99 protein-coding genes and 3 riboswitches (2 of these 102 running past the window's edge) are annotated in these 115,343 nt (G+C 48.9%); of the genes, 27 read left to right on the forward strand and 72 right to left on the reverse strand.

Features of this window, described 5'->3' with window-relative positions; translation table 11 throughout:
• The 17 genes from icmF to speE form a co-directional block, all read right to left on the reverse strand.
• Window positions 1-45: the start of a fused isobutyryl-CoA mutase/GTPase IcmF gene (gene icmF / locus HP568_RS00490; protein ID WP_048035118.1), read on the reverse strand. It extends 3,207 nt beyond the left edge of the window; only the first 45 of its 3,252 coding nucleotides appear in the window; its start codon is at window positions 43-45; its stop codon lies off the left edge, out of view.
• Window positions 46-166: 121 nt separating this feature from the next.
• Window positions 167-799, reverse strand: a complete 633-nt coding sequence (locus HP568_RS00495; RefSeq protein ID WP_007725542.1) for a TetR/AcrR family transcriptional regulator — start codon at window positions 797-799, stop codon at window positions 167-169.
• A 171-nt stretch (window positions 800-970) separates the two neighbouring features.
• A complete protein-coding gene (locus HP568_RS00500; RefSeq protein ID WP_048035119.1) occupies window positions 971-2,113 on the reverse strand; it encodes an acyl-CoA dehydrogenase in 1,143 nt (380 codons plus the stop codon).
• A 32-nt stretch (window positions 2,114-2,145) separates the two neighbouring features.
• Window positions 2,146-3,291, reverse strand: a complete 1,146-nt coding sequence (locus tag HP568_RS00505; protein WP_173628022.1) for an acyl-CoA dehydrogenase — start codon at window positions 3,289-3,291, stop codon at window positions 2,146-2,148.
• Window positions 3,292-3,504: 213 nt separating this feature from the next.
• Window positions 3,505-4,356 carry a 3-hydroxybutyryl-CoA dehydrogenase gene (locus tag HP568_RS00510; RefSeq protein WP_048035121.1) on the reverse strand — a complete coding sequence of 284 codons (852 nt, stop codon included), beginning with the start codon at window positions 4,354-4,356 and terminating at the stop codon, window positions 3,505-3,507.
• Between the two features lie 15 nt (window positions 4,357-4,371).
• Window positions 4,372-5,550 carry an acetyl-CoA C-acetyltransferase gene (locus HP568_RS00515; RefSeq protein WP_048035122.1) on the reverse strand — a complete coding sequence of 393 codons (1,179 nt, stop codon included), beginning with the start codon at window positions 5,548-5,550 and terminating at the stop codon, window positions 4,372-4,374.
• A gap of 215 nt (window positions 5,551-5,765) precedes the next feature.
• A complete protein-coding gene (locus HP568_RS00520) occupies window positions 5,766-6,359 on the reverse strand; it encodes a hypothetical protein (RefSeq protein ID WP_053079645.1) in 594 nt (197 codons plus the stop codon).
• Window positions 6,360-6,413: 54 nt separating this feature from the next.
• Window positions 6,414-7,565, reverse strand: coding sequence for a hypothetical protein (locus tag HP568_RS00525; protein WP_173628024.1), 1,152 nt, complete (start codon window positions 7,563-7,565; stop codon window positions 6,414-6,416).
• A complete protein-coding gene (locus HP568_RS00530; protein ID WP_048035124.1) occupies window positions 7,562-8,101 on the reverse strand; it encodes a sigma-70 family RNA polymerase sigma factor in 540 nt (179 codons plus the stop codon). Before HP568_RS00530 ends, HP568_RS00525 begins: the two co-directional genes overlap by 4 nt.
• A gap of 115 nt (window positions 8,102-8,216) precedes the next feature.
• On the reverse strand, window positions 8,217-10,292 hold the full coding sequence (locus HP568_RS00535; protein WP_048035125.1) for a heterodisulfide reductase-related iron-sulfur binding cluster: 2,076 nt from the start codon (window positions 10,290-10,292) through the stop codon (window positions 8,217-8,219).
• Window positions 10,293-10,561: 269 nt separating this feature from the next.
• Window positions 10,562-11,926 (reverse strand): lysine 2,3-aminomutase, encoded by a 1,365-nt coding sequence (gene kamA / locus HP568_RS00540; RefSeq protein WP_048035126.1) that lies wholly within the window; start codon window positions 11,924-11,926, stop codon window positions 10,562-10,564.
• 164 nt (window positions 11,927-12,090) lie between these two features.
• Window positions 12,091-13,509 carry a sigma-54 interaction domain-containing protein gene (locus HP568_RS00545; RefSeq protein WP_173628128.1) on the reverse strand — a complete coding sequence of 473 codons (1,419 nt, stop codon included), beginning with the start codon at window positions 13,507-13,509 and terminating at the stop codon, window positions 12,091-12,093.
• A gap of 77 nt (window positions 13,510-13,586) precedes the next feature.
• Window positions 13,587-13,979 carry a membrane protein gene (locus HP568_RS00550; RefSeq protein WP_048035128.1) on the reverse strand — a complete coding sequence of 131 codons (393 nt, stop codon included), beginning with the start codon at window positions 13,977-13,979 and terminating at the stop codon, window positions 13,587-13,589.
• A gap of 74 nt (window positions 13,980-14,053) precedes the next feature.
• Entirely contained in the window at window positions 14,054-14,467 is a 414-nt protein-coding gene (locus HP568_RS00555; protein WP_173628026.1) for a YwiB family protein, read from the reverse strand.
• A gap of 58 nt (window positions 14,468-14,525) precedes the next feature.
• Window positions 14,526-15,767, reverse strand: coding sequence for an MFS transporter (locus HP568_RS00560; protein ID WP_173628027.1), 1,242 nt, complete (start codon window positions 15,765-15,767; stop codon window positions 14,526-14,528).
• Between the two features lie 180 nt (window positions 15,768-15,947).
• On the reverse strand, window positions 15,948-16,817 hold the full coding sequence (gene speB / locus HP568_RS00565; RefSeq protein ID WP_048035131.1) for an agmatinase: 870 nt from the start codon (window positions 16,815-16,817) through the stop codon (window positions 15,948-15,950).
• 19 nt (window positions 16,818-16,836) lie between these two features.
• On the reverse strand, window positions 16,837-17,670 hold the full coding sequence (speE, locus tag HP568_RS00570; RefSeq protein WP_026043396.1) for a polyamine aminopropyltransferase: 834 nt from the start codon (window positions 17,668-17,670) through the stop codon (window positions 16,837-16,839).
• A 196-nt stretch (window positions 17,671-17,866) separates the two neighbouring features.
• On the opposite strand from speE, the gene HP568_RS00575 reads away from it, so the two are divergent.
• On the forward strand, window positions 17,867-19,918 hold the full coding sequence (locus HP568_RS00575; protein ID WP_173628029.1) for a transglycosylase domain-containing protein: 2,052 nt from the start codon (window positions 17,867-17,869) through the stop codon (window positions 19,916-19,918).
• 51 nt (window positions 19,919-19,969) lie between these two features.
• Here HP568_RS00575 and HP568_RS00580 read toward each other — a convergent pair whose 3' ends face one another.
• From HP568_RS00580 to HP568_RS00620, 9 genes are all read right to left on the reverse strand, one after another.
• Entirely contained in the window at window positions 19,970-20,227 is a 258-nt protein-coding gene (locus tag HP568_RS00580; RefSeq protein WP_048035133.1) for a hypothetical protein, read from the reverse strand.
• A 238-nt stretch (window positions 20,228-20,465) separates the two neighbouring features.
• Window positions 20,466-20,963, reverse strand: coding sequence for a YwhD family protein (locus HP568_RS00585; protein ID WP_173628030.1), 498 nt, complete (start codon window positions 20,961-20,963; stop codon window positions 20,466-20,468).
• An 83-nt stretch (window positions 20,964-21,046) separates the two neighbouring features.
• Window positions 21,047-21,379, reverse strand: a complete 333-nt coding sequence (locus HP568_RS00590) for a hypothetical protein (RefSeq protein WP_173628031.1) — start codon at window positions 21,377-21,379, stop codon at window positions 21,047-21,049.
• 26 nt (window positions 21,380-21,405) lie between these two features.
• Window positions 21,406-24,132 carry a lipase/acyltransferase domain-containing protein gene (locus HP568_RS00595; protein ID WP_254550986.1) on the reverse strand — a complete coding sequence of 909 codons (2,727 nt, stop codon included), beginning with the start codon at window positions 24,130-24,132 and terminating at the stop codon, window positions 21,406-21,408.
• A gap of 120 nt (window positions 24,133-24,252) precedes the next feature.
• Window positions 24,253-28,242 carry an ABC transporter permease gene (locus HP568_RS00600; RefSeq protein WP_173628033.1) on the reverse strand — a complete coding sequence of 1,330 codons (3,990 nt, stop codon included), beginning with the start codon at window positions 28,240-28,242 and terminating at the stop codon, window positions 24,253-24,255.
• Between the two features lie 14 nt (window positions 28,243-28,256).
• The gene (locus HP568_RS00605) at window positions 28,257-29,141 is read right to left on the reverse strand and encodes an S-layer homology domain-containing protein (RefSeq protein WP_173628034.1); all 885 of its coding nucleotides are present in this window, start codon (window positions 29,139-29,141) and stop codon (window positions 28,257-28,259) included.
• A 36-nt stretch (window positions 29,142-29,177) separates the two neighbouring features.
• Window positions 29,178-29,567: a thioredoxin family protein gene (locus tag HP568_RS00610; RefSeq protein ID WP_173628035.1), complete on the reverse strand. Its 390-nt coding sequence runs from the start codon at window positions 29,565-29,567 to the stop codon at window positions 29,178-29,180.
• A gap of 187 nt (window positions 29,568-29,754) precedes the next feature.
• On the reverse strand, window positions 29,755-30,282 hold the full coding sequence (locus HP568_RS00615) for a YwgA family protein (RefSeq protein ID WP_048035140.1): 528 nt from the start codon (window positions 30,280-30,282) through the stop codon (window positions 29,755-29,757).
• A complete protein-coding gene (locus HP568_RS00620) occupies window positions 30,275-31,570 on the reverse strand; it encodes an HD domain-containing protein (RefSeq protein WP_007724798.1) in 1,296 nt (431 codons plus the stop codon). The genes HP568_RS00615 and HP568_RS00620 overlap by 8 nt, the downstream gene beginning before the upstream one ends.
• A 198-nt stretch (window positions 31,571-31,768) precedes the next feature.
• On the opposite strand from HP568_RS00620, the gene HP568_RS00625 reads away from it, so the two are divergent.
• The gene (locus tag HP568_RS00625) at window positions 31,769-32,653 is read left to right on the forward strand and encodes a CPBP family intramembrane glutamic endopeptidase (protein WP_173628036.1); all 885 of its coding nucleotides are present in this window, start codon (window positions 31,769-31,771) and stop codon (window positions 32,651-32,653) included.
• Window positions 32,654-32,681: 28 nt separating this feature from the next.
• Here the strand turns inward: HP568_RS00625 and HP568_RS00630 are convergent, their stop codons facing one another.
• From HP568_RS00630 to HP568_RS00650, 5 genes are all read right to left on the reverse strand, one after another.
• Window positions 32,682-35,792 (reverse strand): efflux RND transporter permease subunit, encoded by a 3,111-nt coding sequence (locus HP568_RS00630; protein ID WP_173628037.1) that lies wholly within the window; start codon window positions 35,790-35,792, stop codon window positions 32,682-32,684.
• Window positions 35,789-37,021, reverse strand: a complete 1,233-nt coding sequence (locus HP568_RS00635) for an efflux RND transporter periplasmic adaptor subunit (protein ID WP_048035142.1) — start codon at window positions 37,019-37,021, stop codon at window positions 35,789-35,791. Before HP568_RS00635 ends, HP568_RS00630 begins: the two co-directional genes overlap by 4 nt.
• Window positions 37,022-37,053: 32 nt before the next feature.
• Window positions 37,054-37,680, reverse strand: a complete 627-nt coding sequence (locus HP568_RS00640; protein ID WP_048035143.1) for a TetR/AcrR family transcriptional regulator — start codon at window positions 37,678-37,680, stop codon at window positions 37,054-37,056.
• A 130-nt stretch (window positions 37,681-37,810) separates the two neighbouring features.
• Window positions 37,811-38,539, reverse strand: coding sequence for a polymer-forming cytoskeletal protein (locus tag HP568_RS00645; protein WP_048035144.1), 729 nt, complete (start codon window positions 38,537-38,539; stop codon window positions 37,811-37,813).
• A 14-nt stretch (window positions 38,540-38,553) separates the two neighbouring features.
• On the reverse strand, window positions 38,554-39,177 hold the full coding sequence (locus tag HP568_RS00650) for a YhbD family protein (RefSeq protein WP_173628038.1): 624 nt from the start codon (window positions 39,175-39,177) through the stop codon (window positions 38,554-38,556).
• 139 nt (window positions 39,178-39,316) lie between these two features.
• Between HP568_RS00650 and HP568_RS00655 the strand changes: the two genes are divergently transcribed.
• Window positions 39,317-40,330 carry a hypothetical protein gene (locus HP568_RS00655; RefSeq protein WP_173628039.1) on the forward strand — a complete coding sequence of 338 codons (1,014 nt, stop codon included), beginning with the start codon at window positions 39,317-39,319 and terminating at the stop codon, window positions 40,328-40,330.
• A gap of 90 nt (window positions 40,331-40,420) precedes the next feature.
• Here HP568_RS00655 and HP568_RS00660 read toward each other — a convergent pair whose 3' ends face one another.
• Both HP568_RS00660 and HP568_RS00665 read right to left on the reverse strand, forming a co-directional pair.
• Window positions 40,421-41,353 carry an RluA family pseudouridine synthase gene (locus HP568_RS00660; RefSeq protein WP_173628040.1) on the reverse strand — a complete coding sequence of 311 codons (933 nt, stop codon included), beginning with the start codon at window positions 41,351-41,353 and terminating at the stop codon, window positions 40,421-40,423.
• A gap of 374 nt (window positions 41,354-41,727) precedes the next feature.
• Window positions 41,728-42,840, reverse strand: coding sequence for an aminopeptidase (locus HP568_RS00665; RefSeq protein ID WP_048035148.1), 1,113 nt, complete (start codon window positions 42,838-42,840; stop codon window positions 41,728-41,730).
• Window positions 42,841-43,409: 569 nt separating this feature from the next.
• Between HP568_RS00665 and HP568_RS00670 the strand changes: the two genes are divergently transcribed.
• Together HP568_RS00670 and HP568_RS00675 are read left to right on the forward strand one after the other, a co-directional pair.
• On the forward strand, window positions 43,410-44,657 hold the full coding sequence (locus tag HP568_RS00670) for an MDR family MFS transporter (protein ID WP_048035149.1): 1,248 nt from the start codon (window positions 43,410-43,412) through the stop codon (window positions 44,655-44,657).
• Window positions 44,658-44,740: 83 nt separating this feature from the next.
• A complete protein-coding gene (locus HP568_RS00675; RefSeq protein ID WP_173628041.1) occupies window positions 44,741-45,388 on the forward strand; it encodes a hypothetical protein in 648 nt (215 codons plus the stop codon).
• Between the two features lie 53 nt (window positions 45,389-45,441).
• On the opposite strand, the gene HP568_RS00680 is transcribed toward HP568_RS00675, so the two are convergent.
• Both HP568_RS00680 and HP568_RS00685 read right to left on the reverse strand, forming a co-directional pair.
• Window positions 45,442-48,177 (reverse strand): DUF4855 domain-containing protein, encoded by a 2,736-nt coding sequence (locus HP568_RS00680; protein WP_173628042.1) that lies wholly within the window; start codon window positions 48,175-48,177, stop codon window positions 45,442-45,444.
• Window positions 48,178-48,251: 74 nt separating this feature from the next.
• Window positions 48,252-49,409, reverse strand: coding sequence for a THUMP domain-containing class I SAM-dependent RNA methyltransferase (locus tag HP568_RS00685; RefSeq protein WP_048035152.1), 1,158 nt, complete (start codon window positions 49,407-49,409; stop codon window positions 48,252-48,254).
• 205 nt (window positions 49,410-49,614) lie between these two features.
• Here HP568_RS00685 and HP568_RS00690 point away from each other — a divergent pair, with 205 nt between their 5' ends.
• Window positions 49,615-50,421: an Fpg/Nei family DNA glycosylase gene (locus tag HP568_RS00690; RefSeq protein ID WP_173628043.1), complete on the forward strand. Its 807-nt coding sequence runs from the start codon at window positions 49,615-49,617 to the stop codon at window positions 50,419-50,421.
• A gap of 15 nt (window positions 50,422-50,436) precedes the next feature.
• On the opposite strand, the gene HP568_RS00695 is transcribed toward HP568_RS00690, so the two are convergent.
• Window positions 50,437-51,345, reverse strand: a complete 909-nt coding sequence (locus HP568_RS00695) for a GNAT family N-acetyltransferase (protein WP_048035154.1) — start codon at window positions 51,343-51,345, stop codon at window positions 50,437-50,439.
• Window positions 51,346-51,488: 143 nt separating this feature from the next.
• On the opposite strand from HP568_RS00695, the gene HP568_RS00700 reads away from it, so the two are divergent.
• On the forward strand, window positions 51,489-51,902 hold the full coding sequence (locus HP568_RS00700; RefSeq protein ID WP_048035155.1) for a 2Fe-2S iron-sulfur cluster-binding protein: 414 nt from the start codon (window positions 51,489-51,491) through the stop codon (window positions 51,900-51,902).
• Between the two features lie 33 nt (window positions 51,903-51,935).
• Entirely contained in the window at window positions 51,936-52,577 is a 642-nt protein-coding gene (locus tag HP568_RS00705; protein ID WP_048035156.1) for a thiamine diphosphokinase, read from the forward strand.
• Between the two features lie 78 nt (window positions 52,578-52,655).
• Here HP568_RS00705 and HP568_RS00710 read toward each other — a convergent pair whose 3' ends face one another.
• A complete protein-coding gene (locus tag HP568_RS00710; protein WP_048035157.1) occupies window positions 52,656-53,345 on the reverse strand; it encodes a uracil-DNA glycosylase in 690 nt (229 codons plus the stop codon).
• A gap of 223 nt (window positions 53,346-53,568) precedes the next feature.
• Here HP568_RS00710 and HP568_RS00715 point away from each other — a divergent pair, with 223 nt between their 5' ends.
• The 3 genes from HP568_RS00715 (at window position 53,569) to HP568_RS00725 (ending at window position 55,581) form a co-directional block, all read left to right on the forward strand.
• Window positions 53,569-54,084, forward strand: a complete 516-nt coding sequence (locus HP568_RS00715) for a stalk domain-containing protein (protein ID WP_015893706.1) — start codon at window positions 53,569-53,571, stop codon at window positions 54,082-54,084.
• Window positions 54,085-54,287: 203 nt separating this feature from the next.
• Complete coding sequence (locus HP568_RS00720) at window positions 54,288-55,181, forward strand: arylamine N-acetyltransferase (protein WP_048035158.1); 894 nt, start codon at window positions 54,288-54,290, stop codon at window positions 55,179-55,181.
• Window positions 55,182-55,257: 76 nt separating this feature from the next.
• Window positions 55,258-55,581, forward strand: coding sequence for an antibiotic biosynthesis monooxygenase family protein (locus HP568_RS00725; protein WP_048035159.1), 324 nt, complete (start codon window positions 55,258-55,260; stop codon window positions 55,579-55,581).
• A 57-nt stretch (window positions 55,582-55,638) separates the two neighbouring features.
• On the opposite strand, the gene HP568_RS00730 is transcribed toward HP568_RS00725, so the two are convergent.
• The 4 genes from HP568_RS00730 to HP568_RS00745 form a co-directional block, all read right to left on the reverse strand.
• Window positions 55,639-57,102: a sigma-54 interaction domain-containing protein gene (locus HP568_RS00730; protein WP_173628044.1), complete on the reverse strand. Its 1,464-nt coding sequence runs from the start codon at window positions 57,100-57,102 to the stop codon at window positions 55,639-55,641.
• Between the two features lie 26 nt (window positions 57,103-57,128).
• Window positions 57,129-58,337: a trans-sulfuration enzyme family protein gene (locus HP568_RS00735; protein WP_048035161.1), complete on the reverse strand. Its 1,209-nt coding sequence runs from the start codon at window positions 58,335-58,337 to the stop codon at window positions 57,129-57,131.
• Between the two features lie 220 nt (window positions 58,338-58,557).
• Window positions 58,558-60,279, reverse strand: coding sequence for a GMC family oxidoreductase (locus HP568_RS00740; RefSeq protein ID WP_048035162.1), 1,722 nt, complete (start codon window positions 60,277-60,279; stop codon window positions 58,558-58,560).
• Window positions 60,280-60,293: 14 nt separating this feature from the next.
• Window positions 60,294-61,034, reverse strand: a complete 741-nt coding sequence (locus HP568_RS00745; RefSeq protein ID WP_217366315.1) for a gluconate 2-dehydrogenase subunit 3 family protein — start codon at window positions 61,032-61,034, stop codon at window positions 60,294-60,296.
• Between the two features lie 156 nt (window positions 61,035-61,190).
• On the opposite strand from HP568_RS00745, the gene HP568_RS00750 reads away from it, so the two are divergent.
• Window positions 61,191-61,886: a hypothetical protein gene (locus HP568_RS00750; RefSeq protein WP_173628046.1), complete on the forward strand. Its 696-nt coding sequence runs from the start codon at window positions 61,191-61,193 to the stop codon at window positions 61,884-61,886.
• Between the two features lie 40 nt (window positions 61,887-61,926).
• Here the strand turns inward: HP568_RS00750 and HP568_RS00755 are convergent, their stop codons facing one another.
• The 8 genes from HP568_RS00755 to HP568_RS00790 all read right to left on the reverse strand — a co-directional run bounded on the left by HP568_RS00755 (window position 61,927) and on the right by HP568_RS00790 (window position 70,284).
• Window positions 61,927-62,775, reverse strand: coding sequence for an alpha/beta fold hydrolase (locus HP568_RS00755; protein ID WP_173628047.1), 849 nt, complete (start codon window positions 62,773-62,775; stop codon window positions 61,927-61,929).
• A gap of 16 nt (window positions 62,776-62,791) precedes the next feature.
• A complete protein-coding gene (locus tag HP568_RS00760) occupies window positions 62,792-63,580 on the reverse strand; it encodes an energy-coupling factor transporter transmembrane component T (RefSeq protein ID WP_173628048.1) in 789 nt (262 codons plus the stop codon).
• A gap of 1 nt (window position 63,581) precedes the next feature.
• On the reverse strand, window positions 63,582-64,397 hold the full coding sequence (locus HP568_RS00765) for an energy-coupling factor ABC transporter ATP-binding protein (protein ID WP_173628049.1): 816 nt from the start codon (window positions 64,395-64,397) through the stop codon (window positions 63,582-63,584).
• Window positions 64,394-65,236, reverse strand: coding sequence for an energy-coupling factor ABC transporter ATP-binding protein (locus HP568_RS00770; RefSeq protein WP_173628050.1), 843 nt, complete (start codon window positions 65,234-65,236; stop codon window positions 64,394-64,396). Before HP568_RS00770 ends, HP568_RS00765 begins: the two co-directional genes overlap by 4 nt.
• A complete protein-coding gene (locus tag HP568_RS00775; protein WP_048035169.1) occupies window positions 65,233-65,838 on the reverse strand; it encodes a QueT transporter family protein in 606 nt (201 codons plus the stop codon). The genes HP568_RS00770 and HP568_RS00775 overlap by 4 nt, the downstream gene beginning before the upstream one ends.
• Before the next feature lie 625 nt (window positions 65,839-66,463).
• On the reverse strand, window positions 66,464-67,798 hold the full coding sequence (locus HP568_RS00780; RefSeq protein WP_048035170.1) for an APC family permease: 1,335 nt from the start codon (window positions 67,796-67,798) through the stop codon (window positions 66,464-66,466).
• A 121-nt stretch (window positions 67,799-67,919) separates the two neighbouring features.
• The gene (locus HP568_RS00785; RefSeq protein WP_048035171.1) at window positions 67,920-69,587 is read right to left on the reverse strand and encodes a glutamine--tRNA ligase/YqeY domain fusion protein; all 1,668 of its coding nucleotides are present in this window, start codon (window positions 69,585-69,587) and stop codon (window positions 67,920-67,922) included.
• Window positions 69,588-69,666: 79 nt separating this feature from the next.
• Window positions 69,667-70,284: an SET domain-containing protein gene (locus HP568_RS00790; RefSeq protein ID WP_048035172.1), complete on the reverse strand. Its 618-nt coding sequence runs from the start codon at window positions 70,282-70,284 to the stop codon at window positions 69,667-69,669.
• A 249-nt stretch (window positions 70,285-70,533) separates the two neighbouring features.
• Window positions 70,534-70,622: riboswitch (cyclic di-GMP riboswitch) on the forward strand.
• Between the two features lie 182 nt (window positions 70,623-70,804).
• Here HP568_RS00790 and ggt point away from each other — a divergent pair.
• A complete protein-coding gene (ggt, locus tag HP568_RS00795) occupies window positions 70,805-72,523 on the forward strand; it encodes a gamma-glutamyltransferase (RefSeq protein WP_048035173.1) in 1,719 nt (572 codons plus the stop codon).
• An 81-nt stretch (window positions 72,524-72,604) separates the two neighbouring features.
• Entirely contained in the window at window positions 72,605-74,593 is a 1,989-nt protein-coding gene (locus HP568_RS00800) for a methyl-accepting chemotaxis protein (protein WP_048035174.1), read from the forward strand.
• A 54-nt stretch (window positions 74,594-74,647) separates the two neighbouring features.
• Here HP568_RS00800 and HP568_RS00805 read toward each other — a convergent pair whose 3' ends face one another.
• From HP568_RS00805 to HP568_RS00835, 7 genes are read right to left on the reverse strand one after another with little or no spacing between them, the layout of a single operon-like run.
• Window positions 74,648-75,373: a glycerophosphodiester phosphodiesterase gene (locus HP568_RS00805; RefSeq protein WP_173628051.1), complete on the reverse strand. Its 726-nt coding sequence runs from the start codon at window positions 75,371-75,373 to the stop codon at window positions 74,648-74,650.
• A 30-nt stretch (window positions 75,374-75,403) separates the two neighbouring features.
• The gene (locus HP568_RS00810; protein ID WP_173628052.1) at window positions 75,404-76,732 is read right to left on the reverse strand and encodes an ABC transporter substrate-binding protein; all 1,329 of its coding nucleotides are present in this window, start codon (window positions 76,730-76,732) and stop codon (window positions 75,404-75,406) included.
• A gap of 47 nt (window positions 76,733-76,779) precedes the next feature.
• A complete protein-coding gene (locus tag HP568_RS00815; RefSeq protein ID WP_048035177.1) occupies window positions 76,780-77,607 on the reverse strand; it encodes a carbohydrate ABC transporter permease in 828 nt (275 codons plus the stop codon).
• Window positions 77,608-77,633: 26 nt separating this feature from the next.
• Window positions 77,634-78,590, reverse strand: a complete 957-nt coding sequence (locus tag HP568_RS00820) for a carbohydrate ABC transporter permease (RefSeq protein WP_048035178.1) — start codon at window positions 78,588-78,590, stop codon at window positions 77,634-77,636.
• Window positions 78,590-79,657, reverse strand: a complete 1,068-nt coding sequence (locus tag HP568_RS00825) for an ABC transporter ATP-binding protein (RefSeq protein WP_048035179.1) — start codon at window positions 79,655-79,657, stop codon at window positions 78,590-78,592. Before HP568_RS00825 ends, HP568_RS00820 begins: the two co-directional genes overlap by 1 nt.
• A gap of 6 nt (window positions 79,658-79,663) precedes the next feature.
• Window positions 79,664-80,326 carry an HAD family hydrolase gene (locus HP568_RS00830; RefSeq protein ID WP_048035180.1) on the reverse strand — a complete coding sequence of 221 codons (663 nt, stop codon included), beginning with the start codon at window positions 80,324-80,326 and terminating at the stop codon, window positions 79,664-79,666.
• The gene (locus HP568_RS00835; RefSeq protein WP_048035181.1) at window positions 80,304-80,903 is read right to left on the reverse strand and encodes a glycerol-3-phosphate responsive antiterminator; all 600 of its coding nucleotides are present in this window, start codon (window positions 80,901-80,903) and stop codon (window positions 80,304-80,306) included. Before HP568_RS00835 ends, HP568_RS00830 begins: the two co-directional genes overlap by 23 nt.
• Before the next feature lie 299 nt (window positions 80,904-81,202).
• Here HP568_RS00835 and HP568_RS00840 point away from each other — a divergent pair, with 299 nt between their 5' ends.
• A complete protein-coding gene (locus HP568_RS00840; RefSeq protein ID WP_173628053.1) occupies window positions 81,203-82,927 on the forward strand; it encodes a SulP family inorganic anion transporter in 1,725 nt (574 codons plus the stop codon).
• 24 nt (window positions 82,928-82,951) lie between these two features.
• The gene (locus HP568_RS00845; RefSeq protein WP_048035183.1) at window positions 82,952-83,278 is read left to right on the forward strand and encodes an ArsR/SmtB family transcription factor; all 327 of its coding nucleotides are present in this window, start codon (window positions 82,952-82,954) and stop codon (window positions 83,276-83,278) included.
• A 329-nt stretch (window positions 83,279-83,607) separates the two neighbouring features.
• Here HP568_RS00845 and HP568_RS00850 read toward each other — a convergent pair whose 3' ends face one another.
• The 7 genes from HP568_RS00850 to HP568_RS00880 all read right to left on the reverse strand — a co-directional run bounded on the left by HP568_RS00850 (window position 83,608) and on the right by HP568_RS00880 (window position 91,640).
• Window positions 83,608-84,333, reverse strand: a complete 726-nt coding sequence (locus HP568_RS00850) for a nucleoside phosphorylase (protein WP_173628054.1) — start codon at window positions 84,331-84,333, stop codon at window positions 83,608-83,610.
• Between the two features lies 1 nt (window position 84,334).
• Window positions 84,335-85,003, reverse strand: coding sequence for a sulfite oxidase-like oxidoreductase (locus HP568_RS00855; protein WP_048035185.1), 669 nt, complete (start codon window positions 85,001-85,003; stop codon window positions 84,335-84,337).
• Window positions 85,004-85,043: 40 nt separating this feature from the next.
• A complete protein-coding gene (locus HP568_RS00860) occupies window positions 85,044-85,958 on the reverse strand; it encodes an ABC transporter permease (RefSeq protein WP_048035186.1) in 915 nt (304 codons plus the stop codon).
• Window positions 85,945-87,015 (reverse strand): ABC transporter permease, encoded by a 1,071-nt coding sequence (locus HP568_RS00865; protein WP_048035187.1) that lies wholly within the window; start codon window positions 87,013-87,015, stop codon window positions 85,945-85,947. Before HP568_RS00865 ends, HP568_RS00860 begins: the two co-directional genes overlap by 14 nt.
• A complete protein-coding gene (locus HP568_RS00870; RefSeq protein ID WP_048035188.1) occupies window positions 86,990-88,519 on the reverse strand; it encodes an ABC transporter ATP-binding protein in 1,530 nt (509 codons plus the stop codon). Before HP568_RS00870 ends, HP568_RS00865 begins: the two co-directional genes overlap by 26 nt.
• 138 nt (window positions 88,520-88,657) lie before the next feature.
• A complete protein-coding gene (locus HP568_RS00875; RefSeq protein ID WP_173628055.1) occupies window positions 88,658-89,686 on the reverse strand; it encodes a BMP family lipoprotein in 1,029 nt (342 codons plus the stop codon).
• Between the two features lie 200 nt (window positions 89,687-89,886).
• Window positions 89,887-90,009, reverse strand: a riboswitch (SAM riboswitch).
• Between the two features lie 155 nt (window positions 90,010-90,164).
• Window positions 90,165-91,640 carry a methyl-accepting chemotaxis protein gene (locus HP568_RS00880; RefSeq protein WP_048035190.1) on the reverse strand — a complete coding sequence of 492 codons (1,476 nt, stop codon included), beginning with the start codon at window positions 91,638-91,640 and terminating at the stop codon, window positions 90,165-90,167.
• Between the two features lie 155 nt (window positions 91,641-91,795).
• Here HP568_RS00880 and HP568_RS00885 point away from each other — a divergent pair, with 155 nt between their 5' ends.
• Window positions 91,796-92,413 (forward strand): DUF3298 and DUF4163 domain-containing protein, encoded by a 618-nt coding sequence (locus tag HP568_RS00885; protein ID WP_173628056.1) that lies wholly within the window; start codon window positions 91,796-91,798, stop codon window positions 92,411-92,413.
• A 206-nt stretch (window positions 92,414-92,619) separates the two neighbouring features.
• Complete coding sequence (locus HP568_RS00890; RefSeq protein ID WP_048035192.1) at window positions 92,620-93,033, forward strand: MarR family winged helix-turn-helix transcriptional regulator; 414 nt, start codon at window positions 92,620-92,622, stop codon at window positions 93,031-93,033.
• A 218-nt stretch (window positions 93,034-93,251) separates the two neighbouring features.
• Here HP568_RS00890 and HP568_RS00895 read toward each other — a convergent pair whose 3' ends face one another.
• Complete coding sequence (locus HP568_RS00895; RefSeq protein WP_048035193.1) at window positions 93,252-94,685, reverse strand: NAD(P)/FAD-dependent oxidoreductase; 1,434 nt, start codon at window positions 94,683-94,685, stop codon at window positions 93,252-93,254.
• 52 nt (window positions 94,686-94,737) lie between these two features.
• Window positions 94,738-94,837: riboswitch (purine riboswitch) on the reverse strand.
• A gap of 301 nt (window positions 94,838-95,138) precedes the next feature.
• On the opposite strand from HP568_RS00895, the gene HP568_RS00900 reads away from it, so the two are divergent.
• Together HP568_RS00900 and HP568_RS00905 are read left to right on the forward strand one after the other, a co-directional pair.
• Window positions 95,139-96,326: an amino acid deaminase/aldolase gene (locus HP568_RS00900; protein ID WP_048035194.1), complete on the forward strand. Its 1,188-nt coding sequence runs from the start codon at window positions 95,139-95,141 to the stop codon at window positions 96,324-96,326.
• Window positions 96,314-97,630, forward strand: a complete 1,317-nt coding sequence (locus tag HP568_RS00905) for a D-arabinono-1,4-lactone oxidase (RefSeq protein ID WP_173628057.1) — start codon at window positions 96,314-96,316, stop codon at window positions 97,628-97,630. The genes HP568_RS00900 and HP568_RS00905 overlap by 13 nt, the downstream gene beginning before the upstream one ends.
• Before the next feature lie 78 nt (window positions 97,631-97,708).
• Here HP568_RS00905 and HP568_RS00910 read toward each other — a convergent pair whose 3' ends face one another.
• Window positions 97,709-99,118: an amino acid permease gene (locus HP568_RS00910; RefSeq protein ID WP_173628058.1), complete on the reverse strand. Its 1,410-nt coding sequence runs from the start codon at window positions 99,116-99,118 to the stop codon at window positions 97,709-97,711.
• A gap of 72 nt (window positions 99,119-99,190) precedes the next feature.
• Entirely contained in the window at window positions 99,191-99,955 is a 765-nt protein-coding gene (locus tag HP568_RS00915) for a dimethylarginine dimethylaminohydrolase family protein (RefSeq protein ID WP_173628059.1), read from the reverse strand.
• Between the two features lie 352 nt (window positions 99,956-100,307).
• Between HP568_RS00915 and HP568_RS00920 the strand changes: the two genes are divergently transcribed.
• The 5 genes from HP568_RS00920 to HP568_RS00940 all read left to right on the forward strand — a co-directional run bounded on the left by HP568_RS00920 (window position 100,308) and on the right by HP568_RS00940 (window position 105,907).
• The gene (locus HP568_RS00920) at window positions 100,308-101,048 is read left to right on the forward strand and encodes an IclR family transcriptional regulator (RefSeq protein ID WP_173628060.1); all 741 of its coding nucleotides are present in this window, start codon (window positions 100,308-100,310) and stop codon (window positions 101,046-101,048) included.
• A 58-nt stretch (window positions 101,049-101,106) separates the two neighbouring features.
• Window positions 101,107-102,744, forward strand: a complete 1,638-nt coding sequence (locus tag HP568_RS00925; RefSeq protein WP_173628061.1) for a M20/M25/M40 family metallo-hydrolase — start codon at window positions 101,107-101,109, stop codon at window positions 102,742-102,744.
• Between the two features lie 94 nt (window positions 102,745-102,838).
• Complete coding sequence (locus HP568_RS00930; RefSeq protein WP_007720051.1) at window positions 102,839-103,222, forward strand: OsmC family protein; 384 nt, start codon at window positions 102,839-102,841, stop codon at window positions 103,220-103,222.
• Window positions 103,219-104,865: a helix-turn-helix domain-containing protein gene (locus tag HP568_RS00935; RefSeq protein ID WP_173628062.1), complete on the forward strand. Its 1,647-nt coding sequence runs from the start codon at window positions 103,219-103,221 to the stop codon at window positions 104,863-104,865. The genes HP568_RS00930 and HP568_RS00935 overlap by 4 nt, the downstream gene beginning before the upstream one ends.
• A 67-nt stretch (window positions 104,866-104,932) precedes the next feature.
• A complete protein-coding gene (locus HP568_RS00940) occupies window positions 104,933-105,907 on the forward strand; it encodes an ABC transporter substrate-binding protein (protein ID WP_173628063.1) in 975 nt (324 codons plus the stop codon).
• Window positions 105,908-106,276: 369 nt separating this feature from the next.
• Here the strand turns inward: HP568_RS00940 and HP568_RS00945 are convergent, their stop codons facing one another.
• Window positions 106,277-107,626 (reverse strand): uracil-xanthine permease family protein, encoded by a 1,350-nt coding sequence (locus HP568_RS00945; protein WP_173628064.1) that lies wholly within the window; start codon window positions 107,624-107,626, stop codon window positions 106,277-106,279.
• A gap of 205 nt (window positions 107,627-107,831) precedes the next feature.
• Between HP568_RS00945 and HP568_RS00950 the strand changes: the two genes are divergently transcribed.
• Window positions 107,832-108,812 (forward strand): aromatic ring-hydroxylating oxygenase subunit alpha, encoded by a 981-nt coding sequence (locus HP568_RS00950; protein WP_173628065.1) that lies wholly within the window; start codon window positions 107,832-107,834, stop codon window positions 108,810-108,812.
• 79 nt (window positions 108,813-108,891) lie between these two features.
• Here HP568_RS00950 and cls read toward each other — a convergent pair whose 3' ends face one another.
• On the reverse strand, window positions 108,892-110,340 hold the full coding sequence (cls, locus tag HP568_RS00955) for a cardiolipin synthase (RefSeq protein ID WP_048035205.1): 1,449 nt from the start codon (window positions 110,338-110,340) through the stop codon (window positions 108,892-108,894).
• 82 nt (window positions 110,341-110,422) lie between these two features.
• Window positions 110,423-111,367, reverse strand: a complete 945-nt coding sequence (locus HP568_RS00960; RefSeq protein ID WP_048035206.1) for an aminopeptidase — start codon at window positions 111,365-111,367, stop codon at window positions 110,423-110,425.
• 294 nt (window positions 111,368-111,661) lie between these two features.
• Here HP568_RS00960 and HP568_RS00965 point away from each other — a divergent pair, with 294 nt between their 5' ends.
• Complete coding sequence (locus HP568_RS00965; RefSeq protein ID WP_173628066.1) at window positions 111,662-112,945, forward strand: haloacid dehalogenase-like hydrolase; 1,284 nt, start codon at window positions 111,662-111,664, stop codon at window positions 112,943-112,945.
• A 39-nt stretch (window positions 112,946-112,984) separates the two neighbouring features.
• Here HP568_RS00965 and HP568_RS00970 read toward each other — a convergent pair whose 3' ends face one another.
• From HP568_RS00970 to HP568_RS00980, 3 genes are all read right to left on the reverse strand, one after another.
• On the reverse strand, window positions 112,985-114,448 hold the full coding sequence (locus HP568_RS00970; RefSeq protein WP_173628067.1) for a DUF4179 domain-containing protein: 1,464 nt from the start codon (window positions 114,446-114,448) through the stop codon (window positions 112,985-112,987).
• Entirely contained in the window at window positions 114,441-115,013 is a 573-nt protein-coding gene (locus HP568_RS00975) for an RNA polymerase sigma factor (RefSeq protein WP_173628068.1), read from the reverse strand. The genes HP568_RS00970 and HP568_RS00975 overlap by 8 nt, the downstream gene beginning before the upstream one ends.
• Before the next feature lie 246 nt (window positions 115,014-115,259).
• A protein-coding gene (locus tag HP568_RS00980; RefSeq protein WP_048035210.1) for a hypothetical protein crosses the window boundary here: on the reverse strand, window positions 115,260-115,343 show its 3' end. 735 nt of this gene lie beyond the right edge of the window; only the last 84 of its 819 coding nucleotides appear in the window; its start codon lies beyond the right edge, outside the window — the gene reads right to left on this strand; its stop codon occupies window positions 115,260-115,262.

A 115,343-nucleotide genomic window follows, 5' to 3' on the forward strand; every position in this document is an offset into this window, starting at 1 on the left:
CACAAAGCGAACCTTGTTTTGCGGACGATACACTTCCGTTTCCATCGTTCCACTCTCCTTTTCATAAGTTTAAAAAGGCGGAAAAACAGAGCCAAGCAGATCAAGGCGCGGTAGACGCGAGGTATGCTTGGCACTCTTTGTTTCCCAGACTTTTCAAACTTTCTTCTTAATCGGAGACACTGATTTCGCGAAGCAACAGGGCAATTTGCTTCTCTGTGTACTCCTCAATGGTATAGTGCTTTTTCAATGCCCAGCGGCGGAAGACCCACATTTCGCCCAGCACCATGATATTGTCGGCCATCAGCTTGACGTTCTTTTCGTCAATGCGCAGCGAACCATCGGCAATCCCTTTTTCCAGAATTTCGACGAAAATGTGCGAAATCGCTTCTTCACGCCCCAACACGTAGCGGAGTGTTTCTTTTGGCAATGATTTGGCTTCCTGATAAATAAGCAAAACGCGGTCACTCATCTGATCCATTACGCGGATCAGGCTCTTTAGTGCGACCTTTAATGTTTTCAAGCCAGTTCCGTTGAAATTGATCGCCTCACGCAAGCGCGTCTCCATCTCCGCATGAATGGCATCGCAAACAAGATAAAGCACGTCTTCTTTTGACTCGATATACTCGTACAACGTACCAATACTAAATCCAGACGCCCGGGCAATCTCCCTTGTCGTCGTTTTATGAAAACCTTTATTAATGAAGAGATGAACGGCAGCCTCAATAATCTGCTCTCGTCTTCTCTCGATCAGTTTTGGGTCCTTTACCAGGGACGGTATTGTTTTTCTCTTGTCAGACACTCCAAAATCCACCTTTCCAACCGACTGAGCGTTTGGTCAGACACCTCATAGAAAAGAAGGCGCAAACACTCTACTTTTGTATCATTCGCAGATCATTATACGCGAGTAAGAGCACAAAGCCAAACTTTTCTTTTCTATGTGTGTAATCGTGTTGGAAGACGGGACAGCTTCCTACTCTTTTAGCAGGAAATTGCTGATCACGACACGTTGGATTTCATTTGTTCCTTCATAGATTTGTGTAATTTTGGCATCACGCATGAAGCGCTCCACAGGATACTCCCGCGTGTAGCCGTAACCACCGAAAACCTGAACAGCCTCAGTTGTTACTTCCATTGCTGTATCCCCTGCAAATACTTTGGACATCGCAGATGCTTTGCCATATGGTAGACCTTGGTCCTCCAGCCACGCTGCTTGGTAAGTAAGCAAACGGGATGCCTCGATCTTGGTAGCCATGTCTGCCAATTTGAACTGGATTGCCTGCAAGGAAGCGATTGGTTTGCCAAACTGACTGCGTTCTTTGGCATAGTTCCGCGCATGCTCGTACGCACCTTGTGCAATTCCCAATGCTTGAGCGGCGATACCGTTTCTTCCTCCGTCCAATGTCATCATCGCGATCTTGAACCCTTGTCCTTCTTCGCCCAGCCTATTTTCTACCGGCACGCGCACATCTTCAAAATTGACCGCAAGTGTTGGCGAGGAACGGATACCCAGCTTTTTCTCCTTTTTCCCCATCGTGAAGCCGTCCGTGCCTTTTTCAACGATGAAAGCCGTAATGCCTTTGTGCTTCAGCTCTGGTTGGGTGACCGCGAATACGATGTAGATTTCTGCTTCGCCTGCATTGGTAATGAAAATTTTGGTGCCATTTAAAATGTAGTGATCGCCATCGCGTACGGCTGTCGTGCGCATTCCTGCAGAATCAGAGCCAGATCCCGCCTCGGTCAAACAGTACGCCCCCATCTTCTTGCCCTCTGCCAATGGACGCAAAAACTTTTGCTTTTGCTCCTCTGTCCCGAATTTGTAAATCGGCCAGCTCGCCAAGGAAACATGTGCGGACAGTGTCACACCGATGGAGGCATCCACACGGGAGAGTTCTTCCACTGCAATGACGTAGCTCAGGTAATCTGCACCTGCTCCGCCGTATTGTTCCGGCCAAGGAATGCCTGTCAGTCCAAGCTCAGCCATTTGCTCAAAAATAGAACGATCAAAGCACTCTTCTTCATCGCGCTCGGCTGCTGTCGGAGCTACTTGATTCTCTGCAAAGTCGCGAATCATTTTGCGCATCATGTCATGTTCTTCGGTCAGTTGGAAATTCATATGAATCACTCCCCCATGTGTTTTTCATCTTTCTATGAATCAGCAAGCAAATGCTTAGCGATAACGATTCGCTGAATTTCGTTGGTGCCCTCATAGATTTGCGTTACTTTCGCATCCCGGAATAGACGCTCAACCGGATATTCTCTGGTGTAGCCATAGCCGCCAAAGATTTGCACGGCTTCTGTGGCGAGCTCCATCGCTGAGTCTGTGGCAACGCGTTTTGCCATCGAGGCTTCCATTCCACAAGCGATTCCTTGACTGCGCAGCCACGCCGCTCGGTATACCAGCAACCGGGCTACTTCTGCTTTCGTCGCCATATCAGCCAGCTTGAAGGCGATGGCTTGCTGCTTGCCAATCGATTGTCCGAACTGCTTGCGTTCCCGCGCATACTCTGTCGCGTACTGGACTGCGGCTTCGGCAATGCCAAGGGCTTGTGCAGCAATCCCGATTCGTCCGGAATCCAGATTCGCCATCGCGATACAGAAGCCTTCCCCTTCCTGCCCCAGCAGGTTGGCAACCGGCACACGCGCATTGTCGAATACGAGCTCTGTCGTGTAGGAACCGTGCAGTCCCATCTTTTTTTCCTTTTTCCCAACCGAGAAGCCCGGTGTATCCTTGTCTACGATAAAGGCCGATATTCCCTTGGTTCCCTTTGTAGAGTCAGTTACGGCAAACGCGATATACGTATCTGCTTCTCCGCCGTTCGTGATGAACACTTTGTTTCCGTTCAGGATGTACTCGTCGCCTTTTTTCACGGCTGTGGTTCGTATACTGCTCGCATCAGAACCTGCATGCGGCTCGGTCAAGGCAAAAGCCCCGAGGTATTCACCACTTGCAAGCTTCGTCACGTATTTGCGTTTTTGCTCCTCGGTACCGAAGTAGAGAATCGGGTTCGTCCCGACGGAGGTATGCACGGACAAAATGACGCCTACTGTCGCACTCACCTTGGAAATCTCGTGAATGGCCAAAATGTAGGAAATAAAGTCCGCTCCTGCTCCTCCCCACTCTTCGGCGATCGGAATGCCCATGAGCCCCATCTCGCCCATCTTTTTCAGGATCTGACGCGGGAACTGGTCCGTCTCTTCCATCACCGGGACGAAAGGGGCGATCTCTTTCTGGGCAAAGTCTCGCACCATGCGGCGCATCATCTCTTGCTCTTCGTTCAATCGGAAATCCATGTCCGTCCTACCTTTCTGCGAAAAGTCCTCTCTAGCAAAAGTTCAAAAAGTCGTCAATTCAGCACCGAGAAAGTGGCGAGAACCTGAAGAAGGAGGAGCGGAATGTAGAGAACTACATGAGCACCGGACTTCGAAGGTGTACGCCACTTTCGACGTCGCATACGCTTTCAGTACTACTTCGTGATCAAAAGATGACTTTTTGAACTACCTTGCCTAGTTGTACACGTAGAAACCACGACCGGATTTTTTGCCTAGCCAACCTGCTTTGACGTACTTGCGCAGCAATGGGCATGGGCGGTATTTCGAATCACCGAACCCTTCGTGCAGTACCTCCATAATGTAGAGGCAAGTGTCCAGCCCGATGAAATCGGCCAACTGAAGCGGCCCCATCGGATGGTTCATGCCCAGCTTCATGACTTCATCAATCGCTTCCGGTGTTGCAACTCCTTCGTACACGCAATAAATCGCTTCATTCAGCATTGGCATCAGTACCCGATTGGACACAAAACCAGGGAAATCGTTTACGCTCACGGGTACCTTGCTCATTTGTTTGGACAAATCTTCTGTCAACTGATAGACCTCATCGGATGTTTGCAGCCCACGAATGATCTCAACCAGCTTCATCACGGGAACGGGGTTCATAAAATGCATCCCGATCACTTTTTCCGGACGCTTCGTAACTGCGGCAATCTCTGTAATTGGCAGGGAGGATGTATTGCTCGCGAGCACCGTATGCGGCGGACATACCTCATCCAGCTTGGAAAAGATTTGCGTTTTGACCGCCATGTTTTCTGTCACTGCTTCTACCACAAAATCTGCATCAGACGCATCTGCCAGATCAGTAGACAGTGTCAAACGACCGAGAATCGTTTCTTTTTCCGCTTCGCTGAGCTTGCCTTTTTCCACGTTGCGCGACAAGTTTTTCGTAATCGTAGCCAGGCCGCGTTCCACAAATGCTTGCTGGACGTCGTTTAAATAAACGCGAAAGCCAGCCTGCGCCGCTACTTGGGCAATTCCGCTGCCCATCTGTCCTGCTCCGATGACCATAATCGTTTGTACGTTCATGCAAAAAGGCCTCCCTTACTCTACTTTAATCAAGATAGCGTCACCCTGTGCGGCACCACTGCAAATTGCCGCGATCCCTAAGCCGCCGCCTCGTCTTTTCAATTCATAGGCGAGGTGCATAATGATCCGAGCGCCACTCGCGCCAATCGGGTGTCCGAACGCAATCGCTCCCCCGTTTACATTCACTTTCTCTGCGTCCCAGCCAACGATTTTGCCACTGGTCAAAATCACTGCGGCAAATGCTTCGTTTACCTCAAATAGATCGATCTCCGAAAGCGAGACACCTGTCTTTTCCAAGAGCTTGTTGATCGCAAGCCCCGGAGTTGTCGCGATATAAGGAGCCTCTGCGCCGACCGCGGCGTGTCCCAGTATCGTCGCAAGTGGCTTGATGCCCAACTGCTGTGCTTTCGCGTCTGACATCAGCACCATTGCTGCCGCTCCGTCGTTGATTCCCGGCGCATTGCCTGCCGTGATTGTTCCGTCCTTTTTGTACACGGGTGGCAGCTTCGCCAATCCTTCCTCGGTGGTATCCGGACGTGGTCCTTCATCGACGGTTACTTGCAGTGGCTCCCCTTTTCTTTGCGGAATGGAAACCGAGACGAGCTCGTCGGCAAAAAGTCCTTTTTCCATCGCTTGTGCGGCTCTCTGCTGGCTGCGCAGCGCCCACGCATCCTGCTCTTCTCGCGTAATCCCGTTCTCTTCCGCCACATTGCTGCCATGAACAGCCATCGCCACTTGATGAAACGGGCAAGTGAGGCCGTCGTACATCATGAGATCGCGAACGGTCGAATCTCCCATCCGCATTCCGTTACGTGCATCCGGCAATGCATACGGTGCGTTGCTCATGCTCTCCATGCCGCCCGCGACGATGATTTCTCCGTCCCCTGCACGAATGATCTGATCCCCCATCGTCACTGCACGCATCCCGGACGCACATACTTTGTTGATCGTCTCACTCGCTACATTCCACGGCAAACCAGCCTTGCGAGCCGCCTGGCGTGAGGGCACCTGACCCGCACCTGCCTGCAAAACCATACCCATGATCACTTCGTCCACCTGATCGCCGGAAATGCCAGCGCGTTCTACTGCTTCCTTGATTACAATGGAACCGAGTTCCACTGCCGATAGCGCTTTCAAAGCTCCGCCAAACTTACCAAACGGGGTACGCGCTGCCCCTACAATGACCGTTTTCATCGAATGACCTCCATTCGGATGATATTTCACATCAACAAAAACTAAATTGATCGAGCGTTCGTTCATTTTGCATACTTTTATTTTGCCGTCTTCCGTACGAATAGTCAATCAATAATGAAAAAAAGAAGGCGTCCAAAAAGTCGAGTTTTGATTGACTTCCTGGAGCCTCTTTATTCAACTATCGTTGGCAAGCCTTCTTACTGGCTTTTTTACGTTTACTCTGGGGGTGCTTCATCGTACATTTTTTTGTTGATGATTTGGATTCTGTCTGCATTTCTGACTTTTCCCGCAGGAAGCTTCTCGTCCGCTGCATAAATATAGACGAGGTTATCTGCCGCTTCATAATAAATAACATACTCCTCCCTGAGATCGCTCCACCCTTGCTCTGAAGGTTTGCCCACTTTCTTGATGATCGATCCCAGATTCATTTCGCTCAGATGTTGCGCTGCTAACTCGATCCCGTATACACGATCCTTCCCGTCGAAGAGGACAGATCCGCCTTTCAGCTTTTCAAAATCGTGATAGATCCCACCATTCCAGAAATCCTCTTTGGTGACTTTTCCATAAAGGGAAATGACCTCTTCCTTTTTCATGCCGATTGCGATAGGAAAGCCGTTTATTTCGTTCTTTTCAAGAGACTTCAGAAATTTTTCATCGAGAATGACTTTAGGCTCTGCTTCCGCTTGTTTTTGCTCTACAACTGGCGGCTGTGTAGGCTCGGTAGCTGCACTCGAACTAGAGGAGTAGCAACCTCCGACGATTAAGCCTGCTGCAACCGCAATGGTGATCCCTGTGATTCTTCGTTTCAACTGTATCCACTCCTATTGTCCTTTTACGTGTCTTCACAACACATCTAGCCTCTATTATTGCAAAGCTCTCCAACCGACTTTCCAGATTCCCTTTTTGTTTTTCTCCATGCGATAGCCGACCTTCTCAATGTTGTCCTTAAACGAAATCCAGACAACCGCTTCCTTTGCAGAGATATTCTCAATCGACATGCTGCTTCCTTGCTCAAGCAATTTGTTTAAATGCCTCGCACTATTTCGTGCGCCTATCGGATCTTTCTTTATTTCCTCCAAAAACTGCTCAAGTGTGGGCTTTTCGACTCCATCATCGTTATTGTGCAAGGCGTACATGATTTCAAGCTCATCATCTTTCTGTGCTTGCACGTAAAGCTTCAAAATATCAATCGGAGACAGCCCACGCCATAACTCATCATTTTTCTCTTCCATTTCCATATAAGCAAAATAACGCTGCTCCTTTTCATCGTCTTTTAAATCAAATAGGGTTGAGGGGTCCGGTGTATCGTTGTACTCTTCGTTGGAATTTGAGGTCCCTTTCGAGATGCTTTCAGAATAGGTCCCGGATCTGTTTAAGCCAAAGCTATGAATCTCTTTACCTTGAACATAGCTTAAGCCATAGCCATTGACCTTTTTATCCCTCCAAAAAATCAACAGTTCCAAACCCAAGTCTCTATTCAGCAAACCTTCTTTCTCTTCCAATACCCAGTCCTCTTTTCGCTGGTACCCTTCTTTTGCAAAAATGTTGTAGCCCCAGTACTCATCCGAGTAATCGTCCCCGCTTCCGCCATACTCGTCGATAACGATATGAGGAAACTGCAGCTTTTCTTTGACTTGATCTTGTGTCATGCCAACATGCAAGATTCCGAAAATCTTCTCTGCTGTTTCCTTAATCTTCTGATCGTCTAACGCACGGGCATCTGAGTTGGCAGCCGGCTTTTGATTCATACTTGGCTGGGCAGAAGTTTCCTGAATAGATGTTCCCTTCTCAGGGAGTATACTCGTACCTTCCTTTTGCAACCAGTAAGGGGCAGCGACAAGTACAACTGCGACAACCGCAGCACTGAGCGGGTAGGTGAATGGAAACCTTTTTTTGCGTTTTTCCTTGATACTTATCCGAATCTGCTCCTCCAGCTTTGACGTATCATTTATTTCACGCAGCAGAGTCTGATCTGCCGTTTCCTTGAACTCCGCCAGCAATTTGTCCAGGTTCATTCGATCCCCTCCGTTTCCATCAGCGCTTTGAGCTTTTGACGTGCACGGTGCATTTTTGTGTAGACCGCTCCTGTAGTCATTTCCAAAATGACCGCAATTTCCTCTACGGACAATTCCTCGTAGTAGTGGAGAACAATCATCTGGCGATAGCTGTTCGGCAGCTCCATGACCAGACGGGCAAAACGAGTACGAAGGTCATTTTGCAAAACGGCCGACTCTGCCCCCTCGACTACCTCTATGTCCACTTCCGATTTGAAAAACAAGTGACGGAACGACCACGAACGTAGATGTTTTTTCGCTTCGTTGACGGCAATGCGGTACACCCATGTTTGCATCGAGCTTTCTTGGCGGAATTTCCCCAAGTTTTTGTAAGCCAACAGGAACACTTCCTGCGTAATATCCTCAGCAAGACTGCGATCCTTGACCATCAAATACACCAGTCGCAGCACCTTTTTCAAATAGTGCCGGATCAATTCATCAAATAATGCTTCTTTTGTTTTCGTTAAACTTTTCTCTGCAAGCTCCAGCTTCCTCACTCCCTTCCCACTCTTTTTGATTCAGCTGGCTCCATTATCTTACAGTTTTTTTGCAAAAAAATAATGCGCAAGCCTCGTCGCTTGATTAGCACCGAGACTTGCGCATGGTATGAACCTAGATGGCGTCTGCGAGAATTTCCGCGACGTCGCGTGTTTTGACGTGATCTTCCTGCTCTTTGGTCTTGATTCCGTCGTTCATCATCGTCAGGCAGTATGGGCATGCACTGGCAATTTCCGTCGGCTTGACCTCCAGAGCTTGCTCCGTGCGTGTGACGTTGACACGAGAGCCCTCATGCTCCTCCATCCACATCAAGCCGCCGCCCGCTCCGCAGCACATACTGTCGCAGCCGCTTCGCTTCATTTCGACTACCTCTACGCCAGGAATGGCTTCGAGGATCACGCGTGGCTTGTCGTAAATTTCGTTGTAGCGGCCCAAGTAGCAGGAATCGTGGTAGGTGATGCGCTCTTTGACTTCCTTGGTTGGCTTCAATTTGCCATCCTTCACCCACTCTGCCAACAGTTCGGAGTGGTGGTACACCTCTGCATTCAACCCAAACTCCGGGTACTCGTTTTTAAACGTATTGAAAGCATGCGGGTCGCAGGTAACGATTTTTTTGACTTCATACGCTTCAAACAAGGCGATATTTTCTTGGGCGAGCTGCTGGAACAAGAACTCGTTCCCAATGCGGCGAGCCGTATCGCCAGAGTTCTTTTCCTCGTTGCCCAGAATGGCGAACTTCACGCCTGCTTCGTGCATGAGCTTTACAAATGCCTGCGAAATTTTTTGGCTGCGCAAGTCAAACGATCCCATCGAGCCTACCCAGAACAAGTACTCGAATTCCTCGACCTGCTTCACAGTTGGCACCTCGTACTCACCATTCAGCCCTTCAATCCATTTTGTCCGGTCTTTGCGGTTGATTCCCCACGGGTTACCCTGACGCTCGATATTGTTCAAGGCACGCTGCGCTTCTGCTGGCATGCTTCCTTCTGTCATGACCAGGTATCGGCGCATATCGATGATTTTATCTACATGCTCGTTCATCACCGGGCATTGGTCTTCACAGTTGCGACAGGTCGTACAAGCCCACAGCTCCTGCTCAGTAATGACATCGCCGATCAAGCTTTTCTCATAGACCGTGGTTGCTCCTTCCGCCGTCGCCGCTACTTCAGATGCTTGGAACGCAATCTGGTTGGCAGTCGTCTGCGAAAAAGCGAAGCTCGGCATCCATGGCGTACGCGATGTCACCGACGCACCTTTTTCGGTCAAATGGTCGCGCATTTTCGTAATCAGATCCATTGGGGAGAGCATTTTTCCCGTTCCCGAGGCCGGGCACATATTCGTGCAACGGCCGCACTCCACACAAGCGTACAGGTCGATGAGCTGCGTTTGCGTAAAATCCTCGATTTTGCCGACACCGAATTCTTCCTGCGTCTCGTCCTCGAAGTTAATGCTGGTCAGCTTGCCTGGCGGGTCCAGCTTTTTGAACCACACGTTGACAGGTGCAAACAACAAATGCGCGTGCTTGGACTGCGGCACATACACCGCAAAGCCGAGCAAGATGATCAGATGCAGCCACCAGAAAACATAAAAGCCTACCGCTGCACCCGTTGGCCCTACCCCAATCGCAGAGAAGACAATCGCGAAAACTGATGAGATCGGAGCGAACGCCGATGGATCATGTCCGAGCCAAATTTGTTCAAAAGCAAGCGAGAGCAACACAGTCGCCATCAGGGAGGAAATCAGCAAGAGTACCAGCCCCGATTTGAAGCCTCGCTTCAGACGCTTGAGCTTTTCGATATAGCGGCGGTAAAAAGCGTAGCCGACCGCAGCCAAGATGAGAAACGTGGTGATCTCCTGCATGACGGAGAAGTACTTGTGAGCGCTACCAAAAGGAAGCTCATAGCCTTTCGAAAGCCCTTTGATAATCAGCTCGATGGCTCCGAATTGCAGGGTGATAAAGCCGTAAAACATCACGACGTGCATCACGCCGCTCTTCTTGTCCTTCAGCAGCTTCTTGTGGAAAATGACGTTGTCCAGCATCAGATTGATGCGTGCCCCAAAGTCATTTTTCACATCCGGCTTTTTCCCCAGCTTGATAAACAAGTATCTGCTGTACACGACATGCCCGGCTAAATATAGCCCGTAAGCGAGAACCAGGAAAAAGGCGATCAAATTAATAAGTGCCAGCATGTTTTCTACTCCCCTCTATTGCGAGTTTTTTCTTTGGACGTGGAAATCGTTTTTTCTATCTTATCAGAATCATGGAAATAAATGAATGAGTATTCAGTCAGTCTGTTTATTTTTTTCGAAAAATGAAACGATACTGAGCGAGCGCTCATAATGGGCACAACTCGATATTATCACACAAGTTGCGAATCATCCATCCTCTTCGAAGAGTTGGAAATATTCTTACGAAAAAAAAGAACAGCTACCTTCTTACGGGTAGCTGTTGATCCTGATTATTTTCCTGAAGCTTCCTTCGTCTCGGCAGTGGTCTGTTCTTTCTTGGCCTTTTGCTCTGAACGTACATCTGCGAGTGATTTGACCTTGGTTGCTTTGATGCGCTTGTTGCGCGGCAGATCAGTCGGCTCCAGATTGTCTACCTCGTCTTGCATGAGTGCTGCGATGCCAACTGCTTTGCCTTTTGCAGCCTTACAGTATTCGCAGTTTTCCTCGTCGTGCTCGTGGTATTGCTTCGGCTCTGGATAGGACGTGATCACGCCTTCAAAATTACGCAGCACAACTTTATCAGATGCTTGCGAAATGATGTAGTTCGGGCTGACAGGAATTTTGCCTCCGCCATGCGGAGCGTCTACTACAAAGGTCGGCACTGCATAGCCGGAAGTATGGCCGCGCAGGTGCTCAATGATTTCGATCCCTTTGCTGACAGGCGCGCGGAAGTGTCCGATTCCCTCTGACAGGTCGCATTGATAGATGTAATACGGGCGAACGCGGATTTTCACCAGGTCCTGCACCAGCTTTTTCATCGTATTCGCACAATCGTTGATACCGGCCAAAATAACTGCCTGGTTGCCGAGCGGAACACCAGCATTGGCGAGCATCTCGCAAGCCAGCTTCGCTTCCGGTGTAATTTCTTTTGGATGGTTGAAATGTGTATTGAGCCAAACTGGATGGTACTTTTTCAGGATATTGCACAGGTTTTCGGTAATGCGCTGCGGGAATACAACGGGAGCACGCGTACCGATCCGAATAATTTCAACATGCGGGATGTCGCGCAGGCTGCTGATGATGTACTCCAGTACGCGGTCGTTGATCAACAGACCGTCTCCACCGGAGAGCAGTACATCGCGGACTTCTGGTCTTGAGCGGATGTAATCGATACAGGCATCCAGCTGTTTCTTTGGCACGCCCATTCCGATCTGACCGGAGAAGCGGCGGCGCGTACAGTAACGGCAGTACATGGAGCATTGGTTCGTCACCAGGAAAAGCACGCGATCTGGATAACGATGCGTCAGACCAGGTACAGGAGAATCCGTATCCTCGTGGAGTGGGTCTTCCATGTCGTATTTGGTTCGAACCATCTCAGAGGACAACGGTACAGACTGCATGCGAACCGGATCGCTTGGATCGTCTGGGTCCATCAGATGAGCATAGTACGGAGTGATGTTGAGTGGAATCGTTTGCGTAGAAATACGTACGCCCTCTTCCTCTTCCGGTGTCAGGTTGATTACCTGCTTCAAATCATCGACCGTCTTGATGGTGTGCGTAAGCTGCCACATCCAGTCATTCCATTGTTCATCCGTGACATCCTTCCAAAGTTCTATCGAACGCCAATCGCGTTTTGTCGCTACTGTCATGTGCATCCCGTCTCCTCTCGTCTTATGGTGAACCTCTTCGTTTCACTCAACCAACAAGAGATGCAAGTGCCATGCCAACAAATCAAAAGATTTAGAAAATAAGGAATAGAGCGTTTCGTGATCGCTTCCTTCCCTTTTGAACCTTCATAAGTCTGCCGAATTTTCAGCACTCAACAGGGAGGGATCATCCGCTGCGAGAGCTTGTATTGCAGCGTCTGTCTTGGTATGCCCAGGAGCTTGGCGGCACGAAGTACATTGCCGTCCGTTTGCTGCATCGCATCTCTGATCACCTTTTCCTCTACCTCACGTAAAATTTCGGGCAGCGTACAGCCTTCCTTTGACAGGAGTTGAGCCGAAATGGGCGCTTCATTTTTCTCAGACTGCGAGCGTTCCAGCAAGTGTGCCGGGAGATGATCCAGCAAAATGATGTCCGACTCCACCATATTCATGGCTGCTTCTATGACATGTTCCAGTTCACGTACGTTGCCCGGCCAATCATACGCAGCAAACAAACGTGCCACTTCACTGCTGATTCCACGCACATTCATACCGAAAATCCGGTTGAACTTTTGCAAGAAATGATCGATCAGCATATCCACATCTTCTCTGCGCTCACGCAATGGAGGCAGTTCAAAAGAGACGACGTTGATCCGGTAGTACAGGTCGGTTCGCATGATTCCTCGCTCCACGAGTGAGTACGGTGCTTCGTTGACTGCGGCGATTACCCGTACGTCCACTTTGGTCGATTGGCTCCCGCCGATCCGTCTGATCTGCCCGTCCTGGAGGACTCGCAGTAGCTTTGCTTGCAAATCGAGCGGCATACTGTTCAGTTCATCCAGAAATAGAGTACCTCCATCCGCCAGCTCGAATAACCCTGGCCGATCATCGGCTCCCGTGAAGCTTCCTTTTGTCGTGCCAAACAGCAAGCTTTCGAGCAGCGCAGCCGGCAGCGCGGCACAGTTTTGCGCGATAAACGGCTTACTGCTGCGGACAGACGCGTGGTGAATAGATTGGACAAACAGTTCTTTTCCCGTCCCGGTTTCGCCGTATATCAACACGGGAGAAGTTGTCCGCGCAGCTTTTCGAGCGCGTTCTTTGAGGCGCTTCATTTTTTCACTCATCGTCAAAATATCTTCGAAATGGAAAGTGGTTTCATCCACTGGGCGTTTTGTTCGTTTCGGCTTGCTAATCTTGGCCTGAAGATCGACCAAGCGCTCCGACAGTTCTTTTAGCTTGCCGATATCCTTCGCCACCTCGACTGCCCCGACTAACCGTTTGCCTACTCTCACCGGAAGTGTCGTGTTGATTGTCTCCACACGCATTCCCTTCCAGTTCTTATATGTCTGTGTCTGGTTGTAAATTGATTCGCCACTATCGATAACACGAAGCAGAGTACTCGACTGTCGATCAAGTGAAGGAAAAACCTCCAACAATGGCTTCCCCAACACCTCTTCTGAGGTCAGTCCATCGAGCTTGGCTGCGACGTGATTGTAGAAAATCGTAATGCCATTTGCGTCCACAACGTGAATTCCTTCATCGATAGCACCCAAGATCGCCTGCAACATTTCTACCGTATCTGACAACGGCATCCTGGCTTTCACTCCTTCCTTCCATCCATGCTGCCAAAAAATCATCACTTCGCCGAATATTCGGCACTTTTACGAGATTATCGATTACGCCCTACCTGAATGGCAAGCATTCCGGTATACAGTAAATGTCCCAATACCCAGATGAAAAACGCCGTCAAACTCATCGCGGATTGACTCAACAGGCTAAATGGGAAAAACGCAATAGAAAAACCGAGCATCCAGTACAGCAAGTATCGTACCGATCGGGCTTTTCGTTCCCGCGGGTAAAAGTGCATGAGAAAAAAGGCGACGATCACACTAATCAGCAGATGAATCAATAGTTCTACTATAGAGGGCAGGTTTTCCATGCCCGGTACATAGCTGACATCAATTAAAACGGGAAAGGTATTGGTATCAAACAAGCCATCTCCGAGCGCCAAAAAAGCAGCAAGACCCAGACCGGCTATTAGTCCATTTGCGAGTACAAACATGCTGTATCCCCCTTTCACTTCAGCCGCAAGTAATCCTATTGTACGTGCAAAAAACCGCCCTTGCAAAGGGCGGCTTATTTTCCTAGCTCTATTTTCAGCTCATGCTCACCAGCGTACTGCTCATTCATCCATAGCTGGTACGCGATTTCTACCTGTACAGGAACCTCTGCTTCATAGCGAATTCGCAGCTTGTTCGTATGCGTCTCCATGGCAAACGGACCATACGGACTTCGATAGGTAGAATGGGTGCTGGCTCCTTTTTCGAATTGCTGTCTGGTTGAAACTCCGCCCTGACGAACCAGCGTAATGGAGGTATCTGTCAGCTTCAGTGTCGTGCTTACTTCGCCTACGCCCTCCATCTGCTCTTTGTAGGTCAAGTACCACGCGGATGCTTTTTGTACGCGCTTGCCTTCATAGCTGTGGGCCGTTTCTTCCCAGTTGCCATCGACATGATGTCGTGCCGTCAATTTTACTTGTATGTCTTGCATACTGCTTCCACACTCCACTTTCTTTCGCTTCCCATTTATCCCTACATTCTACCCTTCATCACTCTTGTGTGGCAACCGCCGCCTCAGCTTTGGCATCAGCCAGCAGGTATCTCATGGTAGCAGCAATCCCGATCGCCGCAAGCAACAGCAGACCCGCCAACACCAAGTACCCAACTCCTGCCCCCGTGTAATCAATCATAGCCGTAAACAAACCGATCAGGACCAAACGCATCATCATGCCGATTGAGTTGAAAAAGCTCATAACACGCCCCATCTGATGCTTCGGCACAACTGTCATATAGAGCGATTGCCGAATCAAGCGCACAGAAGCGTTACTCCACCCGTAAAACGTGTACGCCGCAATCAGCGCCCAGCCATACGGCAAAGCAATCATGACGACAATCGCAATCGCGAACAACAACGTATTGCTGATCATGGCTGCCAACTGCCCCATCTTGCGCACGACGATCGCAACGAGTAAACCTGCTGCCACGGCCCCCATTGCATACGTGACCTCTCCTAGCGAATAAACCGAGACACCCTCCTGCAACGTTTGGCTTATGTAAACCGGCTTTAATAGGTTCGTCGCCATAACAGCAATGAAGGGCATGAGTGCAGATATGCCAAACAGCAGGAAACCTTTCTTTTGCCGTATGTACCGCCAGCTTTCCATCAACTGCATCGTCCACGCGACACCCTGGTTTTGCTTCGCCTCTTTTTCCAGCGTGAAGGTATACGTCATGGTAGACAGCAAGGTAAAGGCGAACAAGTAGGTAATCGCATTAAAGATGATGACCACATGCAGCCCGTAGGAGCTAAGTAAAATCCCCGCAAATGCGCCAGCAAGAACGGATGCCGTCTGCCCTTCGATCTCGAGCAGACTATTGATGCTGTTGTAATGCTTGGGCTCAAACGTCTCCTGAACCAGTGCGGACTGCGTCGGGTAATGAATCTGATACATAAAAGTCGTCGTCAAATAGATCACAATCAGCATCCACTCAGTGTACTCTCCAAAAAAGCCCCAGATCGCGAGCATGCCAAGTACGCCAAATCCGATCAAATTTTCGATTAGAAGCATTTTTTTGCGGGAATACCGATCGATGAGCGTCCCGATATATGGCCCAATGAAAAACATCAGTACCGCAGAAGTAAACATGGTGGAGCCCAAAAGTTGAGCAGAGCCTGTCGTTTCCACGAGGAACCAGGCAATCCCGATCATCGTCATGCCTTGCCCAAACCCGGAGAACAGATTGGAAAAGAACAGCTTTCGAAATGGTGCGTAGGCAAATACTTCTCTCATGTAGACAACTCCTTTGTAAGAAAACCTCCATCGACTCTTAAATCATCTCACTATTATGATTGTACTGACAATTTTATACTTTGTAAACTAAAATGTTTATTAATTGAATTGAACGTTTCCCACCAATAAGAAAAGCCCCCGGTTCTTTCGCAAAACCGGAGGCTTATTTACTCAGATATCTTATTTTACAAAGCTCAAGAGCAGCTCGCGAACGATTTTGGACGCTGCGATTTGCGTCATTTCACTGTGGTCATACACAGGAGCAACCTCCACCAGGTCACAACCGATGACATTCGCACCGTTGTTTGCCATGAAGTGAATGGTATCCAGCAGCTCACGAGACGTGATGCCGCCTGCTTCTGTTGTACCTGTTCCTGGAGCGTGCGCAGGGTCCAATACATCGATGTCAATCGACAGGTAGATCGGACGGTTGCCGATGGTAGGCAGCACTTGCTTCACTGGCTCCAGTACATCGTATTTGTACAGATGCATGTTTTCTTTTGCCCACTCAAACTCGTCCTTCATCCCGCTGCGGATTCCGAAAGAGTATACATTTTTACCGCCGATCAGGTTGCATACCTTTTTGATCGGGGTGGAGTGGGAGTATTCGTATCCCTCGTAGTTGTCACGCAGGTCCGTATGCGCGTCAAAGTGGAATACGACCATATCCTTGTACTTTTCATAAACCGCTTGGAATACTGGCCAGGAAACCAAGTGCTCTCCGCCCAGACCCAATGGGAATTTGCCATCTGCCAATACTTTTGCCACGAATGTACGGATCGCATCCAGGCTACCTTCCACGTTTCCAAAAGGAAGAGGAATATCGCCAGCATCAAAGTATTTGATGTCTTCCAACAGCCTGTCCAAGTACGGGCTGTACTCTTCCAGACCGATAGAAACCTCACGAATACGGGAAGGGCCAAAACGAGAACCCGGACGGAAGCTCACTGTCCAGTCCATCGGCATACCGTAAATAACCGCTTGGCTTTCTTCGTAATTCCCGTGACTACGGATAAAGACATTTCCAGAGTATGCTTCGTCAAAACGCATAGGTGTAATTCTCCCCCGATTAGTCGCGGGTCAGCTCAGCCACAAAGTTAGGCAGTTTGAAAGCAGCGTGGTGAACTTCCGCATTGTAGTATTTGGTGCCCAAATCTTTGATTTTCGCTGGATCTACTTCCAACGGATCGTGTTGCTTGGATGCGATGGTGAAGCTCCACAGTCCGGATGGATAAGTAGGAATGCTGCACGTGTAGAGACGAGTAACCGGGAAGATCGATTTCAGGTCTTTGAACACGCGCTTGATCAGTTCACGGTTGAACCAAGGAGATTCTGTTTGAGCAACCATGATACCATCTGGTTTCAAAGCATCGTGAATGCCTTGGTAGAAACCTTTTTCGAACAGACCTACAGCAGGTCCTACTGGCTCTGTAGAGTCAACCATGATCACATCGTACTCACCTTTGTGGTCATGAATATGTTTGATACCATCGATTACCTGTACATCTACACGCGGATTGCCTGTCAATGCACTCGCAATCTCAGGGAAATATTTTTTGCAAGACTCAATGACGCCACCGTCGATTTCAGCCAGAACTGCTTTTTCTACAGACGCGTGCTTTACGATTTCACGAATAGCACCGCCATCGCCGCCGCCTACAACCAGAACCTTTTTCGGGTTTGGATGCGTATTCAACGCGATATGAGAAATCATTTCATGGTAGACAAACTCATCGACATCGGTAGTCATAACCATGCCGTCGAGCACTAACATGCGACCAAACTGCTTCGTATTAATTACGTCGATTTGTTGAAACTCGGATTTCTCACTGTATAGGGTTTCTGTAATTTTCGTTGTTATCCCGTGATTTTCCGTCTGTTTTTCGGTGTACCACAATTCCATGTTCATGGCTATGTAACCTCCTTCAATTAACCGCATGAAAATACAATATAACAAGAAAATTATAGTAGCTGTCTTCCAAATTGCAAGATATTTTTCTAGCAAGGAAAGTTTAACCAGCTTGCAAGCGACACATACTACTAGTAACGTAGTATGTCCTATTTTATTGATTCAACCGCAGAAAGGAGGAGAGGCACACATGGAAGTCATTCGCGAAGCCCCATTGCTGCGCTATTTGCGTTGGGCTAAGAAATTCGTAAAATTTACCATTCTCAGCCTATTATGTTTCTCTTTTGCCATCTTGCTACTCATTTTGTACTTACGCTCACAACCACTCCCGGAAATGTTTGTGAAGCAAACCACGACAATTTACGCTTCCAATGGAGAGGTTTTGGATACGATGCACCGTGGCGAGAACCGGATTTCTGTGCCACTTGCAGAGATTTCACCCGCATTGCTTGATGCGACTATCGCTATCGAGGACCGTTCGTTCCGCGAGCATTTTGGCTTTGATTGGAAACGGTTGGCCATGGCCGCTTATGTCGATGTCATTAACATGGACATGCGTCAAGGTGCCAGCACCATCACCCAACAATTGGCGAGAAATCTGTATCTCAGCTTGGACAAGACATGGGAACGAAAAATCAAAGAAGCCTTGCTTTCGATTCAGCTTGAGCTGAATTACAGCAAGGATGAAATATTAGAAATGTACGTGAATCAGATTTATTATGGTCATTCAGCTTATGGCGTACAAGCTGCTGCCCAAACCTATTTTGGCAAGGACGCCAAAGATTTGACGATTGCAGAGAGCGCCATGCTGGCAGGCATCCCTAAGGGTCCAACTTATTATTCACCATTTGTCGATTTGGAACGAGCCAAAGCCAGACAAAAGCTCATTTTAAATGCCATGGAGCGCGACAATCTACTGACATCGAAGGAAGTAGAGCAAGCCTACGCAGAACCAATCAAGCTAAAACAGCGAACAAACGAGAATGTCACTGAGCCAGCTCCTTATTTCCGCGATTACATCGCCAATTTGGTAAAAAACAAATATGGCATTGACGAAGAAAAATTTATTCATGGCGGTCTAAAAATCCATACGACCCTTGATCCAGTCGTACAAAAAAAGGCCGAGGATATTGTCGCCTCCGTCTTACCGAAGAATAATCCGAATTTGCAGGTAGCCCTCGTCGCCATGGACCCTTCTACCGGCTATATCAAAGCGATGGTAGGTGGACGTGACTACAAGGTGAGTCAGTTCAACCGCGTACTTGGCAAGAGGCAGCCCGGTTCCTCCTTCAAGCCGATCATGTATTTGTCAGCCTTGCAAAACGGCTATACACCGCTCACTTTGATGAAAAGCGAACCAACCGTTTTTACCTACGATAACAATAAGCAGTACATCCCTGGCAATTTTGGTGGAAAATATGCAAACGCACTGATCAACATGCGTGAAGCAATCAAAACCTCCGACAACATTTATGCTGTCAAGACCATTGATTTTCTCAGTCCGCAAAAAGTAGTTGAACAGGCAAAGCAATTAGGTATCACAAGCTCGATGCAAGCAGTTCCCTCTCTGGCACTGGGAACTTCACCCGTCTCTCCCTTGGAGTTAAACGCAGCTTATGCAGCCATCGTCAACAAGGGACAAGCAGTGAAGCCCATTGCCATTACATCCATCGAGGATAGCGAGGGTAACATTTTGGTTGAAGAAAAACCAGAAAAAACACCGGTAGCCGATCCTGTTGCATCTGCCCTCTTAGTGAATATGATGCAAAGTGTATTTGAACAAGGGGGTACGGGATATCGCGTTGCTGGTGAAATGAACCGACCTGTAGCGGGGAAAACAGGATCTACGGATTATGACGCTTGGCTGAGTGGGTTCACTCCGCAGCTGGTGTCAACCGTATGGGTAGGTTACGACAAAAACCAAAAGGTCGATGATGTAAAGGAAGGCTATCTGTCCAAAAAAATCTGGGCCCAGTTCATGGAAAGTGCGCTCAAAGGTCAGCCCCCTGCACTCTTTGACATGCCTGCTGGTGTTGTTTCTGTCTATATCGATCCCGCTTCTGGAAAACTGGCGACCGAGCATTGTCCGAATCCACAGCTCTTTTATTTCGCCAGCGGAACAGAGCCTCAAGATTACTGCACGGATCACATCCCGAAAAATGAGACACCGACACCTTTAAAGCCGCCAGATTCTTCGACCTTCTGGCAGCGTATGGGCAGTTGGTGGAAACCAAATCAATAAAGAAAAAAAGGACGTTCCTCTTCAGCGAGTACGTCCTTTTTGGTATGCCTATTAACCTTGCGTGCTCTGATTGTCCCCGCCGCCCACGACTCCATCTCCATCGGCAAAAACATGGTCGTTGACGATCGTAATCAGACCTGCATGATCAAGCTGTTCCAATACTTCAAACAAGCTGTCCCTTTTTCCAGCTGGGAGCTTGCGTACAAAGTTGTTTATCTCGGTCGGAGTCACGTGTGTGCGGAAATGGACGCCACCGTGCTTCACAAAATGATCATGCGATTGTTCATTACCACGGAGATCTTCTCCCAATGGGTACCGCCCCTTCCGTCAAACAGTTTGGTTCAATCCTCATTAGTGTTCCGCGATATCCCAAAAACTATGATCAACAAAAGAAATTATATACACAAACAGGGAAAGAGTGACGGCTCTCTCCCTGTTTGTTGACCTAGTGTACATGTACACAGATATGGAAATAAGTTTACCTGACTTCAATTGTGTGAACAATTGATTTCACGATTTGTTCACAGACCGTTCACGATTTCCAACTTTAGGACAAATTTTGCTTTAATTCCTCAGTGGAATTCTCATACATATCCGCGTTATTATCAATCAAAAGCTTTTTCAGAGCGGCTTTTTCCTTCTCGGATAGATCGGACAGCATAATACGTCTCTTCATGGAGTAATCCATGCGATTCACGTGATCCGCCAAAATTTTGAAGCCCCGACGAGCTTCCCTATCGATTTCCATATAGCAAGCGGTTGCTCCTGCATAATAAGGACCAGCTTCATTGCGATCGACGGTTACCCAAACGAGCCAATATGGCTTTCCATTTGGTACTTCTTCTTTATTCGTCGTCCATTTGATGCCCTTTTCTACAGAACTTTTGGCATGCAAGGCACCCATGTCAATGTACGCTTCGTCCCCATCGATAATGACCGAGGACACAGCATTCAGGTCGAGTACACCTTGACCAAAACCACCGTGTACATCGGTTTTTCCACTCATGATGGTAAAACCGCCTTTTTTATTATCAAAAATATCCATTTGAATAACCTCCAGACAATCATTCTCCTTCCTTTTATTCTACTCGAAAAACGTGCTGTGACGCAATTTGCCTATGTGCCCAGTTATTTATCTGTGGGCTTTTGGGTGTTTTGTTTGTTGTTTACGAGCTGGATGAGTTTTTCGATGCCCCACATGATCAGGATCGTTACGATGGCTGTATGGACCGCCATGGCAACCTTCATGACAAACATTTCACCTAGCCTCGTGTCAGAGGGAACAATAAACAAGTAGTACACAAAGCTGATAAAAAGAACACTTAGAAAGATCAACCAGCCTCGAAAGCCTAGCGTGAAGCGAATGAAAGCGGCGATGAGCAAACCGATCAAAGGTCCCGCAAACATCAATGAAAATACGAATGGACCGAGTATGAACCAGACAATCCAATTATCATCCATTGTCTTACACCCTTTGTTTTTGGTGACTACTGAACATTGGGATCCGTAGATTCTTCTACCTCTGCCAGTCCACGCTCATCGAGCACGTAATGTCTGCCTGTTTCTTTGTAACGCTCCGAATCATCTGACGAGAAACGCTTGATCAGAAAGCGCGCTGACGCTTCTCCCTCTACTGCTACAGGAGGCTGGAATTCCAGGTCTTCACCATCTCGAACATGGATGACAACGATGCGATCATGATATTCAATAGACAGGTCTTCCCGTACTTCTTTTTTATTGGCGTCGAGTGTAAAGGTCTGTCCGGATTTGTTTATCGTTACTTCAGGAAAGCTTTTGTCATCTTGTGCAATGATGTAATACAGGTAGTCAGCATTTTGGTCTGGTGCATTGCGTAATCCTGATTGTAATTCCTCATCTCCCTGTAGCAATCGCGTTACTTGGTCGATGACTTCTGGTATGGTCGGCAGCTTGGCGTGTTCGCCTTTCACGTAGTATCGTTTTTTCATATCCTTCTGGGCGTAATTGGCACTCATATACGGAACGGTACCGTCCCCTACGCCAGGATCGAGAATCGGGGACCATTCGTCATAAAAAGAATCATAAAAGTAGCCGAGCAGTGTTACTTGACCTGTACCTACGATGGAATATTGTGGAACATTGATCGTTTTGTTATCCCACTTTTCATGCATCTTGCCGCCATGCCTGACAAGTGGCGCATAGTCGAGGCGAATATTTTTGTCCTTTAAAAATTCGTCGTAGGTGTAGTACTGAATATTACTCTTTTTCAGGAAGCCAACCGTTTCAAAGTATTTTCTGGAGGGTAGCAGCTCGTAGACGGCAGGTGCATAAGAGGAAATCACTTTCCCTGTTTCCTCATCCAGCCAAGGGATCGAAAAATTGTATCCGTGCTTAAGAGCCTGATATGCCCGTGGAGAGCCAAGGAAGGGTGTGCCCATATACACGACACGATTCACTTTACGCTGGTAGGACACATTGGATAGAAGTGTTTCTTTTACCAAGAGCCCACCCATGCTATGTGCCACCAAATGCACCTGATTTGCCCCACTTGCCTTCAGTGCAGCGTCGATTTCTTCTTTTAGAAGTTTGGCATTTTTGGTGCTGCTGTACCGCCAATCGTACGGCAGTGCAAACAAGGTACGGTGCTTTTTGTATCCCGCCTTCTCCAGTTCCTTTACCATGCTGTAATACTGTTCGGTAAGTTCTTTTAAAAACGGTGCATAGGAAAGATACTCGATGGCGTAAAAATCGTCTTTTTCCGGGTGGATCGTCACATCACGGACGACTGGCTGTACATCTACACTATTTGGCTTGATTGGCTCCAGAGAGAGTAGCCTGCGGTGTTTGGGATCATTAATACCAATGAGACTATCGCCAAGTCCCAACCATATTTCTGATCTCTTTCCATTCTGCTCTACTTCGAGTCGCGATCCACCTACTCCCGGGATTAAGATAACTGGGATCGTTCTGTCTCCTATATAAAGACTGTACGAGTTAGCGGTAAATCCCGAGCGTTTGCTGGCCATGACCTTGACTTTGTAGGTTCCAGGATAGGCATTGAAAATAATATGTTCATCCGAGTTCTTCGCTTTCTCGGATTTGGCGACTACTTTTCCAGCCTCGTCGAGCAGAAATACATCCATATCCATTCCAGTAGGGATATCCTTGAGAGAGACCTCCACAGTGGAGGAGAGCGTAAAGGATAAGCTGTAAAAATCCACATCCGTCTTTGAATGAAGATTTCCTACGATATTTCGGTTATACGCATCCAGCTCGTAGGCCGCTTCCATTGTGTCATTCGGCTCATATTCATCTGCCTCGCCTCCTCCTTGATCCGTGGAAAAATCAGCTCGAAGGCGGTAGTAGTAATCTTTCGAATACGAGCCCTGCTTTCCAACGACCTTGATGTAGTACCATTTGTCTTTTTCCAGTGCCAGTCCCTCGATTAGCTCAGGCTCATTTCCATGCTGCTCTGAACGAGCGAGCTCCTGTTCCTCTTCATCGTACACATACAAATCGTAATCTTCGTTTGCCCGAATATCTGTGAGGGATATATTCATCTGACCATTTGTTGTTCCTCTGATTTTCCAAAAATCCACATCATCTTTACTGCTAATCTTTCCATGGCTGTCCTTTCCGTCAAATAGCCAGTCCGACTTGCTGCCCAAGGTGTCATTCGGTTCTACCTCAAAGCGAGCTTCTCTATTGCGCAGTTCTGCTTCTCCTGGCTTATTCTCGCCTGAAAAATGTCCATAAAATTCCTCTGCCAGCCGCGAAAGCTCTTCGTCGGTGGCATCCTGTTCTTGCTCTGCCTCTTCTGATGGAGCTTCGTTTTGGTCTTCGATCTCTCGTTCGATCAACTCTAGCGGTTCTTCCTGATCGGCAGCCATTTCATTCCAGGGCGCCTTTTTGATTTTTATTTTATCTACAGTCGGCTCGATGTGTTCAGACAACGATAGCTCCCAGCTACGTAAGGCCTCTTCTGAATCATCGATGAACATCGTTATCTGGATAGGACTATCATCCATAGGCATTACAGCGAGGGAAATCTGAGACTCCTCGTGAAAAGAACGAGTCTTGCTGTCGCTGTCCTGTTTGACAGACAGCTCGACTTTATCCGGAGTACCCGATAATTGTGCCTGAAAACGCACCTCTCCCTCGTCGATCCATGCCCATACCTCCTCTACGAATATCTCCCGTTCTTTTGCCCAGCCCTGTTCCACTGTATTTCCCAAGCATAAAGTGAATAGGAGAAGTACACATAGCAACCGCCGCGTGATTATTCCCACAAAAATCCCCCTCATCCTTTTTCTAGCTTTACAGTAGAAAAAGACAGAGAGGGGGTGCAAATATTTTTACTGAGTCGTATGGTTGCGGATTCCTTGTCGTTCCCATGCATTTGCAATGATACGGAAGGGTAGTTGATAATCCTTTAGCTCGTGCCCTTGCCCGGAGGCTTTATTTTGATAGGGGAAGCCCTTGTTCACATCAAAACGAAAGGAAACGGAGTAATAGACTGCGTAGCTCGTATCCTTTTGGAAGCCATGCTGTTTATCCCCCATCAAAGGCGTATCTACTCCCACTTCACGAGTTCCTAGCTTGGAAGCGGAATAAGAGGGGCCTCTCCAGTGCTTGGGAGACGCTTGTTGCAAGGCTAGCAACGACTGTAACGGCGTTTGGCGCAAGCCAGTTTCCGAAATCCACGCTCGCGCAGATGTCACGACAGGAAGCTGGTTGCTCACAGGATGGCGGTGTCGATCCTGCAGCTCCACTTGCGTCAAGATGCGCTCCCCCGCGTAGTAATCGTTTGGCTGGCTGTTTGGATACCGATCTCTGGCATGATACGCTTCCCATTCGGCTGTATGTCGAATCGAGCCTGTTGCATTCGGCTCAAATACTTCAAAGGAGCGCTCTCCCCCTTTGACCGTAATGGTATAGCGTCCTGCCATTGTTTTGGATATGTTCTGTGGTTCACACACCTCTTCATCTTCGTCGTTCGTCGTGCAGCTCTCGTAGGACAGTTCAAAATCGACCTGATAATCCATCACGATGACAAAGCCGTTGATTTCTGCTTTGTACTTTTGGGATTGGAGTACTTGGCGCCAAGTCGTCTGTGTGGGGACCGTGGTTCCTGTGTACACGACCTCTGTGCCTGTAGATGCACTGCTTACCTGCCATTGCATTGGCGCTCCGGGTCCTGTCAGCTTCAGATCAAGCTGCGATGGCGTATAGACTGCCATGCTCTTGGCATCTGAAATCCACCCGGGATTCGCAGTGACGGTTACGTTTTTAATATCGTCCCCGCTGACTGAACTTTCCAATTGCGCCTTGAATTCCGTGATTTTCTGATTGATCTCCTGCTCTGTTTTTTGGAAGCCTTCGTTTATTTTCGACTGATCAATGACCACGCGAATCCTAGCAGGTTCACGTTCCCACACGCCATCTGCATGTAGCGGCAGTTTTTGTAGCTGTCGACCATCACTGTCATAAATCTCTAAGCCAATTTCACCGCCATCAAAATCGTCTCCACCCCCAGGCGGCTCGGGAACTTCCCCACCAATAATTTTCACTGGCCAAGTCGCGCGATTGTCCGTCCAGATCGTTTCATTATCCGGCATGGATTTCGCAGGGTTGATATGAGCGATGAAATCCTCAGATTTTTGCGGATACTTCGTCGGAACCGTTATCTTACGCACCTCACCCGGCTTAAATTCCTTCACATCCAAGCTGGTTTCCTTCTCCGAGCTCGCCCAGCGAACAGCCAATTTCGTATCATGCGATAATTTCCCGGCATTCTTCACGTTGAATGTAATCGTCGCATCGGTTCCTGCGGCTTGAGGGCTCTTCGGATTAATTTGAAAGCTCGATTTCACAATAAGCAAATTCTCTCCATCCGGCTTTGGAGTGCCTTTTCCGATTTGTACAAAATAATGTCCGTCACAGCCATCACTTTGGGGTGAATAAAATTGCACCTTGTACAAACCTTCTAGAAGAAGATCGTTCCCATCTTTCGGAAAATATACCCAATGTCCATTTGTGGAGGTGTTAGATCCATCCAGTTCTTTACCATTTCGCTTTCTTTCCCAGTTTCCTGTGGCCGGATTGAACCACCTCATCGAAAAGCGACTATCCTCGGACAAAAACATGTGAAAACGATACCCGTCTGGAATTTCATCTGCTGCTATTTCAATCGTTTCTCCACGTTTAATTTCTTTGCTCCACTTTTGGTTTTTCAGATCAATTTCTACAGACACCAAAATATCCCGGCATTTTTGGTCAGATTCAATGGTGAATCGTACTTCACCCGTGCAGCCAGTCTCGGACTCGAACAGCAGTACAATTTCATCACCAACATCCACAGTACCTGGCAACATGAGCCTGAATTGCTCGTCCGCTGCAAGCTTGTCGGTTAACGTTGTTTTTCCTTCGGGAGTCTTCAAATACCAAGTACCAGATACCTTCGAGGAAAACGATAGATTGGTATCGTAGTGGTCTCCGAGATCAGTAAAGTATTTGAAATACACCGGGTCTGTCAGTGTATATCCTGAACTGGCTGATCCATTCATCAGTTCGCCTTCCGGGGAAAATGGCAGCGGCGGCTCGCTATGTACTAAGAATTTAACCTTTTTTTGGTCCGCTATTGTGCAGGAGGCATCTTTTACTACGATCGTGATTTCCCAATTGCAGTCAGGCCGATCCTTCCACTGTGTCCCATCGAGGTTAAGCTTCAGTTTGTACGTTTTTCCTTGCTCAAACTGAACATCATACGGGTCATGAATATTCCCGTACGGAAGTTTTAAGGTAGGGGAATGATAGGATCGCCATCTGCCATTGTCACTTTCCTCGACTGGTAAGGTATAGATTTTTCCATTTGGAAGTGTCACATCCCACTTGAGCGATGCTTCCTCGCTATCTCCGTATTTGGTTGTGTATTTGGCTCGGAACGTCAGCGTGTCAAACGGCATAATCTCAATCGTTTCACCGTTTCTCACCGCAGATGCCGACAGTGTAACGATGGGGCACGAGTCTTCTCCGTCTGGCGACTTGACTCTCAAATATTTCTCCCAGCATTCTGTTCCATCATCACTGATGTAGACGACTTTTATCCTTCCAGAGCTCCCGATGCTTCCTGTCCCGACCTTCCTGTTGCCATTCGCCCCAGGCTTCATGTCATAACCATTCATGGTGAACTTCCCCGATTTATTGGCATAGAGAGTGATTTCGGCATTTTTTTCGACAGCAATATCTGAGCCACCGCTTGCAACAGCATTGTGGTCTTTCATATCCTTGTCGCCAACGACTTGAATGTCCAGTTTGGTTTTTGTCGATCCGATCGAACAGGCTGGACCTGGGTCAGGCTTTTCGGGATCGGGTTTTTCCGGTGGGGTTACATCACCTACTGTGAATTGTGCTGTGTAAGGTGTGGAAACACTTATGCTGCTCGATCCCTGGCGACTTCTTTGATGCAGGTCAGTGATCGTTAGCGATACTTCATACACACCTGGCTCGGTAGGCTTATATTCGGTATTTTTATAGGCCCACTTGTAGCCTGGGGGACTGCTTGTCTCGTTTACCGTGGGGATAGCCGTGCTTGGATCGTTGAATTTTTGATTAGATAAGAAGCTCTTGTATCCACGCCCTGTTGTCTTGTTGATCACATTTAAAGACCATACAAAAATGCCGCGGTCATAGTAAGAAAAGTCCGTGGCATTTGCATGGATCTCAACGGTTTCGTTGAGGTTGTATTTGGTTTTGTTGGTGGTTATGCTGCCGCTGGGTTGTGGGGTTGTGCGGACATGCCCTACAGATTTATATCCACCATTGCCATCCGGGATAAGGTTATCTCCTTTTGTATAACCTGCACCACCTGATGCGGCAGCCAATTCTGCGAGATTGTAAGCTTGGTATGGCGGATTTTTATGATTCGTTAGATTGGCAACTTCTTTACTATAGACATTAGCAGAACCACCGAGAATAAAATTGGGGTTTCCTCCAAAACGATTGATCCAATAATAAGCCTCGGACTCATCTACGAAGTACCACCCTTTATCTGCATTTTCATCTACATCAGAAAATATCAATACTTGCTGTCCATCAATACTTCTATCAACCTCTATTTGGGCTATTGACGCCCCCAGTCTTCCAGGTATCGTTTGGATATAAACTGTGTCGAAACCGTTTTTGGGCGCAAGTCGCTTGTAGGAATCAATACTCGCCACTTTTATTCCGTGTAAATTGGGTGCAGCCTCAGTAGTCGGTGGATGCAACCCGATCAATCCTAAAAAAAAGCAGAAAGAGAGCACAGAAAAAAGAGCTTTTCTGTGCTTGTACATTTTATTATTCATATTAGTACCCTCAACTAGCGATAGAATTTTTGTGTTCGATTTTCACAGTCAAGCTTAGGGAGTTTGGGATACCAATACCCACCTGCTATTCCCGAGTCTTTTGAGTTGATTACTTCGAAAGAAAGGGAATTCACTGTATTTACAGGAACTGAGAACGACTCATTATTTAAAAATCCATTTCTTCCATCACTGTTAGTGATAAACATTGCTCTAATCAGGAAATTACCGTCCCCTTTCGGGACTTTTCCGGTAATCTTCCCATTAACTACTTTCAAACTTTTATGAAATTCATCTGCATATTTTCTACCTTGCTCGAGTTGCCATTTATCCTGCCACATAAATTGTAAAATTTCAGCAGCATCACTTCGAAGCACTGGCAAATCCTCGTGGAACTTTGGTTGTCCGTTTGGTGCTGGCTTCATCCATCCCCAGGTAACCAACGCACCTGTATTAGTTAGATTCGGGCTTTTTTCACCTCGATATGGTTTCCACGAATTAAATACAAGCAGTGCTGTTTCTTCTTTAGTCAGTAAACGGTTTGGATCAATCTTCACGTTATCCAAAATCCCCGCCTTCTGCGCCTTCTCATAGCTCATCTTCGCCCAGTGCCCTGCCGGGAGCTGTGGTACGGGTGCCACCTCCTTCAATCCGCGAATGGCTACTAAACTCGCGATAAACTGTCCCTGCGTGATTTGACTATTCGGATAGAAGTTTCCTTTGCTATCCAGCCATAAGTATTTCTTCTGTACACCGAAATCAATAGCTGCCTTTGCTGTATGTGAAGCGTAATCCTTCGCTGACGCTTTCGCTTGAACGGTAAGATTGTCAGCAACTACAGTAAACCCTGCCATTGCGAGTACAGATGCTAGTAGGTACGACATCATTGCACGTTTGTTCATGGAATGACCCCCTCTTTACCGGATATTTTACCTATATTATCCATTTTCGGAAAGAGTCTGATTGAGGTTCCTTTGCAAAAAGCTTCGCAACGTATTCTCGGATACCGCCCCTTCCAACTTATCGACTACCTTACCTTTTTCGACGACAAAAACAGTGGGAGTTGCCTCTGCCCCGAGTCGCGACGCTTCATCCAGCTCTTTCTGCTTATGGATATCCAGTCGTTGGATCATTTCCGGTGGATAAGCCTTCACAACTCTCTCGAATGTCGGGCCGAACTCCGTGCAATATCCGCAGCTATCACTATAGACGTACACCACTCTTACTTCATGGGCACTGGCTGTACCCCACGCACTTATACCGACGGCAAGCATAACAACACCGAGCGCGATCCACAGCCACCATTGCTTGCTTCTCCTCACGTCCATCTCCCTTTCGCTAATCAAAATGTTTCATAACCTATGCACTTGTCAAAGAACGATGCCCGTATTATGCGGCTCCGAGCTGAGACAAAAAAAGCCAGCCCCATTGGACTGGCTGACATGTATAAAAAAAAGACGTACCACAACTCTTGCAAGTTCGTACGCCGTGCTTGTCCTCGTATGATGTTCCCTATTACATAAGTGCAGTGTCGCCGTCTTCCTTCATCAGCGCACGCAGTTCTTCAATAAATGCCTGCCCTTTTTGAATCTCTTCCTCTGTGTAGCGCTGCTTGCTTTTAAACGTAAAGATTTTGCCCTTCATTTCCTCATAAGGCAGGTGGTTGAAATACAGAATCGTAGAAACCAGCTCGAGAAAACGGGAATTCTCCTCGTTCATACGCAAAATCGCACGTTCTCCACTACCGAAGTCAACCTCATGAAACTTGAGAAAATCATGACCGGTTTCGTTCAAAGAGTAACGATACATATGAATGGCACCTTTACTCTCCATTTGCTCATCCAGAAGCCCCATGTTGCACAGCTCATCTACTCTAAGTGTCAGCTCTTCCGAATATGGTCCGTACATGTGAAACTCGTAGCGCTCATCGAAATCCATCTCCAGATGTTTTCCTATGTACACCATCTTTTGCAATTTTTTTCGCCCGCTCACTTCGCCGACTATCTCAATCAGGCGTATGATCTTGGCGTGACGATTAAGCATCCTCCATCACTCCCAGACGTTCTCGAATCTTACGGGAGAGATCCCCCGGCAAAGCCATGACTTTATCCAATGGAAAGTACAGCTTGTAATCAAAGCGCCGCTTTCCGCTAATGGCCTGTACAATTTCTGACTTCTGTGACAGCTCGACCAGTTCGCCTGAAGGCATTTGGAGCATAATCGGAATGCGCTCCTCTTCTTCTCCGGCACGGTAAAAATCATACGGAAGATCGGAGGTCGTGTCTACCTCCAAATAATACATCGGATCAATTCCGGCAGATTGAAATAGTTCTTTCAGCTCAGACAGCAAGCGGAAATCCCTCGGATTATATTCGACGTATTTAAAGAGATTCCTGTCCAAAAAACGGGCGCATAAATCTTTCAACACAGGGTCTTGCTCCCTGCGCCAGAGCTGCATATAGAAAAGAATAATGGACTCATCAAGCGCCAAATAGTCAGCGAGCTCTACCTTTTCCTGCAAGAAAGGCAGCAGCATGACAGGCTCCTGCATGAACGGATAGCCTTGGGAGAACAAGAGTTTCGCCCGTTGAAAAATTTTGCACAAGATGACTTCGGCACTTCGTGTCACGGGATGGAAATAGACCTGCCAGTACATTTGATAGCGAGACATGATGTAGTCTTCGACAGCATGCATCCCGCTGAATTTAAAGACAATGCCATCCTCCTGCGGCCGCATGACACGCAAGATTCTCTCAATCTCGAAATTGCCGTAATTGACGCCCGTATAGTAAGCATCACGCAGCAAGTAATCCATCCGATCAGCATCGAGCTGGCTGGAAATGAGGCTTACGATCAGTTTATTGTCATATGTCTTATTAATCACTTCTGCCAATTTCTTCGGGAAGCTATCATCAAACCGACGAAGAATTCGGTTGATTTGCGTATCTCCAAGCAAAATGGCGCGCGTCCAATCCTCGTGGTGATACTTGAACACCTTTTCAAACGAATGAGAAAACGGACCGTGGCCCACATCGTGGAGCAAAGCCGCACATAGACACAGCAGCTTTTCCTCGTACGTCAACTGAATACGGCCTTCGAACGTCTCCAAAATTCTGCGCATCAGTTCATACACGCCAAGCGAGTGGTTAAAGCGGCTATGCTCTCCACCGTGAAACGTAAAAAAGCTGGTGCCCAGTTGCTTGACTCTGCGCAGACGCTGGAATTCTGCCGAGTTGATCAAATCCCAAATGAATTTGTCCCGCACGTGGACGTAGCGGTGAACAGGGTCTTTGAATACCTTTTCTTCATGAAGAAGCTGGGGCTGTTGCATCCTGGACACTCCCTTCCTGTACTGCTTTCTATCTATTACTGACAGTGAATTTTGATTCTATCATATCATACGTCCGATGCCATTTCTTGCTTAATCAAACTCTTACAAAAATCTGAAGAATGCCCTTTTCATCTAGACCACGTAAATGGCATATAGGATTATATGGAAAAAAACGGTTGGAACGAGAGGTTTTCGCAAATGTGGACAAATACATTTCGCTACATAACCAAAAACCCACTTTTACTCCTTTTCTTGATGATTATGCTCTTTCTGCCCCTGCTCGCCTCCTGGGGACAATATCTCTCCTCAGGTTTTTTAGGACAAACTGTTTCCGTATCTCTACTATTCTGGCCGAAAACCGATTGGAAGGTCGCTATCCCGCTTCCTGGCTGGCTCATTTTTGGTGTTATCTCGCTGATATACGCTTGCGGAATCTTATGGCTTGTACAAAAGAAAAAATTGGGCCAAGCATTTCTGTTCATCCTGGTCGGTCTCTTATTGGCAAAAGCGGCTGGAGCTGCCTTTCAAGCGATTAGCGGATGGTCTACCACGCAGCCAATCGGTGCACAGTCACTCGCTGGCAAAGCAAATCTGCTTGTGTTTGCCACCTGGCATAATCCTTTGTGGGAGGAACTTGTCTTTCGTGGCATCCCGTTTCTCTTGCTCATCTTCATCTATAGAAGGAACACAGACTTGCCCACTGGTGCGAGGTGGAGCTATCTTCTCATTCCTTCGATGATTTTCGCCTACTATCACGTACCCGGACATGGTCTAGGGACTCTTTTGGAATCGTTTCTCATTGGTGTTTTGTGGGCATGGGCAGCACTTCGCTGGGGACTGCTAGCTCCGATTGTTCTGCACATTTATGCAGACGCGATGATCATCCCTTCTCTCCCCAAAATGAAAAACATGCCTCTGGAGGAGATTCCCTGGCTGGTCAACCACAGCATGCTGCTACAGTCGATCTGGGCTTTATGTGTACTCGTTTTTCTCATACTGGTCCTTACACTTTTGATAATCGGCTGGCGAAAAGCAAAAAAAAGCTTACTAAAACAAACAGCGACAAACTCCCGAACGAAATGAATCGGAGAGTTTGCCGCTGTTGCATGCCTTATAATGTCTCTGCCTCAGGCCCATATAAATCCGGGCGCTTCGCGGCTTTTTTCGCCAGCCTTTTGATCTTGTTCTGCGTCAGAACCATATAGAAGGACGGTACGACGATCAAGGTCAAAAGTGTCGAGAACGCCAAACCGGAAATAATAGTGACTGCAAGCGGTTTGAACAAAACGTCACCCGAAATAGCTAACGGCATCATCCCCGCAATCGCTGTAAGCGAGGTCAAAAGAATAGGCCGCAGTCGTGCCTCACACGCAGAAATGACCGCCTGCTTCAGCTCCATGCCTGTATGGCGTGCCTCCTCGATGAACTCGATCAAAACGATCCCGTTACGCACCACGATGCCCGCCAAAGCAATAATCCCCATCATTGTCATAAAGCCAAGTGGTGTCTGGGTCACGAACAAGCCGATCAAGCTCCCCGATACAGCGAGGTAAATCGTACTGGTAACCAGTACAGGAATGGTCAAGGAATAGAATTGCATCGCGATCAAAATCAGGATCAGGAAAACGACAAGAATCGAGAGTTTGCCCATGTCGATAAAAATATCAGTCTGCTCGGAAGTCTCGCCGCCAATCTCATAGCGGTATCCTTCAGGCAAGGACATGCTATCGAGCATCGGCTTAATCTCTGCCATTACTTCTGTCGCCGTTCTACCTTTCAGATCACTGGTAACCGTCACGCTCCGCGACAAATCGCGATGTGGGATCGTCTGTGTACTAAAAGTTGGTTTTACTTCCGCAAGCTGTGACAACGGAATCAGCTCTCCACGCGCATTGGCGATGCTGAGCCGCTGGAACAGCAATGCAGGGTCTTCCTCACCTTTTTGCAAGAACAGCTTCATATCTATCAGGTCTGAGCCCGTATCAAACTCGCTGACGGTAATGCCTTCGCTCACGAGACGCAATGTCGTGGACAAGTCGGTGTAGTTGACGAGCTTTTGCTCCATCAGCTCTTTATTGACGACAAATTCCAAGGTGTAGCGTTCTACCCCGAAATCGTCTTGCACATTGTACGTTCCCTCTAATCCGGCAACCTTTTCTTTTGCTTGTGCAGAAAGAGAGCGCAGCGTCTCAATATTCTCTCCATAAAAACGAATCACGACTGGTTTTCCAACCGGTGGACCTGCCTCCAGCTGCTTCGTCAAGATACTCGCTTCCGGATACAGCTTTTTAAATTCCTCCGTCCACGGTTCCAGCATGTTCTCGAGATGGGTCTCTTTTTCATTATAACGAACCACTAGCTGTCCGACGGTAATGCCGCTTCCGGCAGCTGTATCTCCACCGAACATTTTTGGTGCACTGCCTCCCGCGTACGCAGATACCGCCTCAATGCCAGGCTGCTTCAACACCCAATCTGCCGTCCCGCGCACCACTCGGTCTGTTTCTTCCAGACTGTTGCCCACGGGGAGACGAATATCGATAAGAAACTGCGGGCGATCATCGTTCGGGAACAATTCCACCGGAGTGAGCGGTATCAATCCATATGCTGCCGTTCCAATCAATACGCCAATCATTCCTGCCAAAAGTGGTCGCTTCAAAATTTTCGGCATGAACTTGCTGGCATACCATTTGGTTAGCTGCAACAATTGTTTCCCCAAAAGTCCAGCGGGCTTGCGATACCCTTCTACGCCAGCCTTTCTACGTTGCTCATACCATTGGCGAAAGATCGGGATGATCGTCAGCGACATGATCATCGACGCCAGCATCGTCATCGAAATAATGACGGGAACCGGACGAATGAACTGCCCGACGTTGCCGCTCAAAAACATCAAGGGCGCAAACGATGCAATCGTAGCCAACGTAGCGGTCGTGATCGATATTGATACTTCCTTGGCGCCGTTAACCGCCGCAGCCATCGGTTTTTCGCCCAGGACAGACAGTCGCCGCTCGATATTGTCATTAACCACCACGGCGTCATCGACCAAGATCCCGAGTACAATGATCAACGAAACGATCGAGATCATGTTGAGTGAAATACCCAGGGATGGCAGGAACATCAGCCCCACTGCCAAGGAAATCGGAATCGCCATCGCTACTACCAACGATGTGATCAGGTTCAATCCGAGTGCACACACCACCAAAACTGCGATGATGGCAATCATCATTTCCCGGGTCAGGTCGCTAAAAAGCTCATCCACGCGTTCATTTTGACTATAAATCGAGTGTCTCTCGGCCCCTGCCGGAAGTGTTTTATCCAGAGCCACCATCATCTCGTCTACGCGCTTCTGCAAGGACGGCACATCACTTCCTGTCTCTGCATTGACGCTGATCGTGATCGAAGGCTTCCCATTGAAATACGAAGTTGTTTTCACCGTCTCCGTCGTCATTTTGACCGAGCCAATGTCCTTCAGATAGATCGGGAAGCCCTCTTTTGAACGGGAGATAATGACTTTGTTCAGCTCTTCGACATCTGTATTTTCCGCCAGCTTGAGCTGGTAGGTCCGTTTTTCTGTGGTCAGGTCGCCAAGCGGGATTTTTTCATTTTCCTTTTTGACAGCCATCATCACCTGACTCCACGTGATCCCGTACTGGCTCAGCTTTTGCGTATCGACCTCGATGTGGACTTCCTGCTCCGGTAGACCTTCCACCAGTACATCCGCTACGTTCGGAATCGTGCGCAACTGTTCTTTCCACGATTTCAGCATGGTACGCATGCTGTACAATTCCTCACGCGTGTCAGCGGTAACCGCAAACGATTGGACAAACGTACGGTTCAAATCATCATTGATGATCGGTTGTTTCGCATCGGCTGGCAGATCAGCCTCTGCGTCCTTTACCTTCTTTCGCAATTCATCCCATTTTTGCTTTGGATCTACATCACTCTTTGCTTCCACCATGATAAAAGAGACTCCCAGGGAAGAGGAGGAGGATATATAGTTAAGTCCCTGCAATTCATTGATTTTTTCTTCCAGCTTTTTCGTAACAGCCTGCTCGACCTTTTCCGGCGAAGCACCAGGATAAACCGTCGTGATCGTCGCCATGTTCACGATAATATCCGGCATCTCTTGCTTAGGCAGTTGAAAAAAGCTGAGGGAGCCTACAAGTACAATCATGCTGAAAAACAGGAGCGTGATTTTACGTTTTTGTACGATGTACTTGATCACGGTTGTGTACCTCCTGCCGCCTCGATTGGGTCACCGTCAAACAAACGGTCCACCCCTTTGACGATCAGTTGGTCTCCTTCTTTTAATCCGTTCTTGATCTCGAGCTTGTCACTTACAATCTGCCCGATAACTACGCTTGTTTTGACAGCCTTGCCGCCTGCATTGACGAAGACATGCGCGTCATCTTTTCCTCTGCTGATGACTGCTTCTACTGGTACGTAGACACCTTCCTGCCCCGTTACCGTTTTGGTCGCTTTCACCACCTGACCAGCAAACCAGTCACGAGCTTGGTTGGCGATTTGGACCTCTACGCCAATCGTTCCGGTATTTTGGTTCGTGGCAGGAAATATTTTTGTCACTTTGCCATCCCGTTTTTGTCCATACAGGTCAAGGGATACCGTCTCGCCTACTTTCCATGCAGAAATCTCACGGTCAGGAACGGGCAATACGACTTTTAAAGTGTCGATGTTGCCGACTTGATAGACGGGGGTACCTGAACCGACCAAATTGCCCGCAGACGAGAGCTTGGCGATGATCGTCCCGTTAATCGGCGACCGAAGCTGCGTTTTGGCCAGTGTATTGGCTGCTACTTCTTTGGCGATAATCGTCTGATTGTACACAGCCTGCGTCAACTGTTTGTCTTCCGCACGAGCCCCTTGAGTAACCAGTGAATAAGACTGCTGTGCGTTTTGCAAATCCTTTTGCGCAATCGTCAGTCCATTTTGTGCACTTTCATACTCGCTTTTAGAAATGGCGTTTTGCTGGTAGAGCTTTTCAATCCGGTTGAAATCATCCTGCATTTTTTGCAGTCCTACTGTTGCCTTCTCCACAAGCAAACGCGCCTGCGTGACTTCTTGCTCTCTCGCGCCATTGTTTACCTTGCTAAGATTTGCCGCACTCTGCTGCACGGCAGCGCTGGACGAAGCAACCTGGAGCGAGTAATCTGTCGCGTTTACACGGGCAAGCACATCTCCCGTTTTGACCGTGTCTCCTTCTTTTCGGTTCATCTCCACGATACGACCGCCTACTTCAAAAGAGACGAGTGCTTCCTCCAAAGGAGCCAGCGTACCAGACAACTCTGTGACGGTAACAGCCTGCTCCTTCTTCACTTGTGCTACAGCGACATGCTTCACTTCCTTCTGAGGTGCCGAAGCAGGTTGTTGCTCGCTGCAAGCCGTCGTAGCCAAAAGTCCGATCATCATTACAGATACAAGCCATCTTCTCTTCATGACTTCCTCCGCCCCTATGTAGCTATGCTGTTTTATTTGAGTCCTCTGATGCCTTGTAGCAAGATTTCAGAAGCATTTTCAAAAAGCTCTTCTTCTACCATTTCGATATCGAGATTGACCCGATACTTCGCCATGAAGGCATAGAAGAAAGTGGAGACGAACATAAGAGCTGCCGTGAACGAATCTGCCTTTGGCAAATGCCCTTGCTCCTGAAATGCCAGGAGCTTGTTGGACAATACCTCGACTGCGGTCATCGGCAGGCTACTGAACATCTGCACGACCTCTGGGTGGTTATCCGCTTCAATCATGCAGATCATGAAAATTTCTTTGCGCTCGACCAATAAGCCGTAATACGTACGTGCGTAGCTGACCAGCATTTCCTTGAGATCAGAAAACTCGCCTTGCAACCCTTGCTCCAACTGCTCTCGGACATCCATGATTTCTTTCAGGAGCTCTGTCAAGATGCCTACCTTGTTCTTGAAGTGACGAAATACCGTTACCTCATTCACCCCTGCAAGCTCAGAAATCTTGCGTGTAGTCGCTCCCTTGTATCCCTTTTGTGCCATTAGCTGACGTGCGGCCGATAAAATTCGCTCACGGGTTTCCTGTTCCTCTTCGCCTCTCCCCCCCAGCTTTGTTTCTATATCTGGGTGATCCATAACGCACCTCCGTGCCAAGCAAGCAATTACTTGCATTTTCATATTTTTCCAAACCCATTATATAAAGGGACTGCATGCATGTAAATACTTGCATGCAGTTTGGGATGTTCATTTTTCATTTTTTCAGGGCTTAACGCTTTGTCAGTGTCTTAATCTGTGAGCTCGGGTCTTGCTTGCATTCTGTGCTGTATTCGACCAAGTCAATTTCGCAGTCGGGGCCAATCTCGATCTTGTTGCCGCGAACGACCCTGGCTTTTGTGTTTTCCAAATAGATTTCGTCACCTTCAATCGTCTCTACAGACAAGGTATTGTTGAGAAAATGCTTCAACAGCTTGCCCAAGGTGCTATTCCCAGTGCGACGCACCTCGATGTGCTCTCCGCCCATTTCTTTTGCCTCACAACTGCCATGCAGAAGGACCTCGATTCGCCCTGCATTCAGAAGCCCCCCGATACTAAACGCACCGTTTGCCCGGAACACTTCCGCTTCGCAATCCCCTGCGGTTTTCAATGACCCGAGAACCTTTACGTCCTCGCCTGCCATATTGCCCTGTACTTTGACGTTGCCACCTACTTTTAGACTCGTAAAATTCAAATCGTCCGCAACATCAAGCTGACCATAGACGGACAACGTTTCCATTTTCACTTTGCCTTTAATCGACGCGTTGCCCTCTACTCTTGCCGAAGATCCAGTGAGATCTCCCGAGATACTGACATGTCCCGCACAATGAAGCGACTCGCACTCTACGTTGCCATTGATCTTGCCGTAACCTTGCACATCTACTTTGTTGTATACGCCACCCGTAGCATTCACTGCACCATGAAAGATCAAATCTGGCTTGTTATTGTTCTCGTTCTGCATGATATGGTCTCCCCCTACAAATATTTTCCTTTTAATTCCTCGATGCAATTGGCTAGATCGAGTCGCTTCACTACCTTTACACCGCTATCAAAATACAGTTCGGTAGAGCCAGGCACCAACACGAACGTAGAAATCCCCATCTTGCGCATAAAGATCAGCTCACAAGGCTTCCCTTCGAATTTGAGATAGTGGCTAGCCAGTACCTGCAGCAATCCGCCGCCTTCTTCTACACTTAAGTCTCCAGCTGCCAAAAGCTTTTCCAAGACATAGGCGTATAAGGCCTGCTGGAAGGTAAAGGTCCGTAAGCTCCCGAGAAAAACGTTAAACACTTCTAAAGAAGTAGTCGAAACAATGTTTCGTGCCAATAATTCATCTGCGGTCAATGATGTTCCACTCATACTTGGTGAAAACATGTCCGCCAATTCATCCAGCGACAGGTCGTCTTTCATGTTCAGAATCTTGTCGATTCGAGCTAAAATCTGTTCACGTGGGAAAAAGGTTTCTTGCCCTGTAAAAGTCGCTCGGCGAATGAACCACTCCTCTGGAATCAAATTCTTTCGTTTCCATCGGTACAATTGTCCGTACGAAATGCCAGTAAGCTCCAACAGGTCCTTCTTCGAGATATGATTTGTGTCCAAGGGAAGCACCTCCAAAAACAATGTAACATAACACTGTTACGTTATTCAACTACAGACTGTTTGACACCTGGATGGCTGTCACAAAATCCCCTTAGCTGGATCAAATAAGTGATTTGAATACAGAAAGGAAGCATGACATATGAAAAAACAAACACTTGCGGTGACAAGTATGATTGCCTTGCTGTTATCCGTTGCATCTCCATTTACAAACACACAAGCGCCAGCATATGCAGCTAGTCAGGCACCAGCAGTAAAGCCAGAAATGAAAACCCTTGCTCAGTTAAACAAAAATGTCGTAGAAGCGGCGAAACAAGCGATGCAAAATCAGGCTGGCGGCGTGCCGATTGAACTGGACGAGATTATCGGAGAAACGGCAGATTGCTGGGTGATTGCGGCCAAAAACAACAGAGGTGAGGTGCTCGTTACCAAGCAGGAGGGAAAGGTTGTATCCGTATCCGTGAAATTAAAATGGAGCGAAGTGGCTGCTGATTTGCAAAATACAGCTACGAGCACGTTGAAAGGAATGGATAATCAGCATGCCTTTACGATTGATTGGGTAGAACGGATCAACTGGGAAAAACAAAACATTTGGCTGTTCAAAGGGCAACATGCATCGGTCAGCATTGACGCTGCCACCGGGAAGGTCAATTCTGCGAAATTGCATTATACAAACGAGCAAATAAACCCCAAAGTGACCGATACAGCGCAAAAGGCGCTGAAGTCTCTTTCCAACGGTAAAGCATCGGCGCTGCTCCCTGAGGTAATACTCGTGAAAGAATCGAAAGAACGCTTGGATCAAGTATGGGCTTTCATGGATACCGAAGGGAAATACAGTATCGTCATAGGGGCGAAAACAGGGAAAGTGGTGGCAGCTACCCTGATCACCGAGTTCATAAATGAGAACTATACCGCGGACGAAGATATTCCCAAGGTATTTGCCAAACCATTCTTTACAAAAGAAACGGCGATTGCTGCTGCCAACCCGATGATGAAAAAGGTTTTCAACCTTGATCTGACTGGATACAATGTTTCGTCCAAATATAACGTATATACGTTTACGAAAAAGGGGAAACCGACTGTTACGGCATCGATCAACAAAAAAGGAATCTTCTATGATTTCGCCGTTACGCCGGAAAATGGCTTGATTAACTAGGGAAACTGGACGTTGGCCGGACACAATCTCCCTTACCAAATACACAAATGAAACCACCTATTAAAGGTGGTTTCAGCTTGTTGCCCGTTCTTATGAAAACTCCGCTTGCATCAAGCGTTTCATATCAGATGGTATCGGTGCCTCGACTACAATCTCTTTTTCGAGAAGCGGATGCAAAAAGGACAACTTCGAAGCGTGCAAAGCCTGTCGGCGTAACAAGCCTCTCGCTCCCCCGTACATCGTATCGCCAGCAAGCGGGTGTCCAATATGGGCAAAGTGAACGCGAATCTGATGGGTACGACCCGTTTCCAGCCAGACGCGAGCGAGCGTCATTCCCTCAGAGGTCTGTTGTACTTCGTAATGCGTGATGGCAGGATCGCCACTCTCCACGACACGGCGCTTCGTCGGATGACGCGCATCTCGGCCGATTGGCGCATCAATCGTTCCAGCTCCCTCTGACAGCACACCACTGGCAACCGCAAGATACTCGCGATGAATGCCCCCTTCGCGCAGCAGCCTGTCAGCCAATTGATGACCATAGCTGCTTTTGGCTACGAGAATAGCTCCTGATGTATCTTTATCCAGCCGATGCACAGGATGCACGCTCGTCTGCTCACCCCGTGCCGTCAGTAAGGCAGCAAGTGCATGTACCAATGTGTCGGTCTCCTGTTTAATCGGGTGCACCATCATGCCTGCCGGTTTGTTGGCAATCAAGAGATGATCGTCTTCGTACAAAATGTCGATGGAGGGTATTGGTGTGATCGGTCCCGCGGGCTTCGTATCATGCTGGGGCTGCCTAGGCGCTTGCTCTTGTCTCTCGATAACACGAACAGCGATTGTATCTCCTACTTTTACTTGTCTTTGCAGGAAGGGCTGCTTGCGATTGAGCAAAATCCCCTTGCTTCTCGTCAGCCGCTGCATCATCCGACCCGACACGTTGAGCTTTTGCCGGACGATTTGTTCCACGTTCATTCCCGTGTCTTGTTCATTGACGATGTATTCGATCCAATCTTTGCGGCTCACGTCTAATCCCTCTGTTCCATGCTTTTTTCTTATTGTAGCAAAAGGATGCCAGAGATGCTCGTCTCTCCTGCTCAAAAGACGGTTGTCTTCCAACTGTGGTGGTCGGGGGAAGCCCTGCCACATGTCTTCCAGTCGCCTGTATCCTCTCTTCGTTCGGGCGGTCTCCTTCCAGACATGTGACAGTGCTTGCGTACAGCTTGGGTTTACTTCGTGCTTTTAGAGCGTTTTGGTTGTTACTCAGGGGGTAGAGAAGTTAACCAACAGCCCATGTAGGAAGAAGCGTAGACTGGAAATGCGCTTCTTCCCTCACCGACAGCTACGTTAAAAAAACAAAAAAGCCACCATGCTAAGCATGATGGCTCTGTCCTTTCGCTTTACCCTTTTAAGTTTTCCGGATTGAGTCCTTGCAACTCTGGCAAAACGAACAAACCGTCTTTGCGAATCAGCACATCATCAAACCAGATTTCTCCGCCGCCGTACTCGGGACGCTGGATGTTTACCATATCCCAGTGGATTTGGCTGCGGTTGCCGTTATCTGCGTTGTCGTATGCACGGCCTGGTGTAAAGTGGAAGCTGCCTGCAATTTTCTCATCGAACAAGATATCATTCATTGGATGCAAGATGTACGGATGCACACCGATTGCGAATTCCCCGATGTAACGCGCTCCTTCGTCTGTATCGAAAATTTGGTTGAGTCTCTCTGTGTTGTTAGAAGTCGCCTCGACGATTTTACCGTCTACAAACTTCAGACACACATTTTCGAATTTCGTGCCCATGTAGCTTGTTGCTGCATTGTACGTAATGGTTCCATTCACGGAGTCACGGACAGGTGCTGTAAAAATCTCACCATCAGGAATATTGCGCAGGCCAGAGCAAATGACACTCGGAATGCCCTTGATCGAGAATTGAAGATCCGTTCCCGGTCCAACCAGACGCACTTTGTCGGTGCGGTCCATTAATTGCTGCAAAGGCAAGAAGGCTTCGTGCATCTTTTTATAGTCAACGGAACATACGTCAAAATAAAAATCTTCAAAAGCCACGGTAGACATGTTGGCATTTTGCGCCAAAGCCGTGGTCGGGTAGTTGAGCAGTGTCCATCGTACATTGTTGGTCAGGTAGTCATTCAATTCTTGCATCACACTTTGGTGTGCACGACGACGCTCTACCGGAACATCGGCCATCTCGCTGTCGTTGGACGGACCATTGATGACGATATATGTATCCAAATCTTTGTACATTGGTTCTTCCCATTTCGCCAAATGAGTCGCACGCTCTGCACTTGCACCGAGCATCAGCTCACGTTGGATAGACGGGTCAATAATCCGTACGAACGGATAGGCTCCCAAGTCGTATGCCTGCCTAACCAATTCCTTCGCCAAATCGTGACCCTCGCCACGAACTTCAATCAGCAAGCTTTCTTTTTCCTTCAGGCGTACAGAATGGCTCAGCAAATTTGTAGCCAGCTTGACGATGCGTGCATCCCGCATGCGAAATCCCCCACATTCCTAACATGATTTGGTTATGTTAAAAAATATTTTACCGAATGGAAGCACCTTTTTCAATTCTATATGTTCTTGGTACTATTCGAAAAAAACCAAAAAATTATCTTGCATAAATTCGACTCTTTCGAGTATTCTAATCAACAAGAGTTTACCTATGTAAAAAATTTGAAAGACGGGAGTGCTGAGTTCATGGTGTTTTCTGTAGTTATCTTCGCTTAGGTGGGGCCTCTCTTAAGGGGCACTGCCTCTTACAACCCTATCAAAAGCTAGAAGCTGCAGGATGCCTGAACCGCTTCCGTCTTTTTCCCGATATGAATTGCGGACCATGTTCTCGGATGAACAGTCGGTTTACTGTACCTAAAACCATAGGTAGGTAACCGTCTCTCTTTTGTACTCCGTTGAACTGGTGATTTCCCGCCACCCTTGTATCGTTTGATAAAGCGCAAGCGGAAGAGCAATGTCTCTACCCCGTTTGCGCTCTTTTACGTGGAATTTTTCCAAGAAGAGAATCGAGGTCAAGGCACCTGCCGAAAATGAATGGAGGAATTCGTGTCATGATTTGGCGTTCGTGGGATCTTAATTTGAAAGTACGTCTCTTTGGTGAATTGATTACGCACACCTTTTTTTGGATGTACTTTCCGTTTATGGCGATTTATTTTAGCGATACGTTCGGGAAGGATGTAGCGGGACTTCTGTTAATGGTACCGCCGCTGCTCGGGATGCTGTCCAACCTGTTTGGCGGATATTTGGCGGACCGGGTAGGGCGCAGGTTCACCATGCTGCTCTCACTCTGTACATCGACGGTGATGTTCGCGCTGTTTGCGTTCTCTCCGTCTCCTTGGATCGACTATCTTGCCTTCATCGGGATCGGGATCGCTGGGGCTCTCTACTGGCCAGCCAGTTCCGCCATGGTGGCTGATTTGACAACAGAAGACGATCGAAGAATTGTCTTTGCTACCTTTTACACAGCGATGAACATCGGGGTGGTCGCAGGTCCCGTATTGGGTTCTGTCTTTTTTGTTCATTATCGCCCACAACTGTTGATGTTCTGTACCATTGTTGAGTTGCTTTTTGCGATCACCGTCTTTTTCCTGATCAAAGAAACACTGCCTGAACACGTCCGTCAGGAGAAGGCGAAGGAGCGTTTTTCCCTGATTCAGCAATTCAAGGGCTACGCCATTATTTTCCGAGATAAAGCATTTGCCCTGTACATTGGCGCCGGGGTCTTGATCGCCATTGGATTCATGCAGTTGGATATTTACATGGCGTTGTATGTCAAAGAGCATGTTATGCAGCAACCATTATTCTCGTGGGGCAATTGGACTTATTCTGTCGGAGGAACCAGCGCATTCGGCTGGCTCATGGCCTTAAATGGTTTTTTGGTGGTTCTGTTTACACTGCCAGTCACACGCTGGTTTGAAAACTGGAGCGATCGTAACAGCCTCGTCATCTCCTCCATCTTATTCGGTCTCGGCCTGTTCTTGATGGCCTTTACGACGAATATTTGGCTCCTGTTCGGCTGTATGGCGATTTTGACATTCGGCGAGCTGATGCGCACACCAGTCGCCCAGAGCTTCATCAGTAAATACTCGCCGGAGGATGCACGCGGTCAATACATGGGAGCTTCTTCGCTCCAGTTCTCGATTGGTCGCTTCATCGCTCCCCTGACGATCGGACTATCCCAATGGCTCGCTCCTGTTGGCGTATTCGGTGTCATCCTGGGCTTAACCCTAGTCAGTGCGTATCTGTATATCATTTTGTTCCGGATGATTGGTGCCAAAGAAGTTAGCAAGAGTAGCTAGCTAGAGTAGTCCATGTCCGTTCTACCAAATCCCCTCCTCTCATATAAATGAGTTATAGATAGCTTGACCAGGAGGGGATCGTCATGAACCAGCCGAATGCCTTTGCTGCATTTAGAGAGCATCGAGGAGTCGTCTACCGAACTTCTACCTATCTTCAATGGGGACCAAATTCAGAGGGTCATCGTTCTCTTGGGAGCTGTCTCTTGCTGAACCCTGGTAGTGCCAAGCTTTTTCGTGAAAGACCTGCATCTGGTCATAGCATCATGGGTCAAACCACACTCGATCCCACCATGCGACAATTGATCCGGCTCGTGGAGGCGATCTACGGAAAACGGGCATTGGCAGGCAGATTTCATATTTACAACCTGTTTTCCGTACAAAATGCTGCTGCCGTGAGTGCTATATCTCATTTTGAGCAACTCATTGATGAGAAAGAGACGACACTCGAGGCTCAGCTCGTATCTACACAGGAACTGCAAAAGCATCCGTGGCTCCTGCTTGGTTGGGGGCTTTCCCATCACTATTCCTGGCAGCAGTTTTCTTCGCTCAAAAAGCTGTGGAAACAACGGATCGCAGCAGCAGGAGTACCGACCTTTGGCAAGCCCTGCCCCAAGGGAATCGATTACTACCATCCGAGCCCCCCTCTACATGCGACGAAAGAAAAGATCATGGAGGAACTGGTGGAGATCTATAGGAAAACGATTGGGCGAAAATCGGCCCATCTGCTTTAGATAAAAAAAGAGTCTGTCTCCCTACAAAGAGGAAACAGACTCTTTTCCATTCACTACGGCATCTCGCTGCCCTCGAAAAATTCTGTTCTGTCAAAACGACCGCGCATCCATTTGTACGTATCATCATAGATGGCGCGCTTGACAGGGTCCGTGCTCTTGACAGACTCTAGCAATGTCTTGGAGCCGAAGTAGTAAGCGTGTACGTTGTCTTTATCCATCCCCAGCTTGTGGGTGGCAACTAACTGATTGTAGTAGGTCTGATAGAACTTCGGATCATTGTACATCTTCCAGTCGCCTTCGATCTCGATGTCCATGTCGTACTTGTTGACGACATCCAATACACCTTGAATGCGGTCAATTCCTACCGGCTTGTCGCTGTAATAGCTCGGCTGCAGGAATGCTTTATCGAAATAAAGAGATTTCCACTCGGACACTCCCGGTGCACCGAAATACGGTATCCAATAGTAGCGCAACGCCTCGTCATGCACCATGCTACCCATGTCACGAATCAGTTGGCGTTCTTTCGGTGCACTATCCTCCACCAGCTCATGGAACCAATAGATTCCTTCCAGCTTCAGATAGGCGTATTCTTCCTTGTTCCAGCGCTTCATGAGCTCCTGGAAGTACCATTCCAACGCAGCCTTGCGATTCAAATACGCTTGCTCTTCTCCAATTCCCGCAGGGTTGAAGGAGAGAGATGGTTTCTTTTCATTCAACTGACCAAAATTGGTCTGATTGGCATTCGGATACGGCAGCGCCAACACGACATTTTCCTGCGTCGGTGTTGTATACAGCGTTCCGCGCAGTCGGTTGTACTCCCGCATTGCCTGGTTGAGAGCGTCGAGCTGCTTGTTTGAGCCGAACAAATCATTCATGTACATTGTCCAGCTTTCCTTCGTAGCAGGAATGGTCTGATACGGCAGGAACAAAATCGTATCAAACATCTGGTCACGCATATAACCATCTACGGTGCGGTAGCCAACCATCGGGAGGAAATCCTCTTTGGTCCATGTTCCAAGTTCGCCATGCTCTCCGGTATAAGCGAGCAGCATATTTTCTACACGACGACCTGCTTGTTTGGCTTCTTCCAGCTTCGCCGGGTTTGGTGGCGGCAGCAAGACAGCGCCATTGTTCCACTCGCTATCCGTTTTCGCCCATACCTCTAGCTGGCGAGCGAACGCAAATACTTTCACCGGGAAGGATACCCGGACATAGCGGGTGTTGACGTCTGGCAGGGTTACGCTCAATGTGCGTGTAACCAGCTTGTCCTCTTTGGCGGAAACATCGTGAACAGCTCTTCCCGCATACGACCACACTTTTCCGTCGCGAGATACCTCGACTTCCATGTATTCTGGCATCGTGATACCCGAGGTCTTCTGCTGCTTAAACGTCAGCGCAACTCTCTCCAATGGCTTCGCCTCGTCGAGCTCAACGGTCACCTTGCGCCCAAACTGACGGTGGTATCCCGTCCAGTCTTCTGTAGGCGTTACAAGTCCGCCTACCGGACCCGGATACTGCTTCTCCAGCTCCTGGAAATACGAGTCTGGCGCTCCAAAAGTAGTAACCGCTGTATAGCTGCCTGGTGCGATATTGACCAGTTCGTCCTGCTTTGCTGGCTCCTCAGCCTCTTCTTTTGGATCAGCAGGCTTCGTAGCATCCGCTTCTGTTGTTCCTTTGTCTGCGTCTGGCTTTTCTCCCTCTACTACCGTCTTGCTTTCATCGACTTTCGTTGCCGAATCATTGGAGGAAGTCACCGGTGCAGTCTTTGTCGTGTCCTCTGCCTTTTCAACAGATGGCTTACCAGCGTCCTTGATCTCAACCGGAATTGTCGTCGTTTTGTAGCCGACTGTTACCGTGAGATTTCCTTTTCCTGCTGTAAGACCAGCAACAAAGGTTCCGTCAGCCGAGATGGTTCCCAGCTCGGGACGATCAAAAGCGAAAATAGGTGTAAACGGCAGCTCATCTCCGCTGATACTGCTTACCTTCAAGCGTTGGCTCGTTCCAGCAGCCAAACTCAGCCGCTCTACATCTACCTTGTATTTCACCTGTTCTGCTTGCTGGTAGCGTGCATCCAAGACGCGCTCAGCAATCACAGCAGCCTCTGCACGCGTGACGGTTCCTGTCGGATTAAACTTGCCGCCAGCACCTTGCATCCAGCGCTGATTCGTTACTTCTTCCACAGCCGTTTTGGCGTAGTCGGCGATCTCTTCTTCATCGCTGTATGCAACAGGAGTCTGACCAGCCACTTTGGTCACAGAGCCCTCTTTCATCAAGCGAGACAGCATGACAGCCAGCTCTTGTCGGGTAAGCGGGTCAAGAGCACCCATGGTGTGTTCACTTCTGCCGTTCATCACACCCAACTCAGATAGTCCATATACGTACGGTGCATAAGGACTTTCCAATGGTACATCTTCAAAGGCTGCATCCTCGATTTCTGTTGGTTGAAGACCGATTACTTTTGTCAAAAGCACCGCAATATCCTGCCGAGAAATCGTGTTTTGCGGGTTGAAGCGGTTTTCGCCCTGGCCACTGATCATGTGAAGGGCTGCAAGCCTGTTTACGGCTTTACTGGCGTAGCTGTTACCCAAATCCGTAAACTCTGTGTGCGCTTCTTCTTGCTTTTTGAACTGATCTTCCAGCTTCTTGGTCTCTTCTGCTGGTTTCCCGCTCTCCACCGCCGGTTTCTCTGGCTCTGTTGCAGCATGAGTCAACGGCGTGCTTTGGACCAGTAATGTAGCTGCTGCCAATAGCGCAGCCAACGTTCTGCTCCCGAATCTTTTCTTGCTCATTGCATTTTCTCCTCCAATTATGCCCCTTCTGTAGAGGTAGTTCAAAAAGTCATCTTTGAACATCACTCTTCTGTCTATTCGGTCGGGGTAACCATTGGCCCGCGCGGCGGTCTAGGTCCGAAAAACTGATAGTAATCTACCTTGATATTTCCGTTGTAGAGCTTACGCTTTTTGCTTGCTGTACGACCAAAATGCTCCTCAAACTGTTCGTCGGACGTAATAACGTAGAAAGACCACGTATCCATGGCAGCAAAGGTTTTCCCCATTTCGCCATACATCTTGGCTACCTGCTTCCATTCTCCCAAGCGCTCCCCATAAGGTGGGTTGCAAATCAAGTAGCCGTACTTGCGCTTGGTTCGCACATCCCGCACATCCATGCGCTGAAAATGAATCAGGTCATCTACACCAGCCTCAGTCGCGTTGTGGCGGGCAATTTTCAGGATCTCGTCATCCATATCAGTCCCGATAATCTCCAGCTTTTGATCATAGCGCGCCAAATCATGCGTTTCTGCGCGAGCTTCACGCCAAGCTGTTTTCGGAATGATAGGCCACGTCTCCGAAACGAATTCCCGGTTCATCCCTGGAGCGATGTTTTGCCCGATCAACGCCGCCTCAATCGGAAGTGTACCCGAACCGCAGAATGGGTCCATGAACACCCGGTCAGGCTTCCAGCGCGACAGCATAATCATCGCCGCAGCCATGGTTTCCTTCAGTGGCGCTTGTCCGATCAATTCCCGGTAGCCGCGCTTGTGCAGGCCCGGTCCTGACGTATCAATCGTCAGCGTCGCCACATCCTTGAGAAGTGCCACCTCGATCTTGTACAGCGGCCCTAGCTCATCGAACCACTCGCGCTTGTAGGTCTTTTTCAGACTTTCTACCACTGCTTTTTTCACGATGGCTTGGCAATCCGGCACACTGAACAAGGTAGATTTGACTGATTTCCCTTCCACAGGAAACGTCCCATCCTCTGTGATCCAATCAGCCCAAGGCAGCGCTTTTGTCTTTTCAAACAGCTCGTCAAACGTAGTCGCTTTGAACTCCCCTACCTTAAGACGCACGCGGTCGGCAGTTCGTAACCACAAATTTGTGCGGGGAATCGCAGAAATATCTGCGGTGAACGTTACCTTACCGTTTTCCACCTGTACCGGTCCGTATCCGAGCGCCTTTACCTCTTCTGCTACTACTGATTCCAAACCAAAAGTCGCCGTAGCGATCAATTCTACTTTTTGCATATGTAATCTCCTGTCCGTCCAATAATCCTTCGGGCAATGCCCTCATCCTACTACCTTACATATTATATTACCCCATTTCCTAATAGCGTTGGTAATCTTGTCTAAATTCAAAAGACCCATCACCGAAAAACAGTGACGGGTACGGCATGTGGATCATCCATATGGGAAATCCTACGAAAAACTTTGCGTACGGGAGGAAGTCAACGTGCCAGAATTACCTGAGATGGAGACCTATCGCCGACTGCTACAGGAGAAAATCGGTGGCGGAACGATTACAGCCTTACACGTTCAGCGGGAAAAAACGATCAATCTGCCGCCTGCGGAATTTGCTCGACTGCTCCAGGGCAATCGCCTGACACTTGTCGACCGACGCGGCAAGCATCTTCTTTTCCATCTGGAAAGTGGCCATGTCCTGCTGCTTCATCTGATGCTCGGCGGTTTTCTATACCTGGGCTCTGCGGAAGACAAGCTAAAGCGAACCGCCCAAGTGACTCTTTCCTTTGGAGAACGACTTTTATATTTTCACGGCCTCCGTTTGGGCTACCTACACTTGCTCACCAACGTTCAGATCGACGAAAGACTGGCTCCTCTTGGGCCTGAACCATTGGACCCGCTGTTTACCTTTACCCAATTTACGGAGCTGCTCGCTGACAAGCGCAGCGTCCTCAAAACAGCATTAGTCAATCAGCATTGGCTGGCGGGTATCGGCAACTGCTATGCGGACGAAATCTGCTTTCATGCCGCCATCCTGCCTACCCGAACGATCCCGACACTTTCTCTCGAGGAACAAAAACGACTGTATCATTCCATGCAAACCGTGCTAAAAGAAGCGATTCGATTCGGCGGCTACATGCAGCCGCTCTTTTCTGGCGATTCCCTAACAGGTGGCTTCGATGAGCGCTGCCAAGTGTACGATCGCGGTGGTGAGCCTTGCCCGCGCTGTGGACAGCCTATCGAAAAGAGCGAGCTCTCCTCCCGCAAAGTATTCACCTGCACGAACTGCCAGCATTGACAGACGTTTTCACTCCTAGACGACAGGAGTATTTGCGGCTTCCATCTGCTTGATCATAAACACCTGCTCCGTCTCGGAAGGACCGAATCCCGCCGCTTGCAGTATTTCGACAAGCAAGGTATCAGCCGCACGCAAATTAAACGTAGACCGGCGGCAATCGTGTGCAAGCGGCCCATACACATGCGCGAGTGCGGTTTTCAAAATGTCTGGTGCATCAGGATGCTCTGGCTGTGCTACACATTGACGCAGCACGATCCCACTCACTTTGCCTTCTTCATTTACCGCACACTTGTACATCGCATAGCCGACCGCCTGCCCCTCTCTGTCTTCTACGAGCACGGCCTGCGCATCTCGCAGGTTCAGCCAGTAATTTTGCCAAGGGACATCTGTCACGTAAAACGGCAGCATGGCGGCTTCCTGGGCCAAAATGCGTCGAACCCGATATTCAGCCTGCACACTTGTCTGAAAGGCATTCTCTGCCAGCGGTCCGCTCTGCTGCAAAAACAACAGACGATCCACGACGTCATAGCCTTTTTGCTCATACAAGGCAATCGCTTTGGTATTTTGGCTCAATGCTTCCAAGGTAGCTACCTCCACCCCTGCCTCCCTGTACAAATCCAATGCTGCCTCAATCAGTTGCTTCCCTACTCCTTGTCGGCGATATTCCGTGGCGACACCCGTACCACCATTCCACGCGACTTTTTTCCCTGCAACTGTCCTCATCCCGCTGGCCACTACGCCAATCGGCTCCGTGCCGTCAAAAGCAACCACAGACAGGGACAACACGTATCCCTCGCCCCCCAGTCGCTGGACAAGCATTTCTTCTGTCATCGTAAACTCGATAAAATAGCCTTCAAAGCCTCGGTTCCACGCTTTGGTCACTTCTGCAAAGGTACAGTCGCTCATCCGTTTGATGGTAATCATGGTATCACCTTCCTGGTTTTTGATAAAATTATTTTAATCGATAAAATCTAAAAATTCAATCATTTATGGACGCTTTCTCCAGCTTTGTCACCCACGCGCCTGACATGGTAATATGAAAAAAATCACTTACTCGGGAGGTTCCTATGCGCAAACAGCTTACGGTCGGCTCGCTCATTCCTGGACGATCTGACGTACAGATGTCGAGTCCAGCTCCCGTTCCCGTGCATACGCATACGTCGTTGAAAAAAACAGAAATGAGCCCGGCTCGCCCCCAATCAGAGCAAAAGCTCGTACAGGTGAAGCAACACTCACAAACGATGCCAGTCCGGTACACTCCCTCCGAAACACTATTACAAGCTGCGCTCGCGCAAGATCAACCCATCGCTTACAAATGCCAACAAGGGCATTGCGGCAAGTGCCATGTACAGATCGTAGCAGGTGCATCATTACTCGCCCCCCCAACCGGACAGGAAAAAGCAAAGCTGGGAGAAAAACTCGCTACAGGCTATCGCCTTGCTTGTCAGAGCACATTTCGCTCTTCGATTCCTACTACATAGAGGATATTTTTAAAAGAAAAAGGTGGCCGTAGCATGAATCCTACACGCATCCTACTATTCGCTGGAGGCAATCTGGACAACTGGGCGATCCAAGAGATTCGCGAAAATGATTGGCTCGTCGGCGTTGACAGAGGTGCCTTGTTCCTCGTTCGCAACGGTCTTGTACCAAGATTGTCGATCGGTGACTTTGATTCTGTCAGCTCCGAGGAAATGGCAGAAATTGAACGCCACAGTATGCACATCTCCTCTTGCGATCCCGTTATGAAAGATTTAACCGATACAGAGATGGCCCTTACTTGGGCAATCGAGCAACAGCCCGAGGAAATTGTGCTGCTCGGCGTGCTCGGCTCTCGTTTTGACCATATGCTGGCAAACGTACACTTGCTGAACAAAGCGTTGCAGACAGGTACCAACTGCCGCATCCTTGATGAGACCAATGAAATCCGTCTGATTGACCGCCATTGTACGATAAAGCAGGATCATTTTGATCATATCTCCCTGCTACCTTTTACACCGGAAGTCACAGGGATTACCTTAACCGGATTCCTTTATCCGTTGAAGGACGCTACCCTGCGGATCGGCGACACGCTTGGCATCAGCAATCTGCTAACGGAACAGACTGGAACGATCACGATTCAAACGGGCAAGCTGCTCGTTGTCAAAAGCAAAGACTAATCGGCAGAAAAAGAAGGATCTCCCTTGCATGATGCAAAACATGGAGATCCTTTTCCTCTTACCTGCACGAATACAGTGCTACTCTTCCTCTACCTGCATCGGCAACTGCCAATCAATCTCTTGAAGCCCACGCGAACGCAAAAACTCATTGGTCCGGGAAAAAGGGCGGCTGCCAAAAAAGCCGCGATTCGCCGAAAATGGGCTTGGATGCGGGGAGGCGATGACGAAATGCTTGTTTCGATCAATGAATGCCGCCTTCTCCTGCGCATGCTTTCCCCACAGTATGAAAACGAGTGGTGTCTCCCGATCGTTCAGCAAATGAATAATACGATCCGTAAACGTCTCCCAGCCAATGTCCTTGTGCGAATTCGGAGTGCCACGACGAACCGTCAGAACGGTGTTCAGCATCATGACGCCTTGCTTTGCCCAATGGTTCAGATAACCGTGCTGGGGAATTTCAAAACCGACATCGCTTTTCAGCTCTTTGTAGATATTGACCAGAGACGGCGGCGGTTTGATTCCCGGCTTGACCGAAAAGCTCAATCCATGTGCTTGTCCCGGTCCGTGATACGGGTCCTGCCCCAAGATCACAACCTTTGCATTCTGATATTCAGTCAGGTGCAACGCTGTGAATATATGAAACATATCTGGGTAAATGGTCTGCGTCTGATACTCTTCCTTCAACGTCTGCCGAAGCTTTACATAATAGGGCTTCTCGAATTCATCGGCCAATACGGGGGCCCAGTCATTTTGCAATATAGTAGCCATGTTCCTCACCTTGTCCGCTGTTTTTTTCTACCTTACCACAAACCTTCCAATCACTGAACCACTGATTCGAGAACTAGGACTATTCTGATTTAGTCCTATTTTTCCCATGATTCCTAGTCTTTGTTTCCTAGTACCCTCGTTTGATAGCTTTTCTCCTATGATCTTTGACATAATGATTGCTGGGAAGATTTAGAGAAAAGAGAAAGGGAGAGGGTTTCACATCATGAAATGGGACATAAAGTCATTTTTGGGGGGCATTGTTGTAGGTTCGGTGCTCTTTTCCGGAATTGCCATTGCAGCACCCGCTTTTCCAGACGCGGAAGAAGGAATGAAAACACCGTTCACCTACTACTTTGACGGGTTGCCAAAATCACCAAACAGCGACGTACAAGGCATCATGTACAAAAACTCTGTCTATGTACCTATCCGCTTCGTAGCAGAGAACCTGAACAAACCGGTCATTTACGACGCGAGAACCAAATCGATTTTCATCGGTAAAATTCCATCAGCAAAAATGTACTCCAAAATGGAAGCGATCGAGCTCGTGAAAAAGAAATTCGCTGGCAAACTCTCGCCGACACATGTAGTGGAGTACGCTCACGACGACGAAAAAGGTCACTATGTCATTCAGGTGTACCAAACAGTCGTAAACAACTTCCAATCTGGCGACAGCTACACCAGTACGTATGGCTGGTTCGTAGTGAACCCGAATACCGGGGAAATTAAGTCGTTGTTATAATTTCTTCTGCACTTATCTATTCGTACGAGAAAGACAGCGGACTAGGGACCCGCTAGCACCGGAGGATATCCTTCCGGTGCCTTTTTTGTTTTCTGGAAAAATCTAGGTTGATTACCACTTGTCCCATGTGATACGATCTACCTACCGACACTTAACAAACATTTTCATTTACTATTTATTTTATGTAAGGAGTGAACTTGTTTATGTCTACCTTACCGAACTGGGCGAGTTTATACCTTCAACGTCTACAGCTAGATCGTAAGTCCCCTAGTCTCTCTTATCTCAGCCAGCTCTGTCGTGCGCATCTGCAGATCTTCCCTTATGAAAATGTAAGCAAGCTGCTCTTCTTCCGTGACGGAAAACATGTAGCACCAACCCCTGAGGAATATGTGCACAATGCGACCCACTATCATTTCGGCGGCACATGCTATACCAACAATCACAGCTTTCTCGCGCTGCTTCGCACCCTTGGCTTCTTTGGACACCTCATCTTGCCGGGCGGTGGGCATACTGCCATCCTGATCGATGGTCCAAACACAGGAGATACACCCGTCTATGTGGATACAGGGGCTACCGCGCCTATCTTTGAGCCGATTCATTTTCTGGAAGAGGGGAACCATACCAGGCATTTTGGCACTGTTTCGATGGAATTGACCAAAAGTCCCGATCATCCTGAACATTATCGCTTTACGCGGTATGAAAACGGAAAAGTGGCAATTCCTCCATGGGATTTTCATCCGAACGAACGAAAAGAACTGTCCGACTTGTCGGAAGTCATCCGCTCCTCTTTTTTACCAGACGCCTTCTTTTTGAATCGACTTCACATACATCGTTTTCAACTGGAGCAAGATCGCTTCGTAGCCCTCAAAAACAACACTCTCCACATCGGTTATTCTGATGGCACCGACCAGATCACACCCCTCCACACTGTTTCTGATATAAAAGCTGCCGTAGCCGATGAAATGCAATTGCCACTTCTCCCTGTTCGCGAGGCGATAGAAATCCTCCTCGAACGTGGTATTGATATTTTCGCTGCTCCCAAAAAAGAAGAAGCCCCACTTGAAAATGAAGCTCTCGATCGTCCTACCATTTGCTAATATCTGGTTGACAATGATAATATTTCTCAATAATATGGGGAAGTAGGGAAATGGTATATAAGGAGTGTCGCACTTCATGATGATGGAGATAAAAACATACGTCGTCCAGGAAGGTCATTCTGACAAAATCGTACAAGGCTTTAGCGAGCCTGGTGCTGTTGAGAAGGCTCCTGGCTTTGTAGATTTGAGCGTGCTGGTACAGAAGCCACGCAAAGGTGAAGAAGAAGTGGTCGTCATGATCCGCTGGGAATCAAAAGAGGCGTGGAAGCAGTGGGAACTGAGTGACGTTCATCTGGAAGGTCACCGCCAAGCACGTGAAGAAGAAACCCCTGAGTGGTACATTAGCGGCAAAACTGGCCATTACGAGCTGAAAGCGAAAAAAGATCCGCAGCCTTCGTAAATACAAACAAACCAGCCCGGACCTCGGAAAAACTCCGATCCAATCCAGGCTGGTTTTTTATTTTCCTCTATCTTTTTCCAAACCGTATTTCTCCATCTTCCGGTACAAGGTCGACAAGCTGATTTGCAGCTCATGGGCAATCGCGGCTTTGTCCTGGCCATACTTGCCTGCGTTCAAGTAGCGCTGGAGAATGGAGCGTTCGTATTCTGCCACCAGCTTTTCCAGTCCCAAATCGCTGCCTGCTGTCGTCGGCTCATCCTCTAACAGCAAATACTCAGGAAGCTCCTCGTTGCCGATGACTTGCCCCTCCGCCATGTTGACCATATACTCGACGGCATTTTCCAGCTGACGAATATTTCCCGGCCATTCGTACGTTTGTAGTCGTTGGATGAGTTGGGCTTCGAGCTCCAGTCTGCCTTTTTGCAGCAACGTCCCGTACCGATACAGGAAGTGCTGCAAGTAAAGCGCGATATCCTCCGTGCGTTCACGCAACGGCTTTAACCGCAGGGGGATGACGTTGAGTCGATAATACAAATCCTCGCGAAACGTCCCTTCCCTGACCATGCTCTCCAAATCTCTGTGTGTAGCCGCAATGACACGTACATCGACGCCCAGCGTTTTTACGCCGCCTACCCGATCTACCGTTTTCTCTTGAAGGACGCGCAGCAGCTTGGGCTGAAGGGACAACGGAATATCGCCGACTTCATCCAGAAAAATCGTCCCCTTGTGGGCCAATTCAAATTTCCCCGGCTTCCCTTCGCGTCTGGAGCCTGTGAATGCACCGCCTTCGTACCCGAACAACTCACTTTCTAACAAGGTCTCGGGAATCGCCGCGCAATTGACTGCCACAAATGGATGTCTGCTGCGCGCACTCTCGCAGTGAATGGCTTTTGCCAGCAGCTCCTTGCCCGTACCGCTCTCCCCCCGGATCAAAACAGTGGAAATGCTGTTCGTCACTTTTTTCGCTTTGATAATCACATCGCGCAGGCCTGTTTCTGCCCCAATCAATTGGGCGAAATACACCGGATGAACCGAGGCCTGCGGCATTTCCTCTTGAATGTTACAGCTCTTCTCCCGCTCTGCATCCAGCTCTAGCAGCTTGTGCTCAATCAAGGAGCTCGTATGCTGCAAAAACGGCATCCATTTTTCCGAATGGTGCAGCATTTTTTCTTTTTGCTCGGGGGAAAAGCCGATAATTCCGATGACTCCTACCGTCTTCTCCCGTTTGTGCACCGGAAATCCAATCGTCGCCAGCTCCCGGCATTGCTGCAAAAACTTGCAATTGCCGCACTCCGACTCGTTTTTTTTCATGTCAAAAATCATTCCCGGCTGTCCGGTTTGCAGGATCATTCGGAAAAATGATCCCTCTGGCGCAGGCAATCCAATCAGATCCTGATAGTAGCCGGTTCCGCTCACACGTATCCCTTGTTCATCCAGGATGGTGACATCGAGTCCCAGTACCTTGGAAATATTGTCGGCGTACGATTGAATGAATTCCTCGATCCGGGAAAACTCTGTCATGCCCCATCCTCCAGTTTCACGTTCCTTTATCCCCTGGACGCTGCCGCCATTGGCAGACTAGCTAATGCCTGCTCCAAATCCGCGATGATATCCTCCACATCCTCCAGGCCCGTCGATAAGCGAATCAGACCGTCCGTTATGTTGAACTTGATCCGCTCAGAGGCAGGGATCGAGGAATGCGTCATCGAGGCAGGATGTTGTACCAGTGTCTCGGGATCTCCTAAACTAAACGATATCATAGCCAAGTGCAGTGCGTTAATGAAAGATTTGGCTGCCTCGTAGCCGCCCTTTACTTCAAAGGAAACGATCCCGCCCATTCCAGCCATTTGCCGTTTGGCCAGCTCATGCTGTGGATGCGAAGGCAGACCAGGGTAGTAAACGTGCGAGATTGCAGGGTGCTGCACCAAAAACTCCGCCACTGCCTGCGCGTTTTTCCCATGCTGCCTGACACGCAAGCCGAGTGTTTTCAGCCCACGCAAGATCAAGAAAGCATCCCAAGCATTCAAATTTTGCCCCAAGTCTCCCATGACGTTTTTGCGCATGAATTGGATATGTTCCTGCTTCCCGACGATGAAGCCCGCGATGACATCGCCATGTCCGTTCAAATATTTGGTGGCGCTATGCACGACGACATCCGCCCCTAGCTCAAGCGGTCGCTGCAAATACGGCGTTAAGAAGGTGTTGTCGACGATTACCACAATGCCATGTACATGCGCCAAACGTGACAACGCCGAGATATCTAAAACAGTCAGGCACGGGTTCGAGGGTGTTTCGATGTACAGGACTTTTGTGTTTGGCAAAAAAGCTCTCTCGACTGCCTGCAAATCCGTGCAATCGACGAAGTCCGTCGCAATACCATATCGCGGAGCCATCGTCGTAAGAAATTTATAGCTCCCCCCGTACACATCCCGCGTACACACCACATGATCACCCTGCTTCAAAAAGGCGAGCAAAGCTCCCGAAATGGCTGCCATCCCACTGCTTACGCCCAATGCAGCTTCGCCATTTTCCAATGCGGCGATTTTTTGTTCCAAAGTGGTGATGGTAGGGTTGCCGTATCTTCCGTAATACGTTCCTTCCCTCTCGCCAGCCACACACGCCGCTGCGGAGTCTGCATCTGGAAACGCGTAGGCCACAGCGGGCACCACTGCGGATACGACTGCTCCCGTCTTTTGGCAAGGTGTTTGTGCGGTATGAATAATAGAGGTGTCCATCTTCCACTTGTTTGTCGTCATTTCTCGTCTCTCCCTTTTGCTTGTGCGGTTACCAAAGGGTATAGCAAGGAGCATGCCAAGGTGAGAAACCGCGTCATTCCTGTGCTTTTCGCTTTTTGTGCACGCAGACATTCGCAATCGTGCAAATGAACTTTTTCAGATCCACGCAAAAAAGCCGTTAGTTGCCCCAACGACTTTTCGCACAGTTGCAATTGTGTTTTGCATAACTAGAAAAAGCAGCTTATACGAGCATGCCACCCGCGCTTTTCCTGTATTTCAAAATACCTTCTGCCGCTCGATAGGAGAGAGCACCCATCGTTCCTGTCGGATTGTAGCCACTATTGTGCGCAAAGGCAGAAGCCCCGACGACAAATACGTTTTCCGCATCCCACATCTGCAAGTAGTTGTTTACTGCCGAAGTGTCAGGTGAAGCACCCATGATGACGCCGCCTGTATTGTGCGTCGATTGGTATGGTGTGATATCGTAAGGTCCGAGCTTTCGATTGATTTCGAGCTTCTCGTTCGCACCCATTTCTTTGACAATTTCCGCGCACTTATCTGCACAAAAAGCCGCCAGCTCCCTGTCCTGATCGACGAAATCATACGTAATGCGTATCAACGGATCACCAAATGCGTCCTTGTACGTCGGGTCCAGATCAAGGAAGTGCTGTCGGAATGGCATGGAAGCTCCTTGGGCACCTACGGATATGAATCGATTCGTGTATTTGATCGAGGCAGCCTTGAAATCCTTACCCCAGCTAGGCGTTCCCGGCGGTACCTTGTTCGTGCCGATTGGTCGGAAGCCGGTTTGTGTGACAGCGATATTCGCGCCATGGATAAATTTCAAATCGGCGTGATCGAAGTTATCACCGTTGTAGTCATCCAAACACATTCCCAACGATCCTGCGCCTGCATAATTGTTAAACTCCTTATCATCGAAGAAGCCCACCGCGCCTCCTCTCATGACCTGGTAAGCGTAGTTTTTACCGATCACGCCTTTTCCGGTAGCTGGATCATACGGTTTCCCCAGCTTGGACATGAGCAGGATTCGCGTGTTGTTGAATACATAGCTGGTCATCACCACAATATCGGCGGGCTGTTCGAATTCCTCCCCTGTCGTGACGTCTGTATACAAGACACCTGTCGCCTTGTTCCCTGTATGTAAAATTCTGCGGACATGGGAATGCGTGCGAATTTCAAACTTCCCTGTCTTTTTAGCCACCGGGATCACCGTCACCACTGGATCGGCTTTTGCTCCGTACTCGCAACCAAACCTTTCACAGAAGCCACAGTACTGGCAAGCTGCCCGTGCCACACCATCTGGATTGGTATACGCTTGCGAAAGATTTGCGGATGGCAGAATGTATGGATGCAGGTTTTTCTTTTTCGCCGCATCCGCAAACATTTTCATGCTCGGTGTAGTACGCATCGGAGGTATCGGATACGGACTGGAGCGTTTCCCCCCCAACGGATTCTCTTCGCCTGCGATTCCCGCCATTTTTTCAAACTTATCAAAGTACGGCTCCAGTTGATCGTAAGTAATGCCCCAATCCTGGATCGTCATCCCCTCTGGAATTTTCTTTGCCCCATACCGTTCAATCGTCTTGGAGCGGATTTCGAAATCATACGGCAGGAAGCGGAAAGTCTGTCCGTTCCAGTGGACACCAGATCCCCCGAGTCCTGTCCCGAGCAAAAAGGAACCGTATGACCGCATGGGAAGCGCGCGAACGTTCATTCTACTGCGGAACGTAATCGTTTCCTTGGACAAATCTTGCATCATCTCGTAACGAAGGGCATAGCGCAATTCGTCGTGTACCATGAAGTAGTCTTCGGTTTTGCGCTCCTTGCCACGCTCCAGACCCACTACCGTCAGACCTTGCTTGGTCAGCTCGGAAGCAATAATGCCTCCACCCCAGCCCACCCCCACGATCACAACGTCAACCTTGGGCAACTTTTTGGCCATATGTCAGTCCTCCCTCAATGTTGATGATCCCGTAAGCTTAAGGGAGCCATCTTCACAAACTCAGGCTTATCGATCAGTTGTGTATACGCCATCTGATTCCCTGGGAAATTCTTCATTTTCCAGCCATCCATATTTTTATTGCCCCCGTACAGAGGGTCTGCATATACGCCTTCGATCGTACTGGCCCGCAGCATATTGAAAAAAGTGCTCGCCGAAATGGTCGTCAATTTTACTTCATCGGTTTCAAAAGCTTTTAAAACAGCATCCTGTTGTTCCGGCGGGAGTTCATAAAACCGTTTTCCGTGGGTACTGTTACTGTGGTTGTTCATCTCTTGAAGGCCGATTTCGAATATTTCCCTGCGCTTCAACCTGCCTTGATAGCCCTGTGTAATCTCACCCGGAAAAAAGGGCGCTTGCATGTATTCTCGAGCATTAAAGCCCCAATCACCCGCTAGCTGGTGGTCAATGAAATAAGCTGCACCGAGTGCCTTCGCGCCTGGACCCAGCTCATCCTCAGGATAAATACGCTCACAGGTGGCATCCACCACCTTGAATTGCTCAGGCGTAAAAAACATGAGCGCCTGATTGTAATCGGCCGCAGGGGGCGGTGCTGCTGGCTGCGCCGGGGGTTCCGGTTTGCGGAGCAAGCTCCCTGCCACGCCACCCACGACCAAGCTACCGAGCACCAGGCCAGAGTTTTTCAAGAAGTTCCTTCGGGATACTGGCTGCTCCTTCACGTTGTTTGAATCTGCCAAATCTACCACCTCCAGTGATTTCCTTCTTTTGTTTTGTGCATTTTCTTCACAAGATAATCGTGATTAACGGAAATTTTTCCAACATGCTCCACTCATAACTTCATGCAGCGAACAAAGGATAAGTTTATCTAGGCAGGAAGACTTGGAGGGATCGTGATGAAGCATTTCCACACATGGGTTGGAACCGCAGGATTAGGGGCTGTACTTCTACTGACAGCTTGTATGAATCAAGCTGCCCAGCCTACGAAGCCACATCCGCCAGCACGTACGCAGTCTATTGCTCAGACTCCAAAAGGAGCAACGGTTATTCCAAGCGTGGATCGCGATAAGAAACTCACGACAAACGCGCACGGTCATACGTATAGCGGAATGGGCAATGCTCTTTACAGCTCCATGGGCAGCTCACACCTGCACACGGGTGGTCCTTCTACAAAGCTGGAAGCCCAACTGAAGGCAGCGGGCGTTCACGGTGTCCAGGCATTGATCGTAAATGATGCTATCTACTTGGCCCCTTCTACTGCCAATGCTCAATCGATCAATCAAATGGACCCGATGCAGTCCCATCTCATCAGCAATTACTCCGGTAGCTCCAGTCGCGGGCATGATGCTGCCCATATAAAATCAGGGAGCGGAACCGCAGGGACATTGGGTACAAGCGATCATCAGAGCACATTCGCCCAAGCACGCACCCAAATCGAGCGTATCTATGGAACGGATACAACCGTGAAGGTCGTGAGCTCGAAAAAAGGCATCAAAGCGCTAGAAACGGTGAAAAAGCATATGAGAGATCAAAAGGATCAGCAAGCCATGGCAGAACAGCTCAACGTGCTCATGCGCGAAGCGAAGCGGTAACCAAAGAAAAAGGGACAAGCAATTTTCGCTTGTCCCTTCCTTATTTCGATAAAAAATCATGGATTTCGTTCACGGTCTCTTTCGGATGCGTGACCATCAGCAAATGTTGTGCCTCCGGTATCATTTTCACCTTGGCCTGCTCCACAATCCGCTGGTAAGTGGCAACTGCCTGTCGGTGAAACTGCTGCTCTTCTTTTGACAATAAGCTGTCGTCAGCCAGCAGTAGCAGCACGGGGCATGTCAACTGCTGGAACAATTCCGGTTGGCTATGAATGCTATACTCTTGGAAATAAGCGGAGAACGCCTCCCTCGGCAAACGGTATCCGTAGCTGCTGTCTTCCCTTTTCAAAAGCTCGTCTCGCATCCAGCCCTCTGGCATCACTCTCGTACCATACCTCTCTGCGAACTGCCTTTCCGCTTCCTCTACAGAAGAAAAACGCGTGGTAGACAGCCGCTCGACAACCTTCTCTCTATTGAATCCGGGCACTTCTCCCAAGGAATAGTAGCCTCCATCCAGCAATACGAGCGAAGCTACGCACTTGGGATCTCGAATCGCAAGCATCTGGGCAGGCACAGCAGAAAAGGACGCTGCGACAACCGTTACTTGTTCGAGCTGTTCTTTCTCCAAGAGTTGAATCAAATCTGTTACGATTTGCTCAAACGAAAAGGAACCGTGGCTCACAGAATTCCCGTGACCACGGATATCTACCGCAATTACCCGATATCTCTCTGCCAATGCTGGCAGGATTGGCGCAAACAGTAGCTTGCTGTTGCGAATGCCATGCAAAAGCAGCAGCGCAGGTGCATGTGGCTTTCCGGTGACGCCGTACTCCAGTGTGCCCCCTTCTACCTGCAAACGATTCACATGCGAAAACAATGCTTCGTCCATTTTGCCTGCCTCCTTACTAAATACGCCCCGGAATCAGCACACCAATATGATCTGGATGTAGCCTGGCGATGTAAAACAGTGCGGCTACGATACATACACCAACCACTAGTGTGAGTACTTCTGTTTTCTTCCATCGTTTGCTGCGGTAAAACCGATGCTGACTGTTACGCATGCGAAAGCCTTTGGCATCCAATGCATTGGCGATCAATTGCACACGCTTGAGTGAGTTGAAGATGAGCGGCACGAGCAAATAACTGTACTTCCTGATGCGCTCTGAAACATTCCCTTCGCTCGTCGACATCCCTCGTACCATCTGCGCTTCCCGAATGATTGCCAAATCATTTTTGACGAGGGGGATAAAACGAAAAATGAGCGAGAGCAAATAGCTGATCGAAAACGGAACGCCAATCCCGCGAAGTCCCATCGCTATTTCTCTGGGCGAAGTTGTAAACACATAGTACATCGACAATAACGCGACATTTGCCAGTCGAAGTCCCATTCCCAATGCCCATAGGACGCCGACATCCGTGATTTGCACGGGATAGTGGATCAACGGAATGGTGCTGCTCCAGTACGGAGTGCCTACATTGGTAAACGGCAGCCACGTAATCACAGCAAAGCACGAACCGATTACACCAACCAATACATACGCCTTAATCATGGAGCGCTCCCAGCCCAGCTTGGCAATTAGTGCAATGTTTATCACCAATAAAATAATAAGCGCACGCGGGTCCTGGAATAAAAAAGGGAGCAAGCCCAGCAGCACGAATACAAGCAGCGCATAGCTCGGATGGGCATTCCTCATCTTAGATCCCCTCTCCCAGCAACTGTTTTTTCATCGCGGTCAGCGTGAGTGGAATCGGATCATGGACACCCACTTCTTTCCCAAAACGATACATGGCAGGCGCTTCTACTTGGGCAGCAGCTAATACTTGCGGCTGTGAAAATACGTGCTGCAGGTCCCCGTCGCATAGCAGCTTTCCTTTATGCATAACGATCACTCGTTGAGCGTACTCCGCTACCAAACGCATATCATGCGTGATGACGATGATCGTATGACCTTCCGCGTGCAAATGCCGCACCAGCTCCATCATTTCTTGCATGCCACGGTAATCGAGACCGGTCGTAGGTTCGTCCAGCACGATCACCTGCGGCTTCATCGCCAAAATCGAAGCCACCGCAATCTTTTGCCGCGTGCCTTTGCTCGAAAAATGAGGCTCTTCTTCGCCCTTGTCGGATAACCCCACTGCTGCCAACGCCTCCGCGACAGCTTGCTCTATTTTTTCAGGCGGCCAGCCCATGTTTTTGGGCCCAAATGCTACCTCCGCCTTGATGGTCGAATGAAAGATTTGATGATCAGGATTTTGATAACAATACGCCACGATTCTCGATAGGTGGGCAACATTCAACGCCTTGGTATCGAGACCATTCACTTTGACGGTACCCTGTGTCGGCTTGTACAGACCGTTACAATGCTTGGCCAATGTCGTTTTACCGGAACCATTCCCCCCGATGATCGCGACGAATTCTCCCTGTTTCAGTTGGAGCGAAACGCCATGCAGCACCGGCTTTTCCTTTTCATAGCCATACCACACCTCATCAAATTCAATGACGACACTCACAGGCTTCCCTCCCGAACGAGCTGGGCTTCCTTGTAGTGGAGTGCCAGCTCCTCAACAGTCAAGGGAACACCAGCAGAGGACGCCAACAAGACGCCTTCCTGGCATAGCAGGTGATAAAGTCGGATGACATCCGGGACCAATATGCCATGTTCGTCCAACACTTCCACTTGGGCAAAAAATTTCCGAGTCGGCTGGTCCAACACGATTTTCCCCTCTGCAATCAGAATCATTCGGTCGCAAAAGGCCGCGAGCTCTTCTGTCGCATGGGACGATACCACAATCGTCATTTCTTTTTCCTGCTTCAGCCGTGCAAGAAGCGAGAAGACCTCCCGCGCTCCCACCGGGTCTAGCTCAGAAGTAGGCTCATCCAAAATGAGCACCTGCGGACTGTGGGAAAGAGCGGATGCAATTGCCACCCGCTGCTTTTCTCCCCCCGAAAGCTCAAGAGGCGAACGAGTAGCAAAGCCGTTCAATCCGATCAGATCGAGTACCTCTGCCATTCGTCGTTCTATTCGCTCGTCCGACCACCCGGCATTCTCAAGCGAAAAGGCAAGCTCCTCTTCGACAGTCAGCCCGATGAACTGGGTTTCCGGGTCCTGAAAAACGATGCCTTGCTCGCTTGTGGACTCGACACTCCCCACGAAGTGTCCTCCGTAGTTAGACGGAATCAGACCCGACATGGTTAATAGCAGCGTCGTTTTCCCTGCGGCAGCAGGCCCGACTATACCGACTACTTCCCCTGGATCAAGCGCCAGATGAATGTCCGCTAGCGCAGGCTGTGCTCCCTCTTCATAGTGCCAATAGACTCCGTTTACTCGCAGCAATGGTTCTGTTCTCACCTTGCGATCCTGCTTTCATTTCCGAGATAGTTGAATTCCTGCAAGGGACGGCCCCGGTATAGTCCAGAGCGCTTCACGAATGGGTACAACAGCTTCAAGAGGATTGGTCCCAGAATCGCCGTGGAAATGGCTTGGTTCAAGAACACGGTTGGGATGTACCAGACCGCCACTTCTTTTGGTGTCAGACCCAGTGCCACGTTAATCAAAATCGCGCACGCTACCACAATCGAGCTGATCATGACAACAAACACGATATATTGAAGGACGCTGCGTTTTGTTTTCAGTGCAGGATGACTCACAGCAAGCAACCCGATAAAGCCCCCCATAAAATTAGAAAAGAAACCGACCGCAATCGCATGAGGCGGTGCGCTTCCGGTTAACAAATCACTGACCATATTTCCAAAGGCAAGACCAATGCATCCCGGCAAGCCGAATAACATGCCAAATACGGGCTGAAGGGCATTGGCCGGACGGATGGGTACGGAAGGAATGAGCTTGATATTGGCAAGCATAATAATAGCAACAGCGTAGAGCGCGGCAGTAACGACAATCAGGACGTAATCCACTGTCGTCCATTTCCGCCGGAACAGAGTCGAAAACATCAGAATAAACCCTCCTCGTGTCAAGTGTTAATGTTTGGAATATTCCTGTAGCCAGTTTACTCTCTCTTTACTGGATCGTCTAGAAGAGGGTGGGTAAAACCATTGGTTCTGGCTGTAGTGGTGGAGAGGAAACAGGAGAAAACGCTCAGCTTCTAGGGCCACCCCCTGGGGGGATTGACTGCCCGACTCCATGCAAAAAGCGAAACCGCGTCCAAAGTGGTCGGTTCAGGATGTGTTTCAGAGGTGGACGCTTAAAGGCGTGTTTCGCTGTTTTCTCCTGTTTCCTCTGCGAGCTGTTTGCTTTTCCCCTGCTTTAATTAGGGAGAATCAAAATAAAAAAGAGAGAGTCATGATTCTCTCTCCCTCCTGAATTCACTTTCAAATATTGTTACCAAAGCCACGTGAGAAGAAGTGCATTTTCAGTCCAAGCGCCTCTGGAGCCCAGCTTAGCGTAGGAATGAATGGCGGGGGTTTTCAGCTTCAACCTCTGCGAGTACATCCTCGAAACTCTACTTTTGAAGCGCTCCGGCCATTCATTCCGAAGCGGACAGTCCCCACCCACAGCAGGGCGTAGGCCGAAGCGTAGACTGGAAATACACTTCTTCCCCACTACAGCCACTCCCCTCTACTCCTCAAACCTCACTATTTCCAAATTGGTTTTCTTGACCTTCACCAAATACAACAAATAGATCAAGCCAACAAAGGTCCAGAGCAAGCCGAGCATCATGGACGTTGCTTCCAGGTTGACCCACAAAAAGGCGATGAACGTTGTCCCGATGAGTGGAGACAACACGAAGCCCCACCAATCCTTGATATGCTTGTTCTTTTGTTTGCGGAAATAGTACGCTATTACACTGATGTTTACAAAGCTAAAGGCGATCAGCGCACCGAAGTTAATAAAGGACGTGGCGGTTAGCAAATCCATGTACAGAGCGAACAGCATCAACACTCCGACCAGCAAGACGTTAAGCAATGGAGTTCTCAGCTTCGGATGAACATAACCGAACCAGCGTTGCGGCAAAAATCCATCTCTCCCCATTGCGTACAATAAGCGCGTTACGCTCGTGACAGATACGAGCCCGGATGCCAGTGTCGAAGACAACGCTGCCGCTAAAAACACCAATTGAAAGATCGTCCCACCAATAAACAAAGCAATCTCCGCAGAGGCTGCTTCTGGATCAGACAATACCGAAACATCAGGAAATAATGATTGCATGAAATAAGATGCTGTAATAAATAACGCTCCTCCTGCGAGTGCTACGAGCATAATCCCGCGAGGAATCGTCTTTTTCGCATCGACGGTCTCCTCCGTTAGCGTGGTTACGGCATCAAAGCCAAGGAAGGAAAAGCAAAGAATCGACGCACCTGAAAGCAGGGCAATGACAGACATATCCGGTGACACAAATGGCCGCAGGTTGAATACTTGCCCAAGCCCGTCACCTTGCATAAGGCCACGGATTGCCAATCCCGCAAACAACACGACGACCACGACTTGAAACAGTACCAGAAACGAGTTAACGGATGCGGTTACCGTTACGCGAAATACGTTTAACCCCGTCACCAATACAATGAAGCCAATAATCCACCACGCTGTCGACACGTCAGGAAACACAGATGATAGGTATACTCCCGTCAACAAGGCGTTAATCATCGGTAAAAACAAATAATCCAGCAAAGACGCCCAGCCTACCAAAAATCCTGCATAGGGATGAATCGTTTGTTGCGTATACGTATACGCGGTCCCTGCTGAAGGGAATAGCCGTACCATCTTTCCGTAGCTTGCCGCCGTAAACAGGATCGCAAGAAGTGTGACTGCATAAGCAGCAGGAACGTGCCCCCCCGTTTCTCCAGAAACAATGCCAAAGGTGTCAAAAACGGCCATCGGGGCCATGTAGCCCAGTCCAATTACGACAATATGCCGCAACTTCAAACTACGTGTTAGTTCTGCTCTCCCGTTCACTACCTGTCCCCCTTTATGTAACAGAATAATTATACACGTTGATTTATAATCACGAAAGAAAAAAGCGCTACTGCACACGGGTTCTCCATGCACAGCAGCGCTTGATTTCTATAAGTAATTCCTAGGCTTTTGGCAGTTCAAAGGAACTCTTCAACGATACAATCCGGTTGAATACGAGCTTATCATCTGTCGTATGCTTCGGATCGACATTGAAATAGCCATGACGGAAAAATTGATACTTGTCTTGTGGCTTGGTTTCTTTCATATTTGGCTCCACATAGCCTTGCAGCACTTCCAACGAATTCGGGTTAACGTTGTCGAGGAAAGTACCCTCTGCGTCTTCCTCATCCATAATCAATGGCTCGTACAAACGGAATTCAGCAGGAACCGCATTGGTTGCATCTACCCAGTGAATTGTACCTTTTACCTTACGACCTGTAAAACCGCTGCCGCTCTTCGTCTCAGGGTCATACGTGCAATGAATCTCGATCACGTTGCCATCTGCATCCTTCACAACGTCATTGCATTTAATGAAGTACGCGTGCTTCAGACGCACTTCATTTCCCGGGAACAGGCGGAAATACTTGCTCGGCGGGTTTTCCATGAAGTCGTCCTGCTCAATGTAGATTTCGCGGGAGAACGGAATTTCACGATTGCCCATTTCCGGGTTCTCTGGATTGATCTCCGCTTCGAGCATCTCGACTTGTCCTTCCGGATAATTCGTGATGACGACCTTCAACGGATTCAAAACAGCCATCGTACGTGGCGCCTTCAGCTTCAGGTCCTCACGGATGAAATACTCCAGCATTTTTTCGTCAACCGTGCTGTTAGCGCGCGCTACCCCTACTTCACGAGCGAATGTACGAATTGCTTCCGGTGTATAGCCACGACGACGGAAGCCTGCGATGGTTGGCATACGCGGGTCATCCCAGCCGTCTACTACATTCTCATCGACAAGCTGTTTCAGCTTGCGTTTACTCATAACGGTGTTGGTCAGATTCAAGCGAGCAAATTCGTACTGGCGTGGTACCTTCTCCATTTCGCACTCGCGGACTACCCAGTCATACAACGGACGATGATCTTCGAATTCCAGTGAGCACAGGGAGTGTGTCACGCCCTCAATGGCATCCTCCAACGGATGAGCGAAGTCGTACATCGGATAGATGCACCATTTGTCGCCCGTGTTGTGATGCGTTGCATGGGAGATCCGATACAGAACCGGATCACGCATGTTGAAGTTCTGAGAAGCCATATCGATTTTCGCACGCAGCACCTTTTCTCCGTCCTTGAATTCCCCTTGGCGCATCCGTGCAAACAGGTCCAGGTTTTCCTCCACAGATCGGTTGCGGAACGGACTATCTGTGCCAGGCTCTGTCCATGTCCCACGCATTTTACGCATTTCTTCGGGAGACAGATCGTCTACATAAGCCAGACCTTTTTTAATCAACAGTACCGCCCGGTTGTACATCTCTTCAAAGTAATCAGATGCAAAAAACAGCCCGTCCCATTCGAAGCCAAGCCATTGAACGTCCCTTTTGATGGCCTCTACGTATTCGATGTCTTCCTTTACCGGGTTGGTATCGTCAAATCGAAGGTTGGCCTTGCCAGAAAATTCACGTGCCAACTCAAAGTTGAGGCAGATTGCTTTTGCATGTCCAATATGAAGATACCCGTTCGGTTCTGGGGGAAAGCGGGTAATGATTTCCTTTACTTTGCCCTCTTGCAAGTCATCAATCATGATATTGCGGATAAAATTGGATGCCGCTACCTTGTTTTCCAATGAAATCAACCTTTCACTTCACCTTTACATTCCATAATACTGATTCTCTACCCAGAGTTCAACAAAATCGGGTCGTTGACCGACCCGCTCACGTCTTCCATTGCTGCCTCGTTTGCCATTGTGACCTGCAATACAGATGAATGACAGAATCAATGGCAACGCGCTGCTCCGTGATCCCACGAATCGTTTCGAGATGCTTCGGGGAAATCAGATGCAGCAAAGGCTGTTCAACATGATTGAAACGTTGGAAGGCTTCCGCAGCAATCCGATCCCACTGCGGGTAATATCGAAGCAAGTCATCGGGCATTACGCGGGAGCGTTCCGTGTCGGACTCGGGCAAACAATCAAAAGGTTCATCCAGATTTAACGTTCCATAATCATCAGTCAACTCTTCACCCGGCTGAATATCCCGTGCAGCCAATTCCATATCATACATGGTCGGCACGCAATTCGCATGAAAGCTGTGGTTCACGTACCTTGCCTTATCCCAACAAAGAATGTACTTTCCGAACTGGTTCTTGAACGAATATTTTTGTACGTCCTGTTTTCGTAATGAATCAAGTCTTTCCACAAATCCCGGGTCCAATACCTGGTCCAAATTATCCTGTGCCCATACAATCGTTCCTTTTGGGATAAACCTTGTCGCAAACACACCGTACCCGATCTCATCGTTGATATAGCGCAATTCTGTATCGGGATGCATCATGGTCTTTGTTTCACTCCTTGGCGAATGTGCCTTTTTATCATCATAAGCAGTTCAGCCCCAGGAGGTGTGTGAATGTCTGCGAAAAACAACCTTCCTCATAGCATTCCTGACTATTTTTCTGGATGAAAATAATTTTTCTTATTTACCACAAATGGTAAATAGTCTATATTATTGGCAAACGGAGTTTTAGGAACATTTTCCCACAACGATCGAATCAGTTTATGTGTCAATTTTCTACTTTAACCATTGATATCGAAACGGCATACCCGGGGAAATCCGGCGACGCAAAGCTATAGGGGCTACCTCCGTAACAGCGGACACGCTTGCCAGCTACCGAAGTATTGATGTAGGACGAGACCAATGATCCTATATCATTGGTCTTTTTTTGCGCTCACAATGTCTATTTTTGTCTATTTTTGTATGATTGTGTATTTTTAACTTTTAAAGGAGGTGAGGCAACAGCGGATAGCCGGTTTAATGAAAACATTATTTTATTCATCATGAAGGAGGTTTCATAGGAATGTCATTCTGGAAGAAACTCTCGACCGTCGCGCTGACTGCTGTCATCGGGCTATCAACATTCTCTGGGGTACAAGCTGCTAACCGTCCAACATCGATGTCACCGAACGCAATGGTGACGACTCCTCACTATCTGGCTACGGCTGCGGCCCTAAAAACATTGGAAGACGGTGGAAATGCAGTAGATGCTGCTATTACAGCCGCTTCCACATTAGCTGTCGTCTATCCTCATTACACATCCATTGGTGGAGATAACTTCTGGCTCATCTACAATGCCAAAACCAAAGAGCTGAAGGCGCTGAACGGCAGTGGTCGCGCAGGCGAAAAGGCAACCATCGACTATTACAAAAACAAAGGCTACGAAAAAATCCCGTCCCGCGGTTATGAATCGGCAAACACTGTCCCTGGTGTCGTCTCCGGCTGGTGGGAGGCGTACAACTACGCCCATAAAAGCATGGGCAACAGTAAGCTTCAATGGAACAGACTGCTGGAGCCTGCCATTGGATACGCAGAGAATGGATATCCAGTCACCCCTAACCAAGTATATTGGACGAAATACGCGACAGATCCAACTGACAATGACTTGAAAAACCTTCAACGTTTTGATGGATTCCGTAAAACATTCCTGAAGCCAAACGGCGATCCTTATGCAGCAGGCGAAATTCTCAAACAAAAGGATCTTGCCAATACTTTGCGAATCATTGCAAAAAAAGGCGCTGACGGTTTTTATAAAGGAGAAGTTGCTAAAAAAATCGTAGCAGACATGCAAGCCAACGGTGGATTGCTCACGTTGAAAGATTTTGAGAAGCACACCTCCACTTGGGCAGATCCAATTTCGGTAGACTACCGCGGTTACAAAGCGTACAATGTTCCGCCTAACTCCCAAGGCATGGCATCGCTCTCTATTCTTAATGTTTTGAATAACTTTGACCTCAAGAGCATGGGTGAAGGAACACCCGATTACTATCACACGATTGTAGAAGCTACCAAACAGTCTTTTGCTGACCGCGACAAATGGCTGACTGACCCTGCCTTTGTGGATATCCCTGTGGATGAACTGTTGTCCAAGCAGCACGGGAAAGATTTAGCTGCGCGCATTGATATGAAGCAAGCCGCCAAATCCGTAGAACCGCTTGATCCAAAAGGAGATACAACCTGGTTCGGGATCGTCGACAAAGATGGAAATGCAGTGTCCATCATTCAGAGTCACTATTTTGACTGGGGTTCCGGCATCGTAGCGAAAGATACGGGCATCCTTATGCAAAACCGCGGAAGCTATTTCTCTTTGGACCCTAAACACATCAATCACTTGGAACCAGGAAAACGCACCTTCCACACAATTAACCCAGCTATGCTCTTTAAAGGGGACAAGCCTTATCTTCTCTACGGAACACAAGGGGGAGAAGGACAGCCGCAAACGCAAGCCGCTCTCGTCACGCGTATCATCGACTTTGGTTTCAGCGTGCAAGACGCAATCGAAGCGCCGAGATGGCTGCATGGACGCAACTGGGGATCTTCTTCCAACAATCTAAAGGTGGAAAGCCGCATCCCTCAAGAAGTCCTGGACGAGTTGATTAAACGTGGGCATCCAGTAGAAAAGCTGGAAGCAGCCTATACCGATACGATGGGACAGTCCGGCGCAATCCTGATTGACCCGCAAACCAATGTAAAATTTGGCGGTGCTGACCCTCGCGGTGAAGGCGCTGCAATGGGATATTGATATTTTGTCAGACTGCTGAGTAAATCTCAGCAGTCTACCTGTTTCTATTTCGCAATCACGGATTAGGAGTGGAAAAACCCTATGTTTTTGTTCAACAAGCTCAGGAACAAAATGATTCTTTGGTTTCTCGTCGTGGCCGTCATTCCACTTACTGCCGTTTCGTTGTTTATCACGAGCAGCTTTTCATCCATTCTGATTGATAAACAAAAATCATCCTATGTTGACCTTACTTCCAGTACAGCCATAGCTATGGATCAATATCTGGATCGGCGTATGACAGAAATTCAGATTTTAGCCCGTACCGCGGATATTCAATCCGATGATGCAGCGGCAAAAAATGAATTCATCCGCAAGTTTACCGAGGAAATGAAACTGTATGACGGAAATACGTTTATCGCAAGCGATGGAAAAGTAACGGCTGATACGTTCCCCAAAAGCGTTGGAATCAATCTTGCCGAGCGCCAATTCTTCAAAGACGGTATGCAGGACAAGTCCAGCTTCTCCGATGTTCTTGTTGCGAAAACAACCGGCAATCGCTCTATCATCGTCGCTTCCCCTGTAAAAGCGAAAAACAATGAGAAGCTTGGTGTTTTGACCGGGCTCGTCAATGTAGATGACTTCACAGCTACATTTCTCAAAGATTTGAAAGTAGGCAACGATGGTTATCCGATTCTCGTTGATAACAAGGACCAGATTCAGTACCATCCTACCGAGGATCTGATCGGAAAACCGCTTGAGGAATCCGCTCTGCCGCAACCATTACAGGAAATCCTTACATCAGGAAAAACAGAAAAGGGCTCATACAGCTACTCGGACAACGGCAAGGAATACGTTGTCACCTATTCCCCCATTCCCAAGACCAACTTTGGTTTGTATCTGCATATCCCTGTCGAATCCATAACGTCTGCGGTTTCATCCGTTACCACCATGGTTACGATCATTGTCATCGCTGTTGTTGCTGTTGTGATCGCAATCGCATACGCTGTTTCCCTGCAAATCTCACGCCCTATTGCGGCAGTTGCCTCTGTGGCTAATCGCATTTCCGAGGGTGAACTGACTGTACAACCCTTGCAAATTCGAACCAGGGATGAGGTTGGACAGCTATCCCAATCCGTAAACACAATGGTGCTCAACCTGCGAACGATTATTCAACAAGTAAATGATACAGCTTCAGATCTTGCTTCTTCAGCAGAGGAATTGTCGGTCAACGCCGACCATACGAGCAAGGCTACCGAGCAAATTGCAATCACGATTCAGGAAGTAGCGTACGGTGCGGAAAAGCAAGTGAAGAGTGTAGAGGATAGTGTCACCGCAATTCAAGGCGTATCGACAGGGGCTCAGCAGGTTGCCACGAATGCACAGCAAGCTGCCGAATCAGCTTTGGACGCTTCCCAAATTGCAGTGGAAGGCAATCAGGCCCTTCAGGTCGTTATCAGCCAGATGCAGTCGATCGAGAGCACTGTCGGTAACATTGCCGATATCGTTAAACGATTAGGGAACAGCTCGCAGGAAATCGGGCAAATCGTCCAAGTCATCACCGCCATAGCTGAACAAACAAATCTGTTAGCGCTTAACGCAGCTATTGAAGCGGCGAGAGCTGGTGAACAGGGGCGCGGATTCGCCGTGGTGGCAGACGAAGTGCGCAAATTGGCTGAGCAGTCCGCACAATCAGCGCAACAGATCAAACTGTTGATTACGACGATTCAGCTCGAATCCAACCAGGCTGTCCTTTCGATGGAGCAGGGCACCCAAGAGGTCGCCACTGGACTTACGGTCGTTAACCATGCAGGCAAGTCCTTCGAACAGATCCAAGATGCTGTCACGCAGGTGGCAAGCCAAATTCAAGAAGTAAAGGCTTATTCTGAGCAAATGTCTTTGGGCACCAAGCAGGTGGTAGAATTGGTCAGTGTCATTGAAGAAGTAGCGGAGAATTCTGCTGACGGAACACAAAGCGTGTCGGCCGCCACAGAAGAACAACTGGCAGCTATGGAAGAAGTCAGTTCATCAGCTTCTTCCCTGGCAAAAATAGCCGAAGAACTGCAATCTCATGTAAGTAAATTCAAGATATAGTCCAATTAACGAAAAGAAAGAAAGCCGCCTGGCATACTGCTCGGCGGCTCTTTCCTACTTGCGCTTACACACCCACATCCGGTCAGGATGGTTCGTGCAAATTTGAATCTCGGGATGCCACGAAATGACTTCACGGATATGCTTCGGATCATCCAGCGTCCACGCGATGACTTTGAAGCCTTTTTCAATCGCGGCTACTGTTAGCTCACGATTCAGAAACGGATATCCCATGGAGAGGATCGTAGCACCTGCTGCCTCCATCTGTTCCAGCATGAGTACAGGGCGGCCATAAACAATTAGGCCTGTCTCCACTTCTTGATCGAGTGTGCGGACGTGACGGATCAAATCGTGGTCAAATGAAGTCAGGTGCACCTCTTGCTTCATTCCATGCCTTTCTACAAGCGAGAGCACCTTTTCAGCGATACCCGGGTACATGTCACTCGTTGCTTTCAACTCGATATTTAGCGTGCAGCGACCTTTTACTGCGATCAGCACTTCCTCTAGTGTAGGGATTTTTTCGCCCGCAAACTTGTCACCAAACCAGCTACCTGCATCCAGCTCACGCATCTCGGCCAAGGTATGATCCATGACCAGACCGCGGCCATTCGTCGTGCGTTCCAGCGTAAAGTCATGAATCAGCACCGGAACACCGTCACGCGTCAGTTGAACATCAATTTCCATTGCTTTGATAGCTGGCTCTGCCAAAGCCAGTCGAATCGCTGTCATTGTATTCTCCGGGGCTTTACCTGACCACCCGCGATGTGCCATACAAATGTTCATTTCGCCAGCTCCTCTATCATTTCGTTTCTGTTATTTCTTCAAAAGCTTGCTGCCTTTTTCCGTTGCCGTCTGCATCGCTTCATCAACAGTCGCTTGGCCAAGCATCGCACGCTGCAATTCTTTTTGGATCACATCCTGCAATTCTTTGTAGCCTGGAGCCATTGGACGTGGATAGCCGTATTGCAGTTGATCTACCGCGACCTTGAAGTTTGGCTCTTTTTCGTAGAATGCCTTCATTTCAGCCGAATCAATGGCTTCTGTCGTGACAGGCATATAACCGGAAGCGATTGACCACGGAACCGTTTGCTCGGTATCGGTCATCCACTTCATGAACTCCCACGCTGCTTTTTTCTCTGCATCGGTCGACTTTGCCAGCATCACGAGATTCGCGCCGCCCGTTGGCGTACCAAACGTTTTATTGGCTGGCAAGAAAGCTGCACCCATGTCAAATTTGGCATTTTTCTTCAATTCCGTCAAGGAACCTGTCGAGGTGAAAATCATGCCCACTTTTTGATTCAGGAAGTCTTGCTCCGCTACATCCCACGCATTGTAGTTCTCTCCTGGAGGGTTTTTCATAATGCCTTCCTTCACCATTTTGGACCAGAGCTCAAGCGGTGCTTTTCCTGCTTCGTTGTTGATTGTCAGCTCCTTGCCGTTCTCACTCAGGATGTTACCTCCGCCTTGGAAAACAAGCGCTTCGTAGAACCAGATATCAACAGGCGTCGAGAAGCCGTACCGGGTAATTTTGTCTCCTTCTTTTTTGCTCAGCTTTTGCGAGAAGCTGACGAGCTCATCCCATGTTTTCGGACCGTTTGAATCAAGTCCTGCTTCTTTTAACATATCGCGGTTGATGTACAACAGTGGGGTGGAGCGGTTAAATGGCACTGCGTACAGCTTGTCATTCCAATAAGAGTTTTTCATGAGACCTGGAATGTACTTCTTTTCATCCCCTTGCGAGTATGGCGTCAAATCTTCCAAAACCTTTGCATCCGCAAATGCTGCGATCGAAGCGATCTCGACCATCGTGACATCTGGATTGTTGCCCGCTGCTACAGATGCCAGTACCTTGGAGTGGTTCTCTTGATACGCACCTTGGTAGGCTGGTTTGACGATAATATCTTTATGTGTTTCATTGAATTTTTTGACCATATCCTCGATGGTTTTCCCACGAACGCCACCCAACGCATACCAGAAATCAATTTGGACAGGGCCGCTGGATTCTGTAGACGCTGCTGGCTGAGAAGTGCTGCCTGTACTCGTAGACTGTTCTTTACCAGATGATCCGCATCCAGCCAACACACCTGACAAACCGATAGTCAATGCACATAGAATCGTTCCAGTCTTTTTCAATGAAAACATGGTTTGATTTCCTCCCTATTGTGATCCAATAATTTGACTTCCTATTATTATTTGGATTGATAGATGAACGCTTTGATAATATGCCGTTGTGCCACGAAGAAAATCACGAGAATCGGTAGAATAAGAATCATGTTGCCCGCCATCATGACGTTCCACAAGGTTCCGCCGTCGGACATGTGCAAGCTGGATATTCCGATCGGCAAGGTGCGTACCTCGTCGCTGTTGGTCATAATCAGCGGCCAGAAATAGTCGTTCCAGTGGTAAATAAAGCTGAATAGTCCGAAAGTGACCAGCACTGGCTTCGCCATCGGGACCATGATTGTCCACATGATCTTCCATTCGGACGCGTTATCCAGACGTGCAGCCTCGATCACTTCATCGGGCACCTGCATGAATGCTTGCCTGAGCAGGAAGATTCCGAAAGCACTGGCTGCGTACGGCAGGATGAGCGACCATAGCGTGTTGACGAGCCCCCAGCCACTCAATTGCACGTAAATCGGCAAAAAGATGACTTGTCCGGGAATCATCAAGACAATCAAGACAAGACCAAACAACAGATTGCGACCGGGAAACTTGTAGCGTGCGAAAGCGTAAGCCGCAGGCACCGCCGTCAAAAATTGCAGGACCAAAATCCCTACCGCCACCAGAATGCTGTTCCACGTATACATAAGGAACGGACCTGATTCCCACGCTTGGGCGAAGTTGCTCCACTCCCACGTCTCAGGCAAAAGCGTCGGGGGAAATTGCCGAACCTCTGGCATCGTTTTGAAAGCCGTCGATGCCATCCACAGAAACGGGAACACAAACAGGAAAGCCACGATCAAAAGTCCAATCCATTCCACGGTCTTGCGTGAAGCCAAAACCACTCGATACATGCTGCTCCTCCTTTCTCACGAGTTCATCAGCGATAATGCACGCGCTTGGACATCACCAGGAAATGCAAAGCTGTTAAAATCCCTACCAGTATCAGCAAAATGACAGAGGCAGCCGAAGCAATCCCGCCATTGTAGAAGTCCATGCCCTGCTCGTAAATGTAGTAGACAAGCATGTTTGTACTATTGATTGGACCACCCTGCGTCATAATGGCAATCGTGTCAAACGCTTGAAAGGATGAGATCGTATTGATAATGAGCAAAAAGAAAATCGTCGGTGACAGCATCGGTATCGTAATCCGTCTCAGCGTTCGCCACCATGGCGATTGATCGAGCGCTGCTGCCTCGTATATATCGCCCGGAATGCTTTGCAGTCCTGCGATGAATATGAGCGTGTTATAGCCGACACCTTTCCAAATGCTGACGATAATCAGTGATAATAAGGAGCTTTTTGGGTCAGTCAGCCACGTATACGCAGGCAATCCGACCGCTTCCAGTCCTGCGTTCAACAAGCCAAACTGCGGGTCCATCAGCCACATCCACAGCATCGAGACAGATACCAGCGAAATGATGTGAGGACTGAAAACAGTTGCCTGAATAATGCCGTACACCTTTGCCTTTTTGTTCAGCCAGAGGGCGAGCAGAAAGGATAGCGTCAAGCCGATCCCCACTGTCGCAATCGTAAAGACCGCGGTATTTCCCAATACTTGATGAAAATCTCCGTCTACCATCAAGTCCTGATAGTTTTGCAAGCCTACCCATTCCATTTGCTCCAAATTGATCAATGACCAGTCCTGAAAGCTCAAATAAATGATCGAGCCAATCGGGTAAAAGAAGAACAGGACAAAGCAAATCAATGCGGGTGCCAGATACAAGTACGGACGCAGTCGGGATGCGAGGTCAGACCATACAAATGTCTGTGAACGCACTGCTGTTTTCGACTGGCTTACACCCGGCAACTCCTGTACAGTTGCCGCTTTTCGCATCAGCTATCCCCTCCTGCACGTGTCGATACAGGCTCTCGTCCACTCATGCGCCCCACTCGTTTCCCGCTCCCTTTTTCGAACACATAGATGTACTCCCACGGTACAGTGACCGTGACCGAGGAGCCGACCTGCATCGCTACCTCCGAGTCGGCTTTGACGATGACCCTGCCTTTTTCCGTCTCTACATGAAGGAGCGTGTCTGAGCCGAGGATTTCTCTGGATACGACCTGACCTCGTGCGTTCCACATCTCTTCGCTCGTAATGGCAGAGACACCAACAGGCAACAACACTGCTTTTTCCGGGCGGAATCCCCATACGTGCTCACTCTTGCCCTCCGCAGAAACAATATTCATCGGCGGAGAACCGATAAATTGGGCAACAAACAGATTTTCCGGCTCCTGATACAAATCCATCGGGGTCGCTACTTGCATAATGTGTCCGTCATTCATGACGACGATCTGATCCCCCATGGTCATCGCCTCTACCTGATCATGTGTCACGTAAATGAAGGTGCTGCCGAGCTGCTTGTGCAGGCTCGTCAATTCCACGCGCATCTGATTTCGCAGCTTCGCATCGAGATTGGAGAGCGGTTCGTCCATCAGGAAGACCTTTGGCTTTTTCACCATGGCCCGCGCGAGTGCAACACGCTGCCTTTGACCACCGGAGAGCTGAGAAGGCTTGCGCTTGAGATAATCGGATAGCCCGACGATTTCCGCGATCTCCTCTACCAGCACCTGACATTCCTTTTTCGATGTTCCACGGTTTCTCAAGCCATAGGCGATGTTGTCGTACACGTTCATGGTTGGGTAGAGGGCGTAATTTTGAAAAACCATCGCAATATCACGCTTGCCAGGTGGCAATTGGTTCACTGTTTGATCACCGATTATGATTTTGCCGTCCGTCACTGTTTCCAAGCCAGCGATCATCCTGAGTGTGGTTGATTTCCCACAGCCGGACGGACCTACCAGAACCGTAAAGGAGCCGTCTGGAATGACCAAATCCAATCCTTTGACCACGCTTTGATTCTGAAAGGCTTTCGTTACCTTCTCCAACACCACACGTGCCATCTGATTTTATTTCCCTCCTTGTGCCTTTGCGGCCAGCATTTCCGTAACAAATGTCTCGAAATCGGCGTAGCGGTAATCCGGAGAAGCGTAGAGCCATTTCTCTTGTCCGTACCACTCCAGCACGACAGATTGCACGCCTGCTCCTACCGCAGCCAATACATCATAGCGACTGTCACCGATCATCATGGCTTGCTCGGGACTTTTACCCAGCGCTCCCAAAGCTTTTTGTACAGGCTCAGCCGACGGCTTGCCTCGTGATACATCATCGACGGTGACGATTGCCTCAAACAGATGCTCAATCCCCGCCATCTCCAGACCAGCCAATGTAAACTCCCGTTGCTTGTTCGTGACGATTGCCATCGTGAAACCCGCCGCCTTCAGCTTTTCCAACCCTTCGCGAACAAATGGAAACAGTTTGACGTGTTCTTCATGATGCTCCCGCACATAGGCGAAGTATCTCTGTAGCACTTCCTTTTTGTCAGGGACGCCTGCTGCTGTAGCAACTGCCGCCAAAAAATCATCAAACGATTCGCCAAAACGCGCGAGCAGCTCTTCCCTGCTAAAATGTCCCGGTGCATACTGCTCAGCAGTAAAAGCAACAGCATCCACGACCGCATCCCGACTGTCCAGCAAGGTCCCGTCCAAATCAAATAACAACGCTTGAATCAAGGTTCTTACACTCCTTCCACAGCAGGGGGCTACCGACTGAAACGGCTGTCGCTCCATGCTTTAATACTTCCTCCATCTGTTCCCGCTTGCGAATCAGCCCGCCAGAAATAATCGGGGTATCGATCACACTTCGAAATTCTTCGATAAACTCCGGAAGCAAACCAGGCATCAGCTCAACAGCGTCAGGCTGTGTATCTTGCAGGGAAGTCAGGCCTGATTTAATCGAGTCGCTATCGACCAAAAACAAACGCTGAATCGTCAGCAGGCCTTGCTTTTTCGCCAGCTTGACCAGTGTATTGCGCGTAGTGACGATCCCGTCTGGCTTGACGTAATGCGCCAGAAATGCGATGCCTTCCCGGTCATGACTGATTCCGCCAATCCGCTCCAAATGAAGAAATACAGGGATATTTTTCGACTTAAAATAATCCACGTAGCCTTTGATCACACCAATGTTGCCAATCGAGAGTACCGCCGCACTCAAATTTGCCTCTGCCGCTTTTTCCAGGTACTTCGCTTCTTTTACGGAAGCGATTAGCTTGTACTGTGCCAGTCTTGCATGAAATTGTTCCTGGTTCACTCGCTTTAGCCTCCTTATGTCCAATACAAAAAACCCTGCGACATGACAATGCCAAAGAACTCTCGATGAAAGTGCTTGGAAAGGCTGTCGGGGGTTTCTCCATGGCTCCAACCGAAGGGATGTGTTCACTTGTTACTTTGAATGGTACTGTACGAGCGTTAAGGAATCTTGAAGCGAATGTTAATAAACGGAAAAGTTCCTGTAAGGATGGAATTGACGGAATGGAAGAGCGGATGTATGATCCATCTATATTCAAATAATCAAATATTCGAAAATACTAAAAGAGAAGGGTTGCAATCATGAAGTGGGCACCAAGATTCGAAGGCTACGATCTCGTTTCCTTTCGAAAAGACTGTGTATCAGGGTTAATCGTCGGCATTATCGCAATACCATTGGGGATGGCATTTGCTATCGCCTCCGGAGTAAAGCCTGAATACGGGATTTACACGACCATTATCGCCGGAATATTGATTTCTCTCTTTGGCGGTTCCCGCTTTCAAATCGGAGGACCTACTGGCGCTTTTATCCCGATTTTATTTGCAATCGTCATGCAATACGGTTATGCAGACTTGCTCCTTGCCGGATTCATGGCAGGGATTCTCCTTGTTCTCATGGGGGTTCTACGGCTGGGAGGGCTGATCAAATTCATTCCGCGCCCCGTCATCATCGGATTCACCTCGGGGATTGCCGTTATCATCTTCTCCGGTCAAATTGCCAACTTTCTCGGCCTGGAGCAGTTGCAAAGACATGAGGATTTTTTGTCCAACATGTGGGAAATTCTCCTTCATCTGAACACGATTCATGTATACAGCGTAGCCATCGCTCTCTTGAGTCTCGCCCTTATTTTGGTGACTCCTCGATTCCTCCGAAGCATACCGGCCTCTCTCGTTGGACTCGTAGTCTCTAGTATCGTTTCCGTCCTCTTTTTGGAAGGAAAGGTAGCGACGATTGGCTCCACCTTTGGAGAGATACCGAGTACATTACCCGGCTTTCATTTTCCTGAAATCACATGGGAACGAGTCCAAAAGTTACTGAGTCCAGCCCTGATCATTGCTATACTAGGAGCGATAGAGTCTTTATTGTCCGCTGTCGTCGCCGATGGGATGACACGCAGTCGCCACAACAGCAACCGGGAATTAATCGGCCAAGGAATTGCCAACATCGTGACCCCGTTATTTGGGGGAATTCCGGCTACTGGCGCGATTGCGAGAACAGCCACCAACATTCGAACCGGGGCAACCTCCCCCATGTCTGGCATCATTCATGGTCTGGTCGTTTTGCTCATCCTCATGCTGTTCGCCCCTTACGCCTCGCATATTCCGTTGGCGAGTATGGCGCCGATCTTGATGCTGGTTGCCTGGAATATGAGTGAGCGCAAGGAATTTGCCCACATGCTAAAAGCGAAGACGAGCGATTCTCTTGTCCTGGTGCTCACCTTCCTTTTGACCGTTTTCACCAATTTAACCGTCGCCATTGAAGTGGGATTGGTGCTGTCTATCCTGTTATTTGTCAAACGAACGCGCGATAGCTTGCGGGTAGCTCAGGTGCTGCCTGACCCCTCGTCCAAGCACGACAAGGTTATGCCGCATATGGTTACCGAGGATCACGATTGCCCGCAAATCAGCATCTACACGATTGAGGGGCCGCTGTTTTTCGGGGATGCCGACTTGTTTGAAAGCTCCCTCACGCAAACCCTTCAGCGACAACCAAAGGTATTGCTGCTGCGGATGGGAAAAGTCCCCCTGATGGACATGACCGGGGAAGCGAATTTGTCCCGGATTGTGAAACAAGGTATGGACCAGGGGACAACAGTCCTTATTTCTGGAATCCAATCTGGCCCCAAGAAAATCTTGCAGCGTACGGGGTTATATGGCCTCGTAGGCGAAGCACACTTTTTTACTCATACTGGAGACGCGATAGCGTATGCCCTCAGTCTTCTGGATACTGCGAAGTGCCTCGGATGCAAGCATTTTGCCTTCCGTGAATGCACGCACCTGTCCGCTCCTACTGAAACTTCCACATGATGTTACGATCGGAGGAACCTGTCATTGAATTTGGAACTACAGCAATTTAAAGCGAATTTTTTCAAGGCGTTGGGACATCCCCTGCGGATTCGGATTCTGGAGCTGCTGGCGGAAGGAGATAAGAATGTAAACGAGCTTCAGACACTCATCGGGAGTGAAGGCTCGGCTGTTTCCCAACAGCTCGCTATTTTGCGGAACAACAATATCGTGTACGGAACGAAGGACGGAAACAAAGTCACCTACTCGCTGCGTGATCCGATGATCATTGAGCTATTGAGTGTGGCCAGACAAATTTTTAACAATCATTTGATTGATACGATCTCGATGCTGGATCGTTTTAATGAGGGATAATCTCTTTTGTTTGAGTCAACATAGGGGAGGAGAAGAAAAAGCACAGTTCTCTTCGACTCTGACACGCCAGCAGGGGGATTCTCTGGCCGTCTACACTGCAAAAAGGGGACCGTCGAGCCAAAGCCACCCTACGGGCGGAAGTTTCTCGAGGAAGAAGTGTTCGACAAGCGGGTCCCTTTTTGCAGTTTCGACTGGGTAGGCGTTGTCAAGGTCTACGAGCCCTGTGCTTTTTCTTCTCGCCAGCTTTGTTGGTTTATTGATGCCTTTTAAAACGTAACCGCTATTACAAAAAAGCCCAGGACTCTAAAACGTCCTGGGCCTACCTATTATTACTGAGAAACCGCAATAACCGCATCCAGTGCAATCAACGCTTCTGCTTCAATGGCTTTTGCCATCACATCGGTGTGCGGGTTATACGATTCGATTAAGTCTGCATCTGCATACCCGTCGATCGCCAATATCGAGCCTGCCTTCAATCCGCGAAGCGCCGCAATCACGAACAGGGCGGTGTTTTCCATCTCGACTGCCAAAACGCCTGCTTTTTGGTATAGCTTGTGCGGAAATTCCAACACTCCACTGTAAAAGACATCGAGCGTCAGCGTGATTCCTTCGAATACCTTCAAGTCTGATGCGTTTGCTCCCGCTGCTTGTACGAGCGCGTCCACGACATGGCGATTGGCAACAGCCGGGAACCCCGCCGGAACCAACTGACTGGTCAAGCCGTCTTGGCGAACCGCTGCGGAGCTGATGACGAGGCTGCCTGTCTCGATTTCTTTTTGGTATGACCCGGCAGTTCCTACGCGAATAATGACCTGAACGCCGCCCTTCGCCAGCTCCTCGAAGCATACGGCTGCTCCTGGTGCACCTACACCATGGCTCACCACCGCTACCTCGACACCGTTCCACGTACCCGCATAGCTGTGATACTCGCGGTTTTCCCCGATTTGACGCTGATCGTCGAGTTTCGAAGCAATCAAGGCTGCACGTTTTGGATCACCGCAAACAATGACGCGCTTTGGCAATCGTTCTGGATCTACCTTTAGATTCGTCAACATCTCAATCGAACTCCTTTTTCTCCCACTCATCCTCTGGTATCGGTAACGCTTCACCGGAGAACCGCTCTTCGCGGAACGGGTCTGCGATTAGGTGAAAGCCATTTTGCTCCCAGAAGCCGGGCTTGTTTTCCGTCATAAATTCAATTCCCCTGATCCACTTCACGCTTTTCCAGAAATATAGATGAGGAACAACCAGGCGAAGCGGCCAGCCGTGCTTATCCGTCAGTCGCTCTCCATCAAAGGAGTGCGCCAGCAGTACATCATCACGCTCCAGATCAGCGAGCGGCACATTGGCGGTATAGTCGTGATCACCGTGCAGCATGACAAAGTTCGCTCGCGGGGTCACACCAATCGCCTGTAGAAAATCACGAAAACGCACGCCTGTAAATGCATTGTCAAAACGGGACCAGCGCGTCACGCAGTGAATGTCGCTCGTCACTGTCACTTGCGGCATCGTCATGATCTCTTCGTAGGTGAGCGTTACTTCCCGGTCTACCTCTCCGAAAACGCGCAGCGTCCATTCGTTCATGTCATACACGGGCACGTCTCCCTCATGCAAAATGGGAAAACGCTCTGTCAGGATTTGTCCTGGCGGAAGTCGTCTGGCGAGTCCCGGTCCCACTGGGGCGGGTACTTTCATTCTTTTGATCCGATCTGCCTTGTTGTTCATCTCGCATCTCCCCTGTCTTCGCTGTCTATATGGCCTGTGTTTAACGGGTGCTCTGCTGATTGTCGCTGCCGATCTGACTCTTGTTCTTCAAGAAGAACATCGCCACAATCGTCAGCACGTATGGCAGCATAGCCGTAAATTGCGTCGGAAGTGAAAAGCCCTGCAAACGAATACTAAGGGCATCCATCAACCCGAACAAAAAGCTGGAAGCCAAAATACCGAGTGGATGCGACTGCCCCATCATCATCGCTACCAATGCGATGAAGCCCCGACCAGCCGTCATACCTTCTGTAAACATCGTGACTTGCCCCAGTGAAAGCTGTGCCCCTGCAATCCCGCACAAAGCGCCACTCATCACAATCGCCAGCACCTGAAGTCCCGTCACTTTCAGACCGAGACTGCGCGCCGCAACAGGATTCAGACCAACTGCGAGGACGCGGAAGCCCGTAACCGTCCGATAAAAGAACACATACAACAGAATGGCAGCCAAAAACGCAAAATACACGAGCGGCGAATGACCAGAGACAATGCCTCCGATGACCGGAATATCGTGAATGAAAGGAATCTCTACGGTTGGCAAGCCAGCCATATCCTTATCGTAAAAGGCCCCTTTGACACCGAAAATCGCCCGTAGTGCAAATGTCGTCAATCCCAACGCGAGAAAGTTAATTGCCACACCGACGACGATTTCATTCGCCCTTAGCTTGATCGTCATGTACGCGAATAAGAGCGAAAAGACAACGCTGACCAGCGCTGCAATCAAAACAGCCAGAAAGAGATTCCCGGTAAAATGATTGCCGACAATCGCGGAAAAGGCACCGACCAGTACCAATCCCTCCAGGCCAACATTAAAAATTCCGACACGTGCGCAGAGCGCTCCACCCAAAGCTGCCAACAAGATTGGCGTGACCATCCGAATGGTAGAACTGAGGAGGGACCAATCAAAGAGCTCCATGCGATTCCCCTCCTTTTGCCTTCCGCTTTTTCCACCAGTCGTAGCTGAACTTGGCAGAGATGAACAAAATCAATACCGCTTGTATCACACTTGCCAGCTCCAGCGGCACATCCGTATTGCGCTCTACCCCCATGGCTCCTGTCTGAAAAGCAGCAAGCAGAATCGAAGTCACAATGATGCCAAGTGGATGCGAGTTCGCAAGCAGAGCGGCCATCAGGCCCGTCCAGGCGAAGCCCGGTACAGTCAGCGCCCCGTCCACAAAACGATAGTGCGCCCCCATTACCTCTACGGTTCCCGCCAAGCCAGCCAGTCCACCACTGGCAAACATCCCGGTCAGCATCACCCGAATGCGATTAATTCCTCCGTATTGAGCAAACAGCGAGTTTTGACCCAGCATCTTTACTTCATAACCAAAAGGCGTAAAACGAAGTACCCAGAACAACAGCAGCGCTGCAACGATCGCAAACAAAAATCCTGCATGCACGCTCATCCCGGCAAACAGCTTCGGAAGCCACGCACTTTTCTCCAGCATGACGGTCTGTGCAAGTGCCGCAGAACCCGTGCGATCCCGGAATGGCTCTGTCACGAGATAGCTCGCAAACAATACCGCGATATAGTTGAAGAGCAACGTAGAGATGAGCAACGGAATACGAAAGCGTGCTTCCATAAAGCCCGGCAGCAACGCCCAGAACCCGCCGACCGCCATTCCTGCGAACATACCCGCCACAATTTTGATCATTCCCGGCGCTGGCAAGTAGATCGAGACTAACGCAGCACTGACGGCACCCAGCACCATTTGCCCTTCCGCCCCCAGGTTGAATACCCCTGCCCGAAATGCGAGGGAAAGACCCAAGGCAATCAGCATGATAGGCGTGGCTCTCGCTAATGTAGATGTAAAGAAATAAAAACTGCCAAAGGCCCCTTTCCACATTTCCTGGTAGGTGCCCAAGATCGATTCGCCAACTGCAGCAATGACCAGTGCCCCGGTCAACAAACCGATGACGACAGCCAATAACGGCTGAACCAATGACTTAGATAGCTCTTTGATTGCTGCCATGAATGCTTCCTCCCGCCATGATCACGCTGATTTTTTCTTCGGTTGCCTCCAGGCGTGAAAGCTCTCCAGCGATTCGCCCTTTATACATGACCAAAATCCTGTCTGACAAGGCGAGAATTTCGGACAATTCGGAGGAGACTAGCAAGATCCCGTCTCCCTGATTGCGCTTTTCGATCAGCGCCTGATGGATGTACTCCATGGCACCGATATCCACCCCGCGCGTAGGCTCAGCCGCAATCAAAAACGGGGTTTCGTGTCCCAGTTCCCTTGCTACGATCAGCTTTTGCAAGTTTCCACCTGACAGATTCCCAGCCAGCTCCTGCAATTGTCGGGAGCCTGTCTTGATGGCGAACTGCTCTACCCAGCCTTTTACGACTTGGCGGAATTTCTCCCGCAAAACGACGCCACGGCGGTTGTAAGCAGACTTTCGCTGATAGCCCATCAACGCATTTTCCTCGACGCTTGAGAGTTTGGCCGTTCCCCACAGGTAGCGATCCTCCGGAATATGCGCCAAGCCCGCATCCCGAATAGTGGCAACTGATTTGTTCGTCACGTCCTTGCCGCCTAATCGCACCGTGCCCTCCTGTGCCGCTCGCAAGCCGCTGATCGCTTGCAGCAGCTCCGATTGACCATTCCCGGAAACACCTGCGATTCCTACGATTTCCCCGTGGTGCACGGTAAAGCTGACTTGATCGAGCAGAGTCTGCTTTTCTCGAACCGAGAGATTCTCTACCTGCAACAAGGGGCCTTTATCCAGAGGAAGTCGCTCAGCTAACTCCTGCAATTCACGTCCGACCATTAGTCTGGCTAAATCGTCCGCATTGGTTTCTGTACGGGAAACCGTTCCCGTCACTTTGCCTCCGCGCAGTACTGTAATACGATCAGCTACCTCCATGACTTCCTGCAACTTATGTGTAATCAAAATGACGCTCTTGCCGCTCTTTGCCAGGTTTCGAATCGTTTGCAGCAGGTCGCGCACCTCCAGCGGGGTAAGGACAGCGGTCGGCTCGTCCAGCACGATAATATCCGCTCCCTGATACAGGACCTTCAAAATTTCGACCCGTTGCTGTTCCCCAATCGAGCAATTCGCTACCTTGGCCTGCGGATGAATCGGAATGCGATACTGCTCACTCAGCGCCCGCACCTTGTCCTCCGCGTCCTTTCTTTTGAAAAAACCCGCTTGCTTCGGCTCGTATCCGATCACGATATTTTCAGTCACACTGAATTCTCCGAAGAGCATAAAGTGCTGGTGAACCATCCCGATCCCTTTTCGAATCGCATCCTCTGGTCCGCGAAAAACGACTGGCTTACCGTTTAACACGATCTCTCCCGACGTCGGCTGCTCCATCCCGTACAGCATCCGCATCAGTGTCGTTTTGCCCGCTCCATTTTCCCCGACAATCGCGTGGACTTCTCCTGCTGCCAGTGAGAACGACACCTTGTCGTTGGCGGTAAAATCTCCGTACTTCTTGGTCATGCCCCTCATTTCCAAGCGATCGGTCATTCCCACTCCCTCATTTCTGTACGTCCTTTTATGAAAATGGAAGACCGACTACACAGCCGTAGTCGGTCACATCCATCACTGTGCACAAGCTTTACATAAGCGTTCAAAAAGTTAGCTTTTCAGCACCGAGCTACCTTTTTAAAACTGGTCTGGTACTTTGCGAGTACCCGCTACAATCTCATCGCTGATCGCTTTCACTTTATCCACCACTTCTTGTCCAATAAAAGCATGCAAAGGCGTTTTGCTTTCGTGCGTGACATAGGTTACGCCAACACCTTTTTCTTTCAAGCCGTACGCAACAACACCTGGTTTGAATGTTCCTTCTACAAAGGTCTTCACGGTTTCATAAGCTGCCGCGTCAGTCCCTTTCAATTGGGACAGAACAATATGCTCTGGATCAATCGTCGTACGGTCAACGTCCTGACCTGCTGTGAAGAAGCCTTTTTCCTTCGCTGCCTCGAAAACGCCGAGGTCGCCTACTGCTGCTGCACCGTTAATGAAGTCAGCGCCTTTGGAAGCTTGGAGCAAAGCCAATTCCTTCGCTTTTGCCGGGTCAGTGAAGCTTCCTACATAGTTGACCATCAGCTCTGCTTTTGGATTCGTCGCTTTCAAGCCCTCTTCGAAGCCAACTGTCCATTTTTTCAACTGCGGGATATCAAGAGCGACAACCATGCCCACTTTGTTCGTTTTCGTTGCCAGACCTGCTGCTGCTCCCACCAGGTAAGCTGCTTCCTGCTCACGGAAGGTAACACTGCGAACGTTTGGCAAATCCACTACAGTATCAATAATCGCAAAATTACGGTCAGGATTTTCGGTAGCTACTTTTTTCAATGCATCCTCTGATGTAAAGGAAGAAGTGATGATCAAATCATAATTTTCTGCAACAGCCACGCGCAAATTCTCTTCAATCGCTCCATGGTCCGTAGATTCAATCGTTTTCACTTCTGCACCCAGCTCTTGTGCGGCTTTCTTCGCACCATCATCCATTTGTTGGAAGAACGGATTCACACCGATTTTCTCGGGCAAAATCAAGGCAATTCGCTTTTTGGCCGCGCCCTCTTGTCCTGCCGCTTGTCCTCCTGGCTGATCAGCAGGTGCGCTTGTGCCAGTCGAGCACCCTGTTGCCAATACTGCGAATGTCGTTAATGCGAGCAATAGCTTCTTCATGATGTATCTCTCCCTATCCGAACTTTACGTTTTTCTTTATCCTAATAGGTAATGTACGGCTTTTTACCCATTTTTTCAATACCATTTACGAATATTCTCATATAAAATTAATTTATCGTTCGTTTATTACCCCCTTCCCTATACAAATACAACAAAAAAACTCTTCCCGGAGGAAGAGTTTGCGTACGTAGCCGTTCTCTTCCTCATCTGTCAAAACCATGGTACAGGTTTTGCAGGAATTGGCACCTTTCTGTTCATGCATAGACATGATCAGTGGTTGCCGGGCATCATCGGGCCAGTCCCTCCGCCGCTCTTGATAAGGTAGGTGAATATATTTAGTTACAATGGAATTCATTCTAGCAGAACGGTTCAAAAATGCAATTCTTTTTTCTCAATTCCAAACACTTCTAAAAGTAAATCGAAGTTTAAAAAGTCGTCTTTTCAGCACCGAGAAATTGGCGAGAACCACAGCCCCTACCTATTTTACGTGAAAGGTTTGCTGGAGACGATGAGACAACGTATTCAGCTCGCCCAGCTCTTCCGTAATCTCACGCACTTTTTGATGCTGGTTTTCTGCTGTCGCAAACAGCTCTTCCAAGTTGGCTACGGATTCCTCGGTTACCGCTGTAATGGTCGACATCTCGATGGCAACTTCACCGGAACGCACTTTTACCCGGTCCATGCTGGAGCTTACTTGATCAGCCGCTTCCAGGAAGGCCATCATCCCAGCACGCACTGCTTCGATGGAGGCCACTGTTTTCACCGCCAGCTCTTGGCCTTTTGCAACAGACGTTTCCCCATTGCTCATATGCTGCACCGCATTCTCACTTTCCTGATGGAGAGACTTCAAAATGTCGGTAATTTCCTGCGTAGCTGTCGCGCTTTGTTCCGCCAGCTTGCGTACCTCATCTGCTACAACAGCAAATCCACGTCCATGCTCGCCTGCACGCGCCGATTCAATCGCTGCATTCAGCGCCAAGAGATTCGTTTGTGTCGCGATCTGATTAATCGCGCCGACAATTTCCTCTACGCGATTCGCCTGCCGATTGAGCTGGTGAATCGTAGAGGCTGCTACATTGACTGCCTGCACAATTTGCTCCATCTGCAAGGACAGCTCGTTCATCATCTGAACACTATCTGCCAGACGACGGTTGTTTTGTTGCGATTCCGTTTTCATTGCATTGGTCTGTGTTGTGACTGCCTCGATTTCCTGGTCGATGGATTGAACCTCTTCTTCGATCTTCACCGTAGAATTCGCCTGCGATTCCATACCAACGGCGACTTCCTTGAAGGCTACCATCATTTCATCTGTATTGCGCTTCGTACCTTCCGCATGTTCATGAACATGATCGCTTGTACGATCCAGTTGCTCCGTCATTTCCTGGATGTTCAAAAGCATTTCTTCCAGACGGCGCTCCTTCTCTTCCGCTTCCTGCCTTGCGTCGTGCGCTTTTTGCAGGGAGGCTTGTCCGGCGAGACACAGATACGTGACGGCTCCCATCATCATGAGAATCGCTACGATACGCACACCCAGATTAAGCTCGGAAAAATCACCGTTGAAAATCTCGTACGTTCCCGTATAAAACCCGACAACCGTGACGACGATTTGGGTAATTCCCGCTGTTACTACTAGCTTCCAGTCCAAATAGGCTGCCAAAAAGCCCATGACGATGAAGGCGAGGAACGAAACCTCTTGATAAGTGGTAAAGTGATCGAATGAAATCGCATAAAACATGAGTCCGATTGCTACCAGATAACGAATCACATGACTATCTTTGCGAATGAAATAATACGGCGAAACAATTAAAGTGACCAGCAATCCCAAGGACGTCACTTTCCAGAAGTTCACATCCACTTGGTAGGCAATGAGTCCCGCCATCCACAAATGATTCCATAGGATGAAAATCATAAAGCCTTCTTTGTCAGTCAAGGTATTGCGAATCAATTGAATCATAATTGCCCCCCTTTTTCCTATTACTTATGTATCGGATTCTTTCCCCATTATATAGCCAAACCTTTGCCAAATTTGTGAAAAAAGTGAGAACAGCCAAAAACAATTTCGAATAGGCTATTACACAACTCACACGTACAGGAGGCAACCGGAGAAAAGTGGAACTCAATCAATTGCCAGCCACTGTGCTGACACGGACGATTAGCCGTCCGAACACTACGATTTACTATCCCCAATTGGCAGGCTTAGCCAATCAGCAAGCGGAAAAAGAGATCAACCGGGCGATTTCTCAAACGGTTCAAGGCTTAATTCATGAGCAGCAACGGGTTCAGGTACCGGGAAATACAGAAATGCAAGGAAGCTACGAGATCAAGACAAACGAACGCGGTATTTTCAGCGTCGTGTTGAGCAACTACGCCTACACACCGCAAATGGCTCATGGCATGACCTTCCTCGGGTCGATCACTGCAGATATCCAAACAGGCAAGCTGTATACACTGCGGGAATTATTCAAGCCAGGAAGCGATTACGTCAAGGTGATTTCTGAAAACATCAAGCGTCAAATCAAAGAAAGAAACATCCCCACACTCAATGGCTTTACTTCGATTAAGCCCGATCAAGATTATTACCTCGCCGACAAAGCACTGGTCATCTACTTCCAGTTGTACGAAATTACGCCCTATTACGTCGGTTTCCCCATGTTCCCCATTTCCGTCTATGAACTGGAGCCGCTCATCAATGAAAAAGGACCTTTGAGCATCTTGTCCGCAGATTAGTGCACTGTACCACCGTAGTTTTCATCCAGGTGAGTGTCTTCTTCCATGACACTCGCCTGATTCTATTTGTGTCAGAAAATCCATTATTTCGTCATCGAATAAACGTTTACTTATATGTCCGGAACTGCTAGTATGTTATTGTACATATTTACTTAAGCAATAAAGCGTACGATATATCGGACCAGCTTTCCTGGAGGTATATACTCATGCAATATTATGGTCATCGAATTAGCCAAACAGCAAGAATATTCAGTAAATCGTTAAATGGGACGATGGCTCCCATGGGATTATACAGTTCGCAATGGGGCATTATCCTTTGCTTGCATTATCGTGAATCGCTCACCCAGGTTCAATTGAGCAACTACCTGAATGTAGAAGCGCCGACGATTACCCGGACACTCACCCGATTGGAAGAGATGGGCTGGATTATTCGCTCAGAGGGCGATGACAAGCGTGAGCGCTATGTGTCCTTGTCCCCGCAAGCAGTTGAACGGTTCCCGGAATGGCTGGAGGCTGCCAAAGAGCAAGAAGAGCTGGCACTCCGCGGCCTCGACGAAGCAGAACTCGCTATCTTTAACCGCGTATTGAAGAAAATGAACGATAATTTACAACCGTCGTAACAAGTAAAAATGACTTCACCCAAAACAGTTCGGTGAAGTCATTTTTTGTTATCCATTTTTCCTTGTGCGATGGATAATGGGGTTGAGCTCTCTTGGTTGTCTGTAGAAGCAAGCCTGCTCCGGTTCCACCTGTCCTGATACTGTTTCGTCATGGAAAAAGGCTCCCCACCAAGCACAAGCGTGCCCGGCAAGAAGCCTATATGTCATAATCGTATTCGTTATTGCATGCGTTTCGCGATATTGCGAGCCATCCAGACCCCAGCAGCTCCGGCCTGTGCCAGACCACGCGTAATTCCGGCACCATCCCCGCCACAGAACAATCCCTTGATTTCTGTTTCGAATTCCTCAGTCAGTTTTGGACGAGCTGAGTAGAATTTCGCTTCCACTCCGTAGAACAATGTATGCTCGGAAGCGATTCCCGGCGTTACCTTGTCCAGTGCTTCCACCATCTCGATCAGACTCTTCATCGTGTTGTAAGGCAACACGAGTCCCAAGTCACCCGGTACTGCTTCCTTCAAAGTAGGCTCCAGGAAGCCTTCCTTAATACGCGACTCTGTAGAACGGCGACCGCGCAAGATATCGCCGTATTTTTGAACGATGACCCCACCGTTTGACAGATCATTCGCCCGCTTGCAAATTTCTCTCGCGTACTCATTCGGCTTGTCAAACGGCTCTGTAAACGTATGAGATACCAAGAGCGCAAAGTTCGTATTCATCGAGCCCAACGCCGGGTCTTTGTAAGAGTGCCCGTTTGCCGCCATCACTCCACTGTGGTTTTCCACGACCACGTGACCGGATGGATTGCTACAAAACGTCCGTACACGCGTTCCAACAGACGTATTGAAAATGAATTTTCCTTCGTACAAGTGCTCATTGATTTCGCGCATGACGACATCGGACGTCTCCACACGTACGCCTACGTCGACTTGATTGTTGTACATTTTCAGGCGGCGCTTTTTCAGGATATTCGTCAACCATGCGGAGCCATCACGGCCCGGTCCGATTACCACGTAATCAGCTTCATACTCTTGGCCGTTTTTCAAGACGACACCTTTTACCTGATGTCCGTCTGCTTCCTTCACCGTAATGATGTCCTCGACTTCTGTCTTGAACATCATGTCGATATGCTTCTTCAAATGCTCGAAGATCGACTGGAGAATCTCCAGGTTTTGCTCCGTTCCCAAGTGACGCACCTGCGCTCGCAACAGCTTGAGTCCTGCTGCATAGCCACGCTGCTCGATGCTCTTGATCGTCTCGGTGGTCGGGTCCGTAATCGATTGAGTAGCCCCATGCTCCAAATTGATTTCATCTACGTATTTGATCAGCCCAAGAACAGTGGAAGGGCTGAGATAGTCTGTCATCCAACCACCAAATTCGGTGGTGATGTTAAATTTGCCATCGCTATAGGCGCCTGCTCCACCAAAACCACTGGTAATCGAACAGGCCGGCAAACAGCCTGCGAAATCTTTTTTTCCTGCTGGTGGTGGGCAGAGCTTGATCTTTTCCTCCAAGATCGGACAGCGTCTGCTATAAATGTCATGCCCTTTATCAATCAACAGCACCTTGGCATTCGGTGCTTTTCGCATTACCTCGTAGCATGTAAAAATCCCTGCTGGTCCTGCTCCTACAACGATCACATCATAATTATTCATTTCGTTCCCTCCCCGAAAAAATGAAAAAAATTCCCGGCCGACGAATAGGGTATACCAAAACTGCCCTATTCGTAGCCGGGAATTTACGGTTCCCTGTAGAGACCCTCAAACCATATTTCTGAGGATATACGAATACAAATCACTATTTCATTCGTCAAGCCTGTGTTGTTCTTCACAACAATATGTATAGTAGCTTATAAGGTGAATCAAGTCAACCGAAAACAGCCTATTTATTCGTCTTTTAAAGTTTATTTTATCGTAAACATGCCTTTACAATCTGTAAATACACCAAAACCCGAACATTAAAAAACGAACATTCGTTATTTCTGTTCATGCCCCTCTTTTGTCAGGAAGGAATCAAACAGAAACGAATAGAATAGATAGAATTTTATGAAATATTAACAATTCTTTCTTTCATTCAAATCCGAGTTCAAAAAAGGATGATGCCTGTACATGCGGGATTATCGCTATTATCAGTCTGCCTTTGCCGGTGTTCCCAAGCCGTTCGCTTTCGTCGACCTAGATCTGCTGGAGGAAAATGCGGAGCAAATCCGTTTGCAAAGCAATGGAAAACCCGTTCGAATCGCGAGCAAGTCGATCCGAAGCGTTGCCATTCTCAAACATGTATTGCAGTTGGACGATTGCTTTCGTGGTCTCATGTGCTATTCCGCTCCTGAGGTGCTTCACCTGTGCGAGGCAGGCTTCGATGACCTGCTGCTAGGCTATCCGCTCTGGGAAAAAAGCTGGCTTTTGTCCATCGCTTCTGAGATTAAGAACGGACGCTCCATTACTTTGATGATCGATTCTCTTCCTCATGTCGAACAGCTCGAACAAATCGCCCGGGAAACAGGAGCCAGACTGCCGGTCTGCCTCGATATCGACATGTCGTCTGATGTGTTGGGGCTGCATTTCGGCGTCTGGCGCTCCCCTCTTCGCTCTCTCCAGGCGTCCCTCTCCCTTGCCAAGCGCGTTGCTTCCTCCGATCATCTCTACCTAGATGGGGTCATGGGGTACGAAGCTCAAATTGCTGGTGTAGGTGATCGATACCCTCGTCAATTCCTGAAAAACAGCATCATTCGTCTCCTCAAGCAATATTCCGTGAAAGAAGTGGCTGCTCGACGTGCTACACTGGTGCATGCCATTCACGAGCTAGGCATTTCTCCCCGCTTCGTAAACGGAGGAGGAACGGGTAGCTTGCACTTGACCGGAAAAGAAGACGCCGTTACAGAGGTTACAGCAGGCTCCGGATTTTTTTCGCCTGGGCTCTTTGACTACTTTCAAGATTTTTCCTTTCATCCTGCTGCCGGATTTGCTCTGGAGATTATCCGCAAGCCCACAGAGCATATCTACACATGTGCCGGCGGAGGTTACATCGCCTCTGGTTCTGCTGGGCGCGACAGACTCCCCAAGCCTTACTTGCCAGCGGGAGCAAAGCTGTTCCCCAACGAAGGAGCAGGTGAAGTACAGACACCGATCCACTATCAAGGCATGGAAACGCTGGAGCTGGGAGACCCGATCTTTTTTCGCCATGCCAAAGCAGGAGAGCTCTGCGAACGTTTTACCCGGCTGTATTGCATCTCTGGCGGGAAAATCATCGAGGAAGTGACCACCTATAGGGGGGATGGATTATGCTCACTGTAAAGAAGCACGCGAATCACTGGACCAATTGGACAGGAAATGTACAAAGCCAGCCAAAGCAAGTCGCGATGCCAGGGTCCGTGGATGAGGTCATGCAGCTTGTCCTTGCTTGCAAGAAGGCAGGTACACGGATACGAGTCTTCGGCTCCGGTCATTCCTTCACTCGTCTCGTCCAGACAGAAGACTGCTTGCTATCCTTGGATCATCTCCAAGGAATCGTCAGTGTAGACCCTGCCTCTGATACCGTTGAAGTCTGGGCAGGCACCAAGCTCAAAACACTCGGACATCTCCTGCATCAAGCGGGCTACTCTCAAGAAAACCTTGGAGACATTAACGCCCAGTCCATTGCAGGGGCCGTCAGCACAGGAACACATGGCACAGGCATTCATTTTGGCAGCATCTCCACGCAAGTCGTCGGGCTGACAGTCGTGACCGCATCCGGTGAGGTTTTGGAAGTATCCGAGCAGGCCCGGCCTGAGCTGTTCAGAGCCATGCAAGTCTCTCTTGGTCTCTTGGGCATCATCGTACGCGTCAAGCTGCGTGTCCTCCCAGCCTATCGCCTGCGCTACCAAAGCCGTCGCATGCAGCTAGAAGAGTGCCTGTCCTCTCTGGAGACGTTTAAAACCGAGCATCGGCATTTCGAATTTTTTATCTTCCCGTATTCGGACACCGTTCAGGTGAAATTCATGAACGAGACCAGTGATCCCCCCAGCGGCAATCAACGATGGAGCTATTTTAAAAAAATGGTGGTGGAAAATGGGCTGTTTTGGCTCTTGTCCGAGAGCTGCCGATTGCGCCCTTCTCTCACCAAAAGCGTCAGCAGGCTGTCCGCCCAAAGCGTTCCCTCTGTCCATGAGAGCGGCTACAGCCATCAGCTTTTTGCCACCCCTCGCCTTGTGCGTTTTTACGAAATGGAATACTGCATACCCGCTGAGCATATGGGCGATGCCATTCGGGAGCTCTGTCAGGCGATTGAGCAGGAGCGCTTTGCCGTTCATTTTCCGCTGGAATGCCGGTACGTCAAAAAGGACGACATCTGGCTCAGTCCCGCTTACGAAAGGGATAGTGCCTTCATTGCCGTCCACATGTACAAAGGCATGCCGTACGAAGCGTATTTTGCCCGGATGGAGGAAATTTTCGCCCGATATGGCGGACGTCCACACTGGGGGAAAATGCACAGCATGACCGCCGAGCAGCTTCATCAGGTCTATCCACGCTTGCCCGATTTCCTCGCCATTCGCTCTGAGCTCGATCCTGACGGCTTGTTCGTGAACCCGTATTTAGCCGAGCTGTTCGACATCTCCTGAAGACCCATCCTTACGCCACAAAAATGCCCCGACCACATCATTCATGGCAGGGGCATTTTTCTATTGAACAAGAACGGCTTAGCCTTGCGTTGGGAGATTCGGTTTATGCGCCTTTTTGCGTCCATAGCGCACATAATAGAAGGTATAGAACAGCACGAGGGCACCAATTCCGTAGAAGAGTCCAATTCGCTGTGTCGGGTCAAACGCCGGGAAGATAAGAATGAATGTACAAAGAGCCAGACACAGGAGCGGCATCACCGGGTAAAACGGCGCTACGAACTGTAGATCCTCTATTTTTCCACCCTCGCGCAAGTATTGACGGCGGAAATTGAATTGGGAAAGAGCAATCCCCATCCACGTGAAGGTAACCGCAATACCCGATACAGACATTAGCAGCACGTATACCGTATCCGCTGCAACCACGCTGGTTAACAGAGACAGAAGCGAGAACGCCAGCGTCGCCAAGAGTGCATTCAAGGGCACTTTACGTTTGCTCAATTTTCCAAAAACAGGATGCGCCATATTGCTATGGGAAAGGGACCACAACAAGCGAGTGGCTGCGTACAAGCATGAGTTGCCGACAGACAACAGAGCCGTCAAGATAACGAAGTTCATGATATCCGCTGCAAAAGGAATCCCCACAGCATCAAATACCGTCACAAACGGGCTCTCCAAGAGTCCCAGCTCACTCGATGGAAAGAGGGCGGACAAGATCGTGACCGACGCCACATAGAACACGAGAATACGAAACACAACATTGCGAATCGCCCGCGGAATAGTCTTCTGCGGGTCTTCTGCTTCCCCGGCTGCAATTCCGATCAGTTCAGAGCCTTGATAAGAGAACACGACGTTCATCATCGTCACAAAAACAATCGCAATGCCAAACGGGAATAGTCCCCCATCTGCCGAAAAGTTGGAGAGAAACGGAGCGGGTCTTCCCTCCATACTGACAATACCGAATATAGCACCTAGTCCGACAATAATAAACATAAGGACAGCTAAAACTTTAATTCCGGCAAACCAGTACTCCGTTTCCGCAAACCCTTTTGTCGTCAGCGCATTGAAGGCAAAGAGCAAAACGATAAAGAGCGCGCACCAAATCCAGATCGGCGTATCCGGGAACCACCGTTGCATGACCATGCCCGCGGCAGTGAACTCTACCCCGGCCGTTGTAGCTGACCCTAGCCAATACATCCATCCCAGTGTAAACCCGCTCGCCGGACCAATATACTTGCTGGCGTAGGCTTGGAAAGAGCCTGTCACTGGCATTTTTACAGAAAGCTCCCCCAGGCACGTCATGACCAGATACAGCAAAATCCCGCCGACGATATAGGCGACAAGCGCTCCGCCAGGTCCAGCCTGATTGATCGTGAAGCCAGCGTTGAGGAAGAGCCCTGTCCCGATCACGCCACCTAACGACAGCATAAACAAATGGCGACTTTTCATGGAGCGTTGTAGCTGTGTATCTCTTTCATTCCCAGTGTTCATATGATTCCTCTCTTTCACCAGCTTTTTAAGAGGTCTATCAGAGGTCTATAAAAGAAGAGAGAACTGCCTGCGCTAGAAACGCAGGGACAGGCAGCTCAATCCTCCGTCTTGTTTACGGAATTCAGACATATCCAGCTCAATCACATTGTAGCCAGCGTCAGTGATTTGCTTTTTCGTGCTCTCAAAGCCTTTTGGAATAATGACATAGTCGTTGATATGGATGCAGTTCGCGGAGTACTCGATTTCTTTTTCCACGATCAGATGCTTGTATTGGCTAAACACTTCAGAGTCGATGAACTCACCAGCCAGAACCAGCAAGTCATTGCCAAGGTAGGCGATTCCTGTTTTCAGGTGGAAAAACTCTTTCAATGGAACAATGGTGACTTCATATCCGTATTTGGAGAGAATCTCGCGGAACTGGATGGCTCCTTCTTCATTCGTGCGTGTCGACAGACCGACATAGAAATGGTTGTCTACCTGCATGACGTCTCCACCATCGAGGAAGCCAGGGGCCTGAATATATTCAATCGTGTCATAAAAACGAGGAAGCACCAATTTCATATCCTCAATTTCACCATTGCGGCTTTCTGCACCCGGATTGGTGATGACGGCGCACTTTTCCGTGAGAACCGCTGTATCTTCCACAAACGTAGAATCCGGGAAACGCTCGTCTGCTTCCAGAACGGTTACTTCCAGACCTGTCTGTTTCAGCGCTTCTACATAAGCGGCATGCTGTTTGAGAGCAAGTTCAAAATCAGGTGTACCCAAATCAGAAGTCGTCAAACCATTTACATAACTCTTTCCCGGTTTTCTTACAATCGCACGTGAAAATTTCATGATGATAGATCTCCCTTCTGTTTTCGAATCTTGCTTTTGTCTAACAGTGGGCGACGGAGAAACGAGCATGTAAACGCTTCCTCATCTGCTGCCTTTGCTTGTTCATCGCCACCATGTTGCATTCATTCTCCTCTGAGCAATCACTCAGAAATATTCCGCATTGTGGAATCACTTCTGCAATACAAAATTACACTCTTAATGTAAAATAGTTTCAAATTTTTTGTCAACGAATTTTTATCTAGTCTAAATTATATTGATTCGGCTGAAAAATTCTGATAGATTGAGGTCATATTAAGCTGGCGTGACATTCAACGAGCAGTCACTATGCAACAAAGCCAGGAGGTAACCCACGTTGGTACAATCGATTGACCGGGCGATGAGCATCATCTCCGTCCTGGTATCAGATCCAAACAAGCAGCATTGGTCCATCTCGGAAATTGCTGAACAAACGAACCTGCCACTGAGTACGGTTCACCGTTTAATCAGCAGCCTCATCAAGCATGGACTCATCCTCCAGGTTCCTGAGAGCAAGCAGTACAAGGTCGGCTATACGTGGATGGAGATCGGGCTGCGCATCCTGGACAAGATGGATATGCGCGCTGTTGCCCGAACTGCCATGGAGCGATTGGCAGCAGATGTACGGGAAACCGTCTATCTGAACATTCCACAGGGCTCTCATGCTATCGTACTCGAACGAGTGGAAGGTCCCATGTCTGTCAGAAGCATGGATAATCTGGGCGAGCGTATTCCGCTACATATCGGTGCGGCAAACAAAACGATTCTCGCCAGCATGAATCCGACCGAAGCAGAGCAAATCGTGACCAGTTTAATCCCGGATACAGAAAAACAACGCGAGCTGTTAGAACGACTGCCAGAAATCAGACAAAACGGCTATGCAGTCAGCTACGGTGAAAAAACCGAGGGCACCGCATCCATTGCCGCTCCTATCTTCGGTGTCAACCAAAAGGTCGTGGGCGCTTTGAGTATCGGCGTTCCGAGCTATCGGATCAACGAGCAACTCCTGTCCTCACTCATTGAACAAGCCCAACAAAGTGCCAAGGAAATTTCCCACAAGATCGGTGCCTTGCCTTAATTTTTTTGCCCACTAACCGGAAACAGTTTTCACTATACGGAAAACGGAGGCGTTTTTTATGCAAAAATGGCAAACAAAAGAGCAACTCGTTGATCTCTTGTGCAATTTGGTAAGCATCCCAAGCATTACAGGATCATCTGCCGAGAAGGACTTGCCTCGCTACGTCGTCGATCAGTTGCGTACCCTGCCTTATTATCAGGCCAATCCCGATCATGTGCGTGCGAATCCGACTGAAGATGGGCGCCATTTTGTCACTGCGCTCGTTAAAAAGGAAGGCGTACGGGACACCGTCATTCTCGTCAGCCATTTTGATGTGGTCGACGTCGAGGATTACGGCGCCTGGATGAAGCATGCTTTTGATCCGAAGACCCTCACCCCTCTCTTCCAGCAAAACCAGGCGGATATGCCAGCAGACGTTCAACAGGATATCCGCACCGGCAACTGGCTGTTTGGCCGTGGCACCATGGATATGAAATGCGGACTGACGCTGCACATGTCGATGATTGAGCAAGCGATTGCTGGAGAGTTCGATGGCAACATTTTGCTTCTGACAGTCCCTGACGAAGAGGTGAATTCTGTCGGGATGCGGGCAGCAGTCCCAGCACTTTTGAAAATCGCCGAAGAGTTCGACCTGAGCTACACGACCGTGCTCAACTCTGAGCCGATGTTTACCCGCTACCCAGGGGATACGAACACGTACTTGTACACAGGCTCCATCGGAAAAGTACTGCCGGGCTTCCTCTGTTACGGCAAAGAAACACATGTCGGCGAACCTTTTGCCGGGTTAAACGGCAATTATATGGCCTCTCAAATTACATGTGAGCTCGAGCTGAACACATCCTTTTGCGAGGTCGTTGAGGGGGAAGCATCTCCTCCGCCGACGAACCTGATTCAAAAGGATTTGAAAAAAGAGTACTCTGTGCAAATTCCGCACCGTGCAGTGACCCTGTTCAACCTGTTCCTGCTGGAAAAACAGATGGAGGATGTCGTAGAGCCGCTGCTGGGATCGGCAAGAAATGTCGCAGAGCGTATGAAGCAAAACTACCTCAAGCACGCGAGCCAGTTTGCCAACTTCGCGCCGTTTAGCCCGCGTGATCTGTCCATTTCCGTCATGACTTACGAAGAACTGTACGCCTACGCGAAGAAAACGTACGGGGAAGAAAAGCTGCGTCAGCTTGAAGCAGATGTGATCGCCAACCGTGGCGACAAGGACGACCGCGACACCACGATCGAGCTGGTGGATCAATTAGCGATTTTGTGCAAAGAACTGTCACCGATGATGATCTTGTTCTTCGCTCCACCGTTTTACCCGGCAGTCAGCTCGCGCAATCATCCTCTGATTCAGCAAACGATGGAAGAGATGAAAGCATACGCGAGAGATCAGCACCAGGTCAATTTGGTCAAGCAAAACTACTTTGGCGGTATCTCTGACCTAAGCTACGTCGGACTCCAATATCCGGCGGCATCCATGAAGCCATTGGTAGCAAACATGCCTTTGTGGGATAACGGCTACTCCATTCCGCTTCAGGAGCTCGAGGCTTTTGATGTACCTGTCATGAACCTCGGTCCAGTCGGACGTGACGCCCACCAGTGGACAGAACGTCTGGACGTCGACTATGCATTCGATACGTTAAAAGACATGCTTCCTCGTTGCATCCAGTCTCTCTTTCAAAATGGGAAAGCATTGAAGGAATAGCAAAAGAGAAAAGGGTCCTGTACCGACAGATCACTGTTGCGCGGGAGCCTTTTTCCTTATAATGAAGAAAAACCATTTCAAGGGAGGGTTTCGCATGGAATTTCAAGCGAAAGAAAATGGCTTTGTCACGCAACTGTCCTACGGAGAGCTGCACGTATCGGGTGATGAACAGTATGGCTTTCGTCCCTACCAGCTCTTGGTCTCTTCTATCGCTGTTTGCAGTGGCGGTGTTTTGCGAAAAGTATTGGACAAGATGAGAATGCCGTGCACGGACATGAAAGTAACCGCAGATGTGCAGCGAAATGAGGCAGAGGCAAATCGGGTTGAAAAAATTCACCTCCACTTCATCATTACGGGTGAAAATATGAAAGAAGAAAAAGTACAAAAAGCCATTGAAGCCGCAAGCAAAAACTGCCCGATGGTCCAATCTGTCAAGGGGAGCATCGTCGTAACCGAATCCTTCGAATTGGTATCATGATAGGAAATACAGTGCTAACGCCCACTCCTTTGTTTCTGCTTCAAGACATACAGCAGGTCACCTTGTCACCGACAGAAGTATGGGCGTTTTCCGGTGGATCTACCCATGCCGTGCTCATCGTGACAAAAGGATCGGGCCAGTTGCTGAACGAGTCGGATCAAGCCACTCTGCTAGATGAAAGTGTGCTCGTCCTTTCTCGAGAATCTGCGAGGCAAGTACGCGCTGATACAGACGAGCCACTCCGTTTCCTCGTACTCTATTTTGACGCTCTGCAACAGCAAGACCAGGTCACCAACGCCTACAGTCCGAGTCTTTCCTGGCATCTTGACCACAGCTCCTGTTTATTTCACCAGGTCGATCACGGTACGGAGCTTGCCCTCACACTGTATGTCCATCGACAAGCCAGTGATCCGTTGGAAGCATTTCAAAATCAAATTCGCTTTCAGCAATTGCTGCACCTGATTTGGAGCCATGCAGAACGGCAGGCTGCCGTAGAAACATCAAGCGTTGTCGATCAGACGATTTCTTACATTCATACGAATTATGCGGAGCCAATCACCTTAGATGATTTGGCGAATCGAGCTGGTCTTACCCCTCGGTATTACACCGAAGTCTTCAAGAAAAGGGTCGGAAAAAGCCCGATCGAATATTTGACGAGCTGCCGGATGGAACATGCCAAGACGCTTCTACGCGAATCGAATAAACGATTGCGCGAGGTAGCACGCCTGGTCGGGTATGCCGATGAGTTTTACTTCAGCAGACGTTTTAAACAGCAGGTAGGCATGTCGCCGACTGTCTTTGTCCGCATGAACCAGAAGCAAATGGCACCCGTCACCTTCCACTATGCCGAGTATTTATTGGCACTCGGAATCAGACCGATTGGCGCTCCGGAAGAGCAGGTCACTTATTTACGCGAGCAACTGCGGATGAAAGAGGCAGATGAGATTGTCAGCCTGCCTGAGAACACACCAGACTTGATCGAATCCTTACAACCGACGTTTATTTTGACCGAATCGACAGGGGATTGCGCTGCTTTCTCCAAGATTGCACCTACAATTGCTTTTCCGTGGATGGGGCATGATGTGTTTGGTCATTTGAACATGCTGGCCGATGTGTTTGGCATGAAAGACCGGGCACGCATGTGGCTCAAGCAGCATGAACAGAAGGTTTTGAAGGCCAAGCGCTACATCGACGCTCACATTCTGAAGGAAGAAACATTCTTGATCCTCAATGTGCGTCCACAGAGCCTATTGGCATACGGTGCCAGAAATATCGGGCATGTGCTGTACAAATCCTTGAAGCTGACGCCACCCAAACTGATTCAAGAAGAGCTGACACGCAACCCCAATTTCTGGGCGACGACAATCACCGAGGATCAATTAAGCCAGTACGCAGCAGATTGGCTGTTCGTTCATATTTTTGATGATGATCTCTCACGGGCACACTTCAAAGAATTGATGAAACAGGATGTATGGCAACGAATTCCTGCTGTACAAAAAGAGCAAGTGGTCATTCTTGATCCGATTTGGTTCTCCTATGATCCCCTCTCCCTCGACATCCAGCTGGAAGAGGCCGTCCAAATTTTGACCCATACAAACACCGCCACATTGTCCAAAGAAAAACGGAACATTCTCCATGGATGAAAAGAGTGCGTTCAGGGTAAGATGGACCTTGTTAATGAGAATGATTTTCATTCATGGAGGATATACGATGAAACGATTACGCATACAAGCTTGGCTGCCCGGATTGATGATTCTTCCCTTGCTCCTGCTCACGGCATGCGGCCAGACAGCCAGCTCCAATCCATCTGCACCTGCACAAGAAAGTAAAAGCAGCGAGACTCGCGTCCTGAAGCACGCGAAAGGCGAATCGACTATTCCTGTGAAAGCTCAGCGCGTCGTAGCCCTGCAATATTTGGGTCCCATGCTTTCCATTGGTGTGAAGCCAATCGGTGCGTTGAAGGGACATATGGAAGGACCGGACATGGAGCCACTGGTTCGTGGAATCGAAGTCGTGGGAGATTATGATGCCTATAATCTGGAGAAAATCCTCGAGTTGCAGCCTGACATGATCCTGACCGGTACCGAAGTCGAGCAACAGGTATATGAAAAGCTGACGAAGATCGCGCCTGTCGTGGCGATCGCCTTCGATCAATATGATGTCTACGGGCATGTACAAAAGGTTGCGGAAGCGCTAGGCCGCGAGGAAGAAGGAAAGGCTTGGGAGCAGAAGTATAAAGCAAAAGTTGAGGAAGCACGCAAGCTCGTCCATGCTAAGGTCGCGAAAGACGAGACCGTCGCAGCATTAAACGTCCGTGCGAAAACGATCAAAATGTACGGTGCTCGCAACATGGGCCATGTTTTGTACAACGATCTTCAGTTGACTCCACCGCCACTCATTAAGAGCGAGATCGATAAAGACCCGCTGTTCTGGTCAAAAGACGTGTCCATGGAGCTTTTACCCGAATATGCATCCGACCATATTTTCCTGATGCTGTTCCCTGGCGAGGATGCCGCTCAGTATTTGAAAGAAATCGAGCAAAGCAGTCTGTGGAAAAACTTGCCCGCTGTCAAAAACAATCATGTTTACGTAGTCGAGGTGGATAGATGGCTTGGCTATGAACCGATTCTGATTGAAAAGCAGCTGGATGAAGCTGTGCAGTATTTGACCGGAACGAAGAAATAATAAGAAAAGGTCATTCGGGTTTGAGTCAACATAGTGGTGGAGAAGAAAAAGCACAGTTCTCTTCGACTCTGACACGCCCACAAGGGGGGATTGACTGTCCGTCTCCACTTCAAAAAGGGGACCGTCGAGCCAAAGCCACCCTACGGGCGGAAGTTTCTCAAGGAAGAAGTGTTCGACAAGCGGGTCCCCTTTTTGAAGTTCCGACTGGGTAGGCGTTGTCAAGGTCTACGAGCTCTGTGCTTTTTCTTCTCACCAGCCTTATTGGCTTATCGATTTCTTTTAAAACTTAAGAAGATTAAAACCGCTTAACTACTTTCCGTTATTATGAGAAAAAACAGCCCGGCAGCTTAGGTCCCGGGCTGTTTTTATTTAGTTGCTGACAGGCTGTTGCTGTGGAACCTTCGCTCTGTTCTTTTTTCCCTCTGGAATGAGCAGATTCAAAAGAACCGTTGCCAAGGCCCCTACTGTAATGCCAGAAGATAAAATGTAGTTCACGAAATCAGGTACTCCGGCGAGCGCATCTTTTGGCAGGACCGTTACTGCCATTGTCAGCAGGATTGGCAAACCGATGACCATCATTGTCCGATCATCAATCGTAATGTTTTGAATGACTTTGATTCCGTTCGCCACAATCGCAACACACACGATCCCAAAAATTCCGTTGATAACTGGCTCCGGTATACAGGTAATCGCCGCCGACAGCTTCGGCACCAACCCAAGGGCAATCAAGATCAATCCTCCGGCCATTATCGCCATTCGGCTTCCTACTCCTGTCACCGCAATCAACCCCGCATTGGAGGAATAGCCAGTCGTAGGTGTACCTCCGAACAATGCCCCGACAAAGCACCCCAAGCCTTCACCGACAGCACCGCGATTCAGTCGCTCCTCCGTCAATTCACTGTTCGTTACCGTAGAGACGACGAACCAAGTCCCTGTTGTTTCAATCATGATAATCAAATAAACAAAAAGCATCGTCAAAACTGCACTGAGATCAAATACAGGAGCCCCGTACGGAAACAGCTTTGGCATGGACAGCCACGGTGCTTGTCCAACCGGACTAAAATCTACCGTTCCAAAAAAGGCAGCCGTTACCGTTCCGACGAAAATTGCAATCAGCACAGATACAAGTCTAAAAAACGCCCCCGCAACCTTTGCTCTTGTGCCAAGCAGCATACAGATGACAAGCACTCCAGCAGAAGCGGCGGCAATCAAAATGTTGGTCCAAATATTTCCCGGGGAGTGATAAATGTTTCCCATCCCTGTAGGCATCAAGGCAATGCCCACGATGATGATCACCGTCCCGCCGACTAGCGGTGGAATGAATTTGCGTACCGCTTTGGCAAACCATTTCAATGGATAACCCATCAGGGCCACAAACAGCGCTCCGGGAATCATGCTGCCAATCATCGCACCCATCCCCAGCTTACTGCCGATCGCAGCCAACGCACCGATAGGTACATAGGAAGGTCCTTGCACGACAGGCAAACGCAATCCAAAGCCAGTCTGGATCAACGTCCCGATACCCGTCGCGAGAAAACACATTTGAATAAAGAAAGAAGTGCTCGAAGCGTCCATAGTTAGCAGCCCAGCAATAATAATAGGAGCAATGTACAAGTCCATAGCCAACACATGCTGCAAACCAAGTAAAAACGCCTTGCCCACACTGATTTTGTCATCGACGCCCACAACAAGCTGATTGCTTTCTCGATGTTGTTCCACTTTCAAAAGGCCTCCCTAGTGGTATTTTAGCTAATTACGAACGATATAAGTGGGATTATACCGGATAAATCCGTTTTTAGGCAACTATTCACGTAATAAATAGGTCTTATCACTTTATAATGTTCGTGTTTTCTGTTGACTTCCCTTCCAATCTCCCGCTACAATGGGTGAATAACCGAAGTATCGACAAAGGAGTGTCTCATCAATGATCGTGCAAGATACCGTGCTGCGTAATGAGTGGATCGTCGCCTGTCGTTCGGTGGATGTGCAAGACCGCCCAATCCAGGTCACCATTATGGGCGAGCGGGTCGTCCTCTTCCGCAACGAAGAAGGAATCCATGCGTTTAAAGATCTCTGTATTCACAGAGGCGCTGCCCTGTCTCTGGGCTGTGTCCGAGAAGGAAAGCTGGTCTGTCCGTATCACGGATGGGAATATGAAGCATCCGGAGCCTGTGTCAAAATCCCTCAGCTGCCTGCTGATCAAGCGATTCCGGGTAAGGCGCGCGCTGTGTTATACGGCTGTGCAGAGCGTTATGGATTCGTGTGGGTGAATCTCGCCAACCAATCTCCTGAGTTTTTTGCCCTGCCGGAATTTAAGGATCATCGTTTTCGAAATGTCATTTGGGGGCCACAGACAGTAACGGCCAAGCCTCCACGCATCGTAGAGAACTTTTTGGATGTAGGCCATCTGGCTGTCGTGCATGAGGGGTATTTGGGTGTCGAAACGCATATGGAGATCGGGGATTACCGCGTTCACCGCGACGAGAACGGTGTCATTCGTACGGATGAGATCAAGATTTTTCAGCCTGACCCGGACGGTACTGGTCAAGCGAAGCACGTCTATTACACCTACGAAATCCTCCGTCCACTCACGGTAAAATTTACGAAGCGCGATGCAGAAAACGGCAATCTGATGTCCATTTTGCTCACTGTGATGCCGCTGGATGAAGCGCGAAGCGTAGCTTATGGCGTCCTTTCTTTTAATTATGAGACGAACCTTTCCGATGAGGAAATCAATAGCTTCCAAAACCTCATCTTTGCACAAGATAAACCGATCGTGGAAAATCAAAAACCTGAGGACCTGCCACTCGATCTGCAAGTAGAGCTGTCCTTAAAATGCGACCGCGCGAGTATCGCATACCGTCAATACTTGACGGAGATGGGAGTCACGCACGGAACGGCATAAAGCGTAAACAGAAAGGACCTGCCAGCCTGTGTTTGTTCACATAGGCTAACAGGTCCTCTTTTGCTTTCCAGTCTTGCTTTTATAAAAGCGGAGACAACAGGCGTGTCAACGATTCCAGCAAGCGCAAACGCAGTGGTCGGTTCACATACTCTCCCAATGTCATTTCCCGGCAATCAGCCAGATCGGAGACAAACAGTTCCTCCAGCTCCTCTGCCATCTGCGAATCGTACATAAACGCATTCGTCTCGAAATTCAGCTTGAAGCTGCGAATATCGACATTGGCCGTTCCCACAGACGACAACTGAGTATCAACTACAATGGCTTTGGCGTGCATGAAGCCTTTTTCGTAGAGGTAGCAGCGCACACCGCTCTTTAACAAATCACCGAGATAAGAGTGAGTCGCCCAGAATACCAACAAATGATCTGGCTTTCCAGGGACCATCACCCGCACATCTACCCCGGACATTGCCGCCATTTTTAGTGCGGTCAGCATACTTTCATCGGGAACGAAATAAGGCGTCTGCAAGTAAATCTTCTTCCGCGCCTTGTAAATCATCTTCAAAAAAGCATGTTTGATTTGTTCTTTTTCCGAGTTAGGCCCGCTTGATACGATCTGAACGCCAATCGTGCCCTCAGCCTCATGAATTTCTGGAAAATACGCAAGTGACTCATGCATTCTTTTCGGTGCAGACAAATTCCAGTCCAGGAAAAAGCGTGCTTGCAGCATGTACACCGCTCTTCCCTCAATGAGCAAATGGGTATCACGCCAATACCCCAGCTTCTTATCCTTGCCTAAGTATTCATCCCCGATGTTGAAGCCTCCGATATAGCCAATCTTGCCATCAATAATCGTCAGCTTGCGATGATTCCTGAAGTTGACCCGAAAATTAAGGAACGGAATCTTCGCCGGGAAAAAGGAGGCGACTTCCCCCCCAGCTTCTACCAACGGGCGCAGAAACCGGGATGAGACACCAGAGGAACCGACCGCATCATAGAGCAATCGAACCTCGACGCCCTCCTTTGCCTTCTTCGTCAACAGTTGAATGAGCTGTTTCCCTAAATCATCGTCATTCAAAATATAGTAGAGCAAATGGATATGCTCGCGTGCTTCCTCCATCTGTTTGAACATGAGGTTGAACAGACTATGGCCTTCCTTAAAAACCTGAATGGTATTATCCTGCGTATAATACGCTCCATCACTTACCACGTTCATGAAAATCATGTCGCGGTGTCTCTCCATCTCAGGGTCGTTCACCTGTAGTTCACCATGGGCAAGCAACTGCTTTTGTCTATCGACCGCAGCTCGAAAATGAGAAAATTCTCCTTCCTTGAGCCGATACAGCTTTTTCTTGCTTAGCTTATGTCCAAAAATCAGGTAAATGATAAACCCGATGCCCGGCAAAAACAGCAAAACCATCAACCAGGCCCAGGTTGCCGCAATGTTTCGCCTCTCCATGAAAATAAGAACGGCAGCCAAAATCAGGTTACCTATTGTAATAATCGCAAATATTTTTTCAGACATTGCCATCACACCACATCCACCTCTAGGATTTCTCCCATCTTACAACATTTACTTACGGGATTCATCCTTCCTATCCATCTAGTTTGTCCTATGTTGCCAATAGTTTTCCACTCTTCATGATACATTTGTCGTCCAAATACACATCCGGCTCTTTGACAACCAGATCAATATGTACCCCCGCGACAATCGTCCCGCCAAACGTGTTGTTGCTACCAAAGGCTACGTGAATCGTTCCGTACACCTTCTCGTCCTCCAGCACAACTCCCGTGATACGCGCCTTGTCATTCGTTCCGATTCCGAATTCACCCAGCATCCGCCCATCTTGGTCTCCAAGCATTTGCAGGAGGCGTTCACCCGCTGTTCCTTCTGCCTCTGTGATCCGACCATTTTGGACCGTCAGTAGCAGGGGAGAATCAATTTTTCCGATACCCGCGATGGAGCCATCAACGAGGATTTGCCCCTCTGCTGTCCCTTCCAGTGGGGCGATATACGCTTCCCCGGAAGGCAAATTGCCGGATTCCCCCGGATTGACGTACATGCCTGTACTCGGCACACCATTGCGATCTGCGATGGAAAACGTCAGTGACTTACCCGCTTTTTCGATTCGCACGGTGCTTGCTTGGGTCAGCATCTCGGTCACGCGCTCGGTGAGTGCCTTTACTTGTGTATAGTCAGCGGAAATCGCTCCCGCAAGGAACATGTCTTCCGTAATAGCTGGCATGGTAGCCAGTCTTGTACCATTTGCTGCTGCTTCTTTTCGTGCTTTTGTATGCGTCAAAGAGTGCTGGGTCACACATACCACCACATCTGCGCTCTTCATCGCCGCTGCAACAGCCTCAGGCGGCTCTTGACCAGACTTTTCCCGCTCCTTCATGACCATCAGCATCGCTTCTGCCCCGAGCTGTTTACCGGCTTCCCATAGCGCCTCCCCGATGTCCCGCTTCCGCTCGTCGGCCACCACCAAAAATGTCTCATTCGCCTGTAATGCCAAGCAATTCATCAAAATGGCTTTGCTGGATTCTATCAATGTCATGTAAGAATCATCCCTTTTCATCTATCTTATGGTTAGATTATATCCACTTTTTTCTTGCAAACTCTTCTCTCTTCGCTAGATTGGATCGTTAGTCCTGCCCTTATTATGTTTATCGGAATCTTCTTGCTTTTGTTGTTAAATTTAGTATGATTAGAATACAAATGAAAACGCTTAAGACAATGAGGTCTTCTACCCGCGCTTTATCAATAGGCGTGGGGAAGACCTTTTTCTTTTGAAAGAAATGATAACGTTTTCATTTGAGGGATCGAGAAAAAGAAGAAGGGGATGACAACCATGTCACACAGAAAAGCACAACCCAAAACGTGGTGGCTGACCATGCTGATGATCGTCGCTCTATTCGCGATGCAGATGCCAGCTTTGGCCAAGGACACCAACGTGCAGTTGCTCGACAAGGGGAAATGGGCACCTGCGACTTATCAAGCCGTCCATGAATTGATTGAGAAAAACGGCATCAAGAGTGCCTCCTACCATGCCAACAAAAAGCCGTATGTCGTTTTTGACTGGGACAATACGAGCATCATGCATGACACAGAGGAAGCGCTGTTTGTTTACCAGATCAACCATTTGGCTTACAAGCTCACACCAGAAGAATTCGGGAAAATCATCCGCACGAATGTACCAGAAGGACCGTTTTCCGATTCGTATAAAAATGTCGACGGCAAGCCTGTCACGCTCGATGCCATCGCGACTGATCTCGTAGCCGACTACACGTACTTATATCAAAATTATCAAGGTCTTAAAGGAACGAAGTCGCTGGAGGAAGTGACAGCAACAGAGCAATTCGCCGATTTCAAAGCCAAGCTGTTTTTCTTGTATGAAGCGATCAACGATACGCACAGCAACACGATTGGCTATCCGTGGGTACTCTACCTCTTCACGAACATGACAGTGGAAGAAGTGCAACAGTTGGCGGAAGCATCCAATGATCACAGCCTAGGCATGGCGATTGAAAAAGTAAGCTGGACGAGCCCGAAATCGTTGGCAGGCAAAGCAGGCGTAGTGAAAGCCTCTCATACAACGGGTCTGCGCCTCACTTCAGAAGTCGCAAACCTGATGAACACGCTGCGTGCTAATGGCATCGACGTGTATGTCGTGAGTGCTTCCTTGGAGGATGTTGTTCGTGTCTTCGCCACTCTCCCGAAATATGGCTACAATCTCCCGCCGGAGAACATCATCGGCATGCGTCTGAAAACCGAAAACGGACGGATCACGAATGTGTACCAGCCTGACTACCCGATCACGGTAGCCCACGGCAAGACGGAAGTGATCCAGGATGTACTGGTGAAAAAGTATGGTCATGGCCCTATCTTCATCGCGGGCGATAGCAACGGGGATTTCGAGATGATGACAGAGCTGGACAGCGTGCAGCTCGTGCTTGTAGTAAACCGCGTCAAGGGCGGCAAAATTGGGCAGCAAATTACCAAAGGTGCTGAGCAGATGGGCAAAGCAAACCCGACGGTAGTCCTGCAAGGACGCGACGAGAACACAGGCATGTGGATTCCGAGCGAAGCGACGATCCGACTTGGGCAGACAGAGCCGCAGTTGGTCGCGAAATAACGTAAAAAAACCGCCCTTGTACCGGGGCGGTTTTCTTCTTTATTGATTAGGAACTGGAATTCTCCACTCTAGCGGATATTTTTTCTGAACAGCATCTAGTCGTAGGGTGAGCTTCTCCGGGAGCTTGGTTACTTCTCCTCCTTCCCAATGTCTGCTGTCCTCCAGCCGAATTTTGTACGTTGCTCGCTCGCGTCCTGACTGATCAATGGGTTCCTTGGATTGACCACCCATTTTAGCCCGGTAGGTTGTCCCCTGCCCATCTTGAAGTACCCACCAAGGCAAATAAATTCTCGTAATATCTTTGGAAAGTACATCGATCTCCATTTCCATTTCCTGTTTTCTCGAATCTTCATCTGTTACCAGCTTGATGCTTTTCAATGTAAAGATATCTTCTCCCACTTGTTTGATTACGGGCTTCTTGTTCAATTCATCCGGATGGAAGGTGACACTCATATCATACGGTATTGCCTTATGGAAGCTGTTTATGACGAGTGTCGCTGCTTTGCCTTTTGGCAACGGATCGTCGTCCGTGATCCAGCGAAAATGACCATAGCGATCAATAGAATGTGATCTCCCCATGAGCCTTTCCTTTCCCTTGCTGCCATCTGTTCCCTCGTAGTAATATCCCAGCCTGTACTGTTGATACGGAAGAAATGGAGCATAAGCGGGGTTCGTCGTCTTTCCGGTTAGCTTTTTCGCTTCTTGTTCCAGTTGTTTTTTGGCCGCCTCTGTCCATTGTGTTTCCAGCTCAATTCGGGTGGCCGTCGGCGTATTGACGATTTGGTGCAGGGTCATCTTTAATCCATGCTTCGTCACTTGCGTTTGATTAACAGGCAGCACAGTTGTTGCGGCCGTTGTTTTTGCCATCGTGATCGGAACTTGCAGCTTCCAGTTTCCTTTTCTATCACCGATTTCATCAAAATGGATCGACAACGTCTTCGGAAGGGGCTCGTGTTCTTTTTCACCGAGGATAAACCGGACGAATCCCACATTTTCTTCAAAGGTAGTTCCCCACTTGTCAGTCATGACCTCCCCTTTGGCATCCAGCAATTCAACGGCATTGGATTCTGCGTTTGTCGCTGACGAATATGTAGGGAGCAACGGCTTGTCATCCGCCTGCTTAATCATTAAAGCAACCATTACCTGCACCGGATCAGCAATGATTTCCTTTACCTCCAAGGTAATCCCCTGATCGGTAACAGAAAGATTCGATGTTTCCGAGAAGCCTTGTTTCGCCGCCTGTTGTACGCCTTCATCGAACCCGTCTTGAGCAAAGATCGATTTGACATAGGCCGCAAATGTTGGGGACACTTGCATGGTTCCGAGCAGCCCAAGTACGATAGCGGAAGCGATGCCGATGGAAGCCCATCTTTTGCTACGGTAAAATGGACGCCTTCTCACATGCAACGCGCTATTCTTGCTTGGCATTTGAAAATTCGGCGTCTCGACAGCTCCCGCTACTTTCCTAAGCGTCTCTTGAATTTGCCGCTCCTCGTTAGTCATGAGTCATTGCCCCTTCCCGCAAAAAATCCGATCGTATGCCATCCTTGTCCAATTGTTGTGCGATCAACTTCCTGGCCTTGTGCATCCGCGATTTGACCGTCCCCTCAAAGGAGCCCGTAATTTTGGCGATCTCCGACACGCTGAAGCCTTCGTAATAGTAAAGAATAATGACCGCGCGATGCTCCGCCTTCATGCTGCGAATCGCCTGCCATATTTGCCGCTGCTCCTCTCGCTGGATCACGTTATCCAGCGGTGTCGTCACCTTCTCCGGAATCATCTCCTCATATTCCACAGTAGGCTTCTGCTTGCGTACCAGATTCAGAGCCCGAAACGTAATGATCCGGTATAGCCAATTGCGAAAGGCCATTCCCCGTTTTGGATCGAGTCGGTCTATGTGCTGATACGCTTCGATGAGCCCTTCCTGAACGGCGTCCTGTGCCAGATGCTTGTCATGAATGATCAAATACGCAGTCCGGTATGCCATTGCCAGATAAGGCTTGACCAATTGTTCGAAGGCCTCAGGCTCGTTCTCTTGGCATTTGGCAATCAACTCCCACTCATCCACAGCGTTCCCTCCCCTCGTTTTTGCTTTACTGTATATTCACGAGAACGCGGAGTTTGGTTCACGTTACATAGGCGAAAAAATATGAAACATGGAAAAACCCGTCCCCTGAACAGAAAATATGCTCCGCTATGCCATTACAACAAAAATAGGGAGCACCTAGGCTCCCGGCTTCCTTTGTAATTATCCGTGATCTCCTTTTTCTAGCTACTTCGTAATGATCTTGCGGTTGAGAGAACCTTTTGAGGGCTAATTGGGAGAGGATGCAATGAGTTGTTCAACTTCGTTTCTAAGTTCAGAAATATTCTGCCCTGAATAACTTTCCTGGAGGAA

The sequence above is a fragment of the Brevibacillus sp. MS2.2 genome (genome assembly GCF_013284345.1).
Classification (GTDB): domain Bacteria; phylum Bacillota; class Bacilli; order Brevibacillales; family Brevibacillaceae; genus Brevibacillus; species Brevibacillus brevis_C.

Bases quoted from the DNA above. Each gene is read 5' to 3' on its own strand.
- HP568_RS00500 (WP_048035119.1), bottom strand. From the start codon at position 2,113: ATGAATTTCCAACTGACCGAAGAACATGACATGATGCGCAAAATGATT.
- HP568_RS00505 (WP_173628022.1), bottom strand. From the start codon at position 3,291: ATGGATTTCCGATTGAACGAAGAGCAAGAGATGATGCGCCGCATGGTG.
- HP568_RS00510 (WP_048035121.1), bottom strand. From the start codon at position 4,356: ATGAACGTACAAACGATTATGGTCATCGGAGCAGGACAGATGGGCAGC.
- HP568_RS00515 (WP_048035122.1), bottom strand. From the start codon at position 5,550: ATGAAAACGGTCATTGTAGGGGCAGCGCGTACCCCGTTTGGTAAGTTT.
- HP568_RS00525 (WP_173628024.1), bottom strand. From the start codon at position 7,565: ATGAACCTGGACAAATTGCTGGCGGAGTTCAAGGAAACGGCAGATCAG.
- HP568_RS00535 (WP_048035125.1), bottom strand. From the start codon at position 10,292: ATGCTGGCACTTATTAATTTGATCGCCTTTTTCCTGGTTCTCGCTTAC.
- kamA (WP_048035126.1), bottom strand. From the start codon at position 11,926: ATGCACATGACAGTAGCGACAAAACGCGATTGGCGTTCGATAGAACTT.
- HP568_RS00545 (WP_173628128.1), bottom strand. From the start codon at position 13,509: ATGCCGTTGTCAGATACGGTAGAAATGTTGCAGGCGATCTTGGGTGCT.
- HP568_RS00550 (WP_048035128.1), bottom strand. From the start codon at position 13,979: ATGTTTGTACTCGCAAATGGACTAATAGCCGGTCTGGGTCTTGCTGCT.
- HP568_RS00555 (WP_173628026.1), bottom strand. From the start codon at position 14,467: ATGCAAGACATACAAGTAAAATTGACGGCACGACATCATGTCGATGGC.
- HP568_RS00560 (WP_173628027.1), bottom strand. From the start codon at position 15,767: ATGAGAGAAGTATTTGCCTACGCACCATTTCGAAAGCTGTTCTTTTCC.
- speB (WP_048035131.1), bottom strand. From the start codon at position 16,817: ATGCGTTTTGACGAAGCATACTCTGGAAATGTCTTTATCCGTAGTCAC.
- speE (WP_026043396.1), bottom strand. From the start codon at position 17,670: ATGGAATTGTGGTACACCGAAAAACAGACGGAAAATCACGGGATAACA.
- HP568_RS00575 (WP_173628029.1), top strand. From the start codon at position 17,867: ATGGAAGTCATTCGCGAAGCCCCATTGCTGCGCTATTTGCGTTGGGCT.
- HP568_RS00585 (WP_173628030.1), bottom strand. From the start codon at position 20,963: ATGGATATTTTTGATAATAAAAAAGGCGGTTTTACCATCATGAGTGGA.
- HP568_RS00590 (WP_173628031.1), bottom strand. From the start codon at position 21,379: ATGGATGATAATTGGATTGTCTGGTTCATACTCGGTCCATTCGTATTT.
- HP568_RS00600 (WP_173628033.1), bottom strand. From the start codon at position 28,242: ATGAATAATAAAATGTACAAGCACAGAAAAGCTCTTTTTTCTGTGCTC.
- HP568_RS00605 (WP_173628034.1), bottom strand. From the start codon at position 29,141: ATGAACAAACGTGCAATGATGTCGTACCTACTAGCATCTGTACTCGCA.
- HP568_RS00610 (WP_173628035.1), bottom strand. From the start codon at position 29,567: ATGGACGTGAGGAGAAGCAAGCAATGGTGGCTGTGGATCGCGCTCGGT.
- HP568_RS00615 (WP_048035140.1), bottom strand. From the start codon at position 30,282: ATGCTTAATCGTCACGCCAAGATCATACGCCTGATTGAGATAGTCGGC.
- HP568_RS00620 (WP_007724798.1), bottom strand. From the start codon at position 31,570: ATGCAACAGCCCCAGCTTCTTCATGAAGAAAAGGTATTCAAAGACCCT.
- HP568_RS00625 (WP_173628036.1), top strand. From the start codon at position 31,769: ATGTGGACAAATACATTTCGCTACATAACCAAAAACCCACTTTTACTC.
- HP568_RS00635 (WP_048035142.1), bottom strand. From the start codon at position 37,021: ATGAAGAGAAGATGGCTTGTATCTGTAATGATGATCGGACTTTTGGCT.
- HP568_RS00640 (WP_048035143.1), bottom strand. From the start codon at position 37,680: ATGGATCACCCAGATATAGAAACAAAGCTGGGGGGGAGAGGCGAAGAG.
- HP568_RS00645 (WP_048035144.1), bottom strand. From the start codon at position 38,539: ATGCAGAACGAGAACAATAACAAGCCAGATTTGATCTTTCATGGTGCA.
- HP568_RS00655 (WP_173628039.1), top strand. From the start codon at position 39,317: ATGAAAAAACAAACACTTGCGGTGACAAGTATGATTGCCTTGCTGTTA.
- HP568_RS00665 (WP_048035148.1), bottom strand. From the start codon at position 42,840: ATGCGGGATGCACGCATCGTCAAGCTGGCTACAAATTTGCTGAGCCAT.
- HP568_RS00670 (WP_048035149.1), top strand. From the start codon at position 43,410: ATGATTTGGCGTTCGTGGGATCTTAATTTGAAAGTACGTCTCTTTGGT.
- HP568_RS00675 (WP_173628041.1), top strand. From the start codon at position 44,741: ATGAACCAGCCGAATGCCTTTGCTGCATTTAGAGAGCATCGAGGAGTC.
- HP568_RS00680 (WP_173628042.1), bottom strand. From the start codon at position 48,177: ATGAGCAAGAAAAGATTCGGGAGCAGAACGTTGGCTGCGCTATTGGCA.
- HP568_RS00685 (WP_048035152.1), bottom strand. From the start codon at position 49,409: ATGCAAAAAGTAGAATTGATCGCTACGGCGACTTTTGGTTTGGAATCA.
- HP568_RS00695 (WP_048035154.1), bottom strand. From the start codon at position 51,345: ATGATTACCATCAAACGGATGAGCGACTGTACCTTTGCAGAAGTGACC.
- HP568_RS00700 (WP_048035155.1), top strand. From the start codon at position 51,489: ATGCGCAAACAGCTTACGGTCGGCTCGCTCATTCCTGGACGATCTGAC.
- HP568_RS00705 (WP_048035156.1), top strand. From the start codon at position 51,936: ATGAATCCTACACGCATCCTACTATTCGCTGGAGGCAATCTGGACAAC.
- HP568_RS00710 (WP_048035157.1), bottom strand. From the start codon at position 53,345: ATGGCTACTATATTGCAAAATGACTGGGCCCCCGTATTGGCCGATGAA.
- HP568_RS00715 (WP_015893706.1), top strand. From the start codon at position 53,569: ATGAAATGGGACATAAAGTCATTTTTGGGGGGCATTGTTGTAGGTTCG.
- HP568_RS00720 (WP_048035158.1), top strand. From the start codon at position 54,288: ATGTCTACCTTACCGAACTGGGCGAGTTTATACCTTCAACGTCTACAG.
- HP568_RS00725 (WP_048035159.1), top strand. From the start codon at position 55,258: ATGATGATGGAGATAAAAACATACGTCGTCCAGGAAGGTCATTCTGAC.
- HP568_RS00730 (WP_173628044.1), bottom strand. From the start codon at position 57,102: ATGACAGAGTTTTCCCGGATCGAGGAATTCATTCAATCGTACGCCGAC.
- HP568_RS00735 (WP_048035161.1), bottom strand. From the start codon at position 58,337: ATGACGACAAACAAGTGGAAGATGGACACCTCTATTATTCATACCGCA.
- HP568_RS00740 (WP_048035162.1), bottom strand. From the start codon at position 60,279: ATGGCCAAAAAGTTGCCCAAGGTTGACGTTGTGATCGTGGGGGTGGGC.
- HP568_RS00750 (WP_173628046.1), top strand. From the start codon at position 61,191: ATGAAGCATTTCCACACATGGGTTGGAACCGCAGGATTAGGGGCTGTA.
- HP568_RS00755 (WP_173628047.1), bottom strand. From the start codon at position 62,775: ATGGACGAAGCATTGTTTTCGCATGTGAATCGTTTGCAGGTAGAAGGG.
- HP568_RS00760 (WP_173628048.1), bottom strand. From the start codon at position 63,580: ATGAGGAATGCCCATCCGAGCTATGCGCTGCTTGTATTCGTGCTGCTG.
- HP568_RS00775 (WP_048035169.1), bottom strand. From the start codon at position 65,838: ATGTTTTCGACTCTGTTCCGGCGGAAATGGACGACAGTGGATTACGTC.
- HP568_RS00790 (WP_048035172.1), bottom strand. From the start codon at position 70,284: ATGATGCATCCCGATACAGAATTGCGCTATATCAACGATGAGATCGGG.
- ggt (WP_048035173.1), top strand. From the start codon at position 70,805: ATGTCATTCTGGAAGAAACTCTCGACCGTCGCGCTGACTGCTGTCATC.
- HP568_RS00800 (WP_048035174.1), top strand. From the start codon at position 72,605: ATGTTTTTGTTCAACAAGCTCAGGAACAAAATGATTCTTTGGTTTCTC.
- HP568_RS00805 (WP_173628051.1), bottom strand. From the start codon at position 75,373: ATGAACATTTGTATGGCACATCGCGGGTGGTCAGGTAAAGCCCCGGAG.
- HP568_RS00810 (WP_173628052.1), bottom strand. From the start codon at position 76,732: ATGTTTTCATTGAAAAAGACTGGAACGATTCTATGTGCATTGACTATC.
- HP568_RS00815 (WP_048035177.1), bottom strand. From the start codon at position 77,607: ATGTATCGAGTGGTTTTGGCTTCACGCAAGACCGTGGAATGGATTGGA.
- HP568_RS00820 (WP_048035178.1), bottom strand. From the start codon at position 78,590: ATGCGAAAAGCGGCAACTGTACAGGAGTTGCCGGGTGTAAGCCAGTCG.
- HP568_RS00825 (WP_048035179.1), bottom strand. From the start codon at position 79,657: ATGGCACGTGTGGTGTTGGAGAAGGTAACGAAAGCCTTTCAGAATCAA.
- HP568_RS00840 (WP_173628053.1), top strand. From the start codon at position 81,203: ATGAAGTGGGCACCAAGATTCGAAGGCTACGATCTCGTTTCCTTTCGA.
- HP568_RS00850 (WP_173628054.1), bottom strand. From the start codon at position 84,333: ATGTTGACGAATCTAAAGGTAGATCCAGAACGATTGCCAAAGCGCGTC.
- HP568_RS00855 (WP_048035185.1), bottom strand. From the start codon at position 85,003: ATGAACAACAAGGCAGATCGGATCAAAAGAATGAAAGTACCCGCCCCA.
- HP568_RS00860 (WP_048035186.1), bottom strand. From the start codon at position 85,958: ATGGAGCTCTTTGATTGGTCCCTCCTCAGTTCTACCATTCGGATGGTC.
- HP568_RS00865 (WP_048035187.1), bottom strand. From the start codon at position 87,015: ATGGCAGCAATCAAAGAGCTATCTAAGTCATTGGTTCAGCCGTTATTG.
- HP568_RS00870 (WP_048035188.1), bottom strand. From the start codon at position 88,519: ATGACCGATCGCTTGGAAATGAGGGGCATGACCAAGAAGTACGGAGAT.
- HP568_RS00875 (WP_173628055.1), bottom strand. From the start codon at position 89,686: ATGAAGAAGCTATTGCTCGCATTAACGACATTCGCAGTATTGGCAACA.
- HP568_RS00880 (WP_048035190.1), bottom strand. From the start codon at position 91,640: ATGATTCAATTGATTCGCAATACCTTGACTGACAAAGAAGGCTTTATG.
- HP568_RS00890 (WP_048035192.1), top strand. From the start codon at position 92,620: ATGCAATATTATGGTCATCGAATTAGCCAAACAGCAAGAATATTCAGT.
- HP568_RS00895 (WP_048035193.1), bottom strand. From the start codon at position 94,685: ATGAATAATTATGATGTGATCGTTGTAGGAGCAGGACCAGCAGGGATT.
- HP568_RS00900 (WP_048035194.1), top strand. From the start codon at position 95,139: ATGCGGGATTATCGCTATTATCAGTCTGCCTTTGCCGGTGTTCCCAAG.
- HP568_RS00905 (WP_173628057.1), top strand. From the start codon at position 96,314: ATGCTCACTGTAAAGAAGCACGCGAATCACTGGACCAATTGGACAGGA.
- HP568_RS00910 (WP_173628058.1), bottom strand. From the start codon at position 99,118: ATGAACACTGGGAATGAAAGAGATACACAGCTACAACGCTCCATGAAA.
- HP568_RS00915 (WP_173628059.1), bottom strand. From the start codon at position 99,955: ATGAAATTTTCACGTGCGATTGTAAGAAAACCGGGAAAGAGTTATGTA.
- HP568_RS00925 (WP_173628061.1), top strand. From the start codon at position 101,107: ATGCAAAAATGGCAAACAAAAGAGCAACTCGTTGATCTCTTGTGCAAT.
- HP568_RS00930 (WP_007720051.1), top strand. From the start codon at position 102,839: ATGGAATTTCAAGCGAAAGAAAATGGCTTTGTCACGCAACTGTCCTAC.
- HP568_RS00935 (WP_173628062.1), top strand. From the start codon at position 103,219: ATGATAGGAAATACAGTGCTAACGCCCACTCCTTTGTTTCTGCTTCAA.
- HP568_RS00940 (WP_173628063.1), top strand. From the start codon at position 104,933: ATGAAACGATTACGCATACAAGCTTGGCTGCCCGGATTGATGATTCTT.
- HP568_RS00950 (WP_173628065.1), top strand. From the start codon at position 107,832: ATGATCGTGCAAGATACCGTGCTGCGTAATGAGTGGATCGTCGCCTGT.
- cls (WP_048035205.1), bottom strand. From the start codon at position 110,340: ATGGCAATGTCTGAAAAAATATTTGCGATTATTACAATAGGTAACCTG.
- HP568_RS00960 (WP_048035206.1), bottom strand. From the start codon at position 111,367: ATGACATTGATAGAATCCAGCAAAGCCATTTTGATGAATTGCTTGGCA.
- HP568_RS00965 (WP_173628066.1), top strand. From the start codon at position 111,662: ATGTCACACAGAAAAGCACAACCCAAAACGTGGTGGCTGACCATGCTG.
- HP568_RS00970 (WP_173628067.1), bottom strand. From the start codon at position 114,448: ATGACTAACGAGGAGCGGCAAATTCAAGAGACGCTTAGGAAAGTAGCG.